We start from the raw sequence: 115,343 nt of genomic DNA on the forward strand, positions 1-115,343 counted from the left end.
GGTCGCCGCCGATCCGAGCGGCGCCCTCCGGCTCGACGTCCTCCGCGTCGACGGCAAGCCCGCCTACCGCCTGTCCTTTTGGCCAGACACGATCCCGCCGCGCCCGCGCGCCGAGCTCGCCCGCGCCTGCGCCGCCGACCTCGCGCTGCTCCACGGCCGCCTCGCGCGCCTCCGCGGCGCCCGCCTGTGGCTGAACGGCTTCTGCTTCCCTGACGACGGCCCGGTGTCGGTCGCCGCTCAGGGCCACCTGCTGGTCGCGTGGCTGACATGGTCTGAGGGACATGCCCCGTGAGACATGACCCGAAAGACACTCCGTTCGCGCGCGCGCGCACCCGCCTGCGCGAGGCGCTGCAGGCCGGCGCCCGCGGCCTCGGCCTGCGCGCGGTCGACGAGGCGCGGGCGCTGCGGCTGTGCGAGGACACAGGCGAGCGGCTCGACTGGCCCGTCCACACCTGGAGCGCCGCCGGCGGGCGCGACGGCCTCGGCGCGCCCGAGCCGCTGCTCGACCTCCTGCGCGGCCTCCTGCGCGACCCCGATCCCGGTCTGTGGGTGCTGCTCGATCCGCCCCCGCTCGAGCCCGTCGCCCTGCGGGCCCTCCGCGAGCTCGCGCAGCGCAGCGTCGGTCCCGCGGTCGTCGTCGTCGGCGACCTCGCGCCTGCGCTCGTCGCCATCCCCGAGCTCGAGCTGCTGGAGCTCGAGCTGCCCGACACCGACGAGCTCACCGGCCTCGCGGCCGACCTCGTCGACGAGCTGCGGATCGCCGGCCGCCCCGGCCCCGCCGCCGCGCTCGACCGTCGCGCGCCGCAGCTCGCCCACGCCGCTCTCGGCCTGTCCGAGCACCAGGCCCGTCGACTGCTGCGCCGCGCCGCCCACGTCCCCGCCGACGACGCCGCGCTCGCCGAGCTGGGCGCCGGCAAGGCCGAGCTGCTGCGCCGCGGCGGCCTGCTCGAGCGCGTCGAACCTGTCTCTTCAGACATGCTCGGCGGCCTCGCGCAGCTCAAGCAGTGGCTGGCCCGCCGCGCGCTCGCCCTCCGCCCCGAGGCCCGCGCCGCGGCGATCCCCGACCCCCGCGGCGTCCTGCTCGTCGGCGTGCAGGGCTGCGGCAAGAGCCTGGCCGCCCGCGTCTGCGCCCACGCGCTCGGCCTCGGCCTCCTGCGGCTGGAGCCGGGCCGGCTCTACGGCGGCACGCTCGGCGAGAGCGAGGCCAACCTGCGCCGCGTCACCGCGACGGTCGAGCGCATCGCTCCGGTCGCGCTGTGGATCGACGAGCTCGACAAGGGCCTGGCCGGCAGCGAGGGCCCGGCGAGCGACGGCGGCACCGCGGCGCGAGTGCTGGGCGGGCTGCTGACGTGGCTGCAGGAGCGCCGACGTCCGGTGTTCGTGGTCGCCACCGCCAATCAGGTCACGCGCCTGCCGCCCGAGCTGACACGTCGGGGCCGTCTCGACGAGATCTTCTTCGTCGACCTGCCCGACGCGGACGAACGCGCTGCCATCGCGGAGATCCATCTCGAGCATGCGCCCCGCTCGCACATGGGCGCCGCCCCGGTCCTCGCTGATCCGTTGCCCGACCTCGTCGACCTCGTACGCGCGGCCGACGGACTCTCGGGCGCCGAGATCGAGGGCGCGATCGTGGAAGCTCGCCTCGACGCGTTCGCCGAGTCGCGACCGCTCGCGCGCCGCGACCTCGCTCGCGCGCTCACCGCGACCATCCCGTTGAGTCGCAGTCGTGCCGGCGAAATCACGGCCCTGCGTGCGTGGGCGAGCGCTGCGGCCCGCAGGGCTTGAAGAACCTGTCTTAAAGTTTCAATACGGTGCGTGGCCCGCGGTCGCGCAATGTCTGCACAACCGCGCCAATCGCCCGAGGATGGCCGGCGAACAGCGGTTCGCACGGTGTGCTGTTGAACACAATTCAAGTGAGCACGATGTCGCGAGCGAACGTGACTCGCACCGCCAAACCTGCTGCGAGCCTTGTGGGAATTTGCGTGCTCACGTCCCACCCATCCTGCGAACTCCAGGTGCGTGACACTGCGATCACGGCTATGGGATATTGTACGAGCGCTCATTATGACCGTGCAGCCGCCGATCACTCCCCTGTCTCAAGGAACAGGACCCGCGGACCAGCCCTCGTCGCCGGCGCGGGTCCTCCTCGTCGACGATCACCCGATCTTCCGCCTCGGCCTGTCGCAGCTCCTCGGAGCCGAGGCCGACCTGGAGATCGTCGGTGAGGCCGAGGACGCCGAGGCCGCCCTGGCGATCCTGCGCGAGAAGCCCGTCGACCTCGCGGTCGTCGACCTCTCGCTCAAGACCGGCAGCGGCATCGATCTGATCAAGCAGATCCGCGCCGCCTGGCCCGAGCTCAAGCTGCTGGTGCTGTCGATGCACGACGAGCAGCTGTTCGGCGAGCGGGTGCTGCGGGCCGGCGCGCACGGCTACCTGATGAAGCACGTGCCGGCCGAGCGGATCGTCGGCGCCATCCGCAAGTCGCTGAAGGGCGAGCTGGCGGTGAGCGAGCAGCTGGCCGAGACGATGCTCAACGCCATGGTCTCGCGCCCGCGGGCCGGCACCGGCATCGAGAACCTCAGCGACCGCGAGCTCGAGGTGTTCGAGCTGCTCGGCCGCGGGCACGACACCCGCAACATCGCCGAGTCGCTCAAGATCTCGATCAAGACCGTCGAGACCCATCAGTCCAACCTCAAGCTCAAGCTCGGGGCCCACAGCGCGCACCAGCTGCGCCGCCTCGCCGTCCTGTGGGCGACCGAGGGCCTGGCCGGCCAGCCCGCGGCCGGCCGCACCTGAGCCGTCCTGCTCGCCCTGAGCGCGCTCCTGCACGGCCCCCGGCGCGCTCATCCGGCGAGAATTTGCCAGGCCGGCCCGCTCGGGTCAGCCTCTGGCCGTGTCCCGCGCGCGCAACCTCGCCCAGCAGCAGCTCGAGCTGCCCGCGCTGGACGAGCCTGTCGCCGTCGCCGACCTGCCCGAGCCGACCCCCGCGGCCGCCTGCGCGCGCTGCGGCTGGCTGGTGCGCCAGGCCGAAGAGACATGTCCTTTGTGCCATGCCCCGAAGGACAGCAAGCCATGAGCCGCTACGTCCGCCTCGACCTCGGCGCCCGCGAGCTCGCGCGGGCTGATTTGGAGGCCGCGCTGAGCGAGCTGGGGCTTCGCGCCGAGGTCGCGGAGATCCCCGGCGGCCTCATGCTCGAGGGCAACTTCGAGTGCGCCGGCGAGCCGGTCGACCTGCGCCTGCCCGCCGGCACGCTGACGGCCGTCGCCGATTTCGGCCTGCGCGCGGCCGGCAGCACCTTCGTCCTGGTGTGCGGCGAGCACGATCGCGCAGTCCTGGCCGAGCGCCTGGTGGCCCCGCTCACCCGGGCGCTGGCGACCGCCCGCGTGCGCGCCGCGGCGAGCGCCGCCGGCCTGGCCGTCGACACCACCCAGGCGGCCGACGGTACTCTGCGGCTGCGGGTCCGCCCCCCGACGTAACACTCGCCGGGGCCCCGCGTTGTCCGAGCCGGAAGGTCGAACGATGTCCGCCTCTCGCCCGCTGCCTCCCGCCGTCTCCGCCGCCATGAGCCGGCGCGACTTCCTCGCCCGCGCCGCCAGCGGCACCGTCGTCGCCGCCATGGGCGGCGGCATGTTGTGGGTCCTGAACGACCGCCTCACGCGCGAGGCCAAGGCCATGACCCTCGCCGACGGCCGCCCGCGCCTCCCGCCCGGCCAGCGCGTGCTCGAGGCGCTGCGGCCGATGGGCGGCGTGCCAGGCTCGCCGAGCCCCGCCGACGTCAAGATCAAGATCTACGGCGAGGTCGAGAAGCCGTTCGAGCTCGACTGGAACGGCCTGCTCGCCGAGCCGCAGACCGAGGTCGAAGCCGACGTCCACTGCGTCACCGGCTGGTCGCTGCTCGGCGCGGCGTGGAAGGGCGTGCGCGTCAGTCACCTGGCTGAAAAGGCAGGCCTCAAGAAGACCGCGCGCCACGTCGTGTTCGAGGGCGCCCACGGCTACACCGCCAACGTCCTGCTCGCCGAGGCGCTCGCGCCCGATGTCCTGGTCGCCCACCGCCACGCCGGCAAGCCGCTCGCGCGCCCGCACGGCAGCCCGGTGCGCGCCATGGTGCCGGGCCTCTACTTCTGGAAGAGCACCAAGTGGCTGACCGGCATCAAGTTCGTCGCCCGCGACGAGCCCGGCTACTGGGAGACCCGCGGCTATCACAACCACGCCGACCCGTGGAAGGAAGAGCGCTATGCCTGAGCCCGAGCGCCGGCGCCCGGTCCGCTGGCGGCCCTGGCTGCGCGCCCTCCACCGCGACATAGGCTACGTCGCCGTCGGCCTCACCTTCGTCTACGCGCTGTCGGGCCTCGCGGTCAATCACATCGCCGACTGGGACCCGAACTTCGACAACTACGAGGCGCGCCACCAGGTCGCCGTGCCGCTGCCCGAGGACGACCGCGCCGCCGCCGACAAGGTCCTCGCCGAGCTCTCCATCCAAGACCCGCCGACCGAGGTCTACCGCAGCGACGCGCGCGAGCTGTCGATCCTCCTCGACGGCAGCACCCTCCACGTCGACCTCGACAGCGGCGTCGTCCTCGAGGACGGCCAGCGCCCGCGCCTCTTGCTGCGCGTCGCCAACTGGCTGCACCTGAACCGCGGCAAGAAGGCCTGGACCTACATCGCCGACGGCTACGCCGTGTTCCTGCTGTTCCTCGCCGCCTCGGGCCTGTTCATGTTGCCCGGCCGCAAGGGCCTGGTCGGCCGCGGCGGCGTGCTCGTGCTGCTCGGGATCGCCGTCCCCGTGCTGTACGTGACCCTGTCCGGCGGGCCATGACCCCAAGGACATGCCCCTTCGGGCATGTTCAAGAGGGCATGCCCTTACGGACATGCCCTCTTGTTCATTCCCCTCCGCGGTCTACTGCAGCCGCTCGCGCAGGAACGACAGCGTGCGCTGCAGCGCCTGCTCGGTCGGGTGGCCGGTCTCGCGCACGAGGTCGACGGTCAGCACGCTGTGGGCCGACGGCTTGATCCCGTGGGCGTTGCCCGGGCCGGAGTCGATCTCGATCGCCTCGAAGCCCTCCTTGAGCTCGCGCTTCAGCGTCTCGAACCGCTCGCGCGGGACCTTGCCGTCGTGGGTGAAGCACAGGCCGAGCACCTTGAGGCCCTCGTCCTTGACCCGCCGCTTCACCGTGGCGAGCTCGTCCGGCGCGATCGCCAGCTGACCGCGGCGCGCCTTGCCGACCGGCAGCGGCAGCGCCGGCTGCGACATCACCGGCGCCATCAGCGACGGCTCGACCGCCATCGACAGCGCGAAGTTCCCCGTCAGGCACATGCCGATCGCGCCGACGCCCTTGCCGCCGAGCTCCTTGTGCAGCGCGCGGGCCAGGCCCCGCAGCCAGTTCGTGATCGGGCTCGACTCTTGGCCGGCGAGCAGCTTGAACTCTTTGCTCACGCACAGCTTGAGCATCGTGCTGGCGAGGTAGCCGCCGGACACCGGCTTCATCGGCTCGCCGAACAGGTCGGGCAAGACCACGGTGAAGCCCGCGTCCGCCACCAGGTTGGCGAACGTGACCACCGCCTCGTGGATGCCGGGGACCTCGGTGATGATGACGACCCCCGGGCCACGCCCGCGCCGATAGACCGTCTTGGTGACGCCCTCGTGGGTGAACTCCGATGCGCTGTAGCCCTGGATCGACATCGCCGCGAGTGTATCAGCCTTCGGGCCGGCGCGAGCTTGTCAAATCGCGCAGAGGCGTGCGAGGCTCGGCGCCGCCGTGTCCTACGAGCTCTTCCTGGTCCTCCACATCTTCGGCATCGTCCTCCTCTTTATGGGCCTCGGCGGCCTCGCGTTCCACGGCATCGCCGGTGGCACTCGTGAGACCAACCCCGCGCGTGGGCTGGTCGCTGCCACGCACGGCGTGGGAACGTTGCTCATCGTCGCGGCCGGCTTCGGCATGCTCGGGGTGAAGTACGGCGGCGCCATGCCTGGCTGGGTTCACCCCAAGTTGCTCGCGTGGATCTGCCTTGCGGCCGCCCCCGCGTTGGTGGCTCGCAAGCCCGGCGCCGGTCGCGTGCTGTGGTTCGTCGCGCCGCTGCTCGGCCTCCTCGCCGCGTACTTCGGCCTCAACCACAAGTAGCGCTAGAACCAGCGCGCTGCGTAGGCCCGCAGCACCTCGATGCGAGCCAGCGGCGCTCGCACTGCGATGTGGCCGTCGGGCCTGAGCAGCACGAGCTCAGGCGCGCGCACTCTCCACCCGCGGACCACTGCGCCCGAAGGATCGCCGAGAGTCTCCGCGTCGCCTGTACCCAGGACCAGGTCGCGAACTACCAGCGATCGGCCCCACTTCTCCGCCAGCTCCCGACCCGCGATCGCCAGCGCCTGCGAGCGCGACGATCCGTGCATGAGCAAGAGCGTCATCTTCGCCTCGCTCGCCACCAGCGCGTGAAGTGACACCGTCGCATCGCCCGCGCGCAGCATCGCCGCCGGCGCTCGATCACCGGCCTTCGGCGAGCGCCGCGGCCAGCTGCGAGCGTCGATCACCGCCGGCGACTCGCGATACGACACGCCCGTCTGCGACATGCGCCGCGCCATCCGTTGCTGCAGCGCGCGTGATCGCAGCCCCGCCCTGACGATCAGCTTGCGCAGCATCATCGTCCGTCGGCTCGTCGCGCCGCGGAACAGGCGGTCCGTCATCTCGAGCGTCCTTCTCGCCACCGGCAATCGCTCCGCGTCGTACGTCGCCAGCAGCTCGGGGCGAGCCGCGCCACGGGCCACCATCGCCAGCTTCCACGCCAGGTTGAAGGCGTCCTGGATCCCCGTGTTCATCCCCTGGCCGCCGGCGGGGCTGTGGATGTGCGCCGCGTCGCCGGCGAGGAACACCGAGCCCACGCCCATCTTCGGCACCATGCGGTGGTGCAGGCGGAACCGCAGGATCCACTCCGGGTCGTACAGCACCGCTCCGGGTACCAGCTCGTCGGCCAGCTTCTGGAACATCTCGAGCGTCGGCTCGGGCCCGTGACCGTCGCCGCCCATGGCGATGATGCGATAGCGACCGCGCGGCAACGGAGCGAACACCACCAGCCCCGCGGGCCGCAGAAACCCGCAGCCGAGCCCTGGCGGGCGGTCCCAGCGGATCTTCAGATCTGCCTGATCGAACATGTCCTCATAGGCAGAACCTTCGAACGGCAGACCCAGGCCGTGACGCACCGCGCTGTGGGAACCATCGCAGCCGACCAGCCAGCGCGCAGTCACCGACTCGGTGCGACCCTCGTCGCCACCGATCGTCGCCACCACCTGCGAGCCCTCGTCGCGGAACGACAGCAGCCGCAGCCCGCGATCGACCGCGCCGCCGAGGTGCCCCAGGTGCTCGGCCAGGATCCGCTCCGTCGCGCTCTGATCGAGGAACACCGGCCGCGGCACGTCGGGCCCGAACCGCGCGACGTCCAGCGTCCCCAGCAGCTGCGTCTCGAAGTACAGCTGCACCGCCATCAGCGCCTCGGCCTCGGCCTCGACCGCCGCGCGCAGCCCCATCGCCTCGAACACCTCGCGCGTGCGCGCGTGGACGACCAGCGCCTTGGAGTGCTCGGTCGTGCGCGGCGCGGGATCGACCACCCGCACCGTCAGCCCGAACCGCCGCAGCTCGCACGCCATCGTCAAGCCCGTGGGCCCCGCTCCTGCCACCAGCACATCTATCGACGCCATCGCTCCGCTCCTGCAAGTGAGTGCTCACTCACCGTGCCACGGCTCCAGGACGGTTGCAAGTGAGTGCTCACTCAGGCCAAGCTCTCGGGGTCATGGCCACGCGCGAAGACGATCCAGGGCCGGTGCGCGGCGTCGAGCGCATCGTCCGCGCCGCGATCGAAGTGATCGCGGAGCGCGGCTTTCGAGGCGCCGCGACCAGCGAGATCGCTAGGCGGGCGGGCGTCGCCGAGGGCACGATCTTCCGCCACTTCAAGACCAAGCAGCTGCTGCTCGACCACATCCTCGAGCCGTTCGTCGAGCGGGTGCTCGCGCCCATCGCCTTCCGCGACCTGCACCGGCTGATCGACACCGACTACCCGGACTTCGCCGAATTCCTGCGGGAGTTCGCGCGCAACCGCCTCGCGGTCGCGCGCGAGCACGTGCCGGCGCTGCGGATCTTCTTACAAGAAGTCCCGCTCAGCCCGGAGCTGCGGACGATGGTGTTCCGCCACATCGGCCGCCACGTCATCCCCGAGCTGCTGGCAGTCATCCGCAAGTACCAGGCGCGCGGACAGATCCGGAACGACCCCCCGGAGACCGTCCTGCGGCTCCTCATGAGCGCCCTGGGCGGCTACATCATCACGCGCCTGGCCATCCTGCCCGACTACCCGTGGGACGACGACCGCGAGATCGAGCTCACCATCGGCGCGATGTCCCGCGGCCTGCGCCCCGACTGACCTGTCCTCTCGGGCCAGCCTCAGACGCGCGCCCTCAGGACGTCGCCTCACCTGTTCCTGAGGTCCTGTCCTTTCGAACAGCCTCTCGCGCGTTCTAGCGACGTCATCTCGCGGAACCCGGAGTCTGCCGACACAGCGCCTGTCCTTTCGACCAGCCTCACGAGCTCTCGAGACCGCCGAGGTACCGGTCGCATCGCTATCTCACTCGGAGCTCGGACTCTGCCCGGCACCCTTCTGTCCTCTCGACCAGCCTCACGCGCGATCCTCGGACGTCACCTCACTCGGAACTCGGACTCTGCCCGGCACCCTCCTGTCCTCTCGACCAGCCTCACGCGCGCTCCTCGGACGTCACCTCACTGGGCACTCGGACTCTGCCCGAAGCACACCTGTCCTTTCGACCATCACGCGCGTGCTGCAGGCGTCATCTCACGCGGAACTCGGAGCCTGCACGTCGAGCTCCTGTCCTTTCGACCAGCCTCCCGCGCGCGCCCCCGAGATGTCCGCCGCACGCCTGAGCCTGCCTGACGACGTCCTGCCCTTCTCACAGTCTCACGTACGCACCCGCCGGACGTCGCCTTGTTCCTGCTCCTGCCCCTCAGCAGCTGGTTCGGCCTCCTGCGCCCGCGCGCCGCGGTGCTACTCTGGCGCACGTGTTCGGCTCGCTCCCGCCGCCGCCGCGGCGCTACTTGCCCGCGCGCGTGCGCCTCGATCGGCTCGCCGATCTCGAGGCCTGCTACGGCGAGCTCGGCGCGCGACCGTTGCCGGCCGACGATCCATGGATCCTCGAGCAATGGCTACGCGACTGGTCCGAGCTCGAGAGCCACCTCGCCGAGGCCCAGGCGCGGCGACAGATCGCCACCAGCTGCAGCGCCGACGAGCCCGAGGCTGCGCGCGCCTGGCTCGTCCACGTCGACGTCCTCGGCCCCGCCTGCAAACCGCTGCGCCACGGCCTCACGCGGCGGCTCGTCGAGCACCCGGCGGCAGCTCGCCTCCCGCCCGGCCACGCCTGCGCCCTCGCGGTGCTGCGCAACCAGGCCGACCTCCACCGCCCCGCCCTCGTCCCGCTCGAGGCCGCCGAGCAGCACCTGTGCGCTGCCTACGGCCAGCTGCGGGCCGGCATGCGGTTCCCCTGGGACGGCGCCGACACTCCGCTGGCCCACGTCGAGCGCAGCGAGGACGACCCTGACCGTTCGCGGCGCGAGGCCGCCTGGCGCACCGTCGCGGCCGAGTTCCGCGCAGTGAAGCCCGAGCTCGACCACCTGTTCGACCGCCTCCTCGACAACCGCAGGGCCCAGGCCGCCGCCGCCGAGCTGCCCGAGTACCGCGCCTATCGCTTCCGCCGCCTCGACCGCCTCGCCTACGGCCCCGCAGACTGCCTCGCGCTGCACGAGGCCATCGCCGCCGAGTTCGTCCCCCTCGCCGGCCTCGTCCTCCGTCGCCGCGCCGCCGCCCTCGGCCTCGACGTCCTGCGCCCGTGGGACCTCGGGGCCCTGCCCGGCGGCCCGCTCGTCCCGTTCACCCGCGAGGAGGCGCTGATCGCCGGCTGCGCCCGCGCCTTCGAGGCCGTCGACCCCGAGTTCGCCCGCCAGTTCTCGCGCCTCGCCGAACATGGCCTTTTGGACCTGATGTCGAGGCCAGGCAAGGCCGCCGGCGCCTTCCAGGTCCACCTCCACGCCAGCGGCCTCCCCTTCGTGTTCGCCGGCGCCGTCGGCCGCCACGAGGACGTGCTCACCGTCTTGCACGAGTCCGGCCACGCCTTCCACGCCCTCGCCTGCGCCGGCGATGCGCTGATCTGGAACCGCCAACCCCCGATCGAATTCTGCGAGGTCGCCGGCATGGGCATGGAGCTGCTCGCCGCCGCTCACCTGGGCGCCTTCTACGACGCCGACACCTGCACCCGCGCGGCGCGCCACCAGCTCGAGCAGCTCGTCCTGTTCCTCCCGCACGCCGCCGCCATCGACGCCTTCCAGCACTGGGTCTACACCCGCCCCGACGAGGCCAGCGACCGTGTGGCTCGCGACGCCGCCTGGCTCGCGCAGCACGGGCGGCTGTGCCCCGGCGTCGACTGGAGCGGCCTCGAGGCCGACCGCGCCGCCCTGTGGGGGCGTCGCCTGCACGTGTTCGAGCTGCCCTTCTACTACATCGAGTACGCGATCGCCGGCCTCGGCGCAGTGCAACTCCACCGCCGCGCCCTCGCCGAGCCCGCCGCCGCCGTCGCCGACCTCCGCCGCGCCCTCGCCCTCGGCGCCCGCGCCCGCCTGCCCGACCTGTTCGCCGCCGCCGGTCTGAACTTCGGGACAGATCGCAGCACCGTGCGCCGGGCCGCCGCCGCCTGCCGCGAGCTCCTCGACCTGTGACGATATCTGTCCCTCAGGACATCTCGCTGCGGCGTCGGCCCTGCGATGTCAGATGTCCCGAAGGGCATTTCGCTGCGGCGTCAGCCCTGCGATGTCAGATGTCCCGAAGGGCATTTCGCTGCGGCGTCAGCCATGCCGCTGACGGCCCCACGCGACCTGTCCTTCGAGCCAGCTCGCGGCAGCCGGCCGGCCTGCCGCGAGCTCCTCGACCTGTGGCTCACTCGTACGCCGTCACGTACATGTGATAGGTCTCGAAGTCGACCGCGCCGGACGCGAAGATCGTCCCCGCGTCGTCGATCGCCACGTCGACCTCCCATGACCCGCTGTCGCAGCGGTGCGCCGCCAGCGTCGCGCCGGACGGGTCGAGCCGCGCCACCATCCCGCGGAACGGCGTGTCGTTGTTGTGGTGGCCGCCGACCGCGATCTCGCCGCTCGCGTTGACCGCGAGGTCGCCGAAGCTCCACATGTCCTCGACATGCGTGTCCCACAGCGGCGTCCCGTCGGCCGCGAACTTCTCGATCCTCACTCCCGACGACCCGATCTGAGCCCCGACCACCACCGCGCCCGCGCCGTCGATCGCCGCCGTGCTGAGCACCGAGAGCTCCCACGGGCGCGTCCACAGCTCCTCGCCGGACGGGTCGAGCAGCCGGACGCCCTCGTTCCACACCAACGCCACCATCGTGCCCGCCGACCCGATCGCCGCCACCTCGAGTTGGTCCGCGACCTCGAGGTCCCACAGCAGCGTCCCGTCGGCCGCGTGCTTGACCATCCGCGTCCCGTCGCCGACGGCAGCGCGGTCGCTGTACACCGTCGTCCCGTCGGCCGCGATCGCTACGCCGTAGCCCGACCAGAAGCCCTGATCGCTCGGTCCCAGGTCGCTCTCCCACAGCATCGTCCCCGCCGGGTCGAACTTGCGCAGCCACTTCCGCGGCGACACGCCGCCCTCGTCGCGGAACATCGCGTAGCCGTTGCCCGCCGCGTCGATGTCCCAGTAGATCGCACCCGACGGGATCGGCAATGTCGCCACCAGCGTCCCTGCCGCGTCGAACTCGCGCGTCAGACCGTCGCTGAACACCCGCGCCCGCCCGTCGGCCGCGAGCGACACCTTGCCCGCGCCGCTGGTCTCCGGATTGACGAACAGCCACGCGCCGCCCTCGCACGCGAAGTCCTCCGGCGTCGACCCCGAGTCGGTGTCGTGCCCTCCCGATGTCGTCTCGGTCGTCGCGTCGCCCGGATCGTCGGTCGTCTCGTCCGGTCCGCCGGTCGTCTCCGGCACGCCGGTCGTCCCCTCGCTGTCAGTCCCGCCGCCCCCCGACGTCCCGTCGCTGTCGCTCCCGCCCGTGGTCGTCCCCGCGCTGAGCGTCCCGCCCGTGACCCCCGGGTCCTTCGGATCGCAACCTGTCACAACAGCCATGAATCCAAGGACATGTCCAATATACCATGTTCTAAGCATACTTTTCTCCTCGCTCGCGGCCGCCGAGGCCGTCCGCAATTCCTGGTTCGTCGCCCCATGACGGTGCAGCGCCGGCCGGCCCCAGACCGGTCCTGTCGGCTGCCCACGAGCGGGCCCGCGCGTCGCCCCGGAGCATCTTCGGGCCGATCCGACCTGAACCTGCCTCTTCGGTCAGCCTCGGCCTCGCGGAGCCCGCCGTCGTGCGCGCCTGCCTCCTCGGCAGCGAACTCCCGGCGACCCTCTCCGCGCGGAGACTCGTCACCGTGAATCGCAGCCCGGAGCGACGCCGCATCTGCCGCTTCCGCAAGCAATTCCCGCACCTCCCGATCCTCACGAAAATCCCTAATCCTCTCGAAGATCGTTCGTGCGCGCGTAAGTCCCATCACGACCGCCGCGTCCGACCCAGCCGGCGCCGCGCCCGTCGCGAGTCCGGAGGGTCATGTCTCCGAGGACAGCTCGTGGGCGCCGCCGGCCCCGGTCCCCACCTCTTGCGCCGCTCGCCCGCGCTCGCGCATCCTTCGCCCCATGTCGTCGTCCCGCGCCTCCTGGCTCCTCCTCGCCTCCTTGCTCGCCTGCCGGCCCGAGCAGTCCACGCAGGCCCCGACGAGCCAGCCCACCGCGAACGACGCCCCGCGCTCCGCCTCGCAGGACCCGCCGCCGGTCGAGCCGGGGCGCCTGCGCGGGCACCTCGCCTTCCTCGCCGACGACGCCCAGGAGGGCCGCCCGCCCGGCACCGCCGCCGACCAGCGGGTCGAGGAGCACATCGAGCAGGCCTTCCGCCAGCTCGGACTCCAACCTGGCTTTGGGGACAGCTTCCGTCAGAGCTTCGAGTTCACCGACGGCGTCGCCCTCCGCTCCGGCGAGCAGAGCGTCCTCCAGCTGGGCGGCAAGCCGGTCGTGCACACCCTCGTCCCCTTCGCCGCCGCCTCGTCCGCCCCCGTCAGCGCCAAGATCGTCTACGTCGGCCACGGCATCCCCGGCGACACCCCCGACAGCGGCGACTACGCCAAGCTGCTCGACAAGGTGAAGGGCGCCATCGTCGTCGCGCGCAGCGGCGCCCCGGCCGATCCTCACCTCGACCCGGCCAAGACCCGCGTGCAGTCGAAGGTCATCGCCGCCCGCGATCGCGGCGCCGTCGGCTTCATCCTGTGGGAGCCCGACGCCACCGTCCCGTACCCCAACCACGGCGAGGCCAACGACCTCCAGCTGCCCGCGCTCGCCGTGTCCGCCGCCGGCACCCCCGACCTCCTCAAGGCCTTCGGCAAGAAGGGCCCCGTCACCGCCGACAACCCGCACGGCGGCCTCAAGCCCGGCGCCGTCGCCAAGGGCTCGCTGCACAGCCCCGTCCAGCGCGTCACCGCCACCACCGCCAACGTCGCCGGCCTGCTCAAAGGGACAGGTACGAAGCGAATCGTCCTCGGCGCGCACATGGACCACCTCGGCCGCGGCAGCAGCTCCTCGCTCGCGCCCGGCGTCGACGCCATCCACAACGGCGCCGACGACAACGCCTCCGGCGTCGCGGCTCTGCTCGGCGTCGCCGCGGCGCTCGCCGAGTTGCCGCCCGAGGCGCGGCCCTTCGACCTCCAGTTCGTCGCCTTCGCCGCCGAGGAGATGGGCCTCCTGGGCAGCAAGCGCGTCGTCGAATCGCTCTCGCCCGAGGCGCGCAAGGACATCGTCGCCATGCTCAACTTCGACATGGTCGGGCGCGTGCGCGACAACACCGTCGTCGTCGTCGGCACCGGCACCAGCAGCGCCTGGCCGGGCCTGCTCGACCGCGCCAAGGTCGACCCGCGGGACGCCGCGCGGACCCTCGTCATCAAGCCGAGCGAGGACGGCTTCGGCGCCTCCGACCAGGCCAGCTACTACGCCGTCGACATCCCGGTCCTCCACTTCTTCAGCGGCGCCCACGACGACTACCACCGGCCGACCGACGACTTCGACAAGATCAACCTCGACGGCGCCGTCGCGATCGCCGACCTCAGCGTCCGCCTGGTCGCCTTGATGCAGCGCGAGCAGCCTGTCCTCGACTTCAAGAAGATCGCGACCGCGGCCCCGCGCGGCGGCGGCTTCCGCGTCTCGCTCGGCACCGTCCCCGACTACGCCGCCAACGTCGACGGCATGAAGCTGACGGGCGTCCGCCCGCAGAGCCCCGCCGAGGCCGCCGGGCTCAAGGCCGGCGACATCATCGTCAAGATCGGCAAGCGCGAGATCCACAACATCGACGACTACATGGCCTGCTTCGGCGAGCTGCAGCCGGGCGTCGCCGTCCCGGTGGTCGTCGATCGCGAGGGGGCGAAGGTCGAGCTGACCATCACGCCGGCGGCTCCCACGCGTCGGTAGTCGGCGGGTCCGATTCGGCGTCGGTCGTCCGTCCGGAACCGGCGCGATCCCGCACTTTTGGCGGAGATTCGCGGAGGAGCGCGAGATCAGCGTTCATCGGCCGCTCCGCCGCCGTTGCTCCGATGCCTCCGCGGCTGGTATATGCAGCGCGGACCTCCTAGGGGGAAAGATCTCGCACATGTCACGTCGCAACAAGATCACGATCGTGGGAGCCGGCAACGTCGGGGCGACGGCCGCGCACTGGGCCGCCCAGAAGCACCTCGGCGACATCGTCCTCGTCGACATCGCCCAGGGCGTACCGCAGGGCAAGGCCCTCGACCTCGCCGAGGCCGCGCCCGTCATGGGCTTCGACCTCAAGATCGTCGGCACCAACGGCTACGACGAGACGGCCGACAGCGATGTCGTCGTGATCACCGCCGGCGTGCCGCGCAAGAAGGACCCGGTCACCGGCAAGTTCACCAGCCGCGACGAGCTCGTCGAGATCAACCGCAAGATCGTCGGCGGCGTGACCCGCGAGATCGCCAGCCGCTCGCCGAACGCGGTGCTGATCTGCGTCTCGAACCCGCTCGACGCCATGTGCCACGTCATGTACGCCGAGTCGGGCTTCCCCAAGGAGCGCGTGATCGGCATGGCCGGCGTGCTCGACACGGCGCGCTACAAGTACTTCATCTCCGAGGCGCTGAACGTCAGCGTCGACGACATCCACGGCATGGTCCTCGGCGGCCACGGCGACACCATGGTCCCGCTGCCGAGCCACACCTCGGTGGCCGGCATCCCGCTGACCGAGCTGCTGCCGCAGGACAAGATCGACGCCATCATCCAGCGCACCCGCGGCGGCGGCGGCGAGATCGTCGGCCTGCTCGGCTACTCCGGCTACTACGCGCCGGCGGCGGCCTCGGTGGCGATGGTCGAGTCGATCGTCCGCGACCGCAAGCGCGTGCTCCCGTGCGCCGCGCTGCTGGGTGGCGAGTACGGCTACAGCGACCTCTTCATCGGCGTCCCGTGCGTGCTCGGCAAGGGCGGCGTCGAGAAGGTCATCGAGATGAAGCTCGGCGACAAGGAGAAGGGCATGCTCGAGGTCTCGGCCAACGCCGTGCGCGAGCTGGTGGCCCTCCTGCCCTACGGGAAAGGCCAGGCGACCTGATGAAGATCCACGAGTACCAAGGCAAGGAGCTCCTGCGCGGCCTCGGCGTGCCGGTGCCGCAGGGCGGCGTCGCGTTCACCCCCGGCGAGGTCAAGCTCGTCGCGGCCGACCTGATCCAGCGCACCGGCAACCCGGTCGTCGTCGTCAAGTCGCAGATCCACGCCGGCGGGCGCGGCAAGGGCCGCTTCGTCGAGCAGCCCGAGGTCGGCGGCGTCAAGGTCGTCAAGTCGGCCGAGGACGCGGCGCAGATCGCCGAGAAGATGCTGGGCAACACCCTCGTGACCATCCAGACCGGTCCCGAGGGCAAGAAGGTCCAGCGCGTCCTCGTCGAGCAGGGCATGAACATCGCCCGCGAGCTCTACATCGCCCTCACCCTCGATCGCGCCACCGGTCGCAACACCGTCATGGCCTCGACCGAGGGCGGCATGGACATCGAGGAGGTCGCCGCGCACTCGCCGGAGAAGATCCTCAAGGAGTCCATCGACCCGGCCGTCGGCCTGCAGGCGTTCCAGGCGCGCAAGCTGGCCTACGCGCTCGGCCTCGTCGACCCGGTCGCCCCGCGCTTCGTCAAGTTCCTGCTCGCGCTCGCGGCCGCCTACGACCGCCTCGATTGCGCCCTGCTCGAGGTCAACCCGCTCGTCGTCACCGGCGACGACCAGGTGCTCGCGCTCGACAGCAAGGTCTCGTTCGACGACAACGCGACCTTCCGCCACAAGGAGCTCGAGGAGCTGCGGGACCCCAACGAGGAGGACCCGAGCGAGCTCGAGGCCAAGAGCTGGGACCTCAGCTACGTCAAGCTCGACGGCAACATCGGCTGCATGGTCAACGGCGCCGGCCTGGCGATGGCGACCATGGACATCATCCAGTACGTCGGCGCCAAGCCGGCCAACTTCCTCGACGTCGGCGGCGGCGCCACGGCCGAGCGCGTCACCGCGGCGTTCAAGATCATCACCCGCGATCCGAACGTGCGCGGCATCCTCGTCAACATCTTCGGCGGCATCATGAAGTGCGACACGATCGCCACCGGCGTGATCGCGGCCGTCAAAGAAGTCGGCCTCAAGGTCCCGCTGGTCGTCCGCCTCGAGGGCACGAACGTCGAGCTCGGCAAGAAGATGCTCGACGAGAGCGGCCTTGCGATCACCACCGCCAGCAGCCTGCGCGACGCAGCCACCAAGATCGTGGAGCTTGTCCAGCCATGAGCGTCCTCGTCGACAAGAACACCCGCCTCATCGTCCAGGGCATCACCGGCAAGGTCGGCCTCTTCCACGCCGAGCAGTCGCTCGCCTACGGCACTCAAGTCGTCGGCGGCGTCACGCCCGGCAAGGGCGGCGAGACCGTGCTGAACGGCCGCGTCCCGGTGTTCCACACCGTGCGCGACGCCGTCGAGAAGACCGGCGCCAACGCCAGCGTCATCTTCGTGCCGCCGCCGTTCGCCGCCGACGCGATCATGGAGGCCGCGGACGCCGGCGTGCCGCTGATCGTCTGCATCACCGAGGGCATCCCGGTGGCCGACATGGTCAAGGCCAAGCGGTTCCTGCAGGACAAGCCCGGCTCGCGCCTGCTCGGCCCCAACTGCCCCGGCATCATCACGCCGAAGCAGTGCCGGATCGGCATCATGCCCGGCTACATCCACACCCCCGGCCGCGTCGGCGTCGTCTCGCGCTCCGGCACCCTCACCTACGAGGCCGTGCATCAGCTGACCACGCTCGGCCTCGGCCAGAGCACCGCCATCGGCATCGGCGGTGATCCGGTCAACGGCACCAACTTCGTCGACTGCCTCAAGTTGTTCCAGGACGACCCGGAGACCGAGGGCATCATCATGATCGGCGAGATCGGCGGCTCGGCCGAAGAGGACGGCGCGGCCTTCATTCGCGAGCACGTCACCAAGCCGGTGGTCGGCTTCATCGCCGGCGTCACCGCCCCGCCGGGCAAGCGCATGGGCCACGCGGGCGCCATCATCTCGGGCGGCAAGGGCACCGCCGACGCCAAGCTGGCCGCGCTGCGCGAGGCTGGCGTGACGATCGCCGACACGCCCTCCGACCTCGGCTCGACCATGGCTCGCGTGCTCGGGGCCAAGACCAGCGCGTAAGCATCGACACCGTGCGCGCGCGGGCCCGCGATGTCCTGGCGACATCCGGGCCTTTCGTGTTTGTTCGGCGCGGAGTTGCGCTCGATCGACGTTCGCATCGACGCGCGCGGCAAACACGCTTGCAAACGCGCAGTGGCCGGCCTAACGTTCGGATATGCGCAGATTGGGATGGATGCTGGCGCTCGCGGCCTGCACACCGACGCAGAACATGATGACCACCGGGTCACCGACGTCGACCACCGGCTCGACCACCGAGGACGAGGACACCGGCATCCAGACCGTCACCGGCCATCCGACCACCGTCGACACCGACGGCACCGCGACCACCGATCCCACCGACACCGGCGTCACCTCGCAAGGTCCCACCAGCGAGCCCACCACCTCCACCACCGAGCCCGTCGGCGAGTGCGGCAATGGCGTCCAGGAGGGCGACGAGCTGTGCGACGACGGCAACGCCGACGACCTCGACAGCTGCACCTCGAAGTGTCGGCCGCCCGAGTGCGGCGACGGCATCATGCACGAGGGTGAGGACTGCGACGACGGCAACCAGGACAGCACCGACGACTGCACCGCCGAGTGTCTGTTCCCGGTGTGCGGCGACGGCTGGGCCCAGCCCGGCGAAGAGTGCGACGACGGCAACACCAAGGACAACGACGCCTGCCTCGATGGTTGTGTCGCCGCCGCCTGCGGCGACGGACTGATCTGGGACGGCGTCGAGGCCTGCGACGACGGCTTCAACGACAACAGCTACAACGGCTGCGCGCCCGGCTGCGGCAAGCTCGGCCCGCACTGCGGCGACGGCATCGTCGACAAGGTCGACATCAATCAGCCCAAGGGCTTCGAGTACTGCGACGACAAAGATCCGTTCGCCGGCGTCGGCTGCACCGAGGACTGCATCTACGACTTCTCGTCGGTCCCGCAGCTGTACTGCGCCGGCACCTGCTCGTGGGGCGGCGCGTCGGGCTGCGACCAGGCCGACGCCGACGTGTTCTGCAAGCTGCGCACCGGCGACCCCGCCGCGAAGGCCACCGCCTTCACGCTCGGGATGCCGCTCGAGGCCGGCGGCTTCCCGTGTTCGAACATCGGCGTCCCCATCGAACTCGACGGCAAGGACCCCCGCATCTCGCTCGGTCCGCTCCCCGACTTCAACATCGCCAAGACCGTTTATTATCAGGTCGCCCAGATCAAGACCTCGCACGGCGGCAACGCCAGCTCGACCATCATCGGCGCCACGCTGAAGTGCTCGCCCTAGCCTCGCCCCGGGGTTGCTTCGCGTCGCCCTCGCGCCGGAGCCCGGGCGCGCGAGGGCATGGGAGCGCCGCTCGAAATGCCGCAGCCGCGGCAGTGGTACCGCCCCGGCGCGCGGTCCGGACCGCAGCGTCCTGAGCCATGCAGAACCTCGCTCGCCGCGGCTTCTCGCGTGCGACTTGCTTCAGGACCCGCGCCGCCTGAGACTTCTTCGAGCCGGATGGGACCGTTCCGCCTCGAGACTCTCACCAGCCGCGACGTCCGGGACCGCCTCGAACGTCTCGAGCTACCGTTCAATCAATACGGCATGGATCCGTTCGGGATCTCCAAGAAGCACCTCGGCGTCTTCTATTCGATGCTCGAGGTCTTCTACAAAAATTACTTCCGGGTGAAGTGTTTCGGCATCGACAACGTGCCGGAGCGCGGCGGCGCGATGCTCGTCGGCAACCACTCGGGCGGCCTGCCGGTCGACGGCGGCATGGTGCTCGCCTCGCTGTTCTTCGGCCGCGACCTCCCGCGCCACGCCACCGGCATGGTCGAGAAGTTCGCCGGCAACTGGCCCTTCGTCTCGGAGTGGTTCTCGCGCGTCGGTCAGCTCCCCGGCCTGCCCGAGCACGCCTTGCGGCTGCTGCAGGACGGCCGCCTGCTGATGATCTTCCCCGAGGGCGCGCGCGGCACCGGCAAGCTCTTCAAGGATCGCTACCGCCTGGTCCAGTTCGGCACCGGCTTCATGCGGATCGCCCTGCAGACCGGCGCGCCGATCGTCCCCTTCGCCTTCATCGGCGGCGAGGAAGCGCTCCCCACCATCTACCACGCCAAGACTCTGGCCAAGATCGTCGGCGCGCCCTACTGGCCGGTCCCTCCGTACCTCGTCCCGTTCCCGCTGCCGCTCGGCTGCGAGATCCACTACGGCAAGCCGATGCACTTCCCCGGCACCGGCCGCGAGCCCGACGAGGTCATCGAGGGCTACGTCGAGCAGGTCAAGAGCGTCGTCGAGCTGCTGGTCCTCCGCGGCTGCGCGCTCCACCGCCAGCGCACCGACGGAACTTTCGCACAGGAACCCGAGGACAGCTCGTCCGGCTCGTCCTCCGCCGCGCCCGCCTCGACCTCCGGCCCGACCGACCCCGACTCCGAACCATGAAGATCCTGATCACCGGCATCAACGGCGCCCACGCGCGCATGGTCGCCCTGCGCCTGCGCGCCCGCGGCGACGAGATCCTCGGCATCGACCGCCGCCCCTGGCCCGACGCGCCCGAGGGCGTGCACGTGTTCCAGACCGACGTGCGCAAGCGGCCGGCCGCCGACGTGTTCCGCCAGCACCGGCCCGACGTCGTCATCCACATGGCGACGATCACTCACTTCACCGCCAGCGCCGAGGAGCGGCTGCGCATCAACCTCCACGGCACGCGCCTCGTGTTCGAGTACTGCCACGAGTTCGGCGTCAAGCAGGCCGTGTTCGTCGGCCGCCACACGATCTACGGCGCCGCCCCCGACGCGCCGCTGTACCGCACCGAGGAGGAGCCGCCGCTGGCCGTCTCGACCTTCCCCGAGCTGGCCGACCTCGTCGCCGCCGACCTGTTCGCCGCCGCCGCGCTGTGGCGCTGGCCCGGGCTCAAGACCGCCGTCCTGCGCATGGTCTACATGCTCGGCCCGACGCACCGCGGCACCCTCGCCAGCTTCCTCGCCGGCCCGCGGGTGCCGATGATCCTCGGCTTCGATCCGCTCTACCACTTCATGCACGACGAGGACGGCGTCGAGGCGATCGTGCGCGCCGTCGATCACCAGCTCAACGGGATCTACAACGTCGCCGGCCCGCCGCCCGTCCCGCTGTCGACGCTGGCCCGCGGCACCGGCCGCCAGCCGATCCCGATCCCCGAGCCGCTCTTCAAGTACAGCGCCGGCCGCTTCGGCCTGCCCTACCTGCCGCCCGGCGCCGTCGCCCACATCAAGCACCCGATCGTCGTCGACGCCACCGCCTTCCGCCGCGCCACCAACTTCGAGCACAAGCACGACGCCCACGCCGTCATGGTCAGCTTCCGCGAGTCCTGAAGGACATGTCGCGGTGGACATGTCGTGACAGACATGTCCCTCAGGACCCGCGGTAGGTCCCCGGCCGGTAGCGCAGCAGCGCCACCTCGAACGCCTCGAAGTGCTCGGCCAGCAGCTCGACCCGGCGCACCAGCACCGCCAATTCGACCGGTGCCAGCCGCGGACCCCGTCCCGCCGCGCGCCTGGCCGGCAGCGCGGGGTTGTCCACGGGGCCGTCCGCCGGGCCGGCGTCGAGCGCCTCGCCGAGCAGCACCGCCTCGACGTCATGGGTCGAGATCCCGACGTGGGCGATCAGCTCGCGCTCCTCGGGCCCGAGCTCGCGGACGCTGCGGATCCAGCTCCACACCCAGGCGTCGATCGCCGCGTCGGCCGGGTCGGCGGCCTCGACCGCGAGCCGCAGCGCGCGTGTCTCTCGGGCCAGCTCGGCCACGCGAGGCGGCAGGTGGTCGAGGGCCAGCGCCGCGTCTGCGCCCGCCAGCGCTTGCCGCTCCATCATCGGCAGCGGGCGAGCGAGCACCCCGGAGAACGACGCGAACGCGATCGTCCCCAGCGTGCTCGCGAAAAACACCAGCTCGAGCGGGTCAAACACCCCACGGATGAGCGCGGTGACGACGACCGCGATCGTCGACACGACCGCCCAGATCGCCAGGATCTTCGCTCGCCGGCGGCGCTCGAGCCGACGCGTCTCGATCGCCGCAGCGAGCCGCTGGTGGCGAGCGGTGCGCGTCTGCGCACGAATGCTAATCGCCGCCTCGTCGCCTCGATCACCTGGCACCGACCGCAGCGTAGATCACACTCGCGTCGGCGGCAGTGCCTTGGGTGCCTTCACCCCCGGGAGTTTCTCCGAGCAACCCCGAACTTCCGTGCTCGCCGCAAGACACGTTAGAATCACCGCGCGCGCCCCGGTCTACGGAGCGTGCCCCTTCCCTCGCTCGCAGGAGTCCCCATGACCCAGGCCACCACCTCGGACCGTCCCCTGCCTGTCACTACTGGTCGTCGCCGACGTCGCTTCGGCCTCGCCACCGCGGCGCTCGGCGCCGCCCTCCTCGGCAGCACGGTCGCCCCCTCGAACGCTGAAGCGGCCGTTCCTCGAGTGCTGCGACCAGGCACCCGCCCGATGCAGTTCCTGTTCGGCCTCGGCCCCTCGTGGGGCATCGGCGGTTCGTCGCACTACTACGACGCCGGCTACTACGGCCCCGGCTGCGGAGCACCCGGCTTCCCGTGTCGCTACGGCGGCTTCGGCTACTGGGGCTCGTTCAAGCTGACCCAGGAGTTCAGCGGCCACTTCAGCGGCAACGCCTCCGGCCCGGCGCTGGGCGTCCTCCTCAACGAGGAGTTCGGCTACCGCCGCTTCGGCTTCGTCATCGCGCCCAAGTTCACCTACGACATCCAGGTCAAGCGCGACCTCGGCCTCTACATCTCGCCGAACGTCTCGCTGGGCTACCAGCTGCTGTCGGACCGCTGGAACTACTACAACGGCGCCTACTACCACTACACGAACCACGCCGCGAACCTGCAGTTCGGCGTCGGTCTCAAGCTCATGCTCGACGACCGCTGGATCGTGTGGCTGCAGTTCCCGCAGTTCGACATGAGCTTCGGCCCGCGCTACGGCTACGGCTGCGGCGCCGCCCCAGGCGCCTGCCCGGCCTTCTTCATCGCCCGCCTGAACCTCCTGCTCGGCGGCGGCGTGTCGTTCTGAGCGAGCCGCGCGTGCCCAGCGGCGCGTCTCCCCTCGCTCGCCCGGTCGCCGTCGTCGGCGCCGGCTTCCTCGGCGCCCCCGTCGCTGCCGCGCTCGCGGCGACCGGGGGCGCTGGCGATCCGCCTGTCCTTGCGACCACGCGCTCCGGGACATGGCCCAACGGACATGTCCCGGAGGGCATCGAGCTCCGCCCGCTCGACGTCGCCGCGCTCACCCCTGCCGACATCGCCGCGGTCCTCGCCGACGCGCGTGCGCTGGTCGTCTGCTACGCCCCCGGCCAGCAGCAGGACCGCCGCGAGCTCTACGTCGAGGGCACCCGTCGGCTGCTCGCGGCCGCAGTCACCCTCCCGCTCACCCGCCTCGTCTACGTCTCATCCACCTCGGCCCTGCCCGACCGCGATGGCTGGCTCGACGACGACTGCCTCGAGTGGCCCGAAGAGCCGCGGGGCCGCGTGCAGCGCGAGGCCGAGGAGCTGGTGCGCGACACCTGCACGCGCCATGCGGTGCCGTGGACGATCCTCCGTCTCGGCGGCCTCTACGGTCCGGGTCGCGAGCTGTTCCGCCTCTACCGCGGCGCCGGCGACGACGCAGTCCTGGCGGGCGACGGCATGCAGCCGACCAACCTCATCCACTGCGAGGACGCAGTGCAGGCCGTCCTCGCCGCCTTGACCCTCGCGCCGGACGAGCGCGGCGTCATCAACGTCGTCGACGACGACCACACCCCGCGGCGTGAGATCTTCGCTCGCCTCGCCGCCCTCGCCGGACGGCCGCCCCCCCGATGGGAGCGGCCCGCGGGTCCGGCCGCGATCGGCAAGCGGGTCGGCAACGCGCGCCTGAAGACGCTGCTGCGCGTGGCCCTCCGGCATCCCTCTCACACCCCGGCGAGCCCCTGATCTTGCGTGCCTCGGGCGGGTGGTTAAACCCCTGAGCACGCCATGAACGTCGCCGCCGCCGTCACCCACCTCCTTCCTCTCCCGGCCGGTGGCGGCGTCGCCGCCCCTCTTGATGTGGTGGAGCTCCAGTCCGAGCTCGACGTCCTCGCCGACGAGGCCCTGCGCGCGCGCCGCCAGGGCCTTTCTTTGTTGACCGCGGTCCGCGACCCGCGTTTCCCGGCCCTCCAGGGCTTCCACCAGGGCCTGCGCGACGCCCTCTTCCTCGAGATACCGGAAGAGCTGGAGCCGTGGGCCCGGCTCGCCGCCAACGGAGCCGGCAATCCGCCGCTGCAGCACATGCTCTTCGACTTCGCCCGCGGCGGCGACGAGGACGACCGGCGCAGCGCCCTCCAGGCTGCCCTGGCCGAGCTGCTGGTGTTCGAGGCCATCCGCCTGCGCCTGTTCGTCACCGCCTTCCGCGGCGAGGAGTTCGAGGTCGTCGGCGGCGAGGAGTCCGACGTCGACGCGATCGCCTACACCGAGGTCGCGACGCTCCTCCACCGCCCCGAGCTCGCCGATCCCGAGGTCCGCCCGCTGACCGTCCTGCTCGCGTCCGCCTCGGTCTCGCTCGCCCGCGACGCCCAGTCGCGCGCCGAGGAGCTGCGCGACACCGGCGAGGACACCCGCGAGGAGCTGCGCATGCGCGCCCGCCTCCGCGCCGCCCTCCGCGAGCTCCGCCTGCCCGAGGCCGTCCTGCTGGAGAACGCCCTGGCCGCGCTGCTGGGCGAGGAGCGGCGCGAGCTCACCGAACTGCAGGCCGAGCGGCCCGTCGCCCTCGACGGCATGACTCGCCAGGCCATGGACCAGCGGGTCTCTCGCGGTCGGCGAGCGCTCGCCCACCCGCGCTCGACGTGGCCCCGCCGCCGCCGCCCGGCCCTGTTCGATCTGCTCCAGCGCGCCTGAGCCAAACGAAAGCGCGACGGCTCAGCGGCGCCAGCGCCTGTAAATCAAGATTAGAAGCTCTGCTTCGAGTCGCACCGCTGTTCGAAGCAGAGTTGACCTACTGCGCCCGAGACGATCGAGGGCGCAGCAGACCCGACAGCAGGCCAGCGGCTTCGCGTCGAGCTATCCGCTCCGTGAGGCTCACGTGCGCCTCGTTGGACGGCCCCTGGCCTGACTGCCTCCCTGCGTCGTTCGAAGCATCCTCGCTCCGGCAACACGCGTTCGCTGTGGCGCTCGCCGGTCCGCGCGCAGCGGAGCATCGCCTGTACCTCCCGGGATCGCCACCGAGCCGGCGCGAACCGACGAACCGCCGCTGACGACGAGCGCCGGCCTCGAGGCCCTGGAGCCGCGGCTTCAGGGGCGCGTCGTGCGTGCGAGGTCGACGTCACGGATCTCGCCTCGCGAACGGGTTCACGGCGGGCGCGACCCTGGTATGCTCCGCGCCCGCCATGGCCGCCCCACCCGAACCCACACGCGGACCGCGGATCGCCCTCGCAGCGGTGATCGCCGGTCTCAGCCTCGGCCTCGACCTTTGGAGTAAGGCGTGGGTCTGGAACAATTTGCGGGACCAGGCCGCCTGGAAGGTCAGCGACAAGCTGCTGCACTTCGACTTCGCCTGCAATCCCGGCTCTGCCTTCGGCTTCCTCAACGACGTCGACTGGGCGCGCTACTTCTTCATCGTCATCACCCTGGCCGCGGTCGGCTACCTCGTCCACCTCGCGCGGACCTTGCCGACCACCAGCCGGGCCGCCTTCATCGCCATCGGCCTGATCGCCGGCGGCGCCCTCGGCAACCTGCACGACCGCCTGGTCCGGGTCTACGCCGGCGACTACTGCGTGGTCGACTTCATCGTCGTCTACCTGTGGGGCGGCAAGACCTGGCCGGCCTTCAACATCGCCGACGCCGTCCTGGTCGCGGGCGTGCTGTTGTTCCTGCTCGTGCTGCCGCGCACCGAGGCCGCCGCCGACAATCGGACCGCCGCCTGAGCCTCGTGCGGCCCCAAGCGTCGAGGCAACCATCTGCCTGAGTCTCTTGCGGCCACCCCCGACAATCGGACCTCCGCCTGAGCCGCGAGCTCTCGCGCCGCGAGGCAGCCGTCATCGGACCTTCGCCCGGACCCTCGAGCTGCCCCTCAGGGCACCGAGGCGGCGCCCGACAATCGGGCCTCAGCCTGAGCCATGAGCTCTCGCCCCGAGGCAGCCGTCATCGGACCTTCGCCCGAACCATCGAGCTCCCGCCCCAGGGCACCGCGGCCACCCCCGGACCTCCCCTCAGCCTCGAGCTCCCGCTCCGGACCTGCCTCGTCCTGCTGCGCCCCGGGCCGCCGCCGGTCGAACCCGCCAGAGCACCGCGGCAACCGCGCTACCGAACCCGCAACCCTGCCCGGCAGCCCTTCGGACCGTCTCTGCGGCCCGCGGCGCAGCGGTGGCTGCGCTTGCTCGCCCTGGTGCCTCGGGTACACTGGCCAGGTTTTTCGGCCCTACATGAGCGACACGCCAGCATCGAACCGGCTCCGGCCGATCCTCGTCACCGCGTCCGCAGCCGCGGTGTTTCTGATCCTCGATCTCGTGACCAAGAGCTGGGCCTGGGACAACCTCCGGCCGCCGAACCGGCAGATTGCCGCGATCGGCAACTGGTTCCACTGGTCCTACAGCTTCAACACCGGCTCCGCCTTCGGCTTCCTGCGCGGCCAGGACTTCTCGCGTCCCCTGTTCATCGTCGTCACCCTCGTGACGGTGGTCTACATGGCCGCCCTCGTCCGCAAGCTGCCGACCGACCGCCTCTACGGCTTCTTCGCCATCGGCTGCATCATCGGCGGCGCCCTCGGCAACATGCACGACCGCCTGCTGCGCCAGGACTCCGACCCCCACGGCAACCTCACCCACGGCGTGGTCGACTTCATCCGCGTCTGCTCCCCGTGGAACCCTCGCGGTCTGTGCTGGCCGAACTTCAACGTCGCCGACATCGCCCTCGTCGTCGGCGTCCTGCTGCTCATCCCTTACTTGATGTTCCACGCGCAACCGCCGGAAATCAAAGAAAATACGCCCGATGCAAAGCCCGCCAGCTGAGCCGCGGTCGGGGCCCCGACTTCTCGAAGCGAAGCGCCCCCCAGTCGCTCTTGAACCCAGGGCAAGGCCCTCCCACCGGAGCCGCAGTCGCGCCGCCGGCTCCGGGCAAGGCGACACCTGAACCTCGTCGGCCGCCCAATCCGCAGGCGGCAGCGCTGCGGGCGGCGATTTGATGAGCCCCCCGTTCCTCGCCCCGGAAGCTCCGCGGCTCACCGAGCACTCGCCACCGCCTGTGGAGTCCGCCCAGCCCTGAAGCCGGCCGCTCAGGCTCGCTCGAACGCGCGCACCTTGTCCCAGGACTCGCGGCGTTCGGCCTCCGGGTCGGAGTCGATCACGATCCCCCCGCCACTCTGCAGCCACAGCCCGGCCGCGTCCGCCACCCCGGTGCGGATCGGGATGCTGCAGCGCAGACCGTCGGGCAGCAGCGCCACGATCGCCCCGCAGTAGATCCCGCGAGCGCGCTGCTCGAGCCGCTCGATGTGCTCGGCCGTGCGCCGCTTGGGGGCTCCTGTCACGCTGCCGCCGGGGAACACCGCCGCCATCACCTCCGCCAGCGTCCATCCCTGGCGCAGCGTGCAGCGGACCTCCGACACCAGGTGATGCACCGTCGGCAGCGTCACCAGCTCGGGCCGGGCCGGCGCGCGGACCGAACCCGGACGCGCGAGCCGGCCGAGATCGTTGCGCACAAGATCAACGATCATCACGTGTTCAGCGAGATCTTTGATGCTCTGCTGCAACTCTTCTTGGGCCGCCCGATCGCCCTCCGGATCGGCCCCTCGCGGGCGCGTCCCCTTGATCGGCCACGAGCGCGCCAGGTCGCCCCCGTCCTCTCCTGCCCCCAGCTCGATCGCCAGCAGCGTCTCCGGCGAATTGGAGATCGCCCAGCGTCCGCACGGCCGGCCGGGCTCGATCGCCAGCAGGCCTCCCATGCTCGCCGGCGTCGCCGCCTGCACCGCGGCATACACGGCCGCCGCCCTGGCCGCCACCGGCCGACTCGCCCATTCCGGCAGCCACCGCGCCACGAACGGCTGCGTCAGGTTGATCTGGTACGTCTCCCCGGCCGCGATGAATTCCTGCGCCCGGCGCACGCGCGCCCGGTAGTCCTCGGCAGCGACCAGCGCCTCGACCGGACCCAGCGGCCAGTCCTGTCCCCAGAGCCAGGTGGCGGTCGCCAGCCGCGCCAGCAGTTCCGCCCCGGCGCGAGCGTCCCCATGGATCTGCTCGCGCGCCCCGAGCTCGAGCGCCGCCCGGTAACGGCGGAGCACCAGCCCCGGCAAACTCGCCGCCGTCCGCGGGCGGCCGAGCAGCGCCGCAGTGCCCACCTCGTACGTCAGCCAGCCGAACCACGGCAGCCTCGGCTCCGCCCGCCAGAGCGCCTCGATCGTCGGCAACGCCGTCAGATCGTCGGCCACCACCTCGAGGTCGGGCTCGAGCGCCACGAACCCGCGGCCCGCTCCGCCGTCGAGCCACGCCAACGCGCCGCCCGGCTCCGACGCGGCCAGCGCCGCGATCTGGCGCGCCCGGCTCACTCGGCGTTCTTCTGCGCCAGCGCCTCGCGGAAGCCGAACGTGTAGTCGACCGCGCTCTTGATCGACACGAACACCGACAGCCCGAGCAGCACCAGGCCGACTCGATGGAAGTCGAGCGCCTCCTCGATGCCCGGCAGGCGGTAGCGGTAGTGCATCAGCAGGAACGAGATGCCCGTCAGCTGGAACGCCGTCTTCGCCTTACCGCCGGCGCTGGCGGCGATGATGATGTTCTCCGAGCTGGCGAGCGAGCGCAGGCCGTTGATGTAGAACTCGCGGGTCAACAACAGCACCACCAGCCAGGCGGGCGCGCGGTCGTCCATCACCAAGTAGATGAGCACCGCCGACACCATGATCTTGTCGGCGAGCGGGTCGACGAACTTGCCGAACACCGTCACCAGGCCGGAGCGGCGGGCCAGCCAGCCGTCGATCAGGTCGAGCAGCGACGCGACCGTGAACAGCAGCGACGCGAGCACGCAGCGCCACGGATCGGTCTTGTCGATCAGCATGAGCACCGGCGGGATGAGGAACACCCGGCCGATGGTGATCATGTTGGGGAGATTCAGGATCTCCCGGCGGAAGCCTTCGTACCTCTTCACAGAAAGCCGCGGGAGCCTACCGCGAAGCCAGGGCCACGTCCAAGACAAGACGCGAGGCCCTGCGAGATCGGCGTCGGCTCACGGACTGGCGATCGCCCGCGCGGGGCTCGCCCCGCCGGCCCCGTCCTGAAGCAGCCGCTCGTACGCATAAAACCGGCGCAGGACCGCCTTCACGTACGCACGCACCCCCGGGTGTGGCGGTACCCCGCCGTACTTCTGCACCGCGCCGGCGCCCGAGAAGTAACCGGCCGCCACCAGCACCATGTCGCCGCCGAACCGGTTGGCCAGGAGGCGCAGGAACTTGGCCCCGCCGTAGATGCTCTGGCGTGGGTCGAACGCCTGCTGGACCCCGAGGAAGCGCGCGGTCGACGGCATCAGCTGCATCAGCCCCATCGCCCCCGTGCTGCTGACCGCCCCGGGATAGTAGTTGCTCTCGGTGTGAATCACCGCGCGCACCAGCGACTCCGGCAGCTGATACAGCCGCGCCGCCCCGCGGATGTGCGTCTCCCAGCGGCGCGAGCGTTCGTCGGCCAGCGCCTCGGCGACCTCGACCTGCGGATCGCGGCGCGGCGCCGACGGTTCCGCCTCGGCCGCCGCAGTCTTCGGCGCCCCGCCTTCGCCGCCGCTGCCCGGCATCTCCTCGACCTCGCGCCGTCCCGCGCCGACAGCGCGCACGGGCGTCACGTGGACCACCCCCTGCGCGTCCGTGTAGCGGCGGTAGGTCGGTTCGGCTGCCCCCGCAGGGCCCGGAAGCGTGATCGAGATCGCCGCCAACACCGCTGCGCAGCCGCGCCGCGTCTGCCAGGTCCGCCGCAGCGGCATGGGCCGATCCGCTCCCACGGGCCCAGCCTATCGCCGCCGCGGACCCTTGTCGACCGGCCCCGCCGCTCTGCTACTTTCGCCCCACCACCATGACCGCCAGCACGCCGATCCACCACGCGCGCTACCTCGTGCTCGGCAGCGGGCTCGCGGGCCTCTACTTCGCCCTCGAGGTCGCGGATCGCGGACCGGTGGTGATCCTCACCAAGCACCGCGCCGAGTCGAGCAACACCCGCTGGGCCCAGGGCGGGATCTCGGCCGTGTTCGCGGGCGACGACTCGCTCGAGGAGCACATCGAGGACACGCTGACCGTCGGCGCCGGCCTGTGCAACCGCGACATGGTCACCTACGCCGTCCAGCGCGGACCCACCCTCGTGCGGCGCCTGGCCGAGCGCTACGGCGTCCGCTTCGACCGCGTCGGCGGCGACGAGCACGCCCCCTTCGAGCTCGGGCGGGAAGGCGGCCACTCGCGCCGGCGCGTCGTGCATCACCGCGACACCACCGGCTACGAGATCGAGCACGCCCTGCTGGCGGCCGCGCACGCCCACCCGAACATCACGATCCACGAGCACCACACCGTCATCGACCTCCTGAGCTGGACCAAGGTCGACGGCAGCCGCGGCTGCTTCGGCGTATACGCGCTGAACAACGCCGCCGATCGCGTCGAGGCATTCGTCGCCCCGATCACCGTCCTCGCCACCGGCGGGGCCGGCCGCGTCTACCGCTATACGACCAACCCGGCGGTCGCCACCTCCGACGGCGTCGCGGTCGCCTACCGGATCGGCGCCTCGGTCGGCAACCTCGAGTTCATGCAGTTCCACCCGACCTGCCTGCACCACCCCGATGCCAACACCTTCCTGATCTCGGAGGCGCTGCGCGGCGAGGGCGGCATTTTGCGGCGGGCCGACAGCAGCGACCTCATGGCCGAGCGGCACCCGATGGGCTCGCTCGCCCCGCGCGACGTGGTCGCCCGCGAGATCGACGCCGAGCTCAAGCGGTCGGGCGAGCGCTGCGTGTTCCTCGACATGACGCACCTCGATCCCGACTACGTGGTCAGCCGCTTCCCGGCGATTCACGCCCGCTGCATGTCGGTCGGCATCGACATGCGCAAGGACCCGATCCCCGTGGTCCCCGCGGCCCATTACATGTGCGGCGGCGTCGTCGTCGATCGCCACGGCCGCACCGACATCCCCGGCCTGATGGCGATCGGCGAGGTCGCTATGAGCGGCCTCCACGGCGCCTGCCGCCTGGCCTCCAACAGTTTGCTCGAGGCGGTCGTCCTCGCCGACGGCGCCGCCCAGGCCTGCGACGACTTCGGCCGCGGCCCGCCCGATCAGGTCAGCCCGTGGAACGAGGGCGCCGCCCGCGATTCGGACGAGGCGGTCATGGTCTCGGCCAACTGGGAGGAGGTGCGCGCCGCCATGTGGAACTTCGTCGGCATCGTCCGCTCGGACAAGCGCCTCGAGCGCGGGCGGCGGCGGCTCGACCTCATCCGCGAGGAGATCCTCGAGTACTACTGGAAATTCCGCGTCACCCGCGACGTGCTCGAGCTGCGCAACATCTCTCTGGTCGGCAGCCTCATCATCGAGTGCGCCCGCCAGCGCAAGGAGTCGCGCGGCCTCCACTACACGATCGACTACCCGACCACGCGCGACGAGTACGCGCACGACATCATCCTCGACAAGCGCAGCGGGCCCAGGGCCTGAGCCGACCTGGCCTTTGTGACAGGAATTAATCGAGCTGTGCCCACGCTCCGCGAACCCGGCATTCGCCCGCCGATGCGTCGCCGCCGGTCCTTGTTGCTCGCCGGTCTGTTGCTGATGGCCTGTCGCGGCGGCGGCGGCGCGCGCAGCCCCGAAGCGTTGCGCGAGGCTTATGCCCGGGCTCTGGCCGCCGACGATCCGGCCGCCGCGTACGCCTTGCTCAGCCCGGAGCTGCGCGCGGCGACCTCGAAGGAGGCGTTCACGGCGCGCTGGAAGGCGCAGGCGGCCGAGCGCTCGGCGGCCAAGGCCGCGCTCGACACGCTGCCGCCCGCGCTCAAGACGCCGGTGCGCGGCGGCGAGACCGTCCACGACGGCGCCGTGCTCGCATGGGCGCAAACCGGCGGCCATTACCAGGTCGTGAGCGGCCTGCCGGGCTTGCCGGACCTCTCGACCCCGGCTAGCGCGATTCGGGCCTTTCTGACCGCCGTCCGGCGGGCCGATCTCGGCGCGCTTTCCACGCTGCTCGCAGACGATCTCTCTTCGCGCCTCCGCGACGACTGGAACCGCCGGGCGGACCTTCTGGAGCAACTCCTGAAGCAACCTGGGGCAATTGAGTTCACGCCGGGGATGGAACGCGCGATCCTGCGCTACGAGCCCGGGCGCGCCCTGACGCTCGAGCAGACTCCTCAGGGATGGCGGATCGTGGCCCTGCAGTGAGATATGCCAGGTTCACACCGTTCTTTTCACTGGACGCGCCTTACCCGGCTGCTATCTACTTTGCCCGACAGGCGGGCAAACCCGCTCGTCCGGGGTGGCTACAATCGTAGCCACTCGCAGTAGCCCCCTGACTGCTGGCCTCGCGATGGCCGGCAAGTGGCCGACCGGTGTCCGGGCGGCCGTCCGATACCGACCCCCTTGGCTTGTCGCTGCTTCTTCGCCCTTTCCGCCGCGCCATCCACCGGCGGCGCCGTCACCTGCAGGATTGCCCCGATCGGCCCCCTGGGCCTTTTTTCCGCTTAAGGAGCACCCTGCGCCGACGCGCCGAGCCCGACTGCACCGGGCCCAACTGTCCCGAACTACTTTGAAGGTGGGGGATTTCGTCCCCACGACGCCCGTCGACGAGTCGGCGGCACAAGAGGTGCAGAGGGGCGCGCGCAAACGCCTGGAGACGAACTGCCGATGCAACCCCGATTCAACGTTGGTGAGAAGGCCGTTTACCCGACTCACGGTGTCGCCGAGGTCATGGCCCTCGAGACGAAAATCATCGAGTCGCGCCCCTTCCAGTTCTATCACCTGCGCGTCTTCGGCTCCGGCCTGAAGATCATCGTGCCGGTGGCCAAGGCCGAAGAGAACGGCATGCGTCCCCTCGCCGACGGCGAGATGATCGACGAGCTCTACGATCTGCTGCGCGACCACGAGGTCCCGTGCGATCGCCAGACCTGGAACCGGCGTTACCGCGGCTTCATGGAGAAGATCCGCACGGGTTCGCTGTTCGAGGTCGGCGAGGTGTACCGCGATCTGAGCCTCCTCAAGCACACCAAGAATCTTTCGCACGGCGAGCGGCAGATGCTGCAGACCGCCCGGAACCTGGTCATTCGCGAGCTCTCGACCGTCCGCAACGAGCCCGAGTCCGCGATCGCCGCTGAGCTGGACTCGATGCTGCAGGCTTGAGTAAGGTCCGCGCGTGGCCACCGACATCAATGAGTCCGTCGAGATCCAGATCTCGACCTTGCCCTGGGAGCAGATCGCGGTCGACGCCTTCGTCTGTCCGACCAACTCCGAGGGCGTGATGAGTCACTTCCCGGCCAACAAGATCCGCGACCTGGCCGGCCGCGAGATCGAGGCGATGGTGAAGGAGCACACCCCGCTGGCGATCGGCGCCGCGTTCGTGACGCCCGCGGGCAAGATGAAGGCGAAGTACCTCATCCACGTGCCCAACACCGATCGCCCCGGCGGTCGCGTCCAGGTCGAGGACGTCCTGCGCGCCACCGCGGCGGTGCTGGTGGCCTGCAAGGTCAAGGGCTTCACGAGCGTCGCCGTCCCGTTGATGGGTGCGTTCGAGCTCGGGATCCCTGCCGAGGAAGCCGCTCGCGCGATCCACAGCGAGCTCAAGGTCTACCGCGGCGAGCGCCCGCTCCGCGCCTTCCTCATGGCCAAGGACGCCGACGACGTCGAGGTGTTCGAGTTGGCCATGGAAGGGAACATCCCGTAGATGAGCCCCCTGCTCGACTACCTGCCTCTCGTCGCAGCCGTCGGGCTCATCGGGGTCCTCGCCGGCCTGGTCCGCGCGCGTGCGAGGCAGCAGGCCGCGCCCGACGCCGGCGAGAGCCTGGTTCAGCTGCGCCCGCGTCAGCCCGTCGACACCGGCGGCCTCCTCGCGCTGGCCGGCCTCGGCTTCGCGCTCGCGCTGGCCCTGGTCCTGTTCGCGCCGACCGCCGCGGTCTGCCTGTCCAGCACGACATGTCCGGAAGGACCTGCCCTTTGGGTCAGCGCCGCCGGCCTGGGTCTGCTGGGTCTGGCGACCGCGATCGCGTGGCCCTCGCTGACCCGCGCGCCATGATCCGCCCGCGCGCCGCCGCCTCGCCTGCGCCCGCGTCGGCGAGCGGCGTCGTCGCGCTGGGTGTCTCGGCGAGTAACCTGGCCCAAAGCGCCTGCGACGGCCCGGCGCTGGACGTCGTGTCGCGCGAGCTGGCGTCGCCGCTTCGCGGCTTCAGGGTCCGTGCGAGCTCCTCGCTCGAGCTCGCGGGGCAGGACTTCCCGCTGCACCCGCCCGCTTCGGCCATGCCAGGCGTCGACGAGATGTCTGCGAGCTCCTCGCTCGCGGTCGTCTCGCCGCCTCTACTTCTTCGCGGCTTCGAAGCAAGCACTTGCACTGGGCTTGAGGTCGCGTCGCTGCGCTCGTCCGCTTCGGTCGACGAGACGCCGACGAGTTCGCCGCGCGAGGCCGCGTCGCCGCTTCCACTTCTCTGCCGCTTCGAAGCAAGCGCGAGCACTCGGCTCGAGGTCGCGTCGCTGCGGTCGACCGCCTCGGTCATGCAAGTTGTCGGCGAGACGCTGGCGAGCTCCTCGCGCGAGGCCGCGTCACCGCTTCCACTTCCTCGCGACTTCGAGGCAAGCGCGAGCACCCGGCCCGAGGTCGCGTCGCCGCTTCCGCCCGCTTCGGTCATGCGTGGTGTCGACGAGACGCTGGCGAGCTCCTCGCCCGAGGCCGCGTCACCGCTTCCACTTCCTCGCGACTTCGAGGCAAGCGCGAGCACCCGGCCCGAGGTCGCGTCGCCGCTTCCGCCCGCTTCGGTCATGCGTGGTGTCGACGAGACGCCGGTGAGCTCCGCGCCCGAGATCGCATCGCCGCTTCTTCGCAATTTCGACGCGAGCGCGAGCTCCTCGCCCGAGTCCCTGTCGCAGGACGTCGCCCTGCGGCTGTCCACTTCGGTCGTCTCGCCGCTCCCACTCGCCCGCGTCGCGCACGCGAGCTCGCCGCTCCCTCGTCGCAACTTCCTCCGCGCCGCGCTCTCGCCCGCAGCGCCTTGCGTCCTCTTCTTCGCGCTCGGGCTCGGCTGCGGGGCCCCTCCGACGGGAGTGCGCGCCGAACCGGGGACGCTGGTGTTCACGCCGGCGGCGCAGCGTCTCGAGCTGCGACTCGTGAATCACGGCGCGGCGCCCGTCCCGTTGACGCGGATCCGCTTCGACACCCGCACCCCCGACTGGGGCGCCTTCTCGATCGAGAACCGCGAGTACCCGCGGGAGATCGCTGCTGGCGGAGCCGTGAGCCTGCGCCTCCGCGTCGACCGCGACCACTTCGATCGCACCGGCGCCTCCGGCTCCGGCAGCGCGCGCCTCCTCTTCGCGGCGGGAGAGGCGCCCCAGATCGTCGAGCTCCGCTGGGAGCCACCCGATCTCGCGAGCGATCTGCGGCGCACGGCGATCCGCACCGCCCTGGCGCTCGCGCTCGTCGCGCTGGCGTGGATCTCGACGCGCCGCACCCGGCTGAACTGGACCGCCTGGCTGCCGGTGGTGGCCGTCCTGGCGCTGTTCCCGTTCGGTCCGGGCCTGTGCTTCGACGGCCTCGGCAGCAGCCTTTCCGCCGCGGACGTCGAGCAGTGCGCCGCGGGACGGGGAGGTGCTTCGCTGTCGCTGATCGCCGTCGGCGAAGGCTGGCTCGTCTATCTCGTCGCCCTCGTGCTCGCCGGTCTCGGTCGCCTCGTCGACCGGGCTGCGCTGGCCCGCCGCCTGGCGTCGCGCGACCTCGCCCTCGCCGCCGCATTCGCCGGCCCTTTGCTGGCCTTTGGCACCCTCGATCCACGGCAGCTCGTGGGGGAGCAAGCAGCGGGGCTCGTCGGCGGTGCTGCGATCCCCCCCGCCTGGGGAATCTTCGTGCAACCGATCGCCGCTGCCGTCGCCCTCGCGGTCGCGGCCGCGCCGCCGGCAGGACGGCTCGAGCGGCTCGTCTTCGCGGCGGCGTTCGTCGCCTGTTTCCTCGGCGGTGGTGTGCCCGCGACGGTACTCGCCGGCAGCGGCCACGGCCTCGTGCTGTTCATCGGCGCAGTCGTGGCGGCGGCGAAGATCGCTGCGGTCGTGTGGTTCGTGCAGCGGCTGCACGCGTCGGCCACCGGCTCGCGTGCGCGCGCCGCTCTCTTCTTTCTCGAGCGGGCCGCGATGCCCCTGGCGATCGCCAATCTGCTGGCGACGTCGGTCTACGCCCTGCTGTGGTGACGCGGGATGCGAGCAGGGCCGGGCGGCCAGGTCCCGAGAGACGGGTGCGGCGCTGCGCACTCAGCGCGCAGCGTGTCCGGTGTCTCCAACGTAGCTTTTTTCCGAAGCTGGTGTTAGCGTGGCCGGCGAAAAGCCTTGACCGCAGGCTTGCCCGGCGAGCGCGGATGCTAGTTCGGACGCCAAACCTCGTAATCCGAGTGAGACGGGACACACGCGACGCCGTTACGGCCCCACGGACCTGGGCTGAGATGGCGTCGCCGCAGGCTCGCGTGAAGAACCTGTCCCAAAGATATGAGCAGGCGCGGTATTGTACCCAGACCAACATCGGTGGGAGCTGCCCCTCCGATCGCGGTCGCGGCCCACGTGGGCCACGGGGAGGCGAATAATGGCAACCACGATCGCCCAGATCGGTGGATTTGAACTTTGGGACATCCTGCAACTTGCGCAGACATCGCGCATGTCGATCAAGCTGTCCGTCGAGTCGCCGCATGGCGTCGGCGCGATGTTTTTCCAGGGCGGCAACCTCGTCCACGCCGAGACCGGCGCGGCCCAGGGTGACGACGCCGTCAACACGATCCTCGACTGGCGCGAGGGCAGCGTCTCGTCTTCGCAGTTGCCCGAGAACTGCCCGCAGACGGTACGACACACCTCGATCGTCGCGTTGTTGATGGACCGAGCTCGTCAGCGCGACGAGGCTTCGCGCAACGAGCCGCCGCCACGCAGCGAGCCGCCGCGTAGCGAGCCACCGCCGCGAAGCGAGCCACCGCCACGCGCCGCGACGCCGCCCTCCCCTCCGCCGGTGCCGGTGATCGAGAAGCCGCAGCGAGCTGCGCCGGTCACCGTCCCGCCACTTCCGCCGCTGCCCGTCTCTACACCGACGCCGGCCTACGCGGCCGCCCCCAACGTTGCAGCGCGCGACAAGGAGCTGTCAGACATGGACCTCAAGGTCGTGAAGGCCATCCTCGAGGAGCTCGACGACCACCTCATGGGCGGCCTCATCAGCGTCGACATCATCAGCAAAGCCTCGGGCATGTCGCTCGCGGGCATCAACTCGGCGCCGAAGGCGTGCGCCATGTTCAACCGCCTCTCCGAGCAGCTGCACAACGCGCTGACCCGCTCGGAGGATGCCCTCGCCAAGGGCATCAACAAGTTCATCATCGAAGGCGACAATGGCCTCCTGATCTTCGTCATCGAGCTCGACGACCGTCACCGCTGGGCGATCCTCGTCGACGGCGTCAAGGCGCAGCTCGGGTGGGTGTTCGTCATCATCCCCGAGCTCCAGCCGCGCCTGATCGCCGCGCTGAAGGGTCGCTGAGTCGGCTGTCCTGAGGGACATGTCCTCACGGGCATGTCCCTCGGCACCTGCTCCCGAGCACCTGGCCGAACAAACCTGGCCGATCGGACAGCCCCGTGGTCTACATCAGCAAGGTCTACACGAAGTTCGGCGACCGCGGCGACACGATGCTCGCCAGTGGCGACACCGTCGGCAAGGACGCCCCGCGGGTCGCCGCCTACGGCGAGGTCGACGAGCTCAACGCGGTGCTCGGCGTGCTGCGCGTCGAGCTCTCCCGCATCGGCGAGCCCGGCGAGCGCCGCGAGTTCCTGGCCGCGCTCGACGCCTCGCTCGCGCGGATCCAGCAAGAGCTGTTCGACCTCGGGGCCGAGCTGGCGACGCCCGGCGCGACCGAAGGCAAGGCGCCGCTCAAGGTCGAGGAGGCCGACGTCACGCGCCTCGAGCACGAGCTCGACGCATGGAACGCCGACCTGCCGCCGCTGCGCAGCTTCATCCTGCCGGGCGGCGGGCCGCTCGGTGCGTGGGCCCACCTCGCACGCACCGTGTGCCGCCGCGCCGAGCGCAGCGTCGTCGCGCTCGCCCGCGTCGAGCCGGTCCGCGGCGAGGCCGTCCGCTACATCAACCGCCTGAGCGACTGGTTCTTCGTCGTCGCCCGCGCCGCGGCCCATGCCTTCGCCGTCCCCGAGGTGCTGTGGGATACCCACCGGAAGCCCGCCCCGTGACCCCGCCCCTCCTGAAGTTCCGCTACGAGTACCCGCCCGGCGAGGCGCACTTCCTCGAGGCGCCGACAGCCGAGGCCGCGGTGCTGTTCCTGCGCCGCACGTACCCGCACAACCCCGTCGACGTGCTGCCGACGCTGCGCGAGATCTCGCGCTGGCCCGCGTTTTGGAAGACCGTCGACACGCAGGGGCTCGTCCTCCCCGACAACGCCAAGCCGCGCTCCTGAGCGGTTTCTGCAGCGCCGGGGCTCGCTTGACAGGGCCCGAGGCCCCGCCCACCCTCCGAGGCGATGGCCGACGACGATCCGATCACCGAGGGAACTCTCGATCGCCACCTCCATCGGCCGCTCGCAGCGTGGGTCCTCGAGCGGGTGCGACCGGCGCCGAGCGTCGAGCTGCTCACCCTCGCCGGACTGGTGGTCGGCCTCACCGGCGCCGTCGCCGTGCTGCTGGCCGCGCCGAGCGGCGTCGACTGGATCTTCCCCGCCTGGCTGTTGTTCGCGTTCACCGTCGCCAGCCGTTGTCGCCGCCTCGTCGCCGGCGCCGCGGAGGCCGAGGCCGGCACGCTCGAGTTTGCGATCGGCGCCGCCTTCTGGGTCGCGCTGACGCTGCGAGCCGCGCCCGCCAACCCGTGGGCCTGCACCCTCGCGTCGGTGGCGCTCGTCAGCGCGCTGATCCACGTCGGGCTCCACGCCGAGCTGCGTCGCCGGTTCCGCGACCTGACCGGCGGTGGCAGCGACGCAGCGCCGCCCTCGCCGCGGCCCTCGGTGACCGCGCTGTCCCGCGGGCTCGGCCCCGCTGTGTTCCACGACATCGCCGCCGCGCTGCTCGGACCGGAGCACACCGGCCCCCGTCCCACCCCCGGCGCTGCCCGCTCCCTGCTGGCCCCGCCCCTGCGCATGGCCGCACCGCTGAGCCACGACACTCACCTCGCGCTGCTCTACGTCGCCACCGCCGCCGCGGCGGTCCGGCTCGACCTGTCCTTCTGGACAGCCGCACTCGCGGTCGCGCTCGGGCTCAACGTGTGGGCGCTCCTGGTCGTGTCGGCCTGGCGCCGCGCCGAGGCGTTGGTCTGCCGACTTCCGCCCGCCTGAGCTGCAAGCGTGGTGTGACTGGGTGCCGACGCGCGGGCTCAACCGAGCCGCGTACCTGGCCCAAAGGTCAGACGCATCCTCGCCGCAGCGCTGGCCCGCCCGAAGTCCGCACCTGCCCCTCGGGCAAAGTGTGACCGCGCGTTTTCCGCCCGAAGTCCGCACCTGCCCCGAAGGCCAGGCGCGTCACGTGGCTCGCCCAGCTACCAGCGCCGCGCACGACTCCGCTCGAGCCACGCGGCTGAACGACGCGCGAGGTCCAGGTACGACGAGCGCGCCCGGGCTGCGGCGAGCGCAGCGCGGGCGCGAATGTGTCTGGCCGATCGCGCATGTCCCCGGGACCCTGTCCGCGGGGACACACGCCGACGGCGCTCAGGACGCGGCGGCCTGCTTCTCTTGCACCGTCTTGTGCAGCAGGTCGACGAGCTCGTCGATGTTCGTCAACTTGTTGAGCTCGGCGCGGGGGACCTTCACCTTGAGCTCGCGCATGCTGCAGGAGACGACCTCGACGATGTCGAGGCTGTTGGCGCCGAGGTCCTTCATCGACTTGGCGGGGTCGACCTGGGCCGCATCGATCCCTTCGACGGTGTCCACGAGGTGGCGCTTGACGACGGCCAAGACATCATCGCGGGTGCTCATTCTCGGTTCTCCTTGGTGGGCGCGGTGCAGGTTGCCCGCAGCGAATCTCGCAGGAAGCGAAGGTCAAAAACTCAGCCCGTGACGCTCGCGCGCCGAAAACAGGCGAACGACGTTGTCGGCGAAACCGAGGCCCCTGTCCAGTAGCAGAATCTGCCCCTTGACGCCGTCCATGAGGCCGCTGCAGAGGGCCAGCGCCGCGGCCGCGACCTCGTCGGGGTCGATGAACCAGCCTTCCGAGTAGTACTTCTTGCAGAACGGCACGAAGTCGGGCCCGAAGGTGGCCTCCAGCGATGCAGTCTCGACCGGGTTCGCGCGCAGGATGTTGATGCGAACATCCTCACTGAGCAGATCTGCCGTGAGGTAGCGACAGAAGGTCTCCATCACGGTCTTGCTCGCGGCCACGAAGTCGTAGCCCGGGAGGAAGTACTCGGGCCCGCGCGACGACATTCCCACCGCGTAGCGCGGCCAGCGACCGAAGGTCTCGCGGATGGCCTGCAGGTAGCCGACGAACGGCCACGCGCTGTAGCCGAGGCTGCGCAGGAAGCTCTTCTTGTCGAGGTCCTCGTGCGACTTGCTGACGTGGGCGAACGACACGTTGCTGATCAGCGCGAACACGGCGTCGTGGTCGCGCTTGACCGCCTCCATCAGCGCCTCGGTGTCCTCGTCCTGCGACGCGTCGGCCTCGACGATCGTCGGCGCCGGCGCGCCCGCGGCTTCGAAGCGAGCCCGCAGCTCGTCCTCGTCGGCCGAGCCCCAGCGGTGCGTCAGGTACACGTGTGCGCCGTACTTGCCGAACAACAGGCCGGTCGCCAGGCCGATGCCCGCCGTCCCGCCGGTGACGATGACGGCCTTGCCCTTGAGGTCGTTGCGGAGGATCACGCCGGAGCTCCTTCCTTGTCGCTGCCGCCGACGAGCCGCGGCCCGAGCGTGGCGACGTTGTCGACGAACGCCGCGCCGCGGTCGAGCGTCAGCACCTGCCCGCCCATCGCGTCGAACAGCCCGCTGCACAGCGCGAGGGTCGTGTCGGCGACCTCGTCGACGGTGCACGCGAACTCGGGGAACTTGCCCGCCAGCTCGCGCTGCTGGGCGGCGAACATCTGCTCGTAGCTCTCGGTCATCACCTGGCGGGTGCGCAGGGCGTTGACGATGCAGCCGTGCTCGTACAGGTGCGTGCTCATGTAGCGCACGAACGTCTCCAGCACCGCCTTGGCCACCGCCACGTAGTCGTAGCCGGGGTAGTGCGTGTCGGGCCCGTCGGACGACATCGCCAGCGCGTAGCGGGGGTAGCGGCCGAACGCGGCGTGCAGCGCCTGCAGGTAGCCGACGAACGGCCAGCTCGAGTACTCGAGGCTCTTGTACAGCGCGCGCCGGGTGTGCTTCTCCGGCCCTTCGCCGCGCTGGACCACGCAGACGTTGCTGATGAACGCCCACACGCCGTCGCACTCCTCCTTGAGCCGCGCGGTCAGCTTGTCGGTGTCCTCCTCGCGCGACGCGTCGGCCTCGATCACCAGCGGCGCCGGGGCTCCGGCGGCGATGAAGCGGGCCTTGAGCTCGTCCTCGTCGGCCGAGCCCCAGCGGTGCGTCAGCACCGTGCGCGCACCCTGGCGCCCGAACGCGAGCGCGCACGCGAGGCCGATGCCGCGCGTCCCGCCCGTGATCAAGACGACCCTGTCCTTGAAGTCATTGAGCAAGCGTCATCCTCCCTGGCCTGGCCCGTAGTTCGTGCGGATCCGCGCCACCGTCTCCGGGTCGGCGAAGCATACCTCGTGCATCATCGACTCGACCGTGCGCGCCTCCTCGAAGGCCCGTCGGCGCGGCAACGCCAGCGCACGTTTGAGCAACAGCAGCGCAGCCCGCGGCTTGTCGGCGATCCGCGCCGCCATGTCGAGGGCCCGCGGCAGCACCTCGACGCGCGGCACGACCGCGTTGACCTGGCCGCGCCCCGCCAGCTGCTCGCCGCGGAAGTACTGCGAGCCGTACAGCATCTCGGCCCCGACGTACTCGCCGAACGCGAACTGCACGAGGCGCGTCGCGCCCATCCCCGGCGTGAAGCCGAGGTCCATGAAGTTGGCGCCGTAGCGGCTCTCGCGGGCCATCACGACCATGTCGCAGGCGAGGCCGAACACCAGGCCGCCGCCGACCGCGGGCCCCGCCATCGCGGCGATCGTCGGCACCGGCACCTCGAGCAGCGCCCGCGTCAGCAGCAGGTCGTACGGGGCGATCGTGCCGTCGGCGAGGCCGAGCAGGACGTCGCGGTCGCCGCCGGCGGAGAACGCCTCGGGCAAGCCAGCGACCACGCACACGCGCACGTCGGCGCGCCGGCCGAGGTCCTCGAGCGCGCGCGTCAACGCGGCCGCGAACGCCCGGCTGAACGCGTTCTTACCGGCCGCGTCGCGCATGGTCAGCACTGCCACGCCGTCGCGCTCGAGCGTCACCTCGACGAGGCTGTCTGTTGGGACATGCGCGTTCATTCCTGTCCTTTCAGCCTGGCGAACCACGGCGGCGCCTGCCCCTCGGCCAGCAGGGCCGCCAGCGCCGCCCGCAGCTCGGGGTCTTCGAGGTCGGCCGCGGTCTGGGCCACCCCGCCCTGCCCCGCCGGCCCGGTGATCCGCTTGAGCGTCGCTACCGCCTGCGGCCGCGCGCGCAGCAACGAGCGCAAGAGGCCGCGCAGCGCCTTGTCCGGGTCGTCCGCGACCACGTCCACGAGACCCCACGGCTCGGCCTGGGCGGCAGTCACCAGCTCGCCGGTCAGCGCCAGCCGCCGGGTCCGCCGCGCGCCGATCCGGGCCTCGAGCGCCGGGAAGATCACCGCCGGCACCAGCCCGTAGCGCAGCTCCGGCAGCGCGAACGTGGCGGTCGGCGCCGCCACCACCAGGTCGCACGCGGCCGCCAGGCCGACCCCGCCGCCGCTGGCCGCGCCGGTGACCACCGCGAGGGTCGCCAGCTTCGCGCTCGCCAGCAGCTCGAGGCAGCCGGCGAAGCGCTGCATCGCCTCGCGCATCTGCGCCGACGGGGTCCGCAGCGCCGCCGCCAGGTCCATGCCGGCGCAGAACTCGGGGCCCTCGCTGGCGATCACCAGCGCGCGCGCCGGGCCGGCGACCGCCTGCTCGACCGCGTCGGCCAGCGCGGCGATCCCGTCGGTGTCCAATGCGACATGTCCTCCGGGACCTGCCCCGAGGAACAGCCGATGGATCAGCTCGCCCTCTTCGCAGCGGACGCGCACGCGATCACCTCCGAAGTGCAGAAACGAGGGGACGAGCGGCCGGGCCGCACGACGCCGAGAGGCGGCGCGGCCGGCGTGGCGAGGGACATGCGCGGCATGGTCGGAGCCTCAGGACAGGCGGTACTCCCGCTGGAAGCCGCGCACCGCGTCGAGCACGAGGCGGCCCTTGCCGGCGTAGGCGCGCTCGTAGAGCCCGCGCAGGCCCGACTGGTCGACCTCGTAGTCGCTCTGGTCGATGAAGGCGGCGCGCTGGCGCTCGAGCGCCTCGTACTCCTCGATGGTCAGCGGCATGCGGCGATCGAGGCCGGCGCCGACGCGCTGGCTCGCGACCTGCTCGCGCGCGCGCTCGCCGACGGTCGCGCGGTAGAACTCGGCGCAGGAGCCCGAGCCGTAGGAGAAGATCGAGACCTTGTCGCCCGCGCGCAGCTCGGGGTCGGCGTCGATGAGGCCGAGCATGGCGATGAAGGTCGCCGAGGTATAGGTGCCGCCGAAGCGCGAGTTGTAGCGCAGCGCCTGCTTCGACTTGCGCTCGAAGTGCGCCTTGGCCTCGCGCAGCGACATCTCGTGCGGACCGCGGCGCAGCAGCGCCCGGTGGGCCCTGAAGGTCATGCCGCCGAACGGCACGTGGTAGATGTGGCGCGCGAACTCGGCGTCGTAGTCGACCATGCCCGAGCGGGCGACGAAGTGGTCGTAGGCGCCCTCGAGCGCGTCGAGGTAGCCGTACAGGCTGGTGTCGGCGTGGCCGACCTCCTTCGTCGAGGTCGGGCGGTAGGTGTCGAAGATCTCCTGCGTCCAGTAGCCGCAGGTGTCGAGGTCGAGCTCGAGCACGTCGGGCTGGGCGCTGACCAGCATCGCAGTGGCCGCCGCGCCGAGCACGTACTCCCACGGCTGGCCGAGGTGCACGCGGCTCTGATCGGTGCAGACCACCAGCGCCTTCTTGCCTGGCGCCGCGCCCGACGCGACCCAGTGCGCCGCCATCATCAGGCCGCCGGTGCCGCCGTAGCAGGCGTGCTTGGTCTCGAAGTTGCGGCAGTTGGCGGTGAGCCCGCAGTAGCGCTGCACGTAGGTCGAGATCGGCTTGCCGAAGTCGACCGACGACTCGGTGCCGACGATCACGAGCTCGATGTCCTGGCGGTCCTCGGGCCGGACGATCTGCAGCGCGGCGTTGACCGCCATCGTCACCGGATCTTCCCACGTCGGGTTGAGCGAGCGCTCGCTGACCCACAGCTCCTCGAGCGGGTGGCGCGGGTCGTGGTCGCGCGCCTCCGCGAGCAGCTTCATGTCGAGCGAGAGCGTGCACGGGTACGCCGTGATCCGCTCGATGCCCACGCGCGGCCGGTGGTGCGCCATCGCCGTCCTCTCCCCTCTCAGTACGTCCAGTCGAGGCCGCCGGTGACCGGCACGACCTGACCGTTGATGAAGCTGCCGCCCGTGGCCAGGAACAGGACCGTCGCCGCCAGCTCGGCCAGCGTGCCCATGCGCCCCTTCGGCATCGGGCAGTACTGCTGCCAGTAGTCCTTGGCCGCCTGCGGCATGGTCTCGCGCGTCATGTCGGTGTCGAAGAAGCCCGGCACGACGACGTTGGCGGTGATGCCCTTGCGCCCGTACTCCTTGGCGAGCGCCTGGGTGAAGCCGTGCAGGCCGGCCTTGCTGGCGGCGTAGTTGGCCTGGCCGGCCGCGCCGTTGTGCTGGATCGACGAGATGTTGACGATCCGCCCGAACCGCGCCGCCAGCATCGCCGGCAGGAACGCGCGCACGACGTAGAACGGCCCGTGCAGGTTGGTGGCGAGCACGTCGTGCCACTCCTCGTCGGACATCGAGACCACGAGGTTGGCGCGGTTGATGCCGGCGCAGTTGACGATCACCTCGACGCTGTCGAAGTCCTCGAGCACCGCGTCCGCGACCTCGCCGACGCGGTCGGAGCGGCTCACGTCGAGCGCGTAGCCCTTGACCTTCGCGCCCGGGCGGATCGCCGCCGCCTCGGCCTCGATCTTGCGCGCCGCGTCGTCGTTGCTGCGGTACGCGAACGCGACGTCGTGGCCGGCGCGCACCGCCTCGAGCACGATGCCGGCGCCGATGCCCCGCGAGCCTCCGGTGACGAAGAAGTTCATGGCGCGGCTCACAGGGTGTTCGGGTCCCACCGGCGGTACAGCGCGCAGCAATTGAGGCCGCCGAAGCCGAACGAGTTCTTGACCATCAGGTTGATGCGGTGCTCGACCGCCTTGTTGGCGCACACGTCGACGTCGACCTCGGGGTCGAGCTTGTCGATGTTGATCGACGGGTGCAGCACGCCGCCGCGCATCTGCAGCAGCGCAGCCACGGTCTCGACCGCCGGCGCCGACCAGCAGGTGTGGCCGAGCATCGACTTCGGCGCGTTGATCTTGAGCCGCTTGGCGTGGTCACCGAAGACCTTGCGGATCGCGTTGAGCTCGGACAGGTCGCCGAGCGGCGTGCTGGTCGCGTGGGCGCAGACGAAATCGATCTCGTCGGGCCGCACCTGGGCGCGCCGCAGCAGCCGCTCGAGCGTGCGCGCCTGGCCCTCGGTCGACGGCGACGGCAGGTGGCAGCCGTCCGACGTCGAGGTGCAGCCGAGCACCTCGGCGTAGATCGTGGCGCCGCGCTTCAGCGCGTGGCCGAGCTCTTCGAGCACCAGCGCGCCGGCGCCGTGCGACGGCACGAAGCCCTCGCGCCGCGAGTCGTAGGGCCGGCTGGCCAGCTCGGGCGTGTCGTTGAAGCTCTCGAAGGTGATGGCGCCGAGCAGCGCCATCGCGTGCACGCCCATCTGCGAGAAGTCGAGCACCGCGCCGACCACCATCGCCATGTCGTGGTCGTGGTGGCGGATCTCGTCGATCGCGTTGCGCAGGGCCACGTTCGCGCTGGCGCACGCGCCCCCGAGCGTGTAGCAGGCGCCCTTCCAGCCGAGCATCTCGCTCACCGAGCCGGCGTGGTCGGTGTCGAGCATGTGCAGCGCCGCCATCGAGTCGATGTAGTCAGGGTCTTCCGTCTGGAAGGTGACGTAGTTGTCGGCGAAGTAGCGCTCGTTGAGGTTGTGGCCGCCGACCAGCACCGCGCAGCGGGTCGGGTCCGCGACCTCGACCATGCCGGCGTCGCGCCAGGCATCGGCCGCGCACAGCACCGACAGCGACGTCGAGAACGGCGCCTTGTTGCACAGCTGGCGGGCCCGCTTGTGCACCTCGGCCGGCAGCACGTCGCGCAGACGCGCCAGCTTGGCCTTGACGTCGTACTCCGACAGATCGCCGCCGATCTTCGAGTACACGCCGTCGTTGTTGTGCCACTTCCAGCGCGAGATCGCCGACTTGCCGGCGACGAGGTTGGCGTAGAAGGTGTCGAGATCGTCGCCCAGCGGCGTGTTGATGCCGAGGCCGGTGACGACGACGCGGCGGGGCGATTGTGCCTGCGATGAGACCATGCGTGCTCTTCTGGGGGGAGTCAGTCCATCAAGTAGACCTCGAACACCGCGAGGGCCTGGACCTCCTCGCCGCGGAGGGCCTGGCCGACGCAGGTCGAGACGTAGTCGCTGTGCTCGAGCGAGCGGGCGAGCAGCGTCAGCCGGTCACCCGGGCGGACGCCGCCCTGGAACAGGGCGTGGTGGACCTTGAGCAGCCGCAGGCGCGCGGGCGCGTCCGCGGCGTCGATGCTGGCTGTCCCTTTGGCCATGAGGTGCAAGAGACAGATCCCGAGCTGCCCGATCGCCTCGACCAGCAGCACGCCCGGGTACACCGGGTCGCCGGGGAAGTGGCCGGCGAACACCGCGTCGCCGGCGTCGATGGTCCGCACGCCGCGGATCATGCCCGGGTCCTCGGGCGTGCGCGGCAGCTCGACCGCGTCGATCCCGTCGACGAACAGGAACGGATCGCGGTGCGGCAGCATGCGCTCGATCGCGGCGCGGCCGAACTCGACCCGCGTGCTGCCCTCTCCGGGCACGAACACGGGCCGCCGGCGGTGCTGCTTGATCAGCGCGTCGAGGCCGCTCAGCTCGTCCACGACGCCTCCTGAGCCACGTCCTTGCGCGGGGTCGGCGGCAGGTGCTGGCGCAGCGCCGCGAGCACGCCGGCCAGATGCCCGGCGGCGTCGTCGCGGTTGTCGGTGGCGTACTTCGGCCGCGACGACCACTTACGGTCGAGCAGGTTGTGCAGCACCTGGCGCGGGCCGACCTCGATGAACACCGCGCCCGGGTGGCGCTCGGCGACGCGGTCGATCGACCGCCGCCACAGCACCGGCGTGTGCACGTGCTCCTCGAGCAGGTCGACGAATTCGGCGGCGGTCGGCGTCGGCACGAACTCGCCGCGGCGGTTCGGCAGGTACGGCAGCCGCGGGGCCTTGAAGCGCGCGCGCTGCAGGTGCGGGCGCAGGGCCGCGCCGACCGGCTCGAACAGCGACGAGTGCATCGGCACCTGGCGCTCGATGATCGTCGGCACCACGTAGTGCTCGTCCTCCAGCAGCGCGACCGCGGCCTCGACCGCGGCGGCGTCGCCCGACAGCACGTGCTGCTTCGGCGAGTTGAGGTTGACGATCTCGAGCACTCCGAGGCCCTGGCCGCGGATCTGCTCGACCACCTCCTCGAGCGTCTCGAGGTCGAGCGGCTGGACCGAGGCCATCATCCCACGCGGGCCGGCGTCGTAGGCCTCGCCGCGGGCCTGGACCAGGCGCAGCGCCTCCGGCAGCTCGAGCGCGCCGATGTGGACGAGGTGGTTGTACTCGCCGAGCGACAGCCCCAGCGACAGCTCGGCGTCGACGCCCTCGGCCTGCAGGATGCTGAGCATCATGTGGTTGGCGACGAACACGCCGACCTGGACGTCGACGTTGCGATCGAACGCCGTCGGGTTGTCCTCGCTGGTGTGCGCGTCGAGGTCGCGGCCGAGCACGTCGTTGCAGCGCGCCAGCACCTCGGCGGCCCGGCGGTGCAGCCGGGCCAGCTTGCCGAGCATCCCCGGGTAGCGCGAGCTCTGCCCTGGGAACATGAACACCAGCGTCGTCTTCATCGTGCCCCCTACCCTGTCCCGCTCACTCGGCCGCCCCGTCGACGCGGCCGCGGATGATCGTGTCCTCGAGGATCTCGAGCGCGCGGTCGAGGTCGGCGCGCGTGTGCGCGGCCGTGATCGCGACGCGGAAGCGCAGCCCGTCCTCGGGCACCGAGGGGTAGTCGACCGGCGCGAGGAACAACCCGCGACGGTGGAGCGTGCGCGTCAACTCATACAGCCGGCGGCGATCCGATCCGACCATGATCGGCACCACCTGACTCGAGCCGTGCCCGAGGTCGAGGCCGATCTGCTGCGCCTTCTCGCGGAAGTAGCGGGTGTTGGCCCACAGCGTCTCGCGCAGCGAGTTGTCGCGGGTCGCCACCTCGAGCGCCTTGCGGAGCCCGGCCACCACCGCCGGCGGCAGCGCGCAGCTGAAGCCGTAGGCGTTGATGTAGTAGCGCATGTACTGCAGCAGCGCGCGCGGCCCGACGGTGAAGCCGCCGCAGCCGGCGAACGCCTTGCTGAAGGTCGCGAACTGCAGGCCGATCGACTTCTCGGCCCCGTAGTGCTCGACCACGCCGCGGCCGTTGGCGCCGTACACGAGGATCGAGTGGGCCTCGTCGATCAGCACGCCCACGCCGTGCTTCTCGGCCACCGGCAGCAGCTTCGGCAGATCGGCGGTGTCGCCGTCCATCGAGTACACGCCCTCGACCACCACCAGCCGGCGCTGGCCCTCGCTGTCGGTCAACGCCTGGTCGAGCGAGTCGGGGTCGTTGTGGTCGAAGAACACCAGCTTGGCGCGCGACAGCTTGGCGCCGTCGATCGAGCACAGGTGGGTCTTGGCGTCGAGGATCGCCACGTCGCCCTTGCGCAACACGCCGGCGAGCGTGCCCATTCCCCCGGCGAAGCCGCTGTTGAAGAGGATGCAGTCCTCTTGGCCGAGAAACGCCGCCAGTTCCCGCTCGAGTCCGCGGTGCAGATCCGACAACCCCGACAGCAGCGGCGATCCGCAGGCCCCGGTGCCGTAGGTGCGCAGGGCCTCCTGCGCCGCCTCGACGACCTCCGGGTGCGTCGCTAGCCCGAGGTAGTTGTACGAGCTGAGGTTGATGACGTCGCTGCGTTCGCCGGCGCGTTCGATCGCCATGCGCGGTGCGACGGCCCCCAACATGTGGGGCTCGTACATCGACATCGCCCAGGAGCCAGCCTCGGCCCACTGCACGAAGCCCTCGGGCGGACAGAGCGGATCGTCGCTGTCCGAGAAGTAGAAGTCGGCCAAACTGTGCTCGGCTTCGCGGCCCATCACGGAACTCCCCGGCATGTCGGGGCCCGGGCGTAGTTACAGCGAAAGTATCGCGGCTGTCACGGAAATTTTGTTCCTCAGCGCATGCGGATCCACGTGCAGCGCGCGCTGTCGCCTCGTTGCACATGTTGCAGATTGCGACGCGCTGGCCTTATCGGCGAACTATTTAAACCGGTGCATAAAATGATGCGCCTCGATACGGCCGCATGCGGCTGCTTCGGCCGCTGGTAGTTAATCTCGAGTGCAACAATCTCCACGCCCTGCAGCGAACTCGACGGCCGAGTCGCGCTCGCGCTCGCGTGTGGACTGCGAAATGCGTCGCACACTGGCTGTATGTCACGCATGCTGCGGACAGGAGACCGCGATCGAAGCGTCGTGTGGTGAAGCTCTCGAGTCCTGTCACCGCCTTGACGTCGACGCATCACGGTAGGTAATCCCCCGCTTCGTGCGCACGAAGGTCCTCGTCACCGGCGCGAACGGGTTCATCGGCAGTCACCTCGTCGATCGTCTGCTCGCGGGCGGCGACGCGGTGCGAGCGATGGTCCGCGCCAGCGCCAACCTCGACAACCTCGCCGACGCGCTCGCGCGGCCCGACGCGCAGCCCGAGCTCGTGCGCGCGTCGCTGTCCGACGTCGACGCGATGGCGGCCGCGTTCGACGGCGTCGACACCGTCTATCACGTGGCCGGCCTGACCGCCGCGTTCACCCGCGACGAGTTCGCGCGGGCCAACGCGGCCGGCGTCGCCAACGTGCTCGCGGCGATCCGCCAGGCCCCGCGACGGCCGCGGCGGCTGGTCTACGTGTCGTCGTTGATGGCCGCCGGACCGTCGCACCCCGAGGTCGCGCGGCGCGAGCACCACGCCCCGCGCGTCGGCTTCACGCTCTACGGCGACAGCAAGCTCGACGGCGAGCGGCTGGTCTTCGCCGCCGCGCGCGCCGGCGACGTCGAGGCAGTGATCGTGCGTCCGCCCGCGGTCTACGGCCCGCGCGACCTCGACATGTTGCAGATGATCCGCTCGGCCAAGTTCGGGGTGATCGCCCAGCCCGGCCTGCGCCCCACGTGGATGTCCTTCATCCACGCCTTCGACCTCGTCGAGGGCATCGCCCGCGCCGGCGCTCGTGGCCGCCCGATCCCCCGCGACGGCGAGCACGTGCTCGCCGATCAAGGCAGCCCGTTCGACCATGTCCCCGAGGACATCTCGCACCCCGCCGGCGCCGGCATCTACTACTTGACCGACGGCCAGCGCAGCACCGTCGTCGAGTTCGGCCGGGCCGCCGCCGCCGCGCTCGGCCGGCGGGCGCTCGCGCTGCCGATGCCGCAGGCCGCGGTGTGGACCGTCGCCGGCATCAACCACGCGATCGGCCGCCTGCGCGGCAAGGCCCCCGCGCTGACGCTCGACAAGGCCCGCGGCAGCATGGCGCCGGGCTGGTGGTGCGACGACAGCCGGGCCGTGCGCGAGCTCGAGTACGCCCCGCAGTGGCCGCTCGCGCGAGGGCTCGAGCACACCGTCGCGTGGGCCCGCTCCGTCGGTCGCCTGTGACCCCTCGCGTCGACCTCGACGCGTGATGCAGAGCCGGCGCCCGCGGAACCGAGCTGCGACCTCGACGACGAGGGTTGTTCCGAGGGACGACGCCCGGTGCGACGGCGCCACTCCGACGTCGATCGCTACCTCGACCCGGACATCAGCTCCTCGCGCTCCGGAGGTTGCGATCTCGCGGTGAATCCGCAGTCGCCATCGGGGCGTCGCTAGCGTGCCGTCCGCACGTCACGCGCGGGCGCGTCCGGCGGGTCTTCGCGCCCTCGGGTTCGACCGCGCGGCCGACGTGGAGTAAGACCAGCGCGTCATGCTCCGCCCTTCGGTCGCCGACATCGCCTTCGACGCCGCCCTCTTCGACTCTCTCCGCAGCGCCCTCGCCCGCGGCGAGCTCAGCCCCACGCGCGCCCGTCTGACCGCCCCGCCGCGGCCGCTCGGCGACGATGTCCTGCTCGACCTCGGCCGCGCCGACGCCCGGCCCGGCTGGCGCGCGCGCGGTCAGGACGCCCTCGCCGCGCGCAAGGTCGCCGCCCTGATCTTGAACGGAGGCATGGCCACGCGCTTCGGCGGCGTCGTCAAGGGCGTCGTCCCCGTCTTGCCCGATCGACCTGACCTCTCGTTCCTGGCCGTCAAGCTCGCCGGCGTCCGTGCGGCCGGCGTCCCGGCCGTCGTCATGCACAGCTTCGCCACCCGGGCTGCCTCCGGCGATCACCTCGCCACCATCGGTTGGTCAGGCGTCCCTGCCGACGACCGCCACGAGTTCTTGCAGTCCTTGATGCCGCGCGTCTTGCCCGACGGCACCCCGCTCGTCAGTTTGCCCGGCGCCGACGTCTTGCCCGACACCACCGTCTACGCCGCCCCCGGCCACGGCGACACCCTCCGGCGCGTGCGCGACAGCGGCGTCGTCGCCGAGCTGCGCCGCCGCGGTGTCGAGCACCTCCTCGTCTCCAACGTCGACAACCTCGGCGCCTCCCTCGATCCCACCGTCCTCGGCGCCCACCTCGACGCAGTCGACGGCGGCGCCGAGCTCAGCGTCGAGGTCGTCGCGCGGGCCCCCGACGACGCCGGCGGCTGCGTCGCCGAGGTCGAAGGCCGCGCCACCATCATCGAGTCCTTCCGTCTGCCCCCCGGCGTCTCCCTGGCCCAGTATCCGCACTTCAACACCAACACCCTGTGGATCTCCCTGGCCGCCCTCGAGCGCCCCTACCCGCTCACCTGGTTCCCCGTCGAGCGCTCCGTCGAGTGGCCCGGCCGCGACGACCAGCCCGTCATCCAGTTCGAACAGCTCATCGGCCAGATCACCGAGTTCGCCAGGACCGCCTGCCTGCGGGTCGACCGCGCCCGCTTCCTCCCGATCAAGACCCGCGACGACCTCGCCGCCGCCCGCCCCGCGATGACCGAGATCGTCCGCAGCGTCGGCCTCGATCCCGGCTGACACCGGCGCCCCCGCCGAGCAGATCGGCATGTCTGCACGGACATGCCCGAAGAGACATGCTCTTCTCACCATGTTCTTCGCAACATGCCGCGAAGGACATGTCCGCTCGCGTCCGCCGCCGCCCCGGAGACGTCCGCCGCGCCGCCCATCGCCGCGCACCGACGAGCGCCGGATAAGTCTCCAGGAGGTCCGAGCGATGGGCGGCCGGCCCCGGCCGTCCATCGCTCGGAGAGCCCTCCCCGCCCCACGCCCTTCCCGACACCGGAGCCCACGACCGGCGCTCGGGCCACCCACGAGGCTGGCCGTGCAGCGGTCGGGGACGCGGGTCGGCGCCCATCCGCAGCGAGATGCGCCCGACGAAGGAAGGTGCATCCGCGAGGACTGGGCGCCGGCCCGCGTCCCCGACCGCCCGCGAGGCGGCCTCGGCAGTTCGCGAACCAGACCCCGAAGCAACCGCAACGAACCCCCGAAGCAAGGCCGCCCGCCCGAGGTCGAGCGTCCCCAGGCTCCCCGCGAGCGCCGACGCTGCTATAAAGCGCGCCACATGGCCGACGCACTCGACCACTATCTCACCTGGCGCCTTTACCGTGCCGAACTCGACATCGAGCTCGACTTCGCCGACGCCCAGCTCGACGAGCCCGCGCTGACCGCCAGCGCCCCGCGCCTCGAGGCCGCGCTGGACGCCCTCCACCGGATCGAGGGCGGCGCCGTCGCCAACGCCGACGAGGGCCGCATGGTCGGGCACTACTGGCTGCGCGACCCGGAGCGCGCCCCCGATCCCGCGATCACCCAGGCCATCCACGACAGCTGGCGGCAGATCGAAGCCTTCGCCGCCGGCGTGCGCGGCGGCCAGATCCTCGCCGACGACGGCCGGCCGTTCACCGGCGCCATCCTCGTCGGGATCGGCGGCAGCGCTCTCGGCCCGCTGCTGCTCGAGGCCGCCCTGACCGCGCGAGACAGCGGCCCCGGCTTCAGCCTGCGCGTCCTCGACAACACCGACCCCGCCGGCATCGCCGACCTGCTCGCAGAGACAGGTACGCTCGCGCAGACCTTGATCCTCGTCGTCTCCAAGTCGGGCTCCACCGTCGAGACGCGCAACGGCATGCTCGAGCTGCGGGCCGCCTGTGCCCGTCAGGCGATCGAGTTCCCCAAGCGGGCGATCGCCATCACCCTCGAGGGCAGCACGCTCGATCAGCTGGCGCAGCGCGAGGGCTGGCTGGCGCGCTTCCCGATGTGGGACTGGGTCGGCGGGCGCACCAGCGTGCTCTCGCCGGTCGGCCTGTTGCCGGCCGCCCTGCTCGGCCACGACTGGCGCGGCCTCCTGCGCGGCGCCGCGGCGATGGACCAGTGGGGTCGCGTGCGGCCGGCGCGGCGCAACCCGGCCGCCCTGCTCGCCTGGCTGTGGCACCAGCAGGGCTCGGGACATGGCCTTCGGGACATGGTCATTTTGCCATATAAGGATCGCCTGTCGCTGCTGTCGCGCTACCTGCAGCAGCTCGTGATGGAGTCGCTCGGCAAGCGGCTCGACCGCCAGGGCCGCGAGGTGTGGCAGGGGCTCGCGGTCTACGGCAACAAGGGCTCGACCGACCAGCACGCCTACGTGCAGCAGCTGCGCGACGGCCTGCACAACTTCTTCGCGGTGTTCGTGCGGGTGCTCCGCGACCTCGACGGCCAGGTCACCGGCCCGGGCATGGTCGAGGTCGAGCCGCAGGTCAGCTCGGGCGACTGCCTCGACGGCTTCTACCAGGGCACCCGCGCCGCGCTCGCCGAGCGCGGACGGGCCAGCGCGACGATCGTCCTGCGCCAGGTCGACGCCGCCGCCGTCGGCGCCCTGATCGCGCTGTTCGAGCGCGCCGTCGGGATCTACGCCGAGCTCATCGACGTCAACGCCTACCACCAACCGGGCGTCGAGGCCGGCAAGCAGGCCGCGCAGGGCGTGCTCACGCTGCAGGCCGCGGTGCTCGCCGCGCTCCCGGGCGGCTCCGGAGGCAAGACCGCGCGCGAGCTCGCCGAGTCGCTCGGCGCCGACCCCGTGGCCGTGTGGCAGGTGCTGCGCCACCTCGCCAGCAACGGCCGCGTGAGCGTCGACAGCCTCGTCGATCCGGCGGCTGCACAGTTCGCGCGCGCGACTTGACGCGCGAGACGTCGCGGGCGAAGGGCGAGTATCCTGCCGCGCCCATGGCCTCGGTCCCCGGACTCCGCGCGCTCATCACCCTCGCCTGGCCGATCGTGCTCGCACGCTCGGCGCAGTCGGTGATCAGCTTCAGCGACGCGGCGATGGTCGCCCCGCTCGGCGACGACGCGCTCGCGGCCGCGACCACGGGCGCCATGAACGCGCTGGGGATCCTCGTGCTGCCGATGGGCATCACGTTCATCGTCCAGAGCTACGCGGCCCAGCTCGCCGGCCGGGGCGACCTCGCCAGCGCGCGCCGCTACGCCTGGTACGGCCTGTGCCTGTCCGCCCTGGCGTTGCTCGCCACCATCGTCGCAATCCCGGCGATAGGCCCGCTGCTGTCGCTGACCGGCCACGAGCCGGCGGTGCGCGAGGTGATGGCCGAGTACATGGCGATCCGCATGCTCAGCACCGGCGTCGTCGTCGGCACCGAGGCGCTCGGCAACTGGTTCGCCGGCCTCGGCGACACCCGGGTGTCGATGCGCGCCAGCCTGGTCGCGATGGTCGTCAACATCGGCCTCAACTGGGTCCTGATCTACGGCAACCTCGGCGCCCCCGCGCTCGGCGTCCAGGGGGCCGCGTGGGCCAGCGTGTTCGCCAGCGTGGCCGGCTTCGCAGTGTGCTGCCACGCCTTCTGGCGCGCGCGCGGCCGGCGGGCGATCGACCCGGCGACGCTCGGCCCCGTCGAGCACCCGGTACCTGACCTTCCGGACAGCTCGGATGGCCGCCTCAACCTGCGCGAGTTCTCGCGGATGATGCGGTTCGGCCTGCCGAACGGCCTCAACTGGTTCCTCGAGTTCGCGGCCTTCCTGATCTTCATCAACCTCGTGGTCGCCGAGCTCGGGACCGTCGCGGTCGCGGCGCTGATGGCCGTGGTGGCCGTCAACTCCGTCTCGTTCATGCCCGCCTTCGGCCTCGGCTCGGCCGGCGCGGTCCTGGTCGGCCAGGCGATCGGCGCCGGCCGCCACGACCACGTGCCGCGGATCGTGGTGCGCACCTTCTCGGTCGCCGCCGTCTGGCAAGGCCTGGTCGGGCTGCTCTACTTCACGTTCCCGGTGCCGCTGATGATGATCTTCGCCCGCGACGAGATCGAGACGTCCGGCGAGGTCGTGAACCTCGGCGCCCAGCTGCTGGCGATCAGCGCGGTGTGGCAGCTGCTCGACGCCACCGTGATCACTATCAACGAGGCGCTGCGCGCCGCCGGCGACACCGCCTGGCCGCTGATCCTCCGGATCTCGCTCGCCTGGGTGATCTGGCTGCCCCTGGCCTGGCTGACCGTGTTCGTCTGGGACGGCGGCGCGGTCGCGGCGACGTGGAGCATGTGCGTGTACATGGTGTTCCTGGCCCTGGCGATGGTGCTCCGCTTCCGCACCGGCGCCTGGCGCCGCATCGACCTCACCGGCCGCGGCGCGACCGGCTGATCGAGCATGCCCTCAAGGGCATGTCCTCGAGGGCATGCTCTTCAGGACATGTCCGTCAGTGGCACTGCAGCGCCCCGCGCGCCTGCGACCAGTCGTGGACGGCCAGGGCGTCGGCGGGGATCCAGAAGTAGAAGAAGCCGCCGTCCTGGTTGAGCAGCAGCTCGCCGTCCTGCTGGGCGTCGATCTGCAGCAGAAGCCGCCAGCGCAGCGATCGCCGACGGATCGCCAACGCCTCGGGGCTGCCGTCGTCCCAGCCGTCCCAGCCCTGGGGGCGAGTGTCGATCTCGACGTCGAGGTACGGATCGCCCTGGATCGAGGCCGGGTGGCCGAGCAGGCGGTGGTACGGCCGCTCGTAGTCGTCGAGCTCGCCGGAATCGGCGATGAAGCACTCGAGCGGGTTGAACGGGATCAGCTCGCCCCCCTTGCCCTGCTGACGCTGCCGATGGACCTCGAGGACGCGCGCCTCGGGCAGCAGCGACTCGTAGAAGAAGTAGCTGTCGACGCACGGGTACAGCCGTTCGTCGGCGACGTCGATGTCGTAGGCGCTCAGCCGCTCGACCCCCGGAGGCACCGGACGGCAGGCGAGCGCGTCGAGGTCGGTGAAGTGGAGCACCCGCACCGGATGGCCACGGACGCCGTCGGGCGGGATCGGGGCGTAGAAGAAGCTCAGGAGGCCATGCGCGGGCAGCTCGCGCGCGGCGGCGCGACCCGCCAGCTCGGCGAGATCGAACTGGGCGACGAAGGTCAGCTTGACGCCGTCGACCTCGGGCCACGGGAGGTCGGGCGGCAAGTCGGGAGCACCGCCCAGGCGCGTCTGGCCGGGATCATCAGTGACCTCCGCGTCGTCCCCGTCATCCTCGTCCCCGTCATCCTCGTCGACATCGGCATCGTCGTCTTCGTCCTCATCCTCGTCGAGCTCTTCGCTGCGAGAGAGGTGCAAGCGGATCGACGGGCGGGCCATGGCCCGCACCTCGGCGACGTGATCGGCGAGGCCGAGCGGCTCCAGGCGCTCGCGCCACTCGGCCTCGCGCGCGGCCTCGTCCATGGCCGCGAGACGAACCGGATCGCGGAGCGCCGCGGCGAAGTCGTCGGGCCGCTGCAGCGCTTCGTCGGCGAGCACTGCCCCGTAGGCGAACAGGTCGCAGGGCATCATCGCGTCGGGTTCGCCGAAATGCGCGAGGATCGCCGGCATCGCCTGCAGGTGGCCCTCGACGTACGCCAGCCAGCGCCCGGGCGCGTGCTTGCGATCGTCGCCGATGAAGACCTCCTGCTCGCGGATATCGAGCGGGATGACGCCATCGACCGGATCGAAGGTCGTCAGCCGCAGGGCCACGAGGGGATAGCCCGCCTCGCTGCGCCACACCGGCGCGTCGTAGCCGGAGGCGAACGCGAGCTCGACGAACCCTTCGCGCAGCGGGAGGTGACGGCGGAACAACTCGAGCAACCGGTCGGGATCGACGCTCACGAGCGCATCATACCGACCTGCCGGATTCCCGCGCTCGCCCCGCGCGGCGCGTCGCGCCCGTACCGACGATGCGCGCGAGGAGCTGCCCTACCGCCCCGCCGGCCCGGCGAACGCGGCCAGCAGCTCGGCGGCCGCGTGGTCGGGGCTGAGCCGGCCGGTGCGGACGGCCGCCTCGAGCGCGGGTCGGCGCGCGAGCACCTCGGGATCGGCGGCGAAGCGGCGCATCAGCTCGGCCTCGATCGCCCGCCACAACCAGTACACATGCTGGGCCTCGCGCTGGGCCTGCCAGGCGGGCCCGGCCTGGAGGGCCTCGCGGTGGCGCTCGACGGTCTGCCACAGCGCGGGGAGGCCGGCGCCGGTGACGGAAGAAGTGGTGACGACGGGGACCGACCAGCCAGCGTGCTTGGGCCGGATGAGGCGCATCGCCAGGGCGTACTCGGCGCGAGCGCGCTCGGCAGCGGCGAGGTTGTCGCCGTCGGCCTTGGTGATGGCGAGGATGTCGGCGAGCTCGAGGATCCCGCGCTTGATGCCCTGCAGCTCGTCGCCGGCGCCGGCGAGCATGAGGACGAGGAAGCAGTCGACGAGCTGCGCGACCATCACCTCCGACTGGCCGACGCCGACGGTCTCGACCAGGACGACGTCGAAGCCGGCGGCCTCGCACAGCAGCACTGTCTCGCGGGTGTGACGGGCGACGCCGCCGAGCTCGCCGAGCGACGGCGACGGGCGGATGAAGGCGCGCGGCTCACGGGCCAGCTCCTGCATGCGGGTCTTGTCGCCGAGGATGCTGCCGCCGCTGCGCACCGAGCTCGGATCGACCGCGAGCACTGCTACGCGGCGACCGAGGTCCCGCACCAGATGGAGACCGAGCGCCTCGATCAGGGTGCTCTTGCCGGCCCCCGGGCTGCCGGTGATGCCGACGCGCAGCGCCCCGCCCGCCCGCGAATCGCCCGTCTGCAGCGCCGCCACCAGCTCGCGCGCCAGCGCCTGATCGTCAGCCCGCTGGCTCTCGACCAACGTGATCGCCCGCGCCAGCACCGCCCGATCGCCGGCCTGCACCCCCGCTGCGTACGCCTCGACGCTGAGCCGCCCTCGTGCCATCGCCGGGCGCACCATACCCGCTGGCCGGGCTGCGCGACAAGCGGCGCCACCGGATGTCCCGAGGGACCTGTCCCGAAGTTCAGACGCGCATTACGCCGCGTCTGCCGCGCTCGCAGCGGGCACGACGCGAGCCGCCGAGACAGCGCGCCTGCCGACGCGACAGGCGCCGGGACGCGAGGTGAAAAGCTCGATCGGACTGCGGGCCGCGACCGGCGTCAGGGCGCCACGGACGCCTGGGCGTGGGCACCACGGCTGGTCGGGCGGCTGTAGAACAGGGTGATGGTCAGGCAGTGAAACTCGCTGTCGGAGCTCTGGGTGACCACCTTGTCGACGATCTCGACGCCGGGATTGGCCTCGAGCCACTCGTTGATGCGGTCGCTGATCTGCTCGCGCTCCCAAGCCTTGGTCGCCGAGAACACCTTGACTCCCGTAAATGCCACCATGTGCCTCTCCCTCTTGCAGCGCCCGGGGGTGATGCGTCGCGGCCAACCCCTCATGGGTCGCCGTCGCCGGAGGCGCCGCCCAGATCTGGCCCTGAGGTATGGCAGAGGCAACGGGGCGAATAAAGTTAAAAAGTGCGCACGGGCCCGCGGGCCGCAGGTCACGGCCTGTTAGAGCCTTTTTTGTAATTGAGCATGCAATTTGATCCGTCGATATTGTGACGAACTCGCCTATATTGCCGCGCCATGCGTGAGACAGCAGAGACGACCGCCGAACCGTGGGCGACGCTTTTGGTCCAGCTCCGCGGCCGGTCCGACGACGACGGCCAGGGCCTCGACCTCGGCGAGCTGACCGAGGCGTCGGAGCGGCTCGAGGCGCTGGCGACGCTGATCGCCGAGGACCCGCGCGCTGCGGGCGTGGAGACGCGGGACACGTCGACCCTCGGCAGTCGGTGCGAGATCCCCGAGTTGACGATTTACACCACCCCCGACGGCCTCGAAGGCCTCATTGCCGAGGTCGAGCGGCTCGGCGCCGACCTGCTTCTGCCGCTGCGGCTGACCCCGGCGGTGCGCACCGACGACGACTGGCGCGACACGTGGAAGCAGTTCTACGCGCCGCTGGTGTTCTCGGCCGCGACGACCACGCTGCTGGTGCGGCCGAGCTGGATCGATCGCCGGCCCGGCGACCCGGAGCTCGAGCTGGTCCTCGACCCCGGCCGCGCCTTCGGCACCGGCCAGCACGAGACCACGCGGCTGTGCCTCGAGCTGCTGGTCGCCCTCGCCGAGGCCGGCGCGCGCCCCGACCGCGTGCTCGACCTCGGCTGCGGCTCCGGCATCCTGGCCCTCGCCGCGGCGCGGCTGTTCCCGCAGGCCGCGGTGGTCGCCGCCGACAATGATCCCGAGGCCGCCGACACCACCGCCGAGAACGCCGCTGCCAACAAGCTAGAAGACCGGCTCGAGATCCGGGCCGCGACCGTCTTGGAACTTTCGGACAGCTTCGATCTGATCCTCGCCAACATCCGCCCCGGCGTGCTGATCCCGATCGCCGGCGACCTCGCGCGCCGCCTCGCCCCCGGCGGCGCCGTCGTCCTCAGCGGCGTGCTCGGCGAGGAGGCCGAGGACGTGCTCGCCGCCTACACCGCGGCCGGGCTGGCGCTGGCCGACCGCCGCGACCTCGCCGAGTGGTGCGCGCTGGTCCTGCGAGCGGCCGGATGAGCACGCGGGTGTTCGTGGGCGCGCCGGCCGACCCGGCGCGTGTCGACCTGGACGCAGCCGAGTCGCACTACCTCCGGCGGGTCCGCCGGGTCGGCGACGGCGCGCGCATCGAGGCGATCGACGACCACGGCGCCCTGTGGCTGGCCGAGGTCGTCGGCGGCGACGCGCGCGGCACCACCCTGAAGTTGCTCGAGCAACGAACGGTGCCGGCCCCCGCGCGCGAGGTCGTGGTCCTGCTCGGCATGCCCGAGCCGGCCACCGTGCTGGACGTGCTGCCGGCGCTGTGCGAGATCGGCGTCGCCGAGGTCGTGCTGGTCCGCTGCGCCCGCAGCCAGGGCGCGGCGCCCGGCGGCGAACGGATCGCGCGGGTGCTGCGAGCGGCGCAGCGTCAGTGCGGCAGGCCGCGCGCGCCTGCGATCTCGGGACCCGTCGATCTCCGCGAGGCCACGCACCGGCGCACCGACCTCCCCGGCTTGTTCGCGTGGGAGGAATTGCGCGCGACATCGAGCGACGCGCCGGCGGTCACGGCGGGTGCTCGTGTGTGCGTGGGGCCCGAAGGTGGGTTTACCCCCGAGGAGGCGGCGCTGCTGCGCGCCGCGGGCTTCCGCGCGCTCGGCCTCGGGCCCTACACGCTGCGCACCGAGACGGCGGCGCTGGTCGCTGTCGCTCGCGTGATGTTCGCCTGAGCGCCGGCGGGGACCCGCCGCGCCGCGCGGGGACGGACCGGGAGGCCCGGGGCCGTGTTATGGTGCGCGCCGATGGCGTTTTGGTCCCGCAAGGAGCGACCCGCACCGTGTCCGAGCTGCGACGCGGCGCTGGACATCGGCCTCGTCAAGGACGGGCAACCGACGTGCCCGGCGTGCGGGCAAGCGCTGGTGCCGGTGCGCGTCGCCGGCTTCTGGCGTCGCCTCGCCGCCGCGGTGGTCGACGCCGCGATCCTGCTCGTCACCGCCGGGCCGCTGCATCTCGGGCTGCAGCGCGTGATCGGCGATGCCAGCCCGGTGCGCGGCGCCTTCTCGTGGGCCGGCCTGCTCCAGCTCTTGACCGTCGAGCCGCTCGAGATCCTGGTGTGGCTGGCGCCGCTCCTGGTGATGGTCGCGTTCTACTTCGTGCTCTTCATCGCCCTGTCCGGAAGGACACCCGGGCAGAAGCTCACCGGGATCCGCGTGGTCCACCGCGCCGGCGGCAAGGTCGGTCCGGTGCGCGCGACGGTGCGTTTCGCGGGCACCGCCGTCGGCCTGGTACCCGGCGGCCTCGGCTCGCTATGGATGGCCTTCGACCGCGAGAAGCGGGCCTTCCACGACTACCTGACAGGCACCTACGTCGTGAGGGAACAGTGAGCCTCCTCCTGCGCCACCTCGAAGCCAACGGCCCGCTCTCGCGCGCCGATCTCGAGGCCGCGACCCGGCGGCAGCAGCTGGCCGGCGGCAGCCTCGACACCGCGATCCTCGAGCTCGGGCTGATGACCCCGCTGCAGCTCGACGCCCTGCTGCAGAGCGCCTGCGGCCTCCCCGGCGCGCCGGTGCGGCTGCTCGAGCGCGGGCCGACCCGTCCCTGGGAACATGTCCCGAGAGACCTGGTCGACATCGGCTGGGCCATGCCGCTCGCGCAGGAGGACGGCCGGCTGATCGTCGCCGTCCACCCCGACCTGCCCGACGCCAAGCTCGGCCAGCTCTACCGCATGGTCCGCGGCTTCTACCCGGTCGTCGCGCCCGAGTGCTGCCTGGCCAAGATCGCCGCCGAGCGCACCGGCTCGATCCTCGCCCCGCGCTACGCGCTGATCCTGCTCGACTACCTCGAGGCGCTGCGCACCGCCTCGATCACCATCAGCCTGATGCCGGGCGCCGCCGAGCCGCGTCCGAGCGAAGCGGCTGTCCCTGCGGACAGTCGGGCGGAAGACGCACCTGTCCCAACGGACAGGCAGACGACGGAGGTCCGCGCCGAGGCAGCTGTCCCTGGGGACAGGCCGACATCCGAGGCGCGCGAGGGGGCACCTGTCCCCGCGGACAGGCAACCGGCCGATGCCCGGGGCGCAGATGCAGCTGTCCCTGCGGACAGGTCGCACGCCGACGCGCGACCGGAGCCGTCCGGCGCAGACACGCCGGTCGACGCTCGCATCGCCGACGCGCCGAGCGCCGGCGATCGCCAGGCGACCAGCTCGGACCCGAGCCAGGGATCCGACACCCCGGCCCGTCGCACCGAGGCGCCCACCGCCACCCACGGGCTGGAGGTCGAGGCCGGAGGCCCTGCCCTCGATTCGTCGCGGACCGGTGGGTCTGCGAGCGACCAGGTCGCCGCTGCTCATGTGGAAGCTCCTGTCCCTGCGGACAGGTCCGCCATCGACGCGAAGGTAGACGGCACCGAGGCCAGGCCTGCCGCCGCCCCGAGGGCCGACGCCGCGGACGCCACGCAGACCACCCCTGTCGCGGCGGACGGGACGACCGCGGGCGTGCGACCGGTGTCGCTGGCCGACGCGCTGCTGGCCGACGTACCTGTCCCCTCGGACAGGCAGATGGCCGGCCCGCGCCCGGCGGCGATGTCCGGGCCGAACACCGCGGCGCGCGCGACGGGTTCGCCGTCCGGCGCGCCACCGCCGTCGGAGGCCGGCTCGCCGCGGACGGGCACGCCCGACGACGCCGCCGCGACGGCGCCTGTCCCCGGGGACAGGCCGGGCGACTCGCCCGCACCTGCCCTCAAGGACAGCCGCAACGAGGCGATTGACGCGGACCGAGCTCGCCCGGCGAACGGTTCGACGCTCACCGCGGGTTCCTCCCCCGCAGCGCCGACTCTCGCCGATTCGCCGACATCCGACTCCGACGCCCGCGCCCACGCGCCTCGCACCTCCGACGAGCTCGCCGCAGACCGTGCGGCCGCCGCGACCAGCAGTTCCGCGACGACCCCGGCCGCCACACCTGTCCCTCAGGACAGCCGGGCCGCAGCATCGACGCCGCCGAGCGTCAACGCCGCGCCCGCACCTGTCCCCGCGGACAGCTCCGCTTCAAACGCCTCGGCCCTGCCCTCCGGCCGCGAGCCCGCGCGTGACGCTGCACCTGTCTCTGAGACCAGGTCGCCCCAGCTCGACACCCCGAGCCACGCCGCTGCGGGGCGCCGGACCGAGACCGCCCCCACGCCTGCCGCCGCGGCGAGCCGCCAGACGGCGGCGTACGACTCGCGGGCGCCCGAGCCCGACCCGGCACCCGCCGCCAATCGGCCGCCCTCGACGCGGCCCTCGCCCGTCCCCGTCGCCCCGGACGCCCCGCTCATCGACCCCGGCGGCTTCGAGGACGAGAACGCCTCGCTGGCGGCGATGGCCATCGCCCCCGACACGCCGCTCATCATCCTGCCGCCGGCGACCACGCCGCGACCGGTGACCCCAGCCCTCGGGGTGCCGATCTATTCCGACACCTCGTCTGGCAATTGGGACAGGCGCACCCTCGTCGGCATCCCGGTAGGCGTGGCGCCCGCCCCCGCCCCCGCCCCCGACAAGCCCGCGGCCGCGCACGGCCCCAGCAACGGCGTCGCTCGCCCCACGGCCGCATCGAGTCCACCTGTCCCTTCGGCCAGCCCCGCCGAGCCCGCGCCGAGCCCGCCCGTCCCTTCGGCCAGCCCCGCCGAGCCCGCGCCGAGCCCGCCTGTCTCTTCGACCAGCTCCTCGGAGGCCGCGCCGAGCGCCCCCGAAGCCGCGTCTGACGAGGATCTGGTCGAGTCGTCGACGCGCAAGCCGCCGGCCCTGCCGCAGCCGATGGTCATGACTCTGGCGCAGCGCCTCGACGCCGCCCGCGCCACTCTGGCCACCGCGCGCGAGCGCGACCGGATCACCGAGGCCCTGGTGCGGGCCGCGAGCCTGATCGCCCCGCGCGTGGCCCTGTTCGGGGTCAAGCGCGAGGGTCTGCGCGTCCTGGCCGCGCCCGGCAGCGCGCTGCGGATGTCCGAGGGTCTCGTCATCCCGCTGCCCGAGGGCGGCCTGCTCGATCGCGCAGTGTCGGGCCAGGGTCCGCTGCACCTCCTGATCGAGCCGAGCCTGTCGTTCGCAGTCGGCCAGCCGCTGGGGATCCCCTGCATCTTCGAGCCCGTGCTCGCCGGCGGCCGCACCGTGCTGATGCTCTACCTCGACCGCTCCGGCGTCGCCTTCGATCCGCGCGAGCGGACCGTCCTGCGCGAGCTGTGCGACACGGCCCGGCAGAGCCTCGAGGCGCTGCTGCGGCTGCTCGGCTGGGTGGTGCCCGGCGGCACGCCCGGGGCCGGCCCCGCCGACCGCACGCGCCCGTCGATCCGGCCGGCGACCCCGATCGTCACCGTCGACGAGGCCGACGCGCCGGCCACGACGCCACCTGTCTCTGCGGACAGCTCCGAAACCGAGCCGCCGTCCGGCGAGACCTCGGCCGAACCCGACGATTCCGAGCCGCCGCCGACCGCGAGCGGGGCGGCGAGTGAACCTGGCTTCGGGGACAGCAACAGCCTCGCCAGCCGGCTGCGCAGCCGCGGCAACCGCGGGCGCGCCGTCATCACCCTGAAGAACCCGATCCGCCGCGACGACCCGGCGACCGTGACGCCGCTGCCGGTCCGCGCCGAGAGCTCCGCGCTCGTGCGGGCCCAGACGCTCGCCGACGAGCCGCCGCCCCCGCCCGTCGACGAGCCGGAGTACGAGGACCTCACCGACGACCCCGAGGAGCTCGACAGCCCGCCGCCGCGCCGTGACGGCCCCGGCCTCGGCCTCGCGCCGGTCCCGGTGCCTCTCGGCCCCGAGAACGGCCAGGACAGCCCGCTCGTGGCCCGCTTCGCCGCGATGTTCACCAAGCCGCCGCTGCCGGCGGTGACGATCGACCTGTCCGATCGGCCCAATACCTTCGGACATGCGCGATCGGACAGCCCCGAGGCGCCGCCAGCGAGCCCGCAGCCGGAGATGCCGGGCTGGATCGCCACCGCCGAGCCGTCAGGCATCGAGGACCCGCTGCCCGTGGCCGCGGCGCTGCGCTCGGCCGCGACCGCCGCCGAGGCCCGCGTCGACCACGATCCGGCGGCGACGCTGCCGGGCGCGCCGCGGGTCATGCTCGAGGAGACCACGCGGGCATCGACGCGCGACGAGTTCGACGAGTGGCCGCGCGCCGCCTCCGACACCCCGACCATCCTCGACCTCTCGCCGCCGCCGACCCACGAGCCGCTGCTGGTCGAGACCCGCGCCGCGCCCGACGCCAAGACCGTCCTCGACCTCCCGCGGGTCGACTCCCCGGTCCCGCCCGAGACCCTGATCCCCAACCTCGTCGCCCCGCCCGGCACGCCCGGCGCGGGCCGCCGTCGCCGCGCGAACGAGGCGGCCGAGGACGAGCCGGTATTGGTGATCCCGAAGACGCTGCGGCGCTCGGGCGGCCTCACCGCCACGCCGCACCCGATGGCCCGTCGCAGCGACCCCGACGAGCTCGAGGGCGGTCCGACGCTGACGATGCCGACCACTCTGATCGGCCCGCGCAGCGGCCGGCGACGCGGCAAGCACGACCCGCGCCCTGACTCCTCGTCCAGCGCCCTGACCATGCCCCGGCTGGTACGCGAGGCGGAGGCCGACGACGCCGCGGCCCAGTCGACTGCGAATGGGATCGCTCCTTCGGAACATGCCCCTGAGGACATGTCCCCGGCGACCGGTTCCAAAGCGCAGGTCGACGCGAGCGCGTCGCCAGCCGGCGCCGCCGAGGCGAGCGGGTCCGTCGCGGCCCCGCCGGCCGACGAGCGCCCTGCGGCCGACGAGCTGTCGAGCGAGGAGCCGGCCGCGGCCGCCGACGCCGCCCCCGGCGCGGCGCTCGACGACCGCGAGATCGACGCGGTGATCGAGGGCTTTTTGCAGAACCCGGCCGAGTGGACCAGCGTGTCGCGGCTGCGCGCGCTCGACGAGCGCGGCCTGGCCCGCCTGGCGGCGCGCTTCCCGGGGCCCATCGACCTCGCCAACGCGACCAACTTCCCGCCGCCGAGCGCTCACGGCCCGCTGCTGCGCGCGTGCGTCGAGCTCGGCCACGCGGTCAGCCCGCACGTGCTCGCCCTGTTCGCCAGCGCACGGCCGCAGATCCGCTTCTACGCCGCGTTCCTGTTCCAGGAGCTGCGCGACCCGAAGTGCCTGCGGCCGCTCGGCGAGCTGGCGTTCGACTCCGACCCCGACGTGCGGCTGATCGCCACCCGCGTGCTCGAGTCCTACAGCCGCGTGCCTGACTTCGCAACGGTGGCCGCGGAGATCCGCGGCGAGCTCGAGAGCTCGGACCGCGACCGCCAGCTGCTCGCCGTCGAGGCCGCCGGCACCCTGCGCGACACCCTCGCAGTGCCGCGTCTCATCGACTTGCTGGCGGTCCGCGACAAGCACGTCCGCGAGGCCGCGCTCGAGGCCCTGTGCTCGATCACCGCCAAGCACCACGGCTACCGCGCCCAGCGCTGGCGGGCCTGGTACGCCGAGCACGGCCAGGAGCCGCGCATCGAGTGGGTCATCGACGGCCTGCGCCACCGCGACGAGGCCGTGCGCCGCTGGGCCGCCGACGAGCTGGCGCGGATCACCGGCCAGCGGATCCCGTTCCCGGCGGAGGGCGACCGCCGCAGTCGCGAGCTGGCCCTGCGCGCCTGGCAAGCCTGGTGGGACAGCAACCGCGAGGACTTCACCGCCGGTAGCTGAGAGCCTGCCGCTTCGGGCATGTCCTGGGAGACATGCCCGAAGCAGCATGGCGATTCGGGCATGTCCGCCCGGTCATGTCCTTGAGCTCCGCGGCCGACCTCCAGCCGCGCTCGCAGGACGCGTCAGCATGACCGCTCGGACATGTCTCTTCGACCATGCACGTCGCCGCGGCGACGCCTCTCCCATCGAACGAGACCAGCGGCCTTCGTCCTCCCACGAGGACGAAGGGCTTTGACGACGAGCCGCCCTGCCGACGCCGCTCAGGCGTTCACGTGGCTCGAGGACGGCTCGCTCGACGCCAACTTCCGGCGCGCAGCAGCTCGACCCGAACGCACCCTCAGAGGTCGCCGACGACCTTCACCTTGCCGGTCTTGGCCGGGGCGATCCGGCCCATCCGCACCGGCTCGGGCGGCGGCGGCGGCGGGATGTCGGCGACGACGTCGCCCATCAGCGGCACCGCCGGCGGCGGCTCGACCACCTTCAGCGGCACCTGGCCCATCTGCGGCGGCGGCGGCGGGGCGAAGCCGGGCTGCGGATCGCACGGCTCCTTCACCTCCGGCATCGCCTCGCCCATCTTCGCGTGCTCGACCGGCGCCACCTTGCCCATCAGCTCCTCGGTCACCGGCGGCGGCGGCGGCGGGTCGGCGGCGATCGGCGCGGCGCCCATCGTCGGCACCGTCACCTCGGGGACCGGCGGGATCGGCGGCGGCTGGGGCGGACGGATCTGGGCCCCGAGGTCGACCACGTTCCTGCAGACCTCGTGGCCCGCCGGGAAGTGCATGGTGGTGAAGGGCCCGGTCTGGACCTCGCAACCGCCCTCGGGCGAGGGCTTGGCGTCGCGGGCCATCGCCTCGATGGCGATGTCGCCGATGTCCTGGATCGGCGGGCCGTCGCCGTGCGGGGCGCAGGCGGCCAAGAGCATCGCCGCGAAGGCGGTCCGCACCGGGCGGAGGCGAGACAGCGGGACGGTGTCGCGGAACGAGATCTGGCCGTCATCCTGGTTCGAGTAGCGGACGCACAGGTGCTCGCCCTTGTGCGCCTGCAGGAGATCGGTGGCCGCCTGCCGCGTCATCGCCGAGAGGTTGTGCACGTGTTTGGCGCAGACATCGCAGAAGCGGCGCTCCGCATCGCCGTGCATGGCGTCCCACGACTCGTGGCAGGGGCTCTTGATCTCGACGTTGCGGCTGTGCATGGCGGCGGGACAACGCGCGTGGTGGGGGCCAGGTCTCGGGCGAGAGCTCGGCGCAGCGCGTCGTGAGGACCAGCGTATCCCCCGTGCGAGAAGCTTGGTATAGGGCCGGCGTGCCCCACGTCCCTGCCCTCCTCGCGCGACTGCGCGACGAGCCGCGCTACCTCGCCGCGCTGGCAGCGCTGCTGGTCGACGAGGTCCTCGCCGCGCCGGCGCGCCGCTTCATCGATCCCGTAAGGCTGACCCCGCTGATCGTCACCGGCCTGCAGGCCGTCGCCGCCGCGCCCGGCCACGCGGCGTGGCTCGAGCAGCGCCTCCGCGACGCGCTGGCACGGATCCGGCCGCGGCAGGGCACGCTGCGCGCGCGGCTGCCCGGCGATCTGCTGCCGTTGCTGCGCACCGTGGTCCGCAGGCCCTACACGCCGAGCCGCACGCTCGTGCGAGCCGTCGTCGATCAGGCGACCGTGCGCGACCTGTCGCGCACGATCCTCCACACCACGCTGCTCGACTTCGCCAAGAAGGTCGGCTCGATCTTCCCGGACACCAGCAAGATCCCCGGCGCCGGCGTCACCTCGAAGCTGTTCGGCGTCGCCAAGGGTATGGCCTCCGTGGTCGGGCTCGACGCCTCGGTCGAGGACCGCGTGCGCGGCTTCGTCGACGGCGCCGTCGGCCGCGTGATCGACATGATCGTCGACCGCGTCAGCGACCCCAAGCACGCCGGCGAGGGCGCGGCCTTTCGCGCCGACGTGCTCGCCTCGCTGCTCGACCTACCCGAGTCGGCCGTCCACGCCGAGCTCGTCAAGCTCGACCCGGCCGTGGTCGCGGCCGACGTCCAGGCCGCGCTGGTCGCAGTCGCCGCCTGGGACCGCCTGCCCGCCGAGGTCGAGGCGGTGCTCACGGAGGCGGTCGCCAGCCTCGGCGACGCCACTATCGGCGAGCTGCTGGCCGGCTCGGGCGAGGTCGAGGCGTGGCGCGGCGCGGTCGAGGCCGAGCTGCGCTACCACCTCGGCCACGGGCTCGCTGGCCCGCGCTTCGCCGCGTGGCTCGAGCACCTGGTCGCCGGGACATTGCCCGAAGAGCAGGTCTCTGCGGACAGCAGCGCGGAGTGAGCCGTTGCCTGCGCCTCAGGACATGTCCTGAAGCGCAGGTTCGATGCCACGCTTGCGGAGGCGATGCGTGCTCGCAACGGGCCGCCCCCGCGGGCTCACCTGGGCACGAGCCCGGCTGTGCCCCCTCAGCGCGCAGCGGGCACGTTCACACCCCTGCCGCCTGCGCGACCTCGCCGAGCGGGCGGGCGCGGCCGATCGCCGGGTCGGCGGCGGCAAGATCTTCGTAGGCCTCCGGGTTGGCCTGCTTGAGCGCCCCGCCGGGGGCCTCGGCCGTGCCGATGAGCTCGCGGATGCCGCGCGCCGACCCGTAGTAGTTGCCGTTGTCGTGGTCCTCGTCGCTGTTGCAGCGGCGGATCAGCGAGCGGGACAGCCGCGGCAGCTGCAGCATGTCGAGCGCCATCTCCCACAGGCCGTCGACGAGGTTCTGGTCGGCCGGGAACTCGAGCAGCCCGGCCAGCAACAGCAGCAGCCCGGCGCGCTGGCCGAGCGGCGTGTCGAGCGGCGGCGCGTCGACGAGGTAGCCGAGGTCGATCGCCCGCCACCACGCCTCCGCGGCGACCAGCAAGCGCTTGAGCTCCTGCGCGCTGTGGCTGAGGTGGCTGTGAAACAGCACGTCGGCGGTCAGCGCGTCACCGGCCGGATCGCGGACGTAGCGGACCACCGCGGGCAAGCGGCCGAGCTCCCCGCGCGGGCCCTTGCCGGCCGGCACGTCGCGCGGCGGCTCGGCGCCGCTGAAGAAGCCGCCGGCCCGGAACGCGTAGAGGATCTCGGCCTGGCCCGGCAAGCTGTCCCAAAGTTCAGAGTACTGCGTGACCCGGTTGAGGCTGCCGGCGGCCCAGCCGAGCCCGCGCGCGGCCTCGCCGCTGATCTGCGACGGCGACGCGCCGGGGTCGCGCGGCACCGCCGAGTCCTTGAGGCTCTCGGCGATCTCGACCAGGCGGAAGTCGAGGAAGCCGTCGTAGTAGTCGGCCTTGCCGTCGCGGTTGATGTCCTGGTAGCGCGCCACCACCAGCGGGTGGGCCGGGCCGATGAACTGCACGAAGTCGGGCGTGCGGCTCTGGCGGTGGTGCCACTGGGCCTTGCGGATCCGCTGGTCGATCGCCGCGAAGTCCTCCTCCTCGGCGAGGCCGCGCAGGATCGCCACGAAGCAGTCGATGCCCTCGGAGGCCACCACCTTGTCGCCCTCGCCGGTGCGGAAGTAGGTCGAGTCCCAGCTCGAGAAGATGTCGGCGTCGGGGAACATACGGGCGATGGCGAAGCGCGTGGTCAGCCCGGCGCACTGGCAGTTCATCATCAGCTTGTAGCCGACCTGCTGGGTCTGGATCGCCGAGGCGCGCATGTCGTAGGCGCCGAGGTTGGCGTGGCGACTGACGAGCAAGCCGGTGAAGAACTCCTGCGACATCTCGAAGTTCTCGTCGCGCGGCGAGGCCGAGCGGGCGAACAGCAAGAACTCGCGCCCGCCCTTGCCGACGAACGGCGCCTGCAGCACCACGTAGCCCTCGCCCCACAGGTTCGGCGGCTTCGGCGTGCCCTCGGGCGCGGCGATCTTGGTGAAGCCGTACTTGGTCTGCAGCAGCTCGACCTCACCGGGGGAGAACTCGGACGCCGAGGCCAGGGCGAACCGCCACGGCCCGGTCAGCGTGGCGTACGGCGGGGCCTGCCGCGACAGCGAGCGCAGCAGCGCCTGCGCGCGCGCCTGCTGCTCGGTTCGCAGGGCCGGGCCGCGCAGCGACAGCAGCGAGATGGCGTGCGCCCGCAGCTCGCTGCGCCCGCCGGGACCGGCCTCCTCGTCGACCAGTCGGAAGATGCGTCCGGCGGCTGCGTCGGCGGCGGCGCGGAACTCGGGATCCTTGAGCACCGTGGCGACCACGTGCGACAGCACGGTCAGCGCCGCCGAGCGCAGCTGCACCGCATCGTCGACCGCCCCGTGCGGGCCTGCGGGCGCCGCCGCGGTCAGCACCGCCTCGACCTGCTGCTGCAGCGCCCCCGCCTGCGCCGGCGTCAGCTGCTCGGTCCGCAGCGGTTCGTCGGGGAAGAACGCGCTCGGCGGGAACAGGCACTCGAAGCTCGACGTCCGCCGCGCGGAGATCCAGCGCGCCGCAGCGACGAACACCGGCAGCGCTGACATGTCCTTCGGGGCAGGTCCGGCCGCGTCGCCGGCCAGCTCGCCGGACGGCAGCAGGAACAGGGGAGCCGCGCCGTGGATGCCGGCGGTCAGGTCGAGCGCCGCCGCCTGCGGCTCCGGCCTGTCCCGAAGACCCTGTCCCGAGAGACCGGCGAGGCGCTGGCGGACGGCGCGGCGGCCGGGGAAGTCGAGCAGGATCTTGTGCCCGACCGACGATCGCAGCAGCGCCTTGTCGGCCGCCGAGGGTTCGGCGACGAGGGCGACGTGGTAGCCGCGCTCGCCGGTGAGGTGGATCTGCACGCCCGGGCCGCTGCGAGCGCGCTCGAAGCTGCGGGTGGCCGTGCTGCCCGACTTGACCAGGACGGCGGCGAAACGCGTGGCCGCGGCGCCACGCCCGATCCGAATCTCGATCTCCTTCATCGCACCCTCCGAAGGCGCGAGCGTAACACGCTGCCCCGACGTCACCGGACGCGCGCTCCCACGCGCGCGAGCGCGGCGGCGCCGGAGAAACGCGACATGTCCTCAGGGACAGCCAGTGAGCTCGGTGAACCGTGGTCACGCGCCGCGGTTCGATGTTCTGCGCCCTACTTCAGCGCGCCGCGGTGCGCGTGCGATTCGGGTGGCACGGGAGGCATCCCCGTCTGCGGAGCGACGCGGTATTCGTTGAGGCGGTACTGAATCTTGCGCGGCGAGATCCCGAGGATCTTCGCGGCCTTGCTCGTGCTGCCGCCGACGTGCTCGAGCGTCCGCAGGATCGCGTAGCGCTCGATCTCTCGCAGCGACGCGCCCGGGATCACGGGCGCCGAGTCGTCGCCGCGCATCTTCGACATCAGCTCGCGCGGCAGGTCGCGCGGCTCGATCTCCGCCCCGCGCGCGAGCACCACCGCCCGCTCGACGCTGTTCTCGAGCTGACGGATGTTGCCCGGCCAGTCGCACCCGAGCAGCACGCCGAGCGCTCGCTCGCTGAAGCCGACCATCGGTCGGTGCGCCTGGGCGGCGAACTGCCGCAGGAAGTGCATCGCCAGCAGCGGGATGTCGTCCCGGCGCTCGCGCAGCGACGGCATGCGCAGGCTGACCACGTTGAGGCGGTAGTACAGGTCCTCGCGCAGCTTGCTGCCCTTGGCCGCGCCGAGGTCCTGGCTGGTCGCCGCGATCACGCGGACATCGGCCTGCAGCGGCTCGCTGTCGCCGACGCGGCAGAACGCCCGGTCCTGCAGGAACCGCAGCAGCGCCGCCTGTACGCCCGCCGGCAGCTCGTCGACGTCGGCGAGGAAGAGCGTGCCGCCGTCGGCCTCGACGAGCCGGCCCTCGCGCAGCACCGCCTCGCCGTCGCGCACCCCGAACAGCTCGCGGGCGCACGCCTCGTCGGTGAAGCCGCTGCATTGCAGGCTGACGAACGGGCCGCGGCGGCCGCTCCACTGGTGGATCAGGCGCGCCAGGTGTTGCTTGCCGGTGCCGCGTTCGCCGGTGACGAGCACCGACACCGGCGAGTCGGCGACCTGGCGCGCGAGGCCGAGGAGGTCGCGGAACACCTTCGACTGGCCGATGATGCCGGCCCGCTGGTCGGCGCGCTGGCTCTCGAGCGCCGAGCGGAGGTGCCGGGCCTCGCGTTGCAGCGCGCGGTGTCGCAGGACCCGCTGCAGCACGATGAGCAGCTGCGGCAGGTCGACGGGTTTGCTGAGGTAATCGTCGGCGCCGAGGTGGAGCGCCTCGACGGCGCCCTCGACCGAGCCGAAGGCAGTCATCACAACGACCGCGACGTCAGGGTAGAGTTCACGAAGTTTGGATATGAGCTCGAGGCCGTTGAGGCCGGGCATCTTGACGTCGGTGATGACGACATCCGGCTCCCACTGGTCGATGCGTCCGAGCGCCTTGTATCCGTCGGCGGCGGACTGGACTTCATAACTTTCCTCGCGCAGCAGCTCGCTGAGTGCAGAGCGTGCGCTTGACTCGTCATCGACCACCAAAATTCGGGTCGGCCTGGTCTCTTCAAATTTCGTCATAGGCGGTACCTCCGCGGGGGCTTCGCCTACTCTGCGGGCGGAAGATGCGCGGGTGTAATGCATACTTTGCGCGCTCGCGCAAACCCGCGACCCCCGCCCACGACGTTTCTCCTATCGTTGCGAGATTTTCATGTCTGGCACGAAAGGCGCACTGGCACGGCGTTCAGCCAGTCGGCGCGTCATTCGGCGGCGGCGCCTCGCCCTCGCGAGGTGCCTCGGCCGGCGCCTGGCCGTCCGGCTGGCCTTCGGGCGGGACCTGACCGTCGCCCTGGCCTTGGCCCTGACCACCCTCGGGCTGCTGCACTTCCTCCATCGCCGGCGGCAGCGGTGGCGGCGGCAGTTGCTCGGCCGGGCGCTCGTCTTGCCGGGCCTCGGGCTCCGGCTCGGGCGGCGGCGGCTGGGTCGACGGCGTCGGCGGCGGCTCGGCCGGACGCATCTCGGAGTCAGGCGTCTTCGTCGGCTCGCGGTCCGTCCCGCCGGTCTCGCCGGCGCCGACGCTCGGCTGCTCCGGCCCGTTGTTGCGCTCGAGCGCGTCCTTTTCCTCGGTCTTCTTCGTCGAACGCGACTTGGTGCGCGCCTTCTTGGCCGCCTCGCGCTCGGCGTTCTTCTGCCGCCGCTCGAGCATCCGCTCCTCGGTGGTCTTGGTCTTGACGCCCATGAAGCGCGGCTTGCCGACGGTGCCCCGCAGCTTGAAGCCGAGCCAGCCTTCGTCCGGCGGATCCATCCGCGACGACGGGCCAGCAGTCTGCACCGCGAAGCGCAGCGTCTCGCTCTTGTCTTGCAGCGCCTGCGTGACCAGCAGCTTCATCTGGAACGCGAACTCGGACTTCGAGAACGGATCCTTGAGCGGCATGTCGCCGGTGACCTCGAGCTCGATGTCCGCGCTCTTGGTCTTGAAGTCCTCGACGGTGATCCGGCCCTCCGACACCTTCAGCTTGCCGACCAGGGTGCCGAGGTCGATCTCGGGGATGGTGATGCCCTTGGCGGTGATGCCCGACGAGCCGGGGATGAACAGCAGCTCCTGGCCGTCACCGATCAAGCACGAGGCACACTCGAGCGAGACCGACCCCTCGGCCTTCTCGAACAGGTTCTCCGGCATCGTCATGTCGACGTGGAGGGCGAACAGGCCGCGCAGCGGAGCGCCCAGCGCCTGCTGCAGCTTCGGCACCGAGCCGAGCGGCAGCTCGGTGACCTCGATCTTGATGCTCGACTCGCTGCTGCTGCGCGCGTACTCGGCGTGGATCGGCGCCTCGTCGAGCACCGTGTCGACCTCGACATCGATGTTGCCGAGCAGCAGGTAGCCCAGGATCGAGAAGTCGACGTCGACCGCGTCGAGCACCATCTGGTGCGGGATCTGGCCCGGGTGCGACGGCGCGTACGTCCACGTGACGTTGTAGAGCGTCGCGCTGCCCCACGGCCGCACCGACATGTCCTCGATGTCGATGAGGTAGCCGGCCTGGCGCGCCTGGTGGCCGATCCGCCACGCGAGCGCGCGGGTCGGCAGGCTGATCCAGATGAAGGCGAAGAACACGAACACGGCCAGGAACACCCAGCCGGCGGAGCTGCGGAGGCGCCGCGAGAACAGGCGCATGCGATCGCCGAAGCCGCCGATCGGGGCGGCCGGCGCGACCATCGTGCCGCTCGCGGGCGGGGCCGCGGGCAGGTCGCCGCCGCGGCGGAGGTTGGCGAGGTTGGGCAGGCGGATCTTCACGACTCACCCTCCTCGCCGCCGGGCACCGGCGCCGGCTCTTCGGGCTTCTGCAGCTGCCACGTGGCGAGCTCGACCTCGGCGTTGAGGCGGTCCTCGAGCGCCGAGGGCGAGCGCAGCATCAGGCGCTCGACGAACAGGATGTTGCCCGGCTGCCCCTCGAGCTTGGAGAGGAAGTTCAGCAGCTCCTCGAGCGCGACGTTGCGGACCTCGAACGCGACCACGCGCTTGGTCAGGCCCTTCTCCTCGTCGACCACCATCGCCTGCCGCTCCTCCTCGCCGCGCAGGGTGCCCGTGACGAGGTCCTTCTGCGCCTCCTCGAGGAGGATCGAGAACACGATCGGCTGGGCGCTGGCGATCCTGCCCTCGCGCGCCTCCTTCTCCTTCTTCTTGGTGTCGTACGCGGTGCCCTTGGTGCGCACGAGGACGAGGGCCTCGCGCAGCTCGGCGATCTCGGCGCGGGCCGTGTCGAACGAGCTCTTGCGCATCATGTAGAGCACGCCGACCGCGGTGACGAAGAACACCAGCATCAGCACGCCGAGCAGCGCCCGCTCGCGCGGGTTGAAGCGGGACATGAACCCGAACAGGGTAGTTTCGATGGCGCTCACGACTCGGTCTCCGCGCTGCTGTAGCAGTCGTGCTCGATGTTGGGGTCGAACACCTTCTTGGTGCCCTCGTCGCGCACCTTGGCGACCTGGAACGGGATGACGCAGGGCAGCGTCTGCAGCAGCTTGTTCTTGAACCGCTCCTGCGCCGACGAGCGCGTGGCGGAGGCGCGGAACTGGATCGCGCGCGGCCGGATCTCGATCAGCGACAGCACGAATTCGTCGTCCCACACGACGCCCGCCGAGCCTTCGACCGAGGGCAGCTGCACCGGCGACGTCGGCGTCGCCACCGACGAGCTCTCGGCGTCAGGGCTGGCGCCCTCCTCCGCGACCATCGGCGCCGGCGCCGGCGCCGGCTTCGGACCGGTCGGCGTGGCCGCCTTGACGAAGCCTGCGAGCACGTCGAGCGCGCCCCGCTGCGGGATGAGCTTGGTGATGTCGCGGCCGTCGACGGCGTTGAGGCGCTCCTCGATTTCGGCCTTCGAAATGAGCGCCTCGCCGAACACCTTGTGGCTGGCCTCGCCGAGCTCCTCCTCGTAGGCCGCGCGCTCCGCCTCGAGCGCGCTCGAGCCGATCACGGTGTCGACCACGCCGAACGCGAGGATCGCGAACCCGAGCGCGGCGACGGTGGCGATCCGCTCGGCGATCCAGCTGCCGTCGCCGCCGCGCTGGACGGCGGCGTCCTTGTGCAGCTGGATCAGCGGCCGGCGGGCGCAGCCGACGGCGCCGCCGAGCGCGGCCGACATGGCCGTCCAGTCATGTCCCGCGAGACCTTTGAGCCCGAGGCTCTCGCGCGGGCGGGCGCGCTCGGTCGGCAGCCCGAGCTGCTCGGCCAGGTAGGCGTCGAGGCCGCGGAGGTTGGCGCCGCCGCCGGACAGGCGCAGTTGCACCACCTCGGCCGAGAACTCGGCCCGCAGCCACATGCGCGTGTGCTCGATCTCCCGCACCACCGGCTCGAGCGCGCGGGCCACGAGCGTCGCCGACTCGAGCTGCTCCGCCGACAGGTCGCCCTGACCGCGGTGCGGCAGGAAGGCGTTGTCGCGCTTGGCCGCCTCAGCCTCGGCGTCGCTGAGCTGATAGCGCTGCTGCAGCGCGCGGGTGACGTGCACGCCGCCGCGGCGGAGCATGCGGGCCGCGAGCGGGCCCTTGGCGCCGAAGGCCACCAGGTCGGTGGTCGCGTGGCCGATGTCGAGGCCGAGCACCACCGGCGTGCGCGCCTCGGCCGGCGCGCCCTTGGCTGGCTCGGGCAGGTCGGCGGTGAGCACCTGCGCGGTCGCCAGGACGTCGACCGTGATGAGCTTGACGTCGATCGTCGCCGCCTTGAACGCGGCCTGGACCTGGTCGATGGCGGAGCGGCGGACCGCGACCGCGAGCGCCTGGCCGCCGCCGCCGGAGACGGTCGCGGGCACGTGGTCGAGCTCGAGGTTCTCGAGCGGGACCGGGAACTGGCCCTCGGCCTCGAACGCGATCGCCTGGGCGATCCGGCGCGGGTCGCTGAACGGGAACTTGAACACGCGATAGGCCGCGAAGCTGCCGGGCAGCACCACGCCGATCGGGTAGTGGTTCCAGCCGCGGCGGCGCAGCACGGCGATGCCGATGTCGAGCGCCGCGGCCAGCGAGGTGTCGCCCTGCGGGGTGAGCGTCACCGGCTCGACGACCGTCTCGAGCACCTGGATGGTGCGCAGGCCGGCGTTGATGAGCACGGCCTTGACTTCGGAGGTTCCGAGGTCGAGTCCTACGTACTTCTGAGCCACGTGCGGCAGTCCTTGCGGTTGAAGATGGGAGCCATGGAGATCAGTCCTCGCGCAGGTAGAGCCACGCGCCGGTGCCCTTCGCGCCCTCGCTGCGGACGAACTGCATGTCGTAGATGGCGGTGAGGCGCTTCTTGACCGCGCCGACCTCGGCGATGATCTCGATGCGATAGACCCGCTCGGGCGCGATGGTCGCGATGTCGCTGAGGCCGCCGAGCTGCTCGCCCGAGCTCTTGTCCTCCTCGCTGTTCTCGCGGATGTTCATGCCCTCGGGGATGCGCGGCAGGTTGGCCCGGTTGAGCGCCTGCCCGGCCGCCCCGCCGCCGCCGAGCGCGGCCATCGGGTTCATGAGCTTGTCGGGCTTCTCGACGAACTCCTTGAACGCCTTCATGTCGGTGAACAGGCTCATCGTCCGCGTGTCGACCACGTAGCGGGCCAGCGGCAGCGTCTTGATCAAGAAGTTCTCGCCCTCGGTCTTCCACTTGTCCTCTTCGGTGACCGAGTGACGCAGCACCAGGGCGATCTGGTCGGCGCTGGCGAAGTTGAGGTTGACCTTGCAGCCGCCGTAGACGGTGAGGTCGGCGGCGATCGCCGACATCAGATCGTCGTCGACGCCCTGGACCAGGTGCAGCTCCTCGACGCTGTCGATCCGGGCGTTGCGCGGCTGGTACGGGTCGAAGATCTCGGTGTAGCGGTAGCGCTCCTGCGTCGACGACGACGCCAGCTTGACCATGTCCCAGGACTTGTTGTCCTCGTCGATGTAGTCGACGATCGCCTTGATGACGTCGGCCCGGGTGTAGCGCTGGCCGTCGCTCTTCTCCTCGTCGAACAGCGGGTCGTAGAGCGTCGGCATCAGCATCGCCTCGAGCGTCTCGACGGTGCGCGCCTGCGAGTTGTCCTTGCCCTGCCCCGGCGACGCCAGGCAGTTGACGTTGAGCTTGCCGCTCTCGGCCTCGACGCGGATCTCGAAGCCGCCGTGGTCGATGGCGAGATCCTTGAAGGTCGAGTTGTCGAGGCCGACGAGGCCCGAGATGGCCTCGTGGCCGTCCTTCGAGCCGAACGCCGACATCAGGTACGGCGCGACCTGGGTGATGTCCCAGGTGCCGAGCATCTGCCGGAACTGCTTCTGGTTGAACACCATGCGCTGCAGCTCGAACAGCAGCAGCGACAGGCGCATCCCGCCGCGGGTCAGGTTGCGCGCCGAGATCTCGTCGCGCAGGTTGATCGCGGCCTGCCAGTCGACGCGCGTGGTGTAGCTGAACGCGGCGGTGAACGGCAGCAGCACCGCGATGCAGGCCAGCACCATCAGCAGGGCGATGCCGTGCTCCTTGCCGCCGCCGCGCCGACGCGCCGCGCCGGACCTGGCCGGACGGACATGTCGCTTGGGCTTGGTGGTGGCGGCTTCGACGGTCACGGCGTGAACCTTTCAGCGGGAGAAGTCGATGCGCTCCTGCATCGGGATGAGGGTCTGGGTCACGTACTTGACCTCCTTGCCGAGGTCCGCGTCCCACACGCCGAGGCTGATCTTCACGCGCTCGGGCAGGCGGTTGGGCTGCATGTCCTGCTTCATCGTGCGCCACTCGTCGCGCCACTCGATGCGCTTGTTGTCCCAGAACTTGACGTCGAACGACTTGATGTCCTCGCAGAACACGTAGGCCGGCCACCACTCCTCCATCTTCTCCGGCACGTCGGCCATCAGCCGCCGCGTCTCGCGCTTGAAGAGGTGGGTGCGGTTGGCGTCGTTCGGGTCCTTGGCGAGGAAGTACTGGACGACCGACTGGTCGCTCTCGTTGGCGTCCTTGCGCATGCGGATGTGGGCGAACGCCGAGAACGTCAGGCTGTCGGAGTTGAACTGGTCGCGGCCCTCGAACAGCGTGTAGTGCCGGTCCTCGCCCGCCGGGCGGTTGTGCGACAGATAGGCCAGCGAGATCTCGGTGCCCATGCGCGCCAGGCAGTTGCGCAGCACCGCGTACTTCTGCTGGGTCTTCTCCGCCGAACGCATGCTCTGCGCCGTGGTGCTGAAGCTGGCGTAGACCGAGGCGGTCATCATCGTCATCATCGCCACCGCGACGAGGATCTCGATCAGCGACAGGCCGCGCTGGCGGGCTGTCCTGGAGGACATGGTCGGAACGACATGGCCGATGGTGCTCATCGCTTCCCTCCCATGCCCATGCTCGCCCCCGGGCCCGTGGCGCCCGTCTGGCGCCCGCCGGCCGGCTGCGCCCCGGCGCCCGTGCCCGTGCCCGTGCCCGCGCCGCCGCCCTCCTGCGCCTTCTCGTTGCCGAGGTCGCCCTCCTTCGCCTCGCCGCCGAGGCCGGGCAGCTGCTTGAGCTTCTCCGGGTCGGCCCAGAAGGTGTTGACGATGTACTCCTCGTCGAGGTTGCCGTTCTTCCACTTGACCGTGCACTTGACCTTGCGGATCGAGCGCTCGATCGCCTGCTTGACCGGGGTCCAGACCATACCGAGCGCCGTGAACGCCTGATCGGCGGCGCTGCGGTAGTACATGCTGCTCTCGCCGCGGTTGGCCCGGTCGGTGTCGTCCTTGGCCGCGCGCAGCTCGGTGAACTCCGGCAGCTTGAGGAAGTCGACGATGCACTTGTACTTGACGTCGGGCCAGCCCTGGTCGGCGAAGGTGCCCTCGTAGAACTTGTCCTCGAGCACCCAGCCGCCTTCCTTGCGGACGATGTACTCGGTCTCGATCAGCTGGTAGTCGGCGAGGAACGCCACCGAGGTGATGGTCTGGGCGTAGCGAGTGGCCCGCAGACTGGCCATCTGCGAGGTCAGCATCGACGTCAGCGACAGCGCCAGCACGGCCATGGCGATCATGACCTCGAGCAGGGTGAAGCCTGCCGCGGCGTAGCGCTGCTCGGGCGGCCGCAGCCGCGGGCGCTTGGTGTCGGGCGAGGTCATGTCAGAACGCCCTCCGGTTCATCTTCTTGCCGAGGTCGTCGCGGATCGACGTCGGGTCCTCCTGCAGCGCCAGGTCGATGTGGCCCTCCTTGACCTCGACGCGGCCGGTCAGCGGCTTGACGATGATGGTGAACTCGTTCTCCGGGTTGGCGACCTCTTGCACGTGGATGTGCGCCAGCTGGGTGTGGCCCTGCGGGAAGAAGTAGAGGCTCGCCTCGCCCTTGGTGATCGGCTTGAGGTCCTCGGCGGTGCGCACGGCGATGACCTTGACCTCGGCCGGGAACTTGAACGGCTTGCGCAGCTCCGACAGGCTGTTGTCGTCCTCGAAGGCGCCGAAGATCGGCGGCTTGCGCCGCGGGACCTTCTTCGGCGGCGTGATGTACTTGTCGAGCGACCCGGTCGACGACGGCGTGGTGCCCGGCTTGGCCGCGCCGGCCGCCGGCTGCCCCGGCGTAGCGGGCGCGCCCGGGGTGCCGGCCTTCGTCGGCTGTCCCGGAGTACCTGTCCCCTGGGCCACGCTCGCCATCGGCTGCCCGAGCGGGCCCATGGTCTGGCCCGGCTTGCCGACCGGCGCGCCCTTGACGGCGTCGAGGACGCGCGCCTGCAGCGACCGGTTGTAGTTCTCCTCGGCCCGCTTGTCCCGCTCCTCGCGCTCCTTCACCTTGCCCGGGTCGATGACGACGATCCGGCCGTAGCGGTCGGTCGCAGGCAAGTACATGCGGTCGTCGCCGCGCTGCATGGTGAAGGAGTTCTTGTCGATGTCGATGAGGAGGCGGTAGTAGGTGCCGGTGACGCGGGCCTTGTTGTAGGCGAAGCGGATCGTGTTGGCGAGCTGGTTGGTGACGCGAGCCACCTGCGCCTGCTTGCTGGCGCCGAGGCCGGTGATCACCGAGCCGATCAGCAGCGCGAGGATCCCCATGACGACGAGGACCTCGATCAGCGTGAAGCCGAGGCTCCCGCGCCGCGCTGCTGTATGTCGACTCCGCATGGCCATGACGATCCTCGCGGGAGAGAACGATCGGGGCTAGCGCCCGATCACTTCTTCTCCTCCTTGGCGGCCTCGATCTCCTTCGGGTCCTCCCAGCTGTTGACGTCGTCGCCGCCTGACGGCTTCTTGTCGGGGCCGTTGGAGGTGACGTCGACCGGGCCGTGCTGACCGGGGCAGACGATGATGTACTCCTCGCCCCACGGGTCCTTCTTGACGCGCGCCGTGACACCGGCGGCCTTGAGGTCCGCCATGCTCTTCGGGCACTTGTCGTTCTTCTGCAGCATGTACTGCTCGCTGAGCTTCTGGATCTCGACCACCTCGTTGTAGGCGACCTTGACCTTCGAGTCCGAGAGCGCGTTGAAGGCGACGACGCTGACGCCGCCGACGATGAGGCCGATGATCGCCAGCACGACGAGGATCTCGATCAGCGTCATGCCGCGGCTCTGACGACGGCGGCGGACGGCCTGGCGGACGGTGTGAAGTTGCGGATTCATGGGTGGTCTCTCCTGAGGTACTCGGGCTACTGCGCGGCCATTTCGTTGAGCATCATGATCGGCTGCATGATCGAGAACACGATAAAGCCGACGCTGCCGCCCATGAACACGATCATGAGGGGCTCCAGCAGCGCGGTCATGCGCGTGAGCGCGGTGTTGACCTCGCGGTCGTAGGCGTTGGCGACGTCGGTGAGCATCTGCTCGAGCTGGCCGGAGCGCTCGCCGACCGAGATCATGTGCGTCACCAGGGCCGGGAACTGGCCGCTGCGCTTGAGCGCCGGGGCGATGCCCTCGCCCTCGCGGATGTTGTCGCGGGCGGTGGCGACGACCTTCTCGAGCACCCAGTTGCCGAGCAGCGCCCGCACGATGTCGAGCGCCGCGAGCAGCTGCACGCCGCTGGCGAGCATGGTCGCAAGTGTACGGGCGAACCGCGCGATCGCCAGCTTGCGCGCGAGGTCGCCGATGATCGGCAGCTTGAGCAGGATGGTGTCGCCGGTCGCGCGGCCGACGTCGGTCTTGCGCCAGCGGCGGAACAGCCAGCCGAGGCCGAAGAAGCCGACGATGATCATGTACCACCAGACGGCGATGAAGTCGCTGAGCCAGATCAGGAACGCGGTGTTCCACGGCAGCTGAGCGTTCATGCCCTCGAACATCTCCGTGATCTGCGGGACCACGTTGAGCATCAGCATCGTGATGATGCCGCCCGACAGCACGGTCATGATCGCCGGGTAGATCATCGCCGAGGTGACCTTGCCCTTCAGCTCCTCCTGCTGATCCATGAAGTCGGCGATGCGCAGGAGCACGGTCTCGAGCGAGCCGGAAGCCTCGCCCGCGCGGACCATGTTGATGAACAGCGGCTGGAACACGTCGGGGTAGCGGGCGCAGGCGTCGGCCAGCGAGCTGCCCTCGTTCACCTTGTTGGCGATGTCGCTGAGGATGCCCTTGAGCCGCCGACTCTCGCTCTGCTCGGTGATCGCCGCCAGCGACTCGGGCAGCGTGACGCCGGCGCAAAGCAGCGTGGCCAGCAGCCGCGTGGTGCGCGAGATCGTTTTCTGCGAGACGCGGTCGAACAGCGCCCCGAGGTCGACCTCGCGGCCGCCTGCCCCGCCCGCGGCCGCCACCTGCGCCGTGGTCTCGCTGACCGCGGTGAGGAAGATGCCGGCGCGCTTGAGGTTGGCCTTGAGCGCGGCGACCGTGTCGGCCGACTCGACGCCCTTGACCGTCTTGCCGTCCTTGCGCAGGCCCGTATACGCGTACGCCGGCATGCTTCGTTACGACTCCACCGAGGTCGCGCGCAGGACCTCGTCGAGGGTGCTGATGCCGCAGACGACTTTGTGCGCGCCGTCGTCGCGGAGCGTGCGCAGGCCCTGAGCCAGCGCCGCCTGCTTGATCTGCATGGCGTCGGCGTTGCGGATCGCCAGGCGGCGGACCTCTTCGCTGACCATCAAGACCTCGTACACGCCGGTTCGCCCGGAGTAGCCGCTGCCCTGGCACTTGTCGCAGCCGACGGCGCGGTAGACGTGACCGCGCGGCGGCAACCGCCGCGGCTCGGGCACCGACAGCGGGATGACCTCGCCGTTCTCGTCGCGCACCGGCACCTTGAGCGCCTGCTCGCCGGCGTAGAAGGCCGCGGGGATGATGCCGATCTCCTCGAGCTCGGTCGCCAACGGCCGGTACGGCTCGCAGCAGTGGACGCACACGCGGCGGATCAGGCGCTGGGCCTGCAGCGCGACCAGCGATGAGGCGACCAGGAACGGCTGCACGCCCATGTCGACCAGACGCGTGATGCCGGTCGCGGCGTCGTTGGTGTGGATGGTGCTGAGCACCAAGTGACCGGTGAGCGACGCCTGGATCGCGATCTCGGCGGTCTCGACGTCTCGGATCTCGCCGACCATGATCACGTCGGGGTCGTGGCGCAGGAAGGAGCGCAGGCCGGCCGCGAAGGTCAGGTTGATCTTGCTCTGCACCTGCACCTGCGAGATGCCGGCGAGCTGGTACTCGACTGGGTCCTCGACGGTGAGGATGTTGAGGTCCGGCGTGTTGATCTCGGTCAGCGCCGAGTACAGCGTGGTCGTCTTGCCCGAACCGGTCGGGCCGGTGACGAGGAAGATGCCGTGCGGCCGGTTGATGACGTCGCGGATCATACGCAGGTGGTCGGCCGCGATGCCGATGTTGTCGAGCTTGAGCGCGACGGCGGACTTGTCGAGGAGACGGACCGTGATACGCTCGCCGTGGGCCGTGGGCACGGTGGCGACGCGCATGTCGACCTCCTTGCCGGCGATTTTGCGGCGGATGCGGCCGTCCTGCGGCAGCCGCTTCTCGGCGATGTTGAGGCCCGCCATGATCTTGACGCGGGCGATGACGCTAGGAAGGTGGGCCTTGGGCGCCCGCTTGACCTCGTGCAGCACGCCGTCGACGCGGTTGCGGACGATGATCTCCTTGTCACCCGGCTCGATGTGGATGTCGCTGGCCTTCTCCTTCGAGGCGTTGAAGATCAGGCTGTTGACGAAGCGGATGATCGGCGCGTCCTCGGCCGAGGCGTGCAGGATGTCCTCGTCCTCCTCCTCGTACTCCTCTTCCTTCTTCTCGAGGTCGACGTCCTTGGTGCGCCGCGCGTAGGTGCGGTTGATGAGGTCGAGGACGTTCGACTCCGGCATCAGCGTGACGTCGACGTCGGCGTCGTAGAGGGTGCCGAGGTCGTCGAGGTCGAGGAGTCGCAGCGGGTCGGCGGCGTAGACGCTGAGCACGCTGCGCTCGCGGTCGAGGCGGTATGGCAGGACCTTGTTGGCGCGCGCGTACTGGATCGGCAGCTGCTCGACCAGCTCGTCCTGGATGTCGCCGATCTCGGTGTTCTCGCGGGCGGGCAGGCCGAACTGCCGCGCCAGCCCGCGCGCGAGGTCCCACTCGGAGCAGTGCTTGAGCCGCACCAGCGTCTCGCCGATCTTCTCGCCCTCGAGGTGCTGCGCCTGCAAACCCTCGGCGAGCGCCTCGGCGGTGGTGCAGCCCATCTCGATCAAGATCTCGCCGAGCGGGCGCGCGAGCGGACGGACCCCGAGCGGCGCGAAGGTCGGGCCGGCGTTGCGTTCTGCGGTGGTCTTGAGGGCGGTGTCCATGGGCATCTCAGACAACAGGATAGCTTCAGGGCTCGCGCCGGATCACCGGCGCGGGGTTCACCGTCGCGGGCGGCGCGCCGCCGCCCCCGCCCTCGCCGCCGACGTTGTCGTCGACGGCCGAACGCGGGCTGAGGCCGAGCTCGCCGGTGATGATCTCGCGCCGCATCTCCTCCTCGGCGCGACGCAGCAGCAGCTCCTCCTGCTCCATGCGCCGGGCCTCCTTGTCGATCGCGGCCAAGATGCCGGACTTCTTGCGGTAGTTGATGTTGCTCTTGAGCTCGCGCTTGCGGAAGTTGGTCTCGCGCTCGATGAACTCGAGCCGCTCCTTGTCGCGCCGCTCGTGGATCCGGCGCACGTCGTCGGGGCTGTCGATGATGTGCGGGACCATGATGAGGAGGAGGTTGATCTTCTCCTTCTCCTTGACGCGGTTCTTGAACAGCCAGCCGAGGAGCGGGATCGAGCCGAGGCCGGGGACCTGCTTGACGTTCTCGCTCTCGCGGTCGCGGATGAGGCCGCCGAGCACGACCGGCTGACCGTCGCGGCCGACGATCTTGTCGAGCTTGATGCGCCGCTTGGTGGTGGTGACGCCGAGCACCGGGTCCTTCTCGGTGATGTCGCGGTCCTCGACCTCGACGTCCATCGTCACGTTGCGCTCGTCGTTGATGTAGGGCTTGACCTTGATGCGCAGCGTGACGTCCTGGCGCTCGACCGACTGCAGCGGGACCAGGCCGGTGCCGCCGCCGCCACCTGCCCCGAAGGACAGGGCGCCCGGGGTCGGGACGTTGCGGCCGACCTCGATGGTGGCCTCCTGGTTGTCGGCCGCGTACATGTGCGGCTCGCTGACGACGTTGACGTCGCTGTTGCTCTGCAGCGCCTGGATGACGGCGCCGAAGGCCGGGACGTCGCGGCCGGTGCCGAGGATCGTGCCCGAGTTGATCAGCGGGGGACCGATGATGCCGAGGGTGAAGTTCTTCAGCGAGTCGGGCGAGAGCAGCAGCGAGTTGAGCGCAGGCGTCGGAGAGCTACTGACCAGGCCGATCGCGGTGGCAGAGGTGCCGCCGAGCTGGGTGGTGATCGGGTAGCCGAAGTGGCCGCCGGCGCCGGCGTCGGTGCTGTGCTTGATGCTCACCTCGAGCATGTAGATCTCGATGTAGAGCTGGCGCCGCTCGCGGTCGAGCTTCTCGATCACCGGCTCCAAGTTCTTGTAGTCGGCCGCCGAGGCGATGATGACCAGCGAGCGCGTCGCCGGGTCGGGCGTGACCTTGACGTCGCCGGAGAATAGGTCGGCGCTGACCGGGTTGCCCGCGGGCGGCTTCTGCCCGCCCTGCTGCGAGGCCTGGGCGGCCTGCTTGGCGCCGGTGGCCAGCTGCGACAGCACCTGCGCGACCTCGGTGGCGTCGGCGTTCTTGAGCTTGTAGACGTGGATCCGGCCGCCGCCGCCGGGCAGCTTGACGTCGAGGCGCTCGATCAGCTTGCGGATGACGATGTAGTCGGACTCGGTGGTGACGATGATGAGGGTGCTGCTGCGCTCGTCGACGATCACGCGGCTGATCGCCGAGTCGGTCTGACCGCCGCCGCCGCCGCCGCCGCCGGCCCGTCGACCGGCACGGCCGCCCGTGGCTCCGCCGCCGCCGCCACCGCCGCCGCCGCTGGCCTTGGCCTCGCCGAAGATGTCACGAATGATCTGCGCGACCTCCTCGGCGTTGGCGTACTGCAGCTGGTAGAAGAAGATCTTCTCGCTGCCCATCGGCTGATCGAGCTCGGCGGCGAAGGTCTCGAGCCGCCGCACCATCGAGCCCTTGTCGGTGATGATGAGGAGGTTGCCGACCAGGTCGACGCTGCCCGACTTGCTCTTGAGCTGGCCGAGGACGTCGCTGATCTCCTTGCTGTTACCGTGCTTGACGCGCATCAGCTTGGTGACGAAGCGGTCGCTGTTGGGCGCGTCGGCGTCGTCGCCGTAGGTCGGCAGCGTGCGGTTCTTGGCGTCGGTGGTCTCGACGATCTTGAAGTAGCGACCCGAGGGCTCCACCGTCAGGCCCATCGTCTCGAGCGCGGCGTAGAAGGCCGCGTAGGCCTCCTCGGCCGTGACCGGCTCGGGCGACAGGATCGTCACCTTGCCGGACCGCACCTTGCGGTCCCAGATGAACTTCTGACACGTGATCGACATGATCCAGTTGACGAGGTCCTCGAGCTCGGTCTCCTTCGGCAACGTGATCGTGAACTTGGCCCCGCGCGGGGTCTTCTTGCACGTGTTGAACGGGATCGGGCCGCCGCCGGGCGTGCCGCCGCCCTCGTCGCCGATCAGCTCGCCACCACGGCTGCCGGTGGTCGGATCCTGCGCGGACGCGGAGACGGTGGTCGGGCCGAGCGTCAGAGCGGCCAGACCGAGAGAGACGAGGCCCAGTGCAGTCGGGCGGACGGGGTTGCTACGCGCAATCATTGGATCGTGATGTCCTTGGTGATCGACTCGCCCTTGCGCTCAATCGTGACCTGAAGGTTGCTGGCGCTGCGCATCTTGGTCAAAAGGCCCATGACCTGGTCGACCGACTTCAGCTCGATGCCGTTGACCGAGGTGAGGAGGTCGCCGTTCTTCATGCCGAGCAGCTTGGGCAGGCTGCCCGGGCGGATCCCGTAGAACTTGAAGCCCTTGGTCTCGCCGTCCTTGATCGACGGCATCACCCGCGCCTGCTTGGTCAGCGCGGCCGGGTTGGCGAACAGGCTGTCGATGAACATGCGATCGACGGTGCACGAGTTCTCGCTCTCGCACTTGATCGCGTCCTCGGCCCCGGGGATGGCGCCCGCCGCCGGCGGCGCGTCTTCCTTCTTCTCGGCCACCTGGACGGGCTTGGCCGAGGGCTTCGGTGGCTCGACGCCGAGCTCGATGTACTCGAGCGCGCCGCCGTTCTTGACGTGGACGAGGCTGCGCTCGACGCTGACGAGGTAGACTCCGGAGCGGATGCGGTCGCCGGGCCAATACGGACCGACGCTGCCGTCTTCCTCGTCACGGATGGTCGCCCACGAGTACTCGGGCATGTTGGTCTCCATCGTGGCGATGAGCCGCAGCGGCTGCGTGCACGGGCCCTCGCCGGGCTGCTTGCCGCCGGCGACCTGCGGCAGCTCGCCGGGCCCGAGGTCGGGCGCGACCGCGGGGCCGCCGGGGCCGGTCTCGGGCGTGATGACCTTGGTGCAGGTCGGGCAGAACAGGTTGAGCGAGAGGATGGTCTGCGTGACCTTGTTGCGGTCGGCCGCGGAGGGTCCGCGCGAGGGGCTCGACATCAGCCGCGGGTTGATGATGGGCTTGTCCTCCTCGTCCTCTTCCTCTTCCTTGGCGCCGTCGGTGTCGGTGCCGGTCGCCTCGGCCTCGTCGGTCGGGGTCTCGTAGATGTACGAGGTGCCGAGCCAGGTGGTGAACGCCGAGGCGGCGAACGCAGCGGCGACGCTGAGGCCCAGCGCCTTGACGACCCAGAAGTGCTGCTTGAAGACGGCTTCCATCGCTCTCCGCTAGTGGATGACCTCGTCGCTCTCCGACTCGACGCGCGGCGCGGGCTCTGCAGGCTGCGCGCCGGACTCGAGCTTGCGGTAGATCGTGCGGGTGGCAATGCCGAGCAGGTCAGCCGCCAACCGCTTGTCGCCGCGCGTGAACTTTAGCGTCTCCGTGATCATCCGGCGCTCGACCTCCTCCAGCGGGGTCCCGACCGAGAATGTGATCTGACGCCCATGACCGGCCTGCGGGTCGCGCAGCTCCGGCGGCAAGTCGTGCTCGTCGACGAGACCGCCCCGGCACAGCACGACCGCGCGCTCGACCGCGTTCTCCATCTCGCGCACGTTGCCGGGCCAGCCGTAGTTGCTCATGCGGTAGAGCGCGGCCTCGGTGAAGCCGGACACCGGCTTGCCGTGCTTGCCGGCGAAGATGCGCAGGAAGTGGTCGGCCAGCAGCGGCACGTCCTCGAGGCGATCGCGGAGCGGGGGCACGCGGATCGGGATGACGTTGATGCGGTAGAAGAGATCCTCGCGGAAGCGCCCGGCCTTCACTTCCTCGGAGAGGTCGCGGTTGGTGGCGCAGATCAGGCGCACGTCGACCTTCGACAGGCGCCCGCCGACCGGCTCGATCTCACCCTCCTGCAGCGCGCGCAGCAGCTTGACCTGGATGTGCAGCGGGATCTCGCCGATCTCGTCGAGGAACAGCGTGCCGGTGTGCGCCTCGAGGAAACGACCCTCACGGGCCCGCACCGCGCCGGTGAAGGCGCCCTTCTCGTGGCCGAACAGCTCGCTCTCGAGGATCGACTCCGGCAGCGCGGCGCAGTTGGTCGGCACCAGCGCCCGGGCGGCGCGCGGGCTGTGCTGCTGGATGTAGCGGGCGAACAGCTCCTTGCCGGTGCCGCTCTCGCCGAGCAGCAGCACGGTCGCCGACGAGCCCGCGGCCTGGCGCGCCATGTCGAGGGCGGCCCGCAGCACCTGGCTGTTGCCGACGATCGGGCGGTTGGTCGCGGCCGCCAGCTGGGCCTTGAGCTCGCGGTTTTCGGCGACCAGCGCGTGCTTGTCGAGCGCCTTCTGCACGGCGGCGATGATCGCGGCGCGCTTGAGCGGCTTGGAGATGAAGTCGTAGGCGCCCAGCTTCATCGCCCCGACGGCGTTCTCGACGGTGCCGTAGGCGGTCATCATGATCACCTCGACCTCGGGGGTCAGCGCCTTGACCGCCTTGAGCAGATCCTCGCCGGTCATGCCCGGCATGCGCAGGTCGGTGATCATGACCTGCACCGGCACGTTCCGCAGGATGTCGAGCGCCTGCTGACCGCTCGCGGCTGTCCGAACGGACATGTTCTCCTTCGCCAATACCTTCTGCAGCGCGTCGAGGATGCTGGGCTCGTCGTCGACGACGAGGATGGTCGGGGTACGGGCGGTGCTGGTCATGGGCGCTCGAGTCGAACCCGCGGTGTGCAAGCCGGGGTCCTCGGTGAAAAGCGAATGATTCTAAGGCAACTCCTGGAGCCAGAACGAGGCTGTCACGCGCAATTGTCAGGCCGTCCGAGGCGGGATGCCAAAATGGCAATCGCGGCCCTCGCGCCCAACTCCCGGCGCCTCAACCGCCACCCCCCTGCCCCGCCTTGGCGGCGCGGCGGCGAGGTCGGCCAGCGGGGGATTCGGGGGCTGGCGCTTGGGACAGGTCGAGGAGCGGCAGCTGGGACGAAGGCGAGGCCGATGAGGTGCGGGGGGATGTCTCGCGGGACAGGTCACCGGTGACAGCTCGCGTCGTCGGTGTGCTCGGTGGTCGCTCGGCCTGGTGCGCGCCTGTCTCGACGGACATGTGAGGGTTGTCGGGCTGCGGCTCGCTCGGCTCGCTGCGTAGGGTCGCGGGTGCCGGTGCACCTGTTTTTTGGGACATCTCCGCTTCGGCGGGCTTCGCGGTCGCTCGGGTGCTCGTAGTCCTGGCTTGCGCGACCGTCTTCGCCGCGGGCTCGGTCGGCGCCTCTGACTTCGACGGCCCTGTCCCGGAAGACAGGCCATCCTCGGTAGCGCGCTTGGTGGCTGCTTTGCGCTGTTTCTTGCTCGGGTCCGCGCCTGTCTCTTCGGTCAGCTTCCCAGGGACGGCCGCAGCTGTCCTTGCGGACGTGTCGGCGCCGGCCGCGAAGTCGCGGACGCTGCGGATCGCCACGCGCCGCTTCTCGAACACGAGGAAGTAGGAGTGGTTCTTGCGCGCGTGGACCTGGGCCTTGAGCCGGCTGACCCCGGGGCTGTTGGGGCGCACGAGCACGAACAGGTCCTTGCAGTAGAGGCCGAGCGACTCGCCGCCCGTGATCAGCTCGACATGAGTAAGCCGCTGCTTGTTGGCGCTGACCTCGTCCTGGCACTTGACGATCAGGACGCCGCCCGGCACGAGCACGCGCGCGGCCTCGCGGCAGGCCTTTTCGTAGAGGTCGACGACCGCGTCGTGCCACTTGGGGCCGGACTCGGTGACGGCGGCGGCCGAATAGGCGCGGCGGAAGGCGGCGTGGGTGCCGGAGCCGGCCATGTGGTCGACGCTGCGGCGGTACATGCCCTCCATGTACGGGGGGTCGAGGACGACGCAGTCGAGGCTCGCGTCGGCGTACGGCAAGGCGCGGCAGTCGACGCCGCTCGTCAGCTTCGCGCCGGCGCGCGCGGGGACATCCGGCTTGAGGGCGATGTCGCTGGCGAGCAGGGTGTAGACGCCGTCGGGGACGCGGCGCCAGAACACGCCGAGGCCGTAGGTCACGTCGGCGACGGTGCTGCCCTTCGGGACATGTAACTCGAGGATCTGGGCGAACAACTCGGCGTTGTCGCCGACCCGCGCGGAAACGACGACGTCGGCGGTGGCCACCCCACCCTGCACGCGCCGGGCAGGTCGCGACTCGGTGGGCGCGACCTCGGGGGTATGTTCTTTCGGCGCGGCAGGATGCGATTTGGCGGGCGCGGCTTCACGCACGCTGGACCGCGCGGCTCGGCGTGGCTCGGCGCCTGAGGTCCCGCGGGCCCGCATGCGCCGGGTGGTTGCAGGCTGCGGCTCGTCCCCGGTGGTCTCCCGGGTCCGCTCGCTACCAGTGGTCGCACGGGGCCGCGCCGAGGCTCGGCGCGACTCGGCGGGTGCGCCCGGCTCGTCCGTGGCGGCCTTGCGCGCCCGTCCGCGTCGGGCGGTCGCGGAGCGCGGCTCGGCGGCGGATCGGGAGCGGGCGGCCATGGGGGCCGGACGGTACCCGATCTCGCGGCCGCTGGCCCGAAATGCGCGCGCCGGCGCGGCCCGCTCGCGGCAGGCCGGCCGGCGCCGGCAGGGAGCGCGGGGCTCAGCGGTCCGAGGCGGCCTCGTCCTCCTGCTGGTCGCGCAGCTGGGCCAGCAGGCGGTCGCCGCGGGTCGTGATCTCCTCGTAGAGGGCGTTGCAGCGCGGTTCGGCGCGCTCGAGCCAGCGCTCGAGGATGCTGCGGCGCTCCGGGTGCTTGCGCGACTGCTCGAGGAGGATCTCGACGATCGCGGTGTCAGCCATCAGGCGCGTCAGCCGCTCGGCGTGCAGCATCGCGTAGGAGAAGTCGCGCTTGGGGTCCCAGTTCTGGAAGAACTCCTTGGACCACTCGGTGATCTTGTGCTTGCCGAGGCCGCGCAGCTTGTCGGCGGCGGTGCGCTGGATCAGGTGCTGCTGGGCGGCGAGCGTCAGCGAGGTGAGGCGAGCGACGCGGCGCTCGAGCGCGTCGAGGGCCGAAAGGCTGCGCCAGCGGGCCTGCGCCACCCGGGTGAGGAAGCGCTGCGGGTTGCGCATGATGCCGCTCATCGCGTCCTTCATCGCCATGAGCGACTGGATCTGGCTGGTGCCCTCGTAGATCGGCAGGACCATGGCGTCGCGCAGCAGCTTCTCGGCCCCGTACTCGCGGACGTAGCCGGCGCCGCCGAGGATCTGGATGCACTTGCGCGACATCTCGACGGCCTTCTCGCTGGCGATGTACTTGAGCAGCGGGGTGAGCCGGCGGGCCCGGTTGCCGTGGCGCTTGGCCTGCTTGAGCACGCGCGCCCGCTCGATGCTGTCGGGGTCGGTGTCGAGCACGCCCTGCATCTTGGTCCGCTGGTGCAGCTCCTCGTGGTAGGCGCACTGCATGGCGAGCGCGCGCAGGCCGAGGATCTCGGTCTGCATCTCGTCGAGGAAGTCGGCGATCATCTCGTGGCGATCGATCGACTTGCCCATGCTGCGGCGCTCGGCGGCGTAGGCCTTGGCCTTGCGGTAGGCGGCCTCGCAGGCGCCGATCGACTCGAAGCCGACGCCGACGCGGGCGTTGTTCATCAGCAGCAGCATGAGCTGGAAGCCCTCGCCGCGCTTGCCGATCAGGCGGCCCGGGGCGCGCTCGAAGCTGACCGCGGCGGTGGCCGAGCCGTGGTGGCCGAGCTTCTCCTCGAGGCGGTCGATCACGGCGATCCGGCGCCGCGAGCCGTCGGGCATGTCCTCGTAGGCCGGGACGTGGAACAGCGACAGGCCGCCGAGGCCGGGCTTGTCGGGCTCGGTGCGGGCGATGACGATGTGGTGCTTGCCGTGGCCGGAGGTCAAGAAGATCTTCTGGCCGGTGATGTACCAGTTGCCCTCTTCGTCCTGCTCGGCGCGGGCCTTGAGCGCGGCCATGTCGCTGCCGGCGTCGGGCTCGGTGATGTCCATGCTGCCCCACGCCTCGCCGCGCAGGATCTCGGCGATCTCGGGCTGGAAGCGCGTGCCAGTGATGACCCGCTGCTCGCGGTCGAAGGTGGTGGAGCCCTCGTGCACCGAGTACAGCAGGAGCATCAGGGCGATGCCGCTGTAGAAGTTGTAGTGCGTCATGACGACGTTGTCGGCCCGCGCCATCAGCTCGCACACCATGAAGTGGACGACCGCGGGGCAGCCGATACCGCCGAGCTCACGCGGCAGGGCCAGACCGTGGAGGTCGAGGCCCTTGATCTGCTCGAACAGGGCGTCGGTCTCGGGCGCGAGGTGGCCCTCGCCGTCCTTCAGGTGGACGCCCTTCGCGTCGATGGCCATCGACTTCGGCGCAATCTGCTCGGCGGCGAACTCACCGACCATGCCGAGGATGTCGCGGTAGGCGGCCCGCGCCTCGTCCAGCGAGGCATAACCGCCGGGGATGCGGAAGTCCTGCTCGACGAGCCCGACGATCGGCGCCCAGTCGAGGCCGCGATCCATGTAGAACTGGAGGTCTTCGTTGTCGTCGAAGTAGTTGGCCACGAGACGACACTAGCCGAGGCCGATATGCTGAGCAAGCTCAGGAAAAGTCCGTGCAGGCAGCGGGCTGGAGGCAGTTTGAGCCGTTCGAGGGCCTGCGCGAGCGGCGCTAGGCGGTCGAATGTCCGCACCGCGGAGTGCCGCATGGTGGCGTGATAAAAGGAGGACCGTGAGCCGAGGCAAGGGGATGCGGAGCCGTGAGCACGAGTCGTTCCGCCGCGAGGCGACGTTCCACGCGGCGGCTCACGCGCTGACGGAGACCGTGCTCGAGGCAGACCGCGAGGCGACCGCCCGCCGCGAAGAGGTGGCGCCAGGGGTGCATGTGCTCCACGGGGTGATGTCGCCGAAGGAGTGCAAGCGATTGATCGCGGCGGCGGAGGCGATCGGCTTCACTCACGCGGGCCTGGCGATCGGCGACGACACGTACCGGGTCAACCTGGCGGCCCGCAACAACCTGCGGGTGGTGTTCGACGCGCCGGAGCTGGCCGAGGGGCTGTGGCAGCGGATCCGCGGGATCGCCGATCCACAGCACGAGGGCGCGCCGCTGCGCGGGCTCAACTTCCGCTTCCGCGTGTACCGCTACGAGGTCGGGATGCGCTTCTCGCCTCACGTCGACGTCCGCACTGCGGTGCCGCTCGGCGAGACGCGCGAGTCGCTGGTCATCTTTCTCAACGCCGAGTTCGAGGGCGGCGCGACCCGCTTTTTCGAGGAGAAAGACAAGTCGCAGCGCCGCGGCCAGGGTCGCGGGCGCAAGTTCGACAACAAGGTGAGGTTCGCGCTGAAGCCCCCCGTCGGCGGCGCGGTGGTGTTCGACCACCTGCTGCTCCACGAGGGCGCAGAGGTGACGGCGGGCGTGAAGTATGCGGTGCGCACCGACGTGATCTACGGGCCGCGCTGACTGGCGCGGAGGTGGCGAGGAAGATCGCCTGTCTTTGAGGACAGGCGATTCCGCAACGCCGGTCGAACAGTGACCTGTCCCCGGGGACATCCACGCCGATCGAGATCGTGGATGTCCGCAAGGACAGGTGCCCGCTCAGGGCGTGTAGCTCGGCAGTTCGACCACGTAGGCGTCGACGGTCTCGCCGCCGCCCCAGTCGCTGCCGAACAGGATCCGCGTGCCGCTCGGGCTCGGGACGGCGGTCGGCGCGGCCCAGTACGGCTCGCCGAGGTTGGTGTTGTTCTGCCCCCAGCTGCGATGCCGGCCCACGCGGCACACCTGGCCGGTGTTGGTGTCGGCCAGCAGCAGCTCTTGGTCGAGGAGCCCCTGCCCGGAGGGATCGCCGATGGTCGACACGACGACCCAGCCGGGCCGGTGAATCGCCAGCGCCGAGATGTGGCCCGCCGGCGGATACGGATAGCCCGTCTTCGGGCCGATGATCACTCGCGAGGTCGCGTCGGTGAGGTCCCAGGTCACGAGGGCGCCGATGTCGTCGTTGCCGCCGGGGCCCGGGTCGTAGACGAAGCCGTTCCAGGTGTCGTGGCCGTTCGCCAGCATGCCGAGCGAGGCGTGACCCCAAGGCTCGAGCAGATCGAGGGTGTGCAGCACGTCGAGCGCAGGATCGACGACCCGGCCGGTGTCGCTCAAATACGCCAGCGAGCCGCTGGGCCCGATCTGGGCCGGGTTCTCGTCGAGCGTGACCTGCCCGAGCACCGCGTCGGTGGCGACGTCGTAGACGAACACCTGATCGTCGCAGACGAGGCCGAAGCGGTTCGAATCCCACGACGAGAACATCGGGTCGCTGCCGCCGCTGACCGGACCGCCGCAGAAGTCGAAAGTGTGCACGGGCTCCTCGACCTCGGTGTCGACGTCGAAGCGCACCAGCGTCTTGCCGTGCATGAACATCACGATGCTCGGGTCGGCTCCGTGCCAGTAGAACTGCTCGAGGTCCGGCGGATCGATCGGCAGTTTTTTCAGAAATTCGTAGGTCTTGCCGTCGTAGAGCAGGTGGCCCTCCGTCACGTCGTAGAGGATGAGGCGCGTCTCGTCCGTGTTCCACGCGGCGATCGTGCTGTAGGCGGGCTTGATCACCGGATTTGCGCCCATCGCAGTGACGCCGCTGATCCGCCGGATCGTGGTGCCGAACTCCGCGTCGACCACGGTCGCGCCCACCTCGGGCTTGGCGAGCGGGGTCATCGGCCGGTCCATCAGATCCTGCACCAGCCCGGCGCACAGGTCGGGCGGGTCGACCGGTTCGCCGGTGGTGTCGCCCTCGGTCGTCGTCGCCGCAGTCGGGTCGCTGGTGGCCTCGGTCGTCGTCCCCGGTCCGGCGGTCGTCGGCGTGGGATCGTCGGTGCCGACAGACGAGCTCGCTGTCGTCGAGGTGGTCGTGAGGCCGCTGTCGTCGGTGGTCGAGGCTGTCGTCGAGGTGGTGGTCGTCTGCGGCCCGTCGGTCGTCGAGCCGGCGTCGTCGTTGCTGCCGCCGCCGCCGCAACCGCAGGCGACGAGGAACGCGAAGGTCCATCGATGCGAAGCGAATGTCATGGGTCGACGCTAACACGCCGATCGGCCGCGGGAGCACAGGCGAATGCGCGCCCTGCGGCCCGTAGTCGCCGTTCTGCAGCGGTTTACGGGGTCCGCGAGCCTCACGTCGCGGGCGATCAGGCGCAGTCGAACATGGCTTGAAGGACAGATGCTGAGAATCGCAGCGCGCGGGTCATCGATGGCAGAGCAATGTCTCGATAGACATGTCGTAATGGCCAGCCGTGAGCGGGCGCGCTCGCTCGCGGCGGCACGGCCCTCCCGGGAGGCGCGTCCGCGTCTGCGCTGGTTGCCGAGGTCGCCCTGCCGCGTGTACGATCGCGCGATGACCTTGTCCCGCTCCTTAACAGTCTCCGCCGCGCGGTGGTCCGCGGCCCTGTTGTTCCTGCTCGCCCCGGCCGCGAGCCGCACCGCCCGCGCCGACGCAGTGTCCGAGCCGCCGAGCTGCCCCGACGGCTCGAGCCCCGACGGCTGTCACGGGGGCGAGTACTGCGAGCCCAACGAGTGCACCGACACCTGTCCTTCGGGCAAGGTGTGCAAAGAAGTCGAGCGCTGCGCGGGCACGATCACGTGCGGCGGCGGGTGGACCAGCACCGGCGGCGACTTCTCGGTCGACAACATCCTCGGAGACTGCGGCGAAGGGGGTGCGTGCGCTGCGGGGATGTGCAAGTCGTTCAAGCTGTGCGTGTCGGACACGACCGGCTCGACGTCGACGAGCGACGGCTCCGGCACCTCTCAGGGCTCCGAGTCCGACGGCGCGAGCGACGGCACGCCGCCGAAGAAAGAGGGCTGCGAAGGGTGCCGGACGAGCGACGACGCCGCGCCGGCGCTGCTGGCCCTGGGCGTCCTCGGCCTGGCGATCGGCCGGCGCTCGCGACGACGCTGACGGCGGCACGACGCGAGCCGGCGAACGCTCCTCGGGTCCGACCCGAAACGCAGGGGCAGACCGGCGCGTGGTGCCGTTGCGGCGCTCGGTCGGCGAAGACCGGGCGCCCGGCGCTCTGCGTGCACCCTGCCCTGCGCGCCCAGGCTCCGCGCGGCGGGTTCGGCCGCAGAGCGCCGATCGATGCGTGCGCCCTGCCCTGCGCGCCCGGAGTCCGCGCCATGCGTGGGCCTCGCGCTGCCATCGACCACCGACTGACCTGTCCCTTACGCCAGGTACCGCCCTCGGCGCGAAATCGAGCATCACTGCTCGCATCGACAAGTGCGGGGCCATTTGCGACTCTGCATGCTGCCGACATGCCGATCGAACAGCAGCTCGTCCCCACCTCGCGTCTCCGCGTCCACACCCGCATCGCCGGTCCGGCAGGGGCCCCGCTCGTCGTCCTCGTCCACGGCAACGCCTCGAGCGGCGGGTTCTTCGAGCCGCTGATGCTGGCGCTCTCCGATCGCTTCCGCGTGATCGCGCCCGACATGCGCGGCTTCGGCGACACCGAGCCGGCGCCGATCGACGCGACCCGTGGCGTGCGCGACTTCGCCGACGATCTGCACGCGCTGCTGGTCGCGCTCGACCTGTCCTCGCGGCCAGCCGTGTTCGTCGGCTGGTCGGCGGGCGGCGGCGTGATCATGCAGTACGCGATCGACCACGCCAGCAATGTCGCCGGGCTGGTGCTCGAGAACCCGATGTCGCCGTACGGCTTCGGCGGCACCCGCGACGCCCGCGGCACCGCGACGACCGCCGACTTCGCCGGCTCGGGCGGCGGCACTGCCAACCCCGAGTTCGCGCGCCTGATCAAGGCCGGCGACCGCAGCGGCGACAACCAGGTGTCGCCGCGCAACGTGATGAACACTTTCTACTTCAAGCCGCCGTTCCGGGTCGAGCCGGCCCTCGAGGACGTGTTCGTCGAGGCGGTGGTGAAGACCAAGATCGGCGACGACCACTACCCCGGCGACATGACTGCCTCGTCGAACTGGCCGGGAGTCGCGCCCGGCACGCGCGGGATGAACAACGCGATCTCGCCGAAGTACGTCGACCTGTCGCCGTTCGCCGGCATCGAGCCGCGGCCGCCGGTGCTGTGGATCCGCGGGGCCGACGACCAGATCGTCAGCGACACGTCGGTGTTCGACTTCGGGTTCCTCGGCAAGCTGGGCGCGGTGCCGGGCTGGCCGGGCGACGAGGTCGCGCCGCCGCAGCCGATGGTCGGGCAGATGCGCGCGGTCCTCGACGTCTACGCCGGCAACGGCGGACGCTACGAGGAGGTGGTGTTCTCCGACTGCGGACACTCCCCGCACATCGAGCAGCACGAGCGCTTTCTTGCGGCGCTGCGAAATTTGGCCGAGTCGGTGTTTTAGCCGCAACAGCGGGCTTCTGTGCACTTTTGCGCCGGCGATGAATGGGCTAAATTGCTGCACATGCGAACAAGCCGTCCCTGGGCCGTCCTCACCCTCCTCCTCGCCTGCACGCCGCAAGGTGGCGGCGACACCGACGCGACGACCGCGGCGGTGACCGACTCCACGCCGGGCACCGATTCGACCGACTCGAGCGACGCGACCAGCACTGCGACGACGGGGCCGACGTCGACCGGCGACGAGCCGCCGACGGGGACGACGACCGAGCCGTCGGCGACCACCTCGACGACGGAGGACCCGACCGCGCCGACGAGCACGACCACCGAGACCGGCGGCGATCTACTGCATGGGCTCGTCCTCGAGGACACGTTCGAGGACGGGATCTTGAACGGCTGGGTCCGCGTCGAGCGGTGGTTCGACCCCGATCCGTTCTTCATTCAGGAGGATCGGTTCGACCTCGATCAGCGGGCCCACCAGACCGGGCAGCGGCTCGAGTTCTTCGGCAACGACCCGGTGCCGCACAGCGGGCGCTTCTTGCTGTACTACGCGCCCGGCTGGAACAACGGCGCCAAGTCGACGGTGCTGCTGGCGCACGGCGCCAACGACCAGGCCGACCGCGCGTGGGCCAACCCCGGCGAGAGCGGCGACTTCGGCTGCGGTCAGTCGACCTGCCCCGACATCGGCCTGATGCAGGAGCTGGCGGCGGCGGGCCACCGCGTGTTCGCGGTGTCGCACGCGCACAGCCAGGGCGACAACGTGTTCTGGGCCCTGCAGATCGCGTGGGCCATCGACATCATCCGCGAGCGCACCGGGGTCGACAAGGTCGACGTGATCGGGTGGAGCAAGGGCGTGATGTCGTCGCGCATGTACGCGTCGGGCCTCACCGGCGGTCACCTCGAGTACCGCAACGACATCGGCAAGCTGATCCTGATCGGCGGGCCGAACCTCGGCTTCGACTACATCTTCCGCTACGGCACGGCCCACAACGCCGGCGTCTACGCCGACTTCGGCGGCAAGATCCACGCGCCCGGGCCGCACGACGAGCTGCTGATCTTCGGCCTGTGGGAGGACCGCTCGGAGTACGCGATCTACAAGTCGGCCGCCGGCGACAACTATCGCGGGCAGCTGCAGATGCTCGCGGCGTGGGACGACGTCTATCCGCTGACCGGCACGGCCAACAACGGGCTGATGCAGTGGATCGTCGGCGACAGCGAGTCGACCTACTACGGCGAGGGCCAGTACAAGGGCGTGTACGCCCGCGGCAAGGGCATCGACTACGCGATCCAGCAGGGCTCGGTGATCGCCGACATGATCGACGCCGGCATCCCGGCCTCGATCTCGACCCACCTGCTGTGCGGCGACCTGAACCTGGGCGACAACAGCGTGCTGATCCCGGGGATCCCCAACGAGATCGCCGGGCCGAGCGACGGCGTGGTGTTCGTCGACAGCTGCGCGGCGACCGACGGGATCGGGACGCTCACCGACTCAGCTGTCCTGAAGGACATCAACCACCTCAAGCTGGGCTGGCACCCGACGGCGGCCGCCCAGATCTCGACGTGGCTCGGACAGTGAGGCGAAGGCCCGCCCGGGGCCTCACCCGGGCGGCAGCGGCTCGCTGTGCTCGGCGAGCCAGCCGGCGATCTTCGGCCAGATGACCCTGGGGCCCTTGCTCGAGGTCGACAGGCCGATGTGCCCGACCGGGAACCGCAGCAGGGTCTTGTCGGTCGAGCTCACCGCGCCGAGCAGCGCCTCCGACGAGGGCGGCGGGGCGATGGTGTCGTTGTCGGCGACGAGGACGAGCAGCGGGCCGTGGATCTGGCGCAGGTCGACGCGCCGGCCGCCGACGATCATGCGGCCCTCGAAGAAGTTGTTCTCCTGGTAGCAATCGCGGACGTACTGCCGGTACACCTCGCCGGGGAACGGCACGTTGTCGGCGGCCCAGTGCTCCATGGCGAGGAAGTTGGTGACGAAGTCGCGGTCGTCGAGGCGGCGAAACACCTCGAACCACTTCGAGATCCGCTGCACCGGGGCCATCATCGAGAAGCCCGACTCCATCAGGTCGATCGGGACGTTGCCGTAGGCGTCGACCATGCTGTCGACGTCGAAGAACTCGGGGTCGGTCCAGGTGGTGAAGATGCCGCCGTGCTTGAAATCGACCGGGGTGGCCTGGGCGACGAAGTTGCGCACGCCATTTGGGTGGAGCGCGGCGGCGGCCAGGGCCATCGTGCCGCCCATGCAGTAGCCGTACATCGTCAGGTCGTCGGCGCCGGACAGCTTGAAGACCCACCGCTTGGCGGCCTCGACGAAGCCGCCGAGCAGGTCGTCCCAGGTCATGTCCTGCTCGACCGCGCCGGGCGTGCCCCAGTCGATGGCGTAGACGTCGAAGCCCTGCTGGGTCATGAACTCGATCAGGCTGCGACCCGGCAGGAAGTCGAGGATGTAGTAGCGGTTGATCAGCGAGTAGACGAACAGGATCGGGGTGCGGAAGCGACGCACGGCCGGCTCGAAGCGGATCAGCTTCATGCCGCCGCGCGCGTACACGACCCGCTTCGGGGTCGAGTTGACCGGCGGATCGCCGAGCCCGGTGGCGCGCTTGACCAGCGGCGCCAGGTAACGCGTCGGGCTGATCGCGCGGTCGCGCAGCGCTCGCTGCCAGGCGGCGCCGATCGTGGCTGTCCCTTCGGCCATGTCCGCGAGCTTGCGCGCGGCGCCCTTGACCCGCGAGAACGGTCCGCCGTCGCCCATCGTCACGCGGCCCCCCGGACCGAGCGGGCCAGCTCGGCCTGCAGCTTCTCCAGCAGCTGGAGCGCGAGCTCGAGCTGGGTGGTGGTGATCTCGAGCCGGTCCTCGGCCCGCCGCAGCTGCGCCCGCACCTCGTTGAAGTCGCCGAGGGTCGGCACGCGCCAGAAGTGCAGGACCTCCTCGGTGAGGTCGACGACGTCGCGGTGGAGGTGGAACATCTTCTGCAACCCGCGGCCCGCGAACTTGAGGTAGCGCGGGCTCGTGGCCAGGCGCGTCATGACGCCGGTCGAGGCGCCCTCGAAGCGCATCCACCACTTGCCCGGGCCGCTCCTGGGGTCGGTGAGGTAGCCGACGAGCCGGAGGATCCGGGCGGTGAGGTTCTTGGGGGCTGTCTCTTGGGACATGGCGAATAGAGTCCTATGCGGAGGTGGAGAGCAGGGTCCGCAGCTCGCGCTTGAGGATCTTGCCGGCCGGCGAGAGCGGGAGGGCGTCGAGGAAGACGACCGACTTGGGGACCTTGTAGCGGGCGAGGTGGTCGCGGCAGCGCTGCAGCAGCTCGGCCTCGCTGGCGCTGGCGCCCGGGCGCAGGGCGACGACGGCCTTGCCGACCTCGCCCCACTGCGCATCGGGCACGCTGATCACGGCGCACTGGGCGACCGCGGGGTGCTCGTAGAGGATCTTCTCGATCTCGACCGGGTACACGTTCTCGCCGCCGGAGATGAACATGTCCTTCTTGCGATCGACGATGTAGTAGAAGCCCTCGGCGTCGCGGCGCGCGAGGTCGCCGGTGTGGAAGAAGCCGGCCTCGTCGAAGTGCGGGGCGTCGACGCCGAAGTAGCCCGAGCAGGCGGCCGGGCCCTTGAGCACGAGCTCGCCGACCTCGCCGTCCTTCACCGGGACGTTGTCTTCGTCGACGATCCGCGCGTCGACGAAGTAGTTGGGCCGGCCGATGCTGCCGGCCTTGGCCTCGCCGAACTCGGGCGCGAGCGAGAAGGCGCCGGGACCGAACTCGGTCATGCCGAAGCCCTGCTTGAAGGCGACCTTGTGCACCGCACAAAAGGCGCGGATCAGCGGCACCGGCAGCGGGGCCCCGCCGCTGGTCAGGAAGCGGACGCTGGCGAACGAGGTGCCGGCGAAGCGCGGCGAGTCGAGCATCATCTGGTACTGGGTCGGCACGCAGAACAGCGCGGTGACCTCGTACTGCTCGATGAGCGCGAGCATGTCGTCGGCGGTCCACTTCTTCATGATCACGACGGTGCCGCCGAGCGTGAGCAGCGGGACCGTGTAGACGAACAGGCCGCCGGTGTGGAACATCGGCGTGTGGGTGATCGTGACGTCGCCGCGCTGGATCTCGTGGACCATCGTGTTGAGGGTGTTCCACGCGATCTGGCGGTACGAGATCCGGGCGGCCTTGGGCGCGCCGGTGGTGCCGCCGGTGAACAGCAGGCAGGCGATGTCTTCGACGTCGACGGCCGGGTTGTCGACCGGATCGGCCGGACCGGCGAGGATGGTCGCGTAGGCGCTGCTGCCGGCCACGGGCTCGCCTTCGAGGTGGACGAGCTCGGCGATCGCGGTGTGCGGGTGCAGTTCGGCGGTGGTGGCGGCGAACTCGGGGCCGAACACCAAAACCTTCGGCGCGACCGGGAGGATGACGTCGACGAGCTCGCGCCAGGGGCTGCGCCAGTTGAGCGGGACGAAGATCGCGCCGAGCTTGGCGCAGGCGAAGAAGACGTCGAGGACCTCGACGCCGCTGTGGGCCAGCAGCGCGACGCGGTCGCCCCGGACGACGCCGCGGCCGCGCAACCACCCGGCGACCGCGTCGGCGCGCCGGTTCAGCGCGGCGTAAGTGAAGCGGCCCGCCTCGCCCTTGGCCACGTCGACCACGGCGAGGTTGTCCGGCCAGTACTGCGCTCCGCGTCGCATCCAGTCGCCGATGAACATGCGAAGATCCTCCGCTCCCGAGGCTACCCGAAGGCCCGGCCGTGCTGCACCTGCGAAACGGCCTGCCGGGGTCTGCCGGCCGAGGATAGGCCGACGCGGCGGGAGATCAAGGCGTGAATTGTGCAGCGCACAAACGGCTCAGGAGGCGGGCCGCCTGCCCTTGCGGGGGGGCCGGCCGTCCTCGACGGTGCGCCGCAGCTCGGCGAGCTCGCGCCGCAACGCGGCCAGCTCGTCGGACATGCCGCCAGGCTCGGGCGGAGGCGGCTCGTCGGGGAACGGCGGCGGCGCCGGCTCGCCGGCCGCGGGCCCGCTCCCGCCGAACCATCGCTTGAGGATCCCCGGCATCGCCAGGTCGGCCAGCGGGTTCCACGGGACGACGGCGCGCGCGCCCCCCTTGAGCTGCAGGTAGACCTCGAGGGCCCAGGCGATGTAGCGGCCGAAGAACTCGGCGAGCGCGTCGTCCCGCATGCGCACGAGCTGCTTGAGCAGGGACACCGGGAGCAGGCGCGCGGCCCCACGGCTCTCGAGGATGATCTGCGCGAGCGTGACCTGGGTGAGGTCCTGCCCGCTCTTGGCGTCGACGACCTTGAGGTCCTCGCCCATGCGCACGCGCTCGGCGATCTCCTCGAGGGTGACGTACCTGCTCCCCTCGGTGTCGTAGAGCCGACGGTTGCCGTACTTCTTGACCTGCAACACGGCGAGAACGGTAGCCGAGGTCGTGCTGCAGGTGCGAGGGGCGATTTCGCGCAAACGAGGGCGAGGGCCGTGAACGGGCGAAAAGACGGGCTTCGTCGCCTTCTACAGGTGTTCGGCCCCTGGTGCCGGGCGGCGAATCATCGGCCGGTCGAGCTCGGCGCGGGGCACGGTCGGCCGCGCCGCGGAAGGTTCGCGCCTGGAGGTGCGGCGGCCAGCGGACGGTGAGACGCGAGCTGGCCGAGGGGACAGGTCGCCTAGGACATTCGCAGCCCGCACCCTCCCGCTGTCCTCACGGACATGTCGCGGGGGCCAGCTTGCAATCGGAGAACCAGGCGGCCACGTCGCGGCACTGCGGGTCGGCCGGGTCGGCGGCGGCGCAGGCGAGGAAGCCGGCGCGGTCGCGCAGGGAGCACAGGCGCGGCAGCTCCCACTTGCGGTCGCGGCAGCTGGTGTCGCGCGGGTCGCAGGTGCTGCGCATCCAGGTAGCGGTGCCGTCGCCGCGGAGGAACACGCGGTCGTCGATGTTGCGGTTGCCGACGAGGCTCTCGACGCGGAGGCTGGCGGCGGCCTCGGCGGCCAGGGCCCGGTAGAGACAGGCGTCGCCGGCGACCTCGTCGTCGCACGGGCGCGGCGAGGCGCAGGCGTCGAGCAGCGCGAGGGCGATGTCACCCGGGCAGCGGCCAGCCGCGCACACGCAGGCGCACTCCTCGGGATCCTGCGGTCCGAGGCCGCACTCGGTCCAGCCTGCAGGATGCTCGGGGCCGGGGAAGTCGCCGGCCTTGCGACCGACGCGGCGGACGTGGAAGACGTCGCCGACCCGCTTGTAGAAGGTGGAGTCGTAGTCCTCGTCGCCGGTCGAGGCGCTGGCGGTGGCGCAGAAACCCGCGGCCTCGAAGGCGCAGCTCGAGCGATCGGCGAGGCGCTCGGTGGCGAACCAGATGCAACCGGCGGCGTCGCAGTCGGCCTCGACCGCGTGCGACTCGCACGGCTCGACGGGCGCGGGCGGGAGCTCGGGCGCGAGGTCGGGCAACGGCGTGACGAGAGCGCCCGTGCCGGTGACCGGCATGCTGGTGGCGGCGTCGCCGGTGCTCGTGCTGCCGGCGGTACCGGTGGTGCTCCCCTCGCCGGCGGTCGCCACGGTGCTGCCCTCGCTGTCGGTGCCGCGCGAAGCCGCGTCGGACCGCCCGGGGCTACACCCAGTCGCAACCAGCCACAAGAAGAGAGAGGCGACGCCTGCCAGGCGCGCGCCAAGACCTAACCGCACGGTCTCATGTTGCCAGAGCACGCCGAGGAGATCAAGGAATCGCCGCGCTGGCGGACCTGGCGCGACGCGACGATCGCAACTTTGGGCTGCCCGGTGATGTGGGCGAGCATCGCCGGTGTAAGAAGGTCGCTGCGACGAATGGGTGATGCGCGACACAGGCCCGGCGCGATGAAGGATGAAGAAGGAGTGCCGGCCTGAAGTCGGCGCACCGATCGCTCCCCTGCCGTCGCGGGGGAGAGGCCCACGCCGAGGCGCTTTCGCGGGCCCGCGGCGCCCGGGCGCTGGAGGTGCGAGTCGATGCTCGGCTCGTCGGAGCGCGAGTCGTCGGTCGCGAGGATGACCCGCGCTCGCGGCTGCACGGTCGATGACGTCGGTCGGCGCGCCGCCTGCCCTTCCGGCTCGGTCGTCGCGCGCCCGTTCCTGGCGCTCGCGCGGGTCGATCCTTGCGGTGACATCGGTGTCCGTTTCGGGGACGCGCCTCGATGGTGAGGCGAACTGAAACGCGTTGTTCAATCGCGCGGCGGCGCAGGCGACGTCGCCCGGTCCGCGCTGGAGCCGATGGGCGAAGCGCAGTGCGTCGATCGGCATGACAGTGGGGTGCTGCGGCGGGAGTACGACTGTCCGGTCCAGGGGGGCTGGAGCCGGAGCGCGACCGTCGATGCGACGCGCGAGTCAGCGCCCGGCACGACAGCGTCGCCGCAGGGTCGGGATCGGCTGGCGTGGGCCGAGGTCGGGGCGCGGTCCCTGCCCCGTTCGCGTCGAAACGCCGCGCGGCCGAGCCAAGCCCTGGTCCGCGCCGCGCGAGGGCACTCCCGAGGCACGCGGCCTCCTGCTCGCCCAGCCCGCTGGCGGCTGCGGCGGGGAGTTCGGCGCGCAATCACATGTCCGAAAGAACATATCTCCTGCGACATGTCTTATCGACAATGCTCCATGGAGCATGTCTTTTCGCCAATGCCCGAAAGAGCATGTCTCTTCGCACACGGCGCCCTCGCTACCGAGGACACGCCAGCCCTTCGGGCCTCGGACGCGCCCTCGCGGGGCCTGCTGCGCCTCAGCGCGGCCCGGGGATGATGCGGAGGTCGGTGAGGAAGCGGGCGAGCTCGCGGATGTAGTCGCGGCGGCCGAGCTGCAGGAAGTGGCCGCCGGTGAAGCGGAAGCGGCGCGGGCGCTGCCAGTGGTTCCACAGCACGTCGGCGTGGGCCTCGGTGACGAGGGCGTCGCCGCGGGCGGTGACGACGAGCCGGCGCTCCCACGGGACCTTGGGCTCGTACGAGAGCGGGCTGTGCAGCGCCCACGAGCTGTGGAAGCGCTCGCGGGTCATGCCGAGCGCCTCGGCCTGGCGGCGGAACGAGTCGCCCTCGCCGTGATCCCAGAAGAGGTGCGCGAACGAGGCGGGGGCCATGATCGGGACGACGAAGGACAGCCGCGGATCGATCGAGGCGACCAGGGCCGAGGTGTAGCCGCCGAGGCTCGAGCCCATCATGCCGAGCGGCGCCGGGCTGTGGCGCAGGATGGCAGTGATGGCGGCGCGCACGTCCTGGACGGTCTGGATGAAGGCCTCGTTGGTGCGCACCAGATCGGTCGAGGGGAACAGCTCGCCCGAGAAGCGCGCGGCGGTCGGCTTGCGCAGGCTGTGGAACGGCTGGACGTAGAGGTAGACGTCGAGGCCGAGGTCCCGGTAGAGGGTGGAGATGCTGAACTCGATCTCGTGCAGGCGGCGGTTGCCGACGCACCAGCCGTGCGCGAGCAAGATCGAGGCGGGCGCGGGCCGGTCGTGCTGCCAGGCGTGCAGGTGGACGGTGTCGACGCGATCGTAGGTGGCGTACTCGCGAGCGTAGCCAGGGTCGCGCGGGCGGTACGGCGAGGCGAAGCTGAAGTGCGTGGCGCGGCCGTCGACGAGCGGCCGCACGGCGAGCGGGACGAGCGGCGGCGGGGCCGGCGGCGGCGCGAGCAGGCGATCGGGCTCGGCGAGCACGGCGGGGTCGGTGTACTGCGCGACGACCTCGAGGCGGCGCTCGTGCTCGGCCCGCGCGAGCCGGTCGAGCTCGTTGCGCTGCATGAGGACGCGGCGGAGTCCGTGCCGCATGACGCGGTCGAAGCGGGCGCAGGCGTGATCGGCGAGGGCGCTGAACATGCGGGTCTGATTTTTGTTTTAGGCGCGCGGACGGCGTTTGAGAAGCAAAATCCCGCCTTGCGCCGCGGGCCCGGCGGGTGCGAGGCTGGTTGCGCATGCAGGTCGCCGTGGCCGGAGCGAGCGGGTTCATCGGACAGGCGACCGTCCACGCGCTGCTGCAGGCCGGTCACGCGGTGGTCGGGCTGTCGCGGGGCCGTCGCGGCCGCTCCGACCGGCCGGGGCTGGTGTGGCGAGAAGTGGACGTGAGCCGCGGGGGCCCCGAGCTGGTGGCCGCATTGGCGGGCTGCGAGGCGGTGGTCAACCTGGTGGGGATCAAGCGGCCCGAGCCGGGGCAGTCGTTCGACTCGGCCCACGTGGCGACAGTGGCGGCGCTGACGACCGCGATGCAGGCGGCGGCGATCCGGCGGCTCGTCCACGTCAGCGTGGCGGGACCGCGAGCGGAGCCGCCGCGGCCGACCCAGTACATGGCGACGAAGCGAGAGGCTGAACGTTCGGTCATGTCCTCGGAGACAGACTGGACGATCCTCCGTCCGGGGCCGGTGGCCGGGCCGGGCGACGACTTCGTGCGCAACCTGGCGGCGACGCTGCGCCACGCGGGGGTGTTCCCGGCCCCCGACGGCGGCCACGCGCCGCTGCAGCCGGTGCTGGTCGAGGACGTGGCGCTGGCGATCGCGGCGGCGCTGGAGCGACCGGCGGCGATCGGGCGCTGCTACGACGTGGTCGGGCCGGAGGTGCTGACGCTGCGCGAAGTGGTGACGCGGGTGGCCGACGCGCTGGCGCTGCCGGTGACTCTGGTGCCCTGCCCCGCCCCGCTGCTGGCGGTCGCGGTCGCGGGGCTCGAGAAGCAGCCCGAGCCGCTGCTGACGCGGGCGCAGCTCGGGCTGCTCAGCCACGGTCTGGTCGGCGATCCGGGGCCGGCAGCCTCCGAGCTCGGGCTGGTGACTCAGCCGCTGACCGCGGCCAAGATCGTGGCGCTGTCGGCCGGGGTCGAACCATGGCTGGGGCTGTCGCTGCGGCTGCGACGTGGCGACGAGGACATGTTCTTCAAGACATGTTCCAAGGGGGCGGTTCACGTGGCCTGGCTGGTGCCGCTGGCGGTGGCGCTGATCTGGGGGCTCGGCTCGCTGACGCCGCACGTGTGGTGGCGGATGCTGGCGGCCAACCTGGTGCTGGTGCCGCTGTGCCTCATGACGGTGCGCCTGCCGTGGCTCGAGCTGTGGCGCCCGAGCCTGCGCGGGCTGGTCCAGGGGGTGATGGCGGCGGCGGTGCTGGTCGCGGCGGGCTGGCTCGGCAGCCAGGTGCTGTTCGCGGTGACGCCGGAGGCGCGGGCCGAGGTGGCGGCGGTGTACAGCTGGGTCCACCTGCTGCCGGCCGGGATCGCGGCGGTGCTGCTGCCGCTGATCGCGGCGGCAGAAGAGGTGGTGTGGCGCGGGGCGGTGGCGTTCGCGGTGGCGTCGCGCGCGGGGCCGTGGTGGGGCGCGGCGACGTCGGCGGCCGCCTTCGCGGTCGCGCACGTGAGCCTCGGGGTGCCGGCGCTGGTGGTGGCGGCCGCCGGCGCGGGCTTCTTCTGGGCCTGGCTCGGCCTCAAGACCCGCAGCCTGTTCGTGGTGCTGGTGTGCCACGTGCTGTGGGACGCGTGCGTGGCGGTGCTGCGGCTGTACTGAGCAGGTGTTCTTCGGGACATGTCCGCAGGGACTCTCAGGGGTGCGGGCTCTCGACCTGTCTCTTCAGCCATGCAATGGACCGCCCGACGTTCCGACGACCGGGCGCTTGCGGATGCGACCCGCGCGCTGCTATCGAGGTCGCACCCCCCATGAGCTGGACTCCGTTTCCCTCGGCCTCGATCACCCACCTCCCTCCTGCTCCGCGCGCGCCGTCGCTGCAGATCTTCGCCGGCAAGCCGCACGCGCTGGCGTTCCTCGCCGACGGCTCGCTGGTGGTCGGCGGCAGCCACGGGATCACGCTGCACGATCCGGCCGCACCGTCGCCGCCGCGCGCCAGAGTCGCCGTCGTCGGCGTGTCGTGGATGGTCGCGCACCCCGACGGCGAGTCGGTGCTCGCGCTGGCCCACGGTCCCGGTGGTCGGGTCATGGTCCGCGTGTGGCCGGGGTCGGGGCGCGTGGTCGAATTGCTGCCGCGCGATCGCCTCGGCGACTACTTCCGCGGCGCCCTCTCGCCCGACGGCGCGCGCCTGGTGTGGCACCGCGAGGGCACGCCGCCGGCGCTGTGCTCGGCCGATGCGCTGACGGGCGCGTCACAGGAGGAGGTGGCGCTGCCGCCGGAGGTCGCGGAGGCGACCTGGCTGGCGGTGCGCCCCGACGGGGTGGTCTTCCTCGGCGGCGAAGCGATCGTGGCGGTCCACCCCGACGGGAGGATCGAGCCGATCGACGACTCTCCGTTCTTCGCCGGGTTCAAGCCGTTCTTTGTCGACGCGCGCGGCCTGATGGGCAAGGGCGGCGAACGGGCCGCGTTCGTCGACGGCGCGATCGAGCGGCTGGAGAATCTGCCCAAGCGGGCCAGCGGCGGGACGATCGCGTACGACCGCAGCCGCGTCACCCTCTACGCCCAGCTTGGCGCGGTGCAGGTGTGGGACGTCGCGGAGCAGCGGGTGCTGTTCACCGCCGAACTGGAGGGCGCCACGGGGCAGATGCCGGGCTGGGCGGGTCAGTCGGCGGCGGCGAGCGCGACCCATGTCGCTGCCATCGATCACGCGACGGCGGCGGTGCGGATCTGGCACGTCGACCAGCCGCAGCAGCCGATCGCAGCGTTGACCGACTACAGCCTCGGGGCGCAGCGCCTGGTGATCCGCGGCGACGCGCTGACGCTGCAGTCGTGTCAGCCCGCCAACTCGCTGCCGTCGGTGATGACGATCGAGCTCGGCAGCGGAGCGATGAAGCTGCTGGATCAGTGCGAGGTCCACGACATGGCCGCGACCGCCGACGGGCAGCGCCTGCTCGTGCTCCACCTGCGCTACCCCATGCGGCCGCTGAAGGTCACGCAGTTCGACGCCGCCGGCGAGCCGGGCGAGTCGATCGAGGTCCAGCAGGGCGCGGGTCAGCTGGCGCTGGCGCCCGACGGGCGGACCTGGGGCGTCACGTCGCACACCTATCCGGCGTCGCGCGCGACCGAGCCGACCGCGCACGCCCAGTGGCGCGCGTTCGGAGCGACGAAGTGGGCCAAGAACCTCAAGCTCAAGGGCCGCTGGCCGCGCATCGCCCTCTGTGACACTGCGGCGGCGGTGGTCGTCGGCCAGGAGCTGGTCGTAGTCGGGCTCGCCAAGGGCAAGACGCTGCTGACGCTGCAGTTGCCGACGCTCGCCGTGTGCGTGGCGATCAGCCGCGACGACGGGCGCGTCGGGCTGATGGGCGCCGATCGCCCGCGGATCGTCGAAGTGGCCGCGGGGACGGTGGTGGAGCTGCCGGCCGAGCTGCACGGCGAGCCGGCCTTCCACCGCTGCCTCTGCTTCGACGACGAGGGGCGCTGGCTGTTCGTCGGCCACCCCGCGGGACCGATCGTGCAGCACCGGGTGGCGGACGGCGCGACGCTGGCGACGCTGCGCTTCCACACGGACGCGGTCCGGGCGCTGACGTGGGCCGGCGGAGCGCTGTGGAGCAGCTCGGAGGACGGCACGATCGTCCGCTGGGGCGAGCTCGGCTGAGTCTCCATGTTTGAAAAGACATGCTCGATAGGTCATGAGCCATAGGACATGTCTGCGAGGGCATGTCCCGAACGTCTGGCCGTGAGCACGGCTCGCGCCGAGCCCCTAGCGGCCCGACAGGAAGCCGAGGCGCTGGAACAGCGGCTCGGGGGTGTGGCGGACGACGAACAGGATCGGGCGCCAGTACCACGGGACGAACGCGACGACGGCCCGGCGGGCGATGGCGCGGTCGATGTCACGAGCGGCGCGCTGCGGGGTGGCGAACAGGGCGTTCCTGGGGTGGCCGACGGTCATGGGCGTGTCGACCGGGCCGAGCTTGAGCGTGGTGATACCGACGCCCGCGGGGTAGAGGCGGCTGCGCAGGCCCTGCAGGTAGACGTGCAGCGCGCCCTTGGCGGCGCCGTAGGTGTAGTTGCGCGGGCGACCGCGCTCGCCGGCGACCGAGGTGATGACGGCGAGCGTGCCGCTGCGCTGGCGCTCGAGCACATTGGCGAGCGGGACCAGCACTGCGATCACCGAGAGGAAGTTGACCTGGACGATCCGCGCGGCCTCGGCGACGTCGTGCTCGCTGCGCTGCTGGTCGCCGAGGTCGCCGTGAGCGACGAGGACGACGTCGACGCGGCCGCCGAGCGCCGCCACGGCCTCGTTCGCCAGCGCCTCGGCGCGCGCGAGGTCGGTGAAGTCCCCCGCCGCGGTGGTGACCTCGGCGCCGGCGCAGCGGGCGGCCACGGCCGCGAGCTTGTCGGAGTCGCGGCCGACCAGGTGGAGCCGATCGCCGCGCGCGGCCCAGCGCGCGCACACCTCGGCGGCGATGGCGGAGGTGGCTCCGAAGACGATGACGTGGCGCATTCGCGGAAGGTAGCGCGGCCCGGCCCGCGATGGCGAGAGGATGTTCGCGTGGCCGCCGGCGGGCGGCAGTTCGTCGTCGTGGCCGCTCGGGCGGGTTCGCGGTCGCGCGGCGCCGAGTCGCGGCTGCACCTGGCTGGCCGCCGGGCTGCGATGAACCTGCTCGTGCTTGCCAATCCGGCTGCGCCTTTGGACATGCCCCGAACGACATGCCTTTAAAAGCATGTAAAATCGGACATGCTCGAACGAGCAGCCCGGCTGCCCTCACCGCTTCGGCTGGACCGCCGCGGCGCCGCCGGGCGTGACGTTCTCGTCGCGCCACGCGGTGGCCTCGGCGAGGTCGAGCGAGCCGGCGGGTCCCAGGGCGGTGAAGGAGGCGACGGCTTGCTCGATGAGCGCGCGGGCGCGGACGCGGTCGCGCTCGGACAGCCACAGCGCGCGGGCCAGGCCGTACTCGGCGCGGCCGCGCAGGAGCGTGTGGACGTCGGTGCCGGCGCGGATCGCCAGGGCGCGCTCGAAAGCCGGGATGGCGGTGGCGTAGTCCCTGGCGTGGAGGCCCCACTCGCCCAGGCCCAGCAGCGAGCGCGCGACCTCGGCGTGGTCCTCGCCGAGGACGCGGCGGCGGATCGCCAGCGAGCGGTCGATGACCGCGCGCGCCGGGTCGAGCTGGCCGGCCTCGAGGTAGGACGCGGCGAGGTTGTCGAGCTGCGTGCACAGCTCGATGTGGTCGGGGCCGTGGCGGCGCTCGAGCGAGCGCACGACCGCCTCGAAGGCGGCGACGGCGTCGATGGAGCGGCGGGCGCGGGCCAGCGCCGCGGCGATGTTGCCCTGGAACACGACCACCAGCGGGTCGTCCTCGCCGCGGGTGCGGAGGATGATGTCGAGGCCGCGACGCCAGGTCGCCAGCGCGGCGTCGAAGTCGGTGAGGACGAAGTAGAGGTTGCCCTCGTAGCGCAGGGCCGCGGCGACCTCGGGGTGCTCGGGGCCGAAGGCGCGCTCGAGGCGGGCGCGGCTGTCCGGAAGGACAGCCTTGGCGCGGTCGAACTCCTGGCGGGCCCACAGGGCGGTGCCGAACCACTGGCGGGCGCGCGCGGTGGCCGGGTTGTCGGCGCCGTGGAGGGCGTCGTAGGCGGCGACGCTGCGCTCGATCAGCGCCTCGGACTCGGCGTAGCGCCCGAGCGACCACAGCAGCTTGCTGCGGGCGAGGGCGAGCAAGGCGGCGGCGCCGTCGTCGGGGACGCGGGTCTGGGCGGCGCCGGCGATCTCGAGCCAGACCTCGGCGTGGTCGAGGCGGCCGAGAGTGTTGAGGGTGTCGACCAGGGCGGCCGCGGCGTCGCGCGCGACCGCGTCCTGGCGGCTGGCGGTGGCGGTGGTGAAGGCGGCGCGCAGGCTGGTCTCGGCCTCGGCGTCGCGCTGGACGAGCGCGAGCAAGCGGCCGCGCGCGAGCTGGGCCTCGGCGACTGCGGGGGCGTAGGCGGCGGCCTCGGCGGCGGCGACGGCCTGGTCGGCGCCGAGCAGGCCGGCCTCGTAGCGACCGGTGTGCTCGAGCGCGGCGACGTTGGCGAGCCCGCGGCGGACGTTGTCGACGGCCAGCGCGGTGGCCGGATCGGCGGGCGGCGGCACCTCGGCGCGCAGCACCCCGACGTCGGCGCAGCGCTCGATCGGCGGCAGCGCGGCCACTGCGTCGACCGCCCGCTCGACCACGCCGGCGTCGGCGGCCACCAGCAGGTCGGTGACTGCCCTGACCTCATGGACATGTCGTGAAAGACAGGCCATGCGCAGGTCGAGCAGGTGCTCCGACTGCTCGCCGCGGGCGTGGGCCTCGCAGGCGTCGCGGTGCATCGCCACGATCGCCTCGGCGCGGGCGTCGAGGCGACCGGCCACGTGCGTCCACGCCTCGTCGGCGAAGTCGAGCCCGCTGGCCTCGAAGGCGTCGGCGGCGGCGTCGCGGCGGGTCGGGTCCCACACGCCGACCATGCGCGCCTCGCCGCCGAGGCAGCGACCCTCGTCCTGGAAGCTCCACGCGGCCGCGGCCAGGCCGATCACCGCGCCGAGGCCGAGGCCGACCACGGCATGCCGCGCGCGCACCTGCGGGCCGGCGAGGTCGGCGAGCAGCGCGTCCATGCTCGGGTAGCGGGCGTCGGGGACACGCGCGAGGCCGCGGGCGAGCACCCGGTAGAGCCGCTTGCCCACGCGCGGGCCGACCTGCACGCGCTCGGGCAGGTCGGCGACCAGGACCTGGTCGCGCAGCTCGTCGACGGTGTTGCCGGAGAACGGACGCGAGCCCCACAGCGCCTCCCACAGCGCGATGCAGAAGCTGAACTGATCGGTGCGGGCGTCGACCTGTCCGCCGAGCCATTGCTCCGGGGCCATGTACGCCGGGGTGCCGGCGAAGAAGACGGTGCGCTCGACGCCGACGTCGACGAGCTCGTCGCCCGCGGGCCGCTCGGCCTGCTCGGCGAGCGCGGCCAGGCCGAAGTCGACCACGCGGACGCGGCCCTCGAGGTCGACGAGGACGTTGCCGGGCTTGAAGTCGCGGTGCGTGAGGCCGACGCGGTGCGCCGCGGCCAGGCCGCGCCCGGCCTCCGAGAAGACGGTGAGGATGTCCTGCTGCGAGCGCTCGCGGTCCTCCAGCCAGGCCGACAGGGTGACGCCGCGGACGAACTCCATGGCGATGAACAGCTCGTCGCCGAGCGTGCCGGCCTCGTAGACCTGGACGACGTTGGGGTGCGACAGGCGAGCCAGCGCCTGCGCCTCGCGCAGCAGGCGGGCCTGCAGGCGCTCGTCCTGGCGGTGGTGCGAGCGCACGACCTTGATGGCGACGCGGCGCTCGAGCACCTCGTCGTAGCCCGACAGGACGACGCCCATGCCGCCCTCGCCGAGCTCGCTCAGGATCGCGTAGCGGCCGATCCGGCGCGACTGCCGGATCAGCGAGTCTTCGAGCGGGGCCACGGCGCCGCGCAGGCCGACGTCCGAGGCCGCGTAAACCGGCGTGCTGTCCCTTCGACCAGGTGCTGCGAGGGCCGTCTCCTCGATCGGACTCGGACGAGCCCGGGCGGTGACGTCCAGCGCCGGCGACTTGGTGTCGGTGGTCGCGAGCAGGTCCGGGTCCGAGGGCCCGGAGCGCTTGTCGTCGGGCGAGTGGGCACCCACCATGGAGGACGGTACACGACCTGTGCCCCTGCGGCGAGGACGCTATCGCGCACGGGCGCGAGCGCCCCACTCTGCGTGCGCCGGGCCACGCGCGGACCTATGCCCGCCCCCGGCGGCCGGCGCACGAGATGTCTTTTCAGACAGGTCCGCGAGCCGACAGACGACCGCCCGGGCAGGTCGCCAGATCTGCCCGGGCGGTCTGGTGGGTGAGGATTACTTGCAGGCCTTGGTGATACCGACCTTGAGCTGGCAGATGGCGTCGGAGTAGGCGGCGGTGAACACGTCGCGGCGGACGCCGGTCTGGCTCTTGCCGAGGTCGTCGAGGTCGGGGCTCAGCTGCCCGAGCTTCTCGCGCAGGGTCGTCTCGGTGGTCCACAGCTCGGCGGCGGCGCGGCGGATCTCGACGTCCTCGTCGAAGGCGTTGAACACCGTGACGATCGGCTCCCTGTCGCCGCCGAGCGGCACGCCCGCCGCCTTGACCGCGAGGTTGAAGCGGTCGGAGTCGAGCCCGAGCAGGACGTTGTAGTCGTCGCGCTTCGGGTAGAGCGCGCGGACGGCGTCGAGCTCGTTGTCGTCGAAGTCGCCCTCGCCGAGGTTGTTGTCGATCTCCCAGCGGAGGTCGTCTTCCTTGTTGATCATGCCGACGTTGTGGCAGCCCATGCACGACTTGCCGTTGCGGACCACGC

Annotated in this window: 97 protein-coding genes (2 of these 97 cut by a window edge); 48 read left to right on the plus strand and 49 right to left on the minus strand. The window is 71.3% G+C overall.

Going from position 1 to position 115,343, the window contains the following annotated elements; translation table 11 throughout:
• From OV090_RS29985 to OV090_RS30015, 7 genes are all read left to right on the plus strand, one after another.
• A protein-coding gene (locus OV090_RS29985) for a hypothetical protein (RefSeq protein ID WP_267708065.1) crosses the window boundary here: on the plus strand, nt 1–292 show its end. 452 nt of this gene lie to the left of the window's left edge; the window shows 292 of its 744 coding nt (coding positions 453–744); its start codon lies off the left edge, out of view; its stop codon occupies nt 290–292.
• Nucleotides 289–1,785, plus strand: a complete 1,497-nt coding sequence (locus tag OV090_RS51040; RefSeq protein WP_267708066.1) for an AAA family ATPase — start codon at nt 289–291, stop codon at nt 1,783–1,785. Before OV090_RS29985 ends, OV090_RS51040 begins: the two co-directional genes overlap by 4 nt.
• A 279-nt stretch (nt 1,786–2,064) precedes the next feature.
• Nucleotides 2,065–2,796 (plus strand): response regulator transcription factor, encoded by a 732-nt coding sequence (locus OV090_RS29995; RefSeq protein ID WP_267708067.1) that lies wholly within the window; start codon nt 2,065–2,067, stop codon nt 2,794–2,796.
• A gap of 97 nt (nt 2,797–2,893) precedes the next feature.
• A complete protein-coding gene (locus OV090_RS30000) occupies nt 2,894–3,076 on the plus strand; it encodes a hypothetical protein (protein WP_267708068.1) in 183 nt (60 codons plus the stop codon).
• Nucleotides 3,073–3,477 (plus strand): hypothetical protein, encoded by a 405-nt coding sequence (locus OV090_RS30005; RefSeq protein WP_267708069.1) that lies wholly within the window; start codon nt 3,073–3,075, stop codon nt 3,475–3,477. The genes OV090_RS30000 and OV090_RS30005 overlap by 4 nt, the downstream gene beginning before the upstream one ends.
• Nucleotides 3,478–3,520: 43 nt before the next feature.
• On the plus strand, nt 3,521–4,243 hold the full coding sequence (locus OV090_RS30010; protein ID WP_267708070.1) for a molybdopterin-dependent oxidoreductase: 723 nt from the start codon (nt 3,521–3,523) through the stop codon (nt 4,241–4,243).
• A complete protein-coding gene (locus OV090_RS30015) occupies nt 4,236–4,817 on the plus strand; it encodes a hypothetical protein (RefSeq protein ID WP_267708071.1) in 582 nt (193 codons plus the stop codon). The genes OV090_RS30010 and OV090_RS30015 overlap by 8 nt, the downstream gene beginning before the upstream one ends.
• 81 nt (nt 4,818–4,898) lie before the next feature.
• Here the strand turns inward: OV090_RS30015 and OV090_RS30020 are convergent, their stop codons facing one another.
• Nucleotides 4,899–5,681, minus strand: a complete 783-nt coding sequence (locus OV090_RS30020) for a dienelactone hydrolase family protein (protein ID WP_267708072.1) — start codon at nt 5,679–5,681, stop codon at nt 4,899–4,901.
• Between the two features lie 76 nt (nt 5,682–5,757).
• On the opposite strand from OV090_RS30020, the gene OV090_RS30025 reads away from it, so the two are divergent.
• A complete protein-coding gene (locus OV090_RS30025; protein ID WP_096333403.1) occupies nt 5,758–6,120 on the plus strand; it encodes a hypothetical protein in 363 nt (120 codons plus the stop codon).
• Between the two features lie 2 nt (nt 6,121–6,122).
• Here OV090_RS30025 and OV090_RS30030 read toward each other — a convergent pair whose 3' ends face one another.
• Nucleotides 6,123–7,685 carry an FAD-dependent monooxygenase gene (locus OV090_RS30030; RefSeq protein WP_267708073.1) on the minus strand — a complete coding sequence of 521 codons (1,563 nt, stop codon included), beginning with the start codon at nt 7,683–7,685 and terminating at the stop codon, nt 6,123–6,125.
• 92 nt (nt 7,686–7,777) lie between these two features.
• Here OV090_RS30030 and OV090_RS30035 point away from each other — a divergent pair, with 92 nt between their 5' ends.
• The gene (locus tag OV090_RS30035; protein ID WP_267708074.1) at nt 7,778–8,401 is read left to right on the plus strand and encodes a TetR/AcrR family transcriptional regulator; all 624 of its coding nucleotides are present in this window, start codon (nt 7,778–7,780) and stop codon (nt 8,399–8,401) included.
• A 650-nt stretch (nt 8,402–9,051) separates the two neighbouring features.
• Nucleotides 9,052–10,758, plus strand: a complete 1,707-nt coding sequence (locus OV090_RS30040; protein WP_267708075.1) for a M3 family oligoendopeptidase — start codon at nt 9,052–9,054, stop codon at nt 10,756–10,758.
• 217 nt (nt 10,759–10,975) lie between these two features.
• Here the strand turns inward: OV090_RS30040 and OV090_RS30045 are convergent, their stop codons facing one another.
• On the minus strand, nt 10,976–12,172 hold the full coding sequence (locus OV090_RS30045; protein WP_267708076.1) for a hypothetical protein: 1,197 nt from the start codon (nt 12,170–12,172) through the stop codon (nt 10,976–10,978).
• A 564-nt stretch (nt 12,173–12,736) separates the two neighbouring features.
• On the opposite strand from OV090_RS30045, the gene OV090_RS30050 reads away from it, so the two are divergent.
• The 7 genes from OV090_RS30050 to OV090_RS30080 all read left to right on the plus strand — a co-directional run bounded on the left by OV090_RS30050 (nt 12,737) and on the right by OV090_RS30080 (nt 21,081).
• Entirely contained in the window at nt 12,737–14,551 is a 1,815-nt protein-coding gene (locus tag OV090_RS30050; RefSeq protein ID WP_267708077.1) for a M20/M25/M40 family metallo-hydrolase, read from the plus strand.
• A gap of 178 nt (nt 14,552–14,729) precedes the next feature.
• The gene (mdh, locus tag OV090_RS30055; protein WP_267708078.1) at nt 14,730–15,695 is read left to right on the plus strand and encodes a malate dehydrogenase; all 966 of its coding nucleotides are present in this window, start codon (nt 14,730–14,732) and stop codon (nt 15,693–15,695) included.
• The gene (sucC, locus tag OV090_RS30060; protein WP_267708079.1) at nt 15,695–16,894 is read left to right on the plus strand and encodes an ADP-forming succinate--CoA ligase subunit beta; all 1,200 of its coding nucleotides are present in this window, start codon (nt 15,695–15,697) and stop codon (nt 16,892–16,894) included. Before mdh ends, sucC begins: the two co-directional genes overlap by 1 nt.
• Nucleotides 16,891–17,784, plus strand: a complete 894-nt coding sequence (gene sucD, locus OV090_RS30065; RefSeq protein ID WP_096333411.1) for a succinate--CoA ligase subunit alpha — start codon at nt 16,891–16,893, stop codon at nt 17,782–17,784. The genes sucC and sucD overlap by 4 nt, the downstream gene beginning before the upstream one ends.
• A 154-nt stretch (nt 17,785–17,938) precedes the next feature.
• A complete protein-coding gene (locus tag OV090_RS30070; RefSeq protein ID WP_267708080.1) occupies nt 17,939–19,036 on the plus strand; it encodes a DUF4215 domain-containing cysteine-rich repeat protein in 1,098 nt (365 codons plus the stop codon).
• 216 nt (nt 19,037–19,252) lie between these two features.
• Nucleotides 19,253–20,173 (plus strand): lysophospholipid acyltransferase family protein, encoded by a 921-nt coding sequence (locus tag OV090_RS30075; protein WP_267708081.1) that lies wholly within the window; start codon nt 19,253–19,255, stop codon nt 20,171–20,173.
• Nucleotides 20,170–21,081, plus strand: a complete 912-nt coding sequence (locus OV090_RS30080) for an NAD-dependent epimerase/dehydratase family protein (protein WP_267708082.1) — start codon at nt 20,170–20,172, stop codon at nt 21,079–21,081. Before OV090_RS30075 ends, OV090_RS30080 begins: the two co-directional genes overlap by 4 nt.
• 40 nt (nt 21,082–21,121) lie before the next feature.
• On the opposite strand, the gene OV090_RS30085 is transcribed toward OV090_RS30080, so the two are convergent.
• Nucleotides 21,122–21,856, minus strand: a complete 735-nt coding sequence (locus OV090_RS30085; RefSeq protein ID WP_267708083.1) for a hypothetical protein — start codon at nt 21,854–21,856, stop codon at nt 21,122–21,124.
• 342 nt (nt 21,857–22,198) lie between these two features.
• Here OV090_RS30085 and OV090_RS30090 point away from each other — a divergent pair, with 342 nt between their 5' ends.
• The 5 genes from OV090_RS30090 to OV090_RS30110 all read left to right on the plus strand — a co-directional run bounded on the left by OV090_RS30090 (nt 22,199) and on the right by OV090_RS30110 (nt 26,723).
• Nucleotides 22,199–22,780, plus strand: a complete 582-nt coding sequence (locus OV090_RS30090) for a hypothetical protein (RefSeq protein ID WP_267708084.1) — start codon at nt 22,199–22,201, stop codon at nt 22,778–22,780.
• Between the two features lie 11 nt (nt 22,781–22,791).
• Nucleotides 22,792–23,673 carry an NAD-dependent epimerase/dehydratase family protein gene (locus OV090_RS30095; RefSeq protein ID WP_267708085.1) on the plus strand — a complete coding sequence of 294 codons (882 nt, stop codon included), beginning with the start codon at nt 22,792–22,794 and terminating at the stop codon, nt 23,671–23,673.
• A 42-nt stretch (nt 23,674–23,715) separates the two neighbouring features.
• Nucleotides 23,716–24,615 (plus strand): hypothetical protein, encoded by a 900-nt coding sequence (locus tag OV090_RS30100; RefSeq protein ID WP_267708086.1) that lies wholly within the window; start codon nt 23,716–23,718, stop codon nt 24,613–24,615.
• A gap of 488 nt (nt 24,616–25,103) precedes the next feature.
• A complete protein-coding gene (gene lspA / locus OV090_RS30105) occupies nt 25,104–25,640 on the plus strand; it encodes a signal peptidase II (RefSeq protein ID WP_267708087.1) in 537 nt (178 codons plus the stop codon).
• Between the two features lie 498 nt (nt 25,641–26,138).
• Nucleotides 26,139–26,723, plus strand: coding sequence for a signal peptidase II (locus tag OV090_RS30110; RefSeq protein ID WP_267708088.1), 585 nt, complete (start codon nt 26,139–26,141; stop codon nt 26,721–26,723).
• 263 nt (nt 26,724–26,986) lie between these two features.
• On the opposite strand, the gene OV090_RS30115 is transcribed toward OV090_RS30110, so the two are convergent.
• From OV090_RS30115 to OV090_RS30125, 3 genes are all read right to left on the minus strand, one after another.
• Complete coding sequence (locus OV090_RS30115; protein ID WP_267708089.1) at nt 26,987–28,252, minus strand: anthranilate synthase component I family protein; 1,266 nt, start codon at nt 28,250–28,252, stop codon at nt 26,987–26,989.
• Entirely contained in the window at nt 28,249–28,848 is a 600-nt protein-coding gene (pgsA, locus tag OV090_RS30120; protein ID WP_267708090.1) for a CDP-diacylglycerol--glycerol-3-phosphate 3-phosphatidyltransferase, read from the minus strand. The genes OV090_RS30115 and pgsA overlap by 4 nt, the downstream gene beginning before the upstream one ends.
• 78 nt (nt 28,849–28,926) lie before the next feature.
• The gene (locus OV090_RS30125) at nt 28,927–29,670 is read right to left on the minus strand and encodes a lytic transglycosylase domain-containing protein (protein WP_267708091.1); all 744 of its coding nucleotides are present in this window, start codon (nt 29,668–29,670) and stop codon (nt 28,927–28,929) included.
• A gap of 89 nt (nt 29,671–29,759) precedes the next feature.
• Here OV090_RS30125 and nadB point away from each other — a divergent pair, with 89 nt between their 5' ends.
• From nadB to OV090_RS30175, 10 genes are all read left to right on the plus strand, one after another.
• Nucleotides 29,760–31,373: an L-aspartate oxidase gene (gene nadB, locus OV090_RS30130; RefSeq protein ID WP_267708092.1), complete on the plus strand. Its 1,614-nt coding sequence runs from the start codon at nt 29,760–29,762 to the stop codon at nt 31,371–31,373.
• A gap of 36 nt (nt 31,374–31,409) precedes the next feature.
• Nucleotides 31,410–32,087 carry a hypothetical protein gene (locus OV090_RS30135; protein ID WP_267708093.1) on the plus strand — a complete coding sequence of 226 codons (678 nt, stop codon included), beginning with the start codon at nt 31,410–31,412 and terminating at the stop codon, nt 32,085–32,087.
• Between the two features lie 462 nt (nt 32,088–32,549).
• Entirely contained in the window at nt 32,550–33,041 is a 492-nt protein-coding gene (locus OV090_RS30140; protein WP_267708094.1) for a CarD family transcriptional regulator, read from the plus strand.
• A gap of 13 nt (nt 33,042–33,054) precedes the next feature.
• The gene (locus OV090_RS30145) at nt 33,055–33,582 is read left to right on the plus strand and encodes a macro domain-containing protein (RefSeq protein WP_267708095.1); all 528 of its coding nucleotides are present in this window, start codon (nt 33,055–33,057) and stop codon (nt 33,580–33,582) included.
• The gene (locus tag OV090_RS30150) at nt 33,583–33,930 is read left to right on the plus strand and encodes a hypothetical protein (protein ID WP_267708096.1); all 348 of its coding nucleotides are present in this window, start codon (nt 33,583–33,585) and stop codon (nt 33,928–33,930) included. It begins immediately after the preceding gene.
• Nucleotides 33,931–34,691: 761 nt separating this feature from the next.
• On the plus strand, nt 34,692–36,083 hold the full coding sequence (locus OV090_RS30155; RefSeq protein WP_267708097.1) for a hypothetical protein: 1,392 nt from the start codon (nt 34,692–34,694) through the stop codon (nt 36,081–36,083).
• 385 nt (nt 36,084–36,468) lie between these two features.
• Entirely contained in the window at nt 36,469–37,398 is a 930-nt protein-coding gene (locus tag OV090_RS30160; protein WP_267708098.1) for a DUF4388 domain-containing protein, read from the plus strand.
• A gap of 95 nt (nt 37,399–37,493) precedes the next feature.
• Nucleotides 37,494–38,099 (plus strand): cob(I)yrinic acid a,c-diamide adenosyltransferase, encoded by a 606-nt coding sequence (locus OV090_RS30165; protein WP_267708099.1) that lies wholly within the window; start codon nt 37,494–37,496, stop codon nt 38,097–38,099.
• Entirely contained in the window at nt 38,096–38,323 is a 228-nt protein-coding gene (locus OV090_RS30170; RefSeq protein ID WP_267708100.1) for a hypothetical protein, read from the plus strand. Before OV090_RS30165 ends, OV090_RS30170 begins: the two co-directional genes overlap by 4 nt.
• 63 nt (nt 38,324–38,386) lie before the next feature.
• A complete protein-coding gene (locus tag OV090_RS30175) occupies nt 38,387–39,190 on the plus strand; it encodes a hypothetical protein (RefSeq protein WP_267708101.1) in 804 nt (267 codons plus the stop codon).
• A gap of 369 nt (nt 39,191–39,559) precedes the next feature.
• Here the strand turns inward: OV090_RS30175 and OV090_RS30180 are convergent, their stop codons facing one another.
• The 11 genes from OV090_RS30180 to OV090_RS30230 all read right to left on the minus strand — a co-directional run bounded on the left by OV090_RS30180 (nt 39,560) and on the right by OV090_RS30230 (nt 49,349).
• The gene (locus OV090_RS30180) at nt 39,560–39,826 is read right to left on the minus strand and encodes a phosphopantetheine-binding protein (RefSeq protein ID WP_267708102.1); all 267 of its coding nucleotides are present in this window, start codon (nt 39,824–39,826) and stop codon (nt 39,560–39,562) included.
• Between the two features lie 63 nt (nt 39,827–39,889).
• Nucleotides 39,890–40,705, minus strand: coding sequence for an SDR family oxidoreductase (locus OV090_RS30185; RefSeq protein ID WP_267708103.1), 816 nt, complete (start codon nt 40,703–40,705; stop codon nt 39,890–39,892).
• Entirely contained in the window at nt 40,702–41,517 is an 816-nt protein-coding gene (locus OV090_RS30190; protein WP_267708104.1) for an SDR family oxidoreductase, read from the minus strand. Before OV090_RS30190 ends, OV090_RS30185 begins: the two co-directional genes overlap by 4 nt.
• Nucleotides 41,518–41,520: 3 nt before the next feature.
• Nucleotides 41,521–42,297 (minus strand): polyketide synthase, encoded by a 777-nt coding sequence (locus OV090_RS30195; protein ID WP_267708105.1) that lies wholly within the window; start codon nt 42,295–42,297, stop codon nt 41,521–41,523.
• The gene (locus OV090_RS30200) at nt 42,294–43,049 is read right to left on the minus strand and encodes an enoyl-CoA hydratase/isomerase family protein (protein WP_267708106.1); all 756 of its coding nucleotides are present in this window, start codon (nt 43,047–43,049) and stop codon (nt 42,294–42,296) included. Before OV090_RS30200 ends, OV090_RS30195 begins: the two co-directional genes overlap by 4 nt.
• Before the next feature lie 108 nt (nt 43,050–43,157).
• On the minus strand, nt 43,158–44,399 hold the full coding sequence (locus tag OV090_RS30205; protein WP_267708107.1) for a hydroxymethylglutaryl-CoA synthase: 1,242 nt from the start codon (nt 44,397–44,399) through the stop codon (nt 43,158–43,160).
• 17 nt (nt 44,400–44,416) lie between these two features.
• Nucleotides 44,417–45,160, minus strand: coding sequence for an SDR family oxidoreductase (locus OV090_RS30210; RefSeq protein ID WP_267708108.1), 744 nt, complete (start codon nt 45,158–45,160; stop codon nt 44,417–44,419).
• 8 nt (nt 45,161–45,168) lie between these two features.
• Nucleotides 45,169–46,479, minus strand: a complete 1,311-nt coding sequence (locus tag OV090_RS30215) for a beta-ketoacyl-[acyl-carrier-protein] synthase family protein (protein ID WP_267708109.1) — start codon at nt 46,477–46,479, stop codon at nt 45,169–45,171.
• A 20-nt stretch (nt 46,480–46,499) separates the two neighbouring features.
• Nucleotides 46,500–47,054, minus strand: a complete 555-nt coding sequence (locus tag OV090_RS30220; protein ID WP_267708110.1) for a hypothetical protein — start codon at nt 47,052–47,054, stop codon at nt 46,500–46,502.
• Nucleotides 47,042–48,052 carry an ACP S-malonyltransferase gene (locus OV090_RS30225; RefSeq protein WP_267708111.1) on the minus strand — a complete coding sequence of 337 codons (1,011 nt, stop codon included), beginning with the start codon at nt 48,050–48,052 and terminating at the stop codon, nt 47,042–47,044. The genes OV090_RS30220 and OV090_RS30225 overlap by 13 nt, the downstream gene beginning before the upstream one ends.
• A 22-nt stretch (nt 48,053–48,074) precedes the next feature.
• Nucleotides 48,075–49,349, minus strand: coding sequence for an aminotransferase class I/II-fold pyridoxal phosphate-dependent enzyme (locus OV090_RS30230; protein WP_267708112.1), 1,275 nt, complete (start codon nt 49,347–49,349; stop codon nt 48,075–48,077).
• Nucleotides 49,350–49,776: 427 nt separating this feature from the next.
• On the opposite strand from OV090_RS30230, the gene OV090_RS30235 reads away from it, so the two are divergent.
• The 4 genes from OV090_RS30235 to OV090_RS30250 all read left to right on the plus strand — a co-directional run bounded on the left by OV090_RS30235 (nt 49,777) and on the right by OV090_RS30250 (nt 55,894).
• Nucleotides 49,777–50,871: an NAD-dependent epimerase/dehydratase family protein gene (locus OV090_RS30235; protein ID WP_267708113.1), complete on the plus strand. Its 1,095-nt coding sequence runs from the start codon at nt 49,777–49,779 to the stop codon at nt 50,869–50,871.
• Nucleotides 50,872–51,175: 304 nt separating this feature from the next.
• On the plus strand, nt 51,176–52,300 hold the full coding sequence (locus tag OV090_RS30240) for a UTP--glucose-1-phosphate uridylyltransferase (protein WP_267708114.1): 1,125 nt from the start codon (nt 51,176–51,178) through the stop codon (nt 52,298–52,300).
• A gap of 544 nt (nt 52,301–52,844) precedes the next feature.
• Complete coding sequence (locus OV090_RS30245; protein ID WP_267708115.1) at nt 52,845–54,434, plus strand: glucose-6-phosphate isomerase; 1,590 nt, start codon at nt 52,845–52,847, stop codon at nt 54,432–54,434.
• Between the two features lie 44 nt (nt 54,435–54,478).
• A complete protein-coding gene (locus tag OV090_RS30250; RefSeq protein WP_267708116.1) occupies nt 54,479–55,894 on the plus strand; it encodes an MATE family efflux transporter in 1,416 nt (471 codons plus the stop codon).
• 55 nt (nt 55,895–55,949) lie between these two features.
• Here OV090_RS30250 and OV090_RS51045 read toward each other — a convergent pair whose 3' ends face one another.
• From OV090_RS51045 to OV090_RS30265, 3 genes are all read right to left on the minus strand, one after another.
• The gene (locus OV090_RS51045) at nt 55,950–57,359 is read right to left on the minus strand and encodes a DUF1963 domain-containing protein (RefSeq protein WP_267708117.1); all 1,410 of its coding nucleotides are present in this window, start codon (nt 57,357–57,359) and stop codon (nt 55,950–55,952) included.
• An 87-nt stretch (nt 57,360–57,446) separates the two neighbouring features.
• Entirely contained in the window at nt 57,447–58,457 is a 1,011-nt protein-coding gene (meaB, locus tag OV090_RS30260) for a methylmalonyl Co-A mutase-associated GTPase MeaB (protein ID WP_267708118.1), read from the minus strand.
• A 215-nt stretch (nt 58,458–58,672) separates the two neighbouring features.
• Nucleotides 58,673–58,900, minus strand: coding sequence for a hypothetical protein (locus OV090_RS30265; RefSeq protein WP_096333446.1), 228 nt, complete (start codon nt 58,898–58,900; stop codon nt 58,673–58,675).
• A gap of 243 nt (nt 58,901–59,143) precedes the next feature.
• Here OV090_RS30265 and OV090_RS30270 point away from each other — a divergent pair, with 243 nt between their 5' ends.
• The 4 genes from OV090_RS30270 (at nt 59,144) to OV090_RS30285 (ending at nt 66,758) form a co-directional block, all read left to right on the plus strand.
• Complete coding sequence (locus tag OV090_RS30270) at nt 59,144–60,112, plus strand: 50S ribosomal protein L11 methyltransferase (protein ID WP_267708119.1); 969 nt, start codon at nt 59,144–59,146, stop codon at nt 60,110–60,112.
• Nucleotides 60,109–60,798: a 16S rRNA (uracil(1498)-N(3))-methyltransferase gene (locus OV090_RS30275; protein ID WP_267708120.1), complete on the plus strand. Its 690-nt coding sequence runs from the start codon at nt 60,109–60,111 to the stop codon at nt 60,796–60,798. The genes OV090_RS30270 and OV090_RS30275 overlap by 4 nt, the downstream gene beginning before the upstream one ends.
• Nucleotides 60,799–60,870: 72 nt before the next feature.
• On the plus strand, nt 60,871–61,452 hold the full coding sequence (locus tag OV090_RS30280) for an RDD family protein (protein WP_267708121.1): 582 nt from the start codon (nt 60,871–60,873) through the stop codon (nt 61,450–61,452).
• Nucleotides 61,449–66,758, plus strand: a complete 5,310-nt coding sequence (locus tag OV090_RS30285) for a hypothetical protein (protein WP_267708122.1) — start codon at nt 61,449–61,451, stop codon at nt 66,756–66,758. Before OV090_RS30280 ends, OV090_RS30285 begins: the two co-directional genes overlap by 4 nt.
• Before the next feature lie 337 nt (nt 66,759–67,095).
• Here the strand turns inward: OV090_RS30285 and OV090_RS30290 are convergent, their stop codons facing one another.
• The gene (locus tag OV090_RS30290; RefSeq protein WP_267708123.1) at nt 67,096–67,950 is read right to left on the minus strand and encodes a hypothetical protein; all 855 of its coding nucleotides are present in this window, start codon (nt 67,948–67,950) and stop codon (nt 67,096–67,098) included.
• Between the two features lie 110 nt (nt 67,951–68,060).
• Between OV090_RS30290 and OV090_RS30295 the strand changes: the two genes are divergently transcribed.
• A complete protein-coding gene (locus OV090_RS30295) occupies nt 68,061–69,056 on the plus strand; it encodes a hypothetical protein (protein WP_267708124.1) in 996 nt (331 codons plus the stop codon).
• Nucleotides 69,057–69,201: 145 nt separating this feature from the next.
• On the opposite strand, the gene OV090_RS30300 is transcribed toward OV090_RS30295, so the two are convergent.
• The 17 genes from OV090_RS30300 to OV090_RS30380 all read right to left on the minus strand — a co-directional run bounded on the left by OV090_RS30300 (nt 69,202) and on the right by OV090_RS30380 (nt 93,458).
• Nucleotides 69,202–71,601 (minus strand): hypothetical protein, encoded by a 2,400-nt coding sequence (locus OV090_RS30300; protein ID WP_267708125.1) that lies wholly within the window; start codon nt 71,599–71,601, stop codon nt 69,202–69,204.
• 164 nt (nt 71,602–71,765) lie between these two features.
• Entirely contained in the window at nt 71,766–73,184 is a 1,419-nt protein-coding gene (locus tag OV090_RS30305; RefSeq protein WP_267708126.1) for a sigma-54 dependent transcriptional regulator, read from the minus strand.
• Nucleotides 73,185–73,347: 163 nt separating this feature from the next.
• Nucleotides 73,348–74,895, minus strand: a complete 1,548-nt coding sequence (gene gspN, locus OV090_RS30310) for a type II secretion system protein GspN (protein WP_267708127.1) — start codon at nt 74,893–74,895, stop codon at nt 73,348–73,350.
• Nucleotides 74,892–75,500 carry a hypothetical protein gene (locus OV090_RS30315; RefSeq protein ID WP_267708128.1) on the minus strand — a complete coding sequence of 203 codons (609 nt, stop codon included), beginning with the start codon at nt 75,498–75,500 and terminating at the stop codon, nt 74,892–74,894. Before OV090_RS30315 ends, gspN begins: the two co-directional genes overlap by 4 nt.
• Nucleotides 75,497–77,251: a pilus assembly protein PilM gene (gene pilM, locus OV090_RS30320; RefSeq protein WP_267708129.1), complete on the minus strand. Its 1,755-nt coding sequence runs from the start codon at nt 77,249–77,251 to the stop codon at nt 75,497–75,499. Before pilM ends, OV090_RS30315 begins: the two co-directional genes overlap by 4 nt.
• 40 nt (nt 77,252–77,291) lie before the next feature.
• Nucleotides 77,292–78,662 (minus strand): type II secretion system protein GspK, encoded by a 1,371-nt coding sequence (locus tag OV090_RS30325; protein WP_267708130.1) that lies wholly within the window; start codon nt 78,660–78,662, stop codon nt 77,292–77,294.
• 12 nt (nt 78,663–78,674) lie between these two features.
• Nucleotides 78,675–79,370 (minus strand): type II secretion system protein GspJ, encoded by a 696-nt coding sequence (locus tag OV090_RS30330; protein ID WP_267708131.1) that lies wholly within the window; start codon nt 79,368–79,370, stop codon nt 78,675–78,677.
• A 26-nt stretch (nt 79,371–79,396) separates the two neighbouring features.
• Nucleotides 79,397–80,158: a prepilin-type N-terminal cleavage/methylation domain-containing protein gene (locus OV090_RS30335; RefSeq protein WP_267708132.1), complete on the minus strand. Its 762-nt coding sequence runs from the start codon at nt 80,156–80,158 to the stop codon at nt 79,397–79,399.
• A gap of 1 nt (nt 80,159) precedes the next feature.
• A complete protein-coding gene (locus OV090_RS30340; protein ID WP_267708133.1) occupies nt 80,160–81,146 on the minus strand; it encodes a prepilin-type N-terminal cleavage/methylation domain-containing protein in 987 nt (328 codons plus the stop codon).
• 47 nt (nt 81,147–81,193) lie between these two features.
• Complete coding sequence (locus tag OV090_RS30345; protein WP_267708134.1) at nt 81,194–81,640, minus strand: type II secretion system protein GspG; 447 nt, start codon at nt 81,638–81,640, stop codon at nt 81,194–81,196.
• Nucleotides 81,641–81,666: 26 nt separating this feature from the next.
• The gene (gene gspF / locus OV090_RS30350) at nt 81,667–82,905 is read right to left on the minus strand and encodes a type II secretion system inner membrane protein GspF (RefSeq protein WP_267708135.1); all 1,239 of its coding nucleotides are present in this window, start codon (nt 82,903–82,905) and stop codon (nt 81,667–81,669) included.
• Between the two features lie 6 nt (nt 82,906–82,911).
• Nucleotides 82,912–84,753, minus strand: a complete 1,842-nt coding sequence (locus OV090_RS30355) for an ATPase, T2SS/T4P/T4SS family (protein WP_267708136.1) — start codon at nt 84,751–84,753, stop codon at nt 82,912–82,914.
• Between the two features lie 25 nt (nt 84,754–84,778).
• Nucleotides 84,779–87,193 (minus strand): type II secretion system secretin GspD, encoded by a 2,415-nt coding sequence (gspD, locus tag OV090_RS30360; RefSeq protein WP_267708137.1) that lies wholly within the window; start codon nt 87,191–87,193, stop codon nt 84,779–84,781.
• The gene (gspC, locus tag OV090_RS30365; RefSeq protein ID WP_267708138.1) at nt 87,190–88,245 is read right to left on the minus strand and encodes a type II secretion system protein GspC; all 1,056 of its coding nucleotides are present in this window, start codon (nt 88,243–88,245) and stop codon (nt 87,190–87,192) included. Before gspC ends, gspD begins: the two co-directional genes overlap by 4 nt.
• Nucleotides 88,246–88,254: 9 nt before the next feature.
• The gene (locus OV090_RS30370; RefSeq protein ID WP_267708139.1) at nt 88,255–89,664 is read right to left on the minus strand and encodes a sigma-54 dependent transcriptional regulator; all 1,410 of its coding nucleotides are present in this window, start codon (nt 89,662–89,664) and stop codon (nt 88,255–88,257) included.
• A gap of 169 nt (nt 89,665–89,833) precedes the next feature.
• The gene (locus tag OV090_RS30375; RefSeq protein ID WP_267708140.1) at nt 89,834–91,102 is read right to left on the minus strand and encodes a DNA methyltransferase; all 1,269 of its coding nucleotides are present in this window, start codon (nt 91,100–91,102) and stop codon (nt 89,834–89,836) included.
• A gap of 448 nt (nt 91,103–91,550) precedes the next feature.
• Nucleotides 91,551–93,458, minus strand: a complete 1,908-nt coding sequence (locus OV090_RS30380) for an acyl-CoA dehydrogenase family protein (RefSeq protein ID WP_267708141.1) — start codon at nt 93,456–93,458, stop codon at nt 91,551–91,553.
• A gap of 166 nt (nt 93,459–93,624) precedes the next feature.
• Between OV090_RS30380 and OV090_RS30385 the strand changes: the two genes are divergently transcribed.
• Nucleotides 93,625–94,353: a 2OG-Fe(II) oxygenase gene (locus OV090_RS30385; RefSeq protein ID WP_267708142.1), complete on the plus strand. Its 729-nt coding sequence runs from the start codon at nt 93,625–93,627 to the stop codon at nt 94,351–94,353.
• Nucleotides 94,354–94,488: 135 nt separating this feature from the next.
• Here OV090_RS30385 and OV090_RS30390 read toward each other — a convergent pair whose 3' ends face one another.
• The gene (locus OV090_RS30390; protein WP_267708143.1) at nt 94,489–95,937 is read right to left on the minus strand and encodes a hypothetical protein; all 1,449 of its coding nucleotides are present in this window, start codon (nt 95,935–95,937) and stop codon (nt 94,489–94,491) included.
• 322 nt (nt 95,938–96,259) lie between these two features.
• Here OV090_RS30390 and OV090_RS30395 point away from each other — a divergent pair, with 322 nt between their 5' ends.
• The 3 genes from OV090_RS30395 (at nt 96,260) to OV090_RS30405 (ending at nt 99,795) form a co-directional block, all read left to right on the plus strand.
• Nucleotides 96,260–96,820, plus strand: coding sequence for an MYXO-CTERM sorting domain-containing protein (locus OV090_RS30395; RefSeq protein WP_267708144.1), 561 nt, complete (start codon nt 96,260–96,262; stop codon nt 96,818–96,820).
• Between the two features lie 353 nt (nt 96,821–97,173).
• Nucleotides 97,174–98,226 carry an alpha/beta hydrolase gene (locus OV090_RS30400; protein WP_267708145.1) on the plus strand — a complete coding sequence of 351 codons (1,053 nt, stop codon included), beginning with the start codon at nt 97,174–97,176 and terminating at the stop codon, nt 98,224–98,226.
• Between the two features lie 60 nt (nt 98,227–98,286).
• Nucleotides 98,287–99,795: a hypothetical protein gene (locus OV090_RS30405; RefSeq protein ID WP_267708146.1), complete on the plus strand. Its 1,509-nt coding sequence runs from the start codon at nt 98,287–98,289 to the stop codon at nt 99,793–99,795.
• Between the two features lie 21 nt (nt 99,796–99,816).
• Here the strand turns inward: OV090_RS30405 and OV090_RS30410 are convergent, their stop codons facing one another.
• The 5 genes from OV090_RS30410 to OV090_RS30430 all read right to left on the minus strand — a co-directional run bounded on the left by OV090_RS30410 (nt 99,817) and on the right by OV090_RS30430 (nt 104,866).
• Nucleotides 99,817–100,968 carry an alpha/beta fold hydrolase gene (locus OV090_RS30410; protein ID WP_267712100.1) on the minus strand — a complete coding sequence of 384 codons (1,152 nt, stop codon included), beginning with the start codon at nt 100,966–100,968 and terminating at the stop codon, nt 99,817–99,819.
• Between the two features lie 2 nt (nt 100,969–100,970).
• Entirely contained in the window at nt 100,971–101,369 is a 399-nt protein-coding gene (locus OV090_RS30415; RefSeq protein ID WP_267708147.1) for a hypothetical protein, read from the minus strand.
• Nucleotides 101,370–101,382: 13 nt separating this feature from the next.
• Nucleotides 101,383–102,906 carry an AMP-binding protein gene (locus OV090_RS30420; protein ID WP_267708148.1) on the minus strand — a complete coding sequence of 508 codons (1,524 nt, stop codon included), beginning with the start codon at nt 102,904–102,906 and terminating at the stop codon, nt 101,383–101,385.
• A gap of 138 nt (nt 102,907–103,044) precedes the next feature.
• Nucleotides 103,045–103,602, minus strand: a complete 558-nt coding sequence (locus OV090_RS30425; protein WP_267708149.1) for a polyhydroxyalkanoate synthesis regulator DNA-binding domain-containing protein — start codon at nt 103,600–103,602, stop codon at nt 103,045–103,047.
• A 289-nt stretch (nt 103,603–103,891) separates the two neighbouring features.
• Nucleotides 103,892–104,866, minus strand: coding sequence for a hypothetical protein (locus OV090_RS30430; RefSeq protein ID WP_267708150.1), 975 nt, complete (start codon nt 104,864–104,866; stop codon nt 103,892–103,894).
• 6 nt (nt 104,867–104,872) lie between these two features.
• On the opposite strand from OV090_RS30430, the gene OV090_RS30435 reads away from it, so the two are divergent.
• Nucleotides 104,873–105,064, plus strand: coding sequence for a hypothetical protein (locus tag OV090_RS30435; RefSeq protein WP_267708151.1), 192 nt, complete (start codon nt 104,873–104,875; stop codon nt 105,062–105,064).
• 853 nt (nt 105,065–105,917) lie between these two features.
• On the opposite strand, the gene OV090_RS30440 is transcribed toward OV090_RS30435, so the two are convergent.
• On the minus strand, nt 105,918–107,000 hold the full coding sequence (locus OV090_RS30440) for an alpha/beta hydrolase family protein (protein WP_267708152.1): 1,083 nt from the start codon (nt 106,998–107,000) through the stop codon (nt 105,918–105,920).
• Nucleotides 107,001–107,095: 95 nt separating this feature from the next.
• On the opposite strand from OV090_RS30440, the gene OV090_RS30445 reads away from it, so the two are divergent.
• Both OV090_RS30445 and OV090_RS30450 read left to right on the plus strand, forming a co-directional pair.
• Nucleotides 107,096–108,664, plus strand: a complete 1,569-nt coding sequence (locus OV090_RS30445; protein ID WP_267708153.1) for an NAD(P)H-binding protein — start codon at nt 107,096–107,098, stop codon at nt 108,662–108,664.
• A 149-nt stretch (nt 108,665–108,813) separates the two neighbouring features.
• Nucleotides 108,814–110,658: a hypothetical protein gene (locus OV090_RS30450; protein ID WP_267708154.1), complete on the plus strand. Its 1,845-nt coding sequence runs from the start codon at nt 108,814–108,816 to the stop codon at nt 110,656–110,658.
• A gap of 105 nt (nt 110,659–110,763) precedes the next feature.
• Here the strand turns inward: OV090_RS30450 and OV090_RS30455 are convergent, their stop codons facing one another.
• From OV090_RS30455 to OV090_RS30465, 3 genes are all read right to left on the minus strand, one after another.
• Nucleotides 110,764–111,507, minus strand: a complete 744-nt coding sequence (locus OV090_RS30455) for an SDR family NAD(P)-dependent oxidoreductase (protein ID WP_267708155.1) — start codon at nt 111,505–111,507, stop codon at nt 110,764–110,766.
• Nucleotides 111,508–111,768: 261 nt separating this feature from the next.
• The gene (locus OV090_RS30460; protein WP_267708156.1) at nt 111,769–114,660 is read right to left on the minus strand and encodes a serine/threonine-protein kinase; all 2,892 of its coding nucleotides are present in this window, start codon (nt 114,658–114,660) and stop codon (nt 111,769–111,771) included.
• Between the two features lie 210 nt (nt 114,661–114,870).
• Nucleotides 114,871–115,343, minus strand: the end of a protein-coding gene (locus OV090_RS30465) for a c-type cytochrome domain-containing protein (RefSeq protein ID WP_267708157.1). Its footprint extends 1,369 nt past the window's final position; 473 of the gene's 1,842 nt are visible here — the last part of the coding sequence; its start codon lies off the right edge, out of view — the gene reads right to left on this strand; its stop codon occupies nt 114,871–114,873.

Source organism: Nannocystis sp. RBIL2 (assembly GCF_026626745.1).
Classification (GTDB): domain Bacteria; phylum Myxococcota_A; class Polyangia; order Nannocystales; family Nannocystaceae; genus Nannocystis.

Bases quoted from the DNA above. Each gene is read 5' to 3' on its own strand.
- OV090_RS29995 (WP_267708067.1), top strand. From the start codon at position 2,065: ATGACCGTGCAGCCGCCGATCACTCCCCTGTCTCAAGGAACAGGACCC.
- OV090_RS30005 (WP_267708069.1), top strand. From the start codon at position 3,073: ATGAGCCGCTACGTCCGCCTCGACCTCGGCGCCCGCGAGCTCGCGCGG.
- OV090_RS30010 (WP_267708070.1), top strand. From the start codon at position 3,521: ATGTCCGCCTCTCGCCCGCTGCCTCCCGCCGTCTCCGCCGCCATGAGC.
- OV090_RS30015 (WP_267708071.1), top strand. From the start codon at position 4,236: ATGCCTGAGCCCGAGCGCCGGCGCCCGGTCCGCTGGCGGCCCTGGCTG.
- OV090_RS30020 (WP_267708072.1), bottom strand. From the start codon at position 5,681: ATGTCGATCCAGGGCTACAGCGCATCGGAGTTCACCCACGAGGGCGTC.
- OV090_RS30030 (WP_267708073.1), bottom strand. From the start codon at position 7,685: ATGGCGTCGATAGATGTGCTGGTGGCAGGAGCGGGGCCCACGGGCTTG.
- OV090_RS30035 (WP_267708074.1), top strand. From the start codon at position 7,778: ATGGCCACGCGCGAAGACGATCCAGGGCCGGTGCGCGGCGTCGAGCGC.
- OV090_RS30045 (WP_267708076.1), bottom strand. From the start codon at position 12,172: ATGGCTGTTGTGACAGGTTGCGATCCGAAGGACCCGGGGGTCACGGGC.
- OV090_RS30050 (WP_267708077.1), top strand. From the start codon at position 12,737: ATGTCGTCGTCCCGCGCCTCCTGGCTCCTCCTCGCCTCCTTGCTCGCC.
- mdh (WP_267708078.1), top strand. From the start codon at position 14,730: ATGTCACGTCGCAACAAGATCACGATCGTGGGAGCCGGCAACGTCGGG.
- sucC (WP_267708079.1), top strand. From the start codon at position 15,695: ATGAAGATCCACGAGTACCAAGGCAAGGAGCTCCTGCGCGGCCTCGGC.
- sucD (WP_096333411.1), top strand. From the start codon at position 16,891: ATGAGCGTCCTCGTCGACAAGAACACCCGCCTCATCGTCCAGGGCATC.
- OV090_RS30070 (WP_267708080.1), top strand. From the start codon at position 17,939: ATGCGCAGATTGGGATGGATGCTGGCGCTCGCGGCCTGCACACCGACG.
- OV090_RS30075 (WP_267708081.1), top strand. From the start codon at position 19,253: ATGGGACCGTTCCGCCTCGAGACTCTCACCAGCCGCGACGTCCGGGAC.
- OV090_RS30080 (WP_267708082.1), top strand. From the start codon at position 20,170: ATGAAGATCCTGATCACCGGCATCAACGGCGCCCACGCGCGCATGGTC.
- OV090_RS30090 (WP_267708084.1), top strand. From the start codon at position 22,199: ATGCAGTTCCTGTTCGGCCTCGGCCCCTCGTGGGGCATCGGCGGTTCG.
- OV090_RS30100 (WP_267708086.1), top strand. From the start codon at position 23,716: ATGAACGTCGCCGCCGCCGTCACCCACCTCCTTCCTCTCCCGGCCGGT.
- lspA (WP_267708087.1), top strand. From the start codon at position 25,104: ATGGCCGCCCCACCCGAACCCACACGCGGACCGCGGATCGCCCTCGCA.
- OV090_RS30110 (WP_267708088.1), top strand. From the start codon at position 26,139: ATGAGCGACACGCCAGCATCGAACCGGCTCCGGCCGATCCTCGTCACC.
- OV090_RS30125 (WP_267708091.1), bottom strand. From the start codon at position 29,670: ATGCCGCTGCGGCGGACCTGGCAGACGCGGCGCGGCTGCGCAGCGGTG.
- nadB (WP_267708092.1), top strand. From the start codon at position 29,760: ATGACCGCCAGCACGCCGATCCACCACGCGCGCTACCTCGTGCTCGGC.
- OV090_RS30140 (WP_267708094.1), top strand. From the start codon at position 32,550: ATGCAACCCCGATTCAACGTTGGTGAGAAGGCCGTTTACCCGACTCAC.
- OV090_RS30150 (WP_267708096.1), top strand. From the start codon at position 33,583: ATGAGCCCCCTGCTCGACTACCTGCCTCTCGTCGCAGCCGTCGGGCTC.
- OV090_RS30160 (WP_267708098.1), top strand. From the start codon at position 36,469: ATGGCAACCACGATCGCCCAGATCGGTGGATTTGAACTTTGGGACATC.
- OV090_RS30175 (WP_267708101.1), top strand. From the start codon at position 38,387: ATGGCCGACGACGATCCGATCACCGAGGGAACTCTCGATCGCCACCTC.
- OV090_RS30180 (WP_267708102.1), bottom strand. From the start codon at position 39,826: ATGAGCACCCGCGATGATGTCTTGGCCGTCGTCAAGCGCCACCTCGTG.
- OV090_RS30195 (WP_267708105.1), bottom strand. From the start codon at position 42,297: ATGAACGCGCATGTCCCAACAGACAGCCTCGTCGAGGTGACGCTCGAG.
- OV090_RS30205 (WP_267708107.1), bottom strand. From the start codon at position 44,399: ATGGCGCACCACCGGCCGCGCGTGGGCATCGAGCGGATCACGGCGTAC.
- OV090_RS30210 (WP_267708108.1), bottom strand. From the start codon at position 45,160: ATGAACTTCTTCGTCACCGGAGGCTCGCGGGGCATCGGCGCCGGCATC.
- OV090_RS30215 (WP_267708109.1), bottom strand. From the start codon at position 46,479: ATGGTCTCATCGCAGGCACAATCGCCCCGCCGCGTCGTCGTCACCGGC.
- OV090_RS30225 (WP_267708111.1), bottom strand. From the start codon at position 48,052: ATGAAGACGACGCTGGTGTTCATGTTCCCAGGGCAGAGCTCGCGCTAC.
- OV090_RS30230 (WP_267708112.1), bottom strand. From the start codon at position 49,349: ATGCCGGGGAGTTCCGTGATGGGCCGCGAAGCCGAGCACAGTTTGGCC.
- OV090_RS30240 (WP_267708114.1), top strand. From the start codon at position 51,176: ATGCTCCGCCCTTCGGTCGCCGACATCGCCTTCGACGCCGCCCTCTTC.
- OV090_RS30245 (WP_267708115.1), top strand. From the start codon at position 52,845: ATGGCCGACGCACTCGACCACTATCTCACCTGGCGCCTTTACCGTGCC.
- OV090_RS30250 (WP_267708116.1), top strand. From the start codon at position 54,479: ATGGCCTCGGTCCCCGGACTCCGCGCGCTCATCACCCTCGCCTGGCCG.
- meaB (WP_267708118.1), bottom strand. From the start codon at position 58,457: ATGGCACGAGGGCGGCTCAGCGTCGAGGCGTACGCAGCGGGGGTGCAG.
- OV090_RS30265 (WP_096333446.1), bottom strand. From the start codon at position 58,900: ATGGTGGCATTTACGGGAGTCAAGGTGTTCTCGGCGACCAAGGCTTGG.
- OV090_RS30270 (WP_267708119.1), top strand. From the start codon at position 59,144: ATGCGTGAGACAGCAGAGACGACCGCCGAACCGTGGGCGACGCTTTTG.
- OV090_RS30275 (WP_267708120.1), top strand. From the start codon at position 60,109: ATGAGCACGCGGGTGTTCGTGGGCGCGCCGGCCGACCCGGCGCGTGTC.
- OV090_RS30280 (WP_267708121.1), top strand. From the start codon at position 60,871: ATGGCGTTTTGGTCCCGCAAGGAGCGACCCGCACCGTGTCCGAGCTGC.
- OV090_RS30290 (WP_267708123.1), bottom strand. From the start codon at position 67,950: ATGCACAGCCGCAACGTCGAGATCAAGAGCCCCTGCCACGAGTCGTGG.
- OV090_RS30300 (WP_267708125.1), bottom strand. From the start codon at position 71,601: ATGAAGGAGATCGAGATTCGGATCGGGCGTGGCGCCGCGGCCACGCGT.
- OV090_RS30305 (WP_267708126.1), bottom strand. From the start codon at position 73,184: ATGACGAAATTTGAAGAGACCAGGCCGACCCGAATTTTGGTGGTCGAT.
- OV090_RS30330 (WP_267708131.1), bottom strand. From the start codon at position 79,370: ATGTCCTCCAGGACAGCCCGCCAGCGCGGCCTGTCGCTGATCGAGATC.
- OV090_RS30335 (WP_267708132.1), bottom strand. From the start codon at position 80,158: ATGACCTCGCCCGACACCAAGCGCCCGCGGCTGCGGCCGCCCGAGCAG.
- OV090_RS30340 (WP_267708133.1), bottom strand. From the start codon at position 81,146: ATGCGGAGTCGACATACAGCAGCGCGGCGCGGGAGCCTCGGCTTCACG.
- OV090_RS30345 (WP_267708134.1), bottom strand. From the start codon at position 81,640: ATGAATCCGCAACTTCACACCGTCCGCCAGGCCGTCCGCCGCCGTCGT.
- gspF (WP_267708135.1), bottom strand. From the start codon at position 82,905: ATGCCGGCGTACGCGTATACGGGCCTGCGCAAGGACGGCAAGACGGTC.
- OV090_RS30355 (WP_267708136.1), bottom strand. From the start codon at position 84,753: ATGGACACCGCCCTCAAGACCACCGCAGAACGCAACGCCGGCCCGACC.
- gspD (WP_267708137.1), bottom strand. From the start codon at position 87,193: ATGATTGCGCGTAGCAACCCCGTCCGCCCGACTGCACTGGGCCTCGTC.
- gspC (WP_267708138.1), bottom strand. From the start codon at position 88,245: ATGGAAGCCGTCTTCAAGCAGCACTTCTGGGTCGTCAAGGCGCTGGGC.
- OV090_RS30370 (WP_267708139.1), bottom strand. From the start codon at position 89,664: ATGACCAGCACCGCCCGTACCCCGACCATCCTCGTCGTCGACGACGAG.
- OV090_RS30390 (WP_267708143.1), bottom strand. From the start codon at position 95,937: ATGACATTCGCTTCGCATCGATGGACCTTCGCGTTCCTCGTCGCCTGC.
- OV090_RS30395 (WP_267708144.1), top strand. From the start codon at position 96,260: ATGACCTTGTCCCGCTCCTTAACAGTCTCCGCCGCGCGGTGGTCCGCG.
- OV090_RS30400 (WP_267708145.1), top strand. From the start codon at position 97,174: ATGCCGATCGAACAGCAGCTCGTCCCCACCTCGCGTCTCCGCGTCCAC.
- OV090_RS30405 (WP_267708146.1), top strand. From the start codon at position 98,287: ATGCGAACAAGCCGTCCCTGGGCCGTCCTCACCCTCCTCCTCGCCTGC.
- OV090_RS30410 (WP_267712100.1), bottom strand. From the start codon at position 100,968: ATGGGCGACGGCGGACCGTTCTCGCGGGTCAAGGGCGCCGCGCGCAAG.
- OV090_RS30415 (WP_267708147.1), bottom strand. From the start codon at position 101,369: ATGTCCCAAGAGACAGCCCCCAAGAACCTCACCGCCCGGATCCTCCGG.
- OV090_RS30420 (WP_267708148.1), bottom strand. From the start codon at position 102,906: ATGTTCATCGGCGACTGGATGCGACGCGGAGCGCAGTACTGGCCGGAC.
- OV090_RS30435 (WP_267708151.1), top strand. From the start codon at position 104,873: ATGTTGCCAGAGCACGCCGAGGAGATCAAGGAATCGCCGCGCTGGCGG.
- OV090_RS30440 (WP_267708152.1), bottom strand. From the start codon at position 107,000: ATGTTCAGCGCCCTCGCCGATCACGCCTGCGCCCGCTTCGACCGCGTC.
- OV090_RS30445 (WP_267708153.1), top strand. From the start codon at position 107,096: ATGCAGGTCGCCGTGGCCGGAGCGAGCGGGTTCATCGGACAGGCGACC.
- OV090_RS30450 (WP_267708154.1), top strand. From the start codon at position 108,814: ATGAGCTGGACTCCGTTTCCCTCGGCCTCGATCACCCACCTCCCTCCT.
- OV090_RS30455 (WP_267708155.1), bottom strand. From the start codon at position 111,507: ATGCGCCACGTCATCGTCTTCGGAGCCACCTCCGCCATCGCCGCCGAG.
- OV090_RS30460 (WP_267708156.1), bottom strand. From the start codon at position 114,660: ATGGTGGGTGCCCACTCGCCCGACGACAAGCGCTCCGGGCCCTCGGAC.